Origin of the sequence: Nocardia sp. NPDC057668, assembly GCF_042799795.1 — a bacterium.
Lineage (GTDB): Bacteria > Actinomycetota > Actinomycetes > Mycobacteriales > Mycobacteriaceae > Nocardia.
The window spans coordinates 52,706-168,048 of the sequence record NZ_JBHVIC010000003.1 but is presented as its reverse complement, the minus strand read 5'-3'; the positions used below and the strand labels follow the sequence as shown (position 1 = coordinate 168,048).

Sequence of the window (115,343 nt, the reverse complement as noted above, 5' to 3'; positions counted from 1 at the left end):
CCGACCGATCCGCCGTACACGGTCTGGTCGTGCGAGATGACCACCACCGGCCGCCCGCCGATCAGCCCGCGCCCGGTGACCAGGCCGTCGCCGTAGAGCGCGTCGGGTTGTCCCGGCTGCCTGGCGAGGGCGCCCGTCTCGACGAACGTGCCGGGATCGAGCAGCATGTTCACGCGTTCGCGAACACTCGGAATGCCCTTCTTCTCGCGTTTGGCGACCGCGGCGTCCCCCGCCGGTTCCGCCGCGACCCCCAGGATCTTGTTCAGTTCATCGAGCTTCGCTCGCGTGCCGATCACGCTTACCGCCACCTTCTCCCGCTCCGCCTAATTGCCCCGGTGACGTTATGCGCTGTCCCCGAGGAATGATCACCAAATCAGACAAACGGGATGATTCACAAAATGCGGGGGGCGTGCGCTGGAGATCGCCCGTCGCACGCGGGTAGAACGTGTTCTAGTCTGCTGGTATGGACGTCACCTACGAAGGCACCGCGCGGGAACTCGAAACCGACAGCGGGACACTGCGTTACCACGAAGCGGGCGCGGGCGAGCCGTTGATCCTGCTGCACGGATCGGGTATCGGTGTGAGCGGCTGGAAGAACTTCCGGGGCAATCTGGGTTTCTTCGCCAAGTACTACCACTGCTACATCCTCGAGTTCCCAGGCTTCGGTATCAGCGATCCGGTGCCGGGGGTGCATCCGGTCTTCGCGGCCGGCGCCGCGGTGCTGCGATTCATGGATGCCTTGGGCATCGAATCGGCCGCCATGGTGGGCAATTCGATGGGCGGGGTCGTGGGGGTCAATCTCGCGATCAACGCTCCCGATCGCGTTTCGCGGCTGGTCGCCATCGGCGGCGTCGGCCCGAACATCTTCACCACCAATCCCAGTGAGGGCTCGCGGCTGCTGCAGGAGTTCGCGGACGAGCCGAGTCGCGACAGGCTGGTGCGCTGGCTGAAGTGCATGACCTTCGATCATTCGCTGGTGACCGAGGAACTGATCGAGGACCGCTGGCGGGCCGCGAGCGATCCGGCGTCGCACGCCTCGCTCGCGGCCATGTACGGCTCGAAGGCGTTCGAGGCACAGCGCGCGATGATGTCGAAGATCGCGCCCTACTGGGCCAACATGCACAAGGTGCGGTGCCCGACCCTGCTCACCTGGGGCATCGAGGACCGCCAGAGCCCGCCGGACATGATGCTCGTGCCGATGCGCCTGATTCCCGAGGCCGAGGTCCACGTGTTCCCCAGGTGCGGGCACTGGGTGATGATCGAGGCCAAGGAGGCGTTCGAGTCGGTGACCCTGGACTTCCTGCAGCGCACCGCGCGCTGATGGCCGATCCGGTGGCGGCCCGGCTGTGGCCGTGCGCAGAAGTGGTACGGGTGTATCGGTAGTCGTCGACTATCAATCCCATTTCCAGCGTTGATGCCCGGCTCGATGGCCATGCGATGCCGGGCGTTCTTCGAAAGTCGCCGACCTCTATGATTCGTGTCGTTGAATGCAGTTGTTGTGCCACGGCCGAATTCGCGTAATTCGCAGTGGTGAGTCATACATACTGAAACATCAGCGGCTCAGAGGTATGGTCGGTGACCGTGACCCGATTGTTATCGGGTTCGGTGCTAGATCGACTTGGGAGATCCATTGAAGTACACGAAATTCGCTACCACCGCCATGATCGCCATCGCCGCCACCGGAATCGCCACGGGCACCAGCTACGCCGCCCCGGGCGCGCAGGCGCCCGCAGCGGCGCAGGTGACCCCGGCCGCGGCCTCGCAGGGCACCCAGGACGGTGTCGACTACTCGGTGCGGCTGGCCGAGACCGGCAACACCGTCGTCACGCAGGTCACCGGCGGCGCTTTCCAGCTGGCCGCGGACGGTAAGGCCGTCACCCTGAAGAACGACGCCGGACAGGTCGTGGCGCAGCTGCCCCTGGTCGGCGCAGCCGGCGCCGAGCAGATCGCGCTCACCGCGGTCATCGACGAGCAGGGCCAGCGCCTGTCGCTGACCGCACCGGCGGCCTCGGACGTCTCGGTGCGATTCATCGGCTCGCAGGAGCGGTTCTTCGCCGAATTGCAGCGCGCGTCGCTCGGCGCACTGATCGGCGCCATCATCGGCGCGTTCTTCTTCGGCATCGGCCTGCCGTTCGGCGCGCTCATCGGCCTGCTGATCGCCGGTGGTCCGTCGCTGATCGACGCGGGTCTGGCCTACTTCGGCGGACAGCCCTGAAAATTCTGATTCTCGGCGGCACTCGGGAAGCCCGGGAAATCGCCGATATCGCTTCCGGCGAGCGAGGAGTCGAGATCGTCTCCTCGCTCGCCGGGCGCGTGCGCGAACCCGTCCTGCCGGTCGGTGCGGTGCGTATGGGGGGCTTCGGGGGCGTGCAGGGCTTGCGGGAGTGGATCTCCGGCAATGCCATCGACCTCGTGGTGGATGCCACCCACCCGTTCGCGGGCGGTATGACCGCCAATGCGGCACAGGCCGCCGCCCAGCTGGGTCTGCCGGTGCTGCACGTGCGCCGGCCCGGCTGGCACGAGCAGCCGGGAGACCGGTGGATCCGGGTGCCGAATCTGACCGTGGCCGCCGAAACCGTTGCTGGGCTGGGGGATCGGGTCTTTCTCACCGTGGGCCGCCAGGGCGTGGCGGCCTTCGCGGCATCGGGGCAGTTTTTCCTGATTCGGGCCATCGACTCGCCCGAGGGCGCGGTGCCCCCGCGGCACGAGGTGCTGCTCGCGCGCGGGCCGTTCGCGGTCGAGGAGGAAATCGCGCTGCTCACCGCGCACGCGATCGAGGTCCTGGTGACCAAGGACAGCGGGGGAGCGCTGACCGAGGCCAAACTCCAGGCCGCCCGGACGCTGGGCCTGCCGGTGGTCATGATCGACCGCCCGCCGCTGCCGGGCGGCGCCGAGCAGGTGGAAACCGTTGCCCAGGCGTGGGATTGGGTGCTCGCCCGGCGCTGAGCCGCTCCCCGCGGCTCGGGCGCGGCGGATCAGGACAGGCGGCTGGCGGGATCGAGTAATTCGGGCAGCCGATCGAACCACTCCAGCACCGCGCGCTCGTAGCGGATCCCGAAATCCAGGGTCGCGCGTTCGAAGGGCGAGATGCGCTGCTCGTCGTGGCCGGACAGGTAGCCGGTCAGGCGCTGCTCGTGCACGGTGCGATTGGCGGCGATGATGCGGTCGAGGCGGTCGCGATCGACGAATTCGCCGAAGGACAGCGTCAGCAGCAGCGGCACCCGGATGGTCTCCGCGCCCGGATCGCGGGCGATCCATTCGGCGAAGGCCTCGCGGCCGTTCTCGGTGATGCGGTACGGCGTGCGATCGCGTGCGCCGGTTTCGCCCTTCTCGACCAGGCCGGTCTGGTGCATGGTCGCCAGTTCCCGGTAGACCTGGCTCTGGGTGATGGTCCAGAAGTCGCCGATGCGATCCTGGGCCAGGGTGACCAGATCCCACCCGGACATATCGCCCTGGTGTAGGAAACCGAGTAGGGACGCGGCCGTCGAATTGAGCGGGCGCCGGGTTTTCTCGTCTACCACTGCCATCCCTTCAGCCATACATTCCACTATGGAATATTATTCACCATAACGCCGGGACGTGAAGACCCGGGGTCCGTTCGCCGCCTCGAAGACCGTGGTGGTCGACGCGCCCACGATGAGCAGCGTGCGCATATCCACCTCGTCCGGATCCAGTTCGGCCAGGGTCACCACCCGCACCGACTCGGCCGGACCGCCCACATCGCGGCCCAGGATCACCGGGGTCTCGGGTTTGCGATGTTCGAGCAGCAGATCCTTCATGGCTCCGACCTGCCAGGTGCGCTGTGAGGAGCGCGGGTTGTAGACCGCGAACGCCATGTCGGCCGCGGCCACCGCGGCGAGCCGCCCGGCCACCACCTCCCAGGGCTTGAGCCGGTCCGAGAGCGAGATCATGGCGAAGTCGTGGCCCAGGGGTGCGCCGACCCGGCTCGCCACCGCGGTCGCGGCGGTCACGCCGGGCAGCACGCGCACCGGCACCGCGCGCCACTGCGGATCGCTGGACTCCTCGATCACCGCGGCCGCCATCGCGAACACCCCGGGATCGCCGCCGGACACCACGACCACCTTCGCCCCGCGCTTGGCCAGGTCCAATGCCATTGCCGCGCGCTCGGACTCGACCTTGTTGTCGCTGGAGTGCCGCTGCTGACCCGGCCGCTCGGGCACCCGGTTCACATAGGTCGCGTAGCCGACGATGTCGGTGGCCTCGGCGAGAGCGTGGGCGACCTCGGGGGTGATCCACCCCTGTGATCCGGGGCCAAGGCCCACGACGACCACCTCACCGGGCGCGTCGGCCAGTGGCCCGGCCGAGGCCGCGGATGAGTTCGTGTCCGCGGAGGCGTTCGCGCGCGCGGCGCCGATCGCCGCGTCGGCGGTGACGGCGAACGCGCCGGCCTCCCCGGCCGGTGCGCCCGATTCCGTCTCGCCGGAGATCACGGCCGATTCCGCCGGGCCGGAGCTCGCGGCCGATTCCGCCACGCCGAGAACGTCATTCGGCGCGGTTGCGCGCGTGGTAGCGCGCGCTGCGGAGGACGTCGCAGCCGATTCGGCGTTCGAGGCGGGATTCGCCGTCGTCTCGGTCAGGGGGATCCGGGTCTGCGGCGCGGGGCCGGGCACGATGGTGATGGCGAAGTACGGCACGCTCGCCTCGTCCACGTCCGCCGCGCGGAGCACACGCTGGCGGGTGCTGCTGGCCCGCTCGATGTAGAAGGCGTCGTGCAGGCGGCCGGAGTCGGCAAGAGCCTGGCGCACACCGGGATAGGTGCGCCCGAGCTTCATGATGGCGGCGGCGTCGGTCTCGCGCAGCCGCCGGGTCAGCTCGTCGGTGTCCATGGTGCCGGGCAGGATGGTCAGCACCTGCTCGCCCTCGACCAGCGGGGTCGCCAGCGCTGCCGAGGCGGCGCTGACCGAGGTGACGCCGGGGATGATCTCGCTGTCGAAGCGGTCGGCCAGACGGCGGTGCATGTGCTGGAACGAGCTGTAGAACAGCGGATCTCCGGCCGCGAGCAGCGCCACCGAACGCCCGGCCGCGAGATGCTCGGCCAGGCGGGCGGCCGCGCTCTCGTAGAAGTCGTCGATCGCGCCCTGATAGCCGCCGGGGTGCTCGGTGGTCTCGGTGGTGACGGGATAGACCAGGTGCTCTTCGAGCTGTCCCGCGCGCATGTACGGTGCGGCGATGGCGCGCGATATGCTGCGCCCGTGCCGGGCGCTGTGGAAGGCGATCACGTCGGCCGCGCCGATGATCCGCGCCGCCTTGACCGTCACCAGTTCCGGATCGCCGGGTCCCAGGCCGATGCCCCAGAGCTTGCCGCTCATTCTTGTTCGCTCGCAATCGCATTGAGGGCGGCGGCGGTGATCGCGCTGCCGCCGCGCCGGCCCCGCACGGTCAGGAATTCGATGTCGCCGTATTCGGCCAGGGCCTGTTTGGACTCGGCGGCGCCGATGAACCCGACCGGAATGCCGATGATCGCCGCCGGGCGGGGTGCGCCCGCGTCGAGCATGTCCAGCAGATGGAACAGCGCGGTCGGGGCGTTGCCGATGGCGACCACCGCGCCCGCGAGGCGGTCGCGCCAGAGTTCCAGGGCCGCTGCGGATCTGGTGTTGTCCATGGCTTCGGCGAGTCCGGGCACGCGCGGGTCGCCCAGCAGGCACAGCACGTCGTTATCGGCGGGCAGGCGCTTGCGCGTCACTCCGGAGGCGACCATGTTGGCGTCGCACAGGATCGCGTTCCCGGCCCGCATGGCCGCGCGCGCCGCGGCCACCACGCCCGCGCTGTACTCGATGTCGGCGGCCAGATCCACCTGCCCGCAGGCGTGGATCATCCGCACCACCACCTGCGACACATCCGCGGGGAACCGGGCCAGGTCGGCTTCGGCGCGAATGGTGGCGAACGAGCGCCGATAGATCTCGGCCCCGTCGGTGAGGTAGCTGGTGCGCACGTCGGACATGGTGTCCAGCCTAGATTTCGCCCGCGCGGGACCTCGGGCCGGGTGGCAGCGCTCACCCCGAATCCGGTTCGGGGTGCACCGGATCAGGTGCGCGGGCGCTCGAGAATGCGGGACATGACGATGCTGCTGCGGGTTCGCCCGACGCGTGCGTTCTCGCGGATCCGCTCGACGGTCACCTCGATCTCGGCCATGTCGGTGGCCATCACGTGCACGAGCGCGTCGGCTTCCCCGGCGATCGTCCAGACGCCGATGACCTGGGGAATCGGTTCCAGGCTGCGGCGCAGTTCGGCGGGGGAGATGTTGTCGCGGTAGTAGACCTCCACGTACGCCTCGGTGCGCCAGCCGAGCGCGGCCGGATTGACCTGGGCGCTGAATCCGGTGATCTGCCCGCCCGCGACCATCTTGTCGACGCGGCGTTTGACCGCGGGCGCGGAGAGCCCGACGAGCGCGCCGATCTCCTGGAAGGACGCCCGGGCGTGCTTGAGCAGATGGGCCAGAATGCGCCGATCGAGCTCGTCCATGCCTGCCCTTTCGCCGGCGACGCAACGAATCGTTGCTCATGTCCGAATTTGCGCAATGAATCGCTATTTCTGACGCAACGGTACCGCACATACCTTCGTGATCACGTACGTACCTCGTTCGACCCACCCGTATCGAAGGAGCCTCGTTGACTTCCGCAGCCACGCTCCGCGCTCCCGAACCGGCGGACGACCGCCGCCCGAGCGCGCGCCGGTATCTGATGTGCCGACCCGAGCATTTCGAGGTCAGCTACGCGATCAACCCCTGGATGGATACGTCGGCGCCGGTGGACCGGGAGCTGGCGCTGGCGCAGTGGGACGCGCTGCGCGTGGCGTACGAGGCGCACGGGCATCGGGTCGACGTGATCGAGGGGGTGCCCGGTCTGCCGGACATGGTGTTCGCCGCCAACGGCGGGCTGGTGATCGGCGATCGGGCGCTCTCGGCCCGCTTCGCCAATCCCGAACGCGCGCAGGAGGGTCCGGCCTATCACCGCTGGCTCGGTGAGCACGGCTTCGCGCTGCTGGGCGCGGCCGCCGAGATCAACGAGGGGGAGGGCGATTTCGCCATCGCGGGGGACCGGATCCTGGCCGGCACCGGGTTCCGCAGCTCCCGGGCCGCGCACCGCGAGGTACAGGAGTTCTTCCACCTGCCGGTGGTGTCGCTGGATCTGGTGGATCCGCGCTACTACCACCTCGATACCGCGCTCATGGTGCTCGGCGACACCATCGCCTACTTCCCGGGCGCGTTCACCGGCGCGAGCGCGCGGCTGCTGGCCGGCATGTACCCGGACGCGGTGATCGCGACCGCCGAGGATGCCGAGGTGCTCGGGTTAAACGGGGTGTGCGACGGGCGGCACGTGTTCCTGAGTGACCGGGCGACCGCGCTGGCGGAGCAGTTGCGGGCGCGGGGCTACGAGCCGGTCGGGATCGATCTGTCCGAGCTGCTCAAGGCCGGGGGCAGCGTCAAATGCTGCACCATGGAACAGCATTCGGCGCGCACACCGGCGCTGCCGGAGGGCGTGCCGCTGCTGAACGCCGATCCGCTGCCCGATGACGAGGACCTGATGGACGTCGAGCCGCTGGCAGGCTGAACGTCCTGGCGCGGAGCCGGTCGGGGCTCCGAGCGGGTGCGCGGGTGCCGATCGTCGCGGTCGGCGACGGCACCCGTGCGCCGGTCTTTCAGCCCGGTCGGGCCGCGCGGCGCCGATCGGCGCGATGGTTGAGCGCCTCGACCACGCGCCGCCAGGCGGGGGAGGCCTCGGAGATGCGGGCCGAGATCAGGTGCCGATCGCCGGCGGGAGCGCCGGGCCGCTCGTGCGCGGCGGTCCAGGCATCGAGTTCGTCGATGAGCCCGTCCAGGCGCGGGTCCGCGGGATCCCAGTCGACGGCGCGATCGGCGGCCAGGATGAGGCGGGTGGTCTCCGGGTCGTCGAACAGGGCGTTCTTGTCCCGGACGCGCTGGGCCACGGCCCCCGGGTCCAGGGCCCGCAGCAGGATCCAGGCGTCGCGTTCGAGGCGCACGCGCTGCTCGCCGATGCCGAGGTCGCGCATGCGCCGCAGGATCGCGACGATCTCCGGCGGCAGCACCAGGCTCTCCCCGCTGTCCAATCGCGCTATGCGGCGGCGGTATTCGCTGAGCTGTTCGATGCGCTGTTCGAGTTCGGCGTCGATATCGGCCATGGCCGAGGCGAATTCGCTCGGCTGCGCGTGCAACAGCGCGTCGATGCGGGCCAGGGGGACCCCGGCGTCGGCGAGGGTGCGGATGCGGATGAGGTCGACCGCGGCCTGGGCGCGGTAGCGGCGGTACCCGGAGGCGTCGCGTTCGGGTTCGGGCAGCAGGCCCACGTGGTGGTAGTGGCGGACGGTGCGCACGGTCACGCCGGCGGTCGCCGCGAGCTGGCCGATCGTGAGCACCGTTCTCCTGAGTTCGTCCGAGTCGCCGTCGAGTCTAGGGACGCCCGGCCAGGTCGAGGACATCGCGGATGGCGCGCACGACCGCGTCCGGGCGGTCGAAGCACAGGCGGTGATGGAAGGTGTCCTCGAGTACGCGTTGTTCGCCGCGCGTGACCGTGCCGGCGAAGGCCGCGTCCATGGCCAGGCGGCCCGCGCGCTGTTGCCCGAGTTCGCGGTCGGACAGCACGGCGCGCTGGCCGGGATCGATCCCGGTCACGCTGAGCGCTATCACCGGGACGTCGGGAACGCCCGGGCCCGCGCGCAGTTCGGCCGCCACGGTGACCAGGTTCGCGCGTTCGAGAATGCCGCTGCGCAACCAGGATTCGCCGGCTTTGGCATCGAGCAGTGCCGTCCGCACCGCCTCGGGATAGTCCGCCAGCAGTTGTTCGCCCATCTCGCGCAGGGCCGGGCGCAGTGCTTCGAGCCGGTCGAGATCGGGGGCCGAGCGTTCGGTCACCGCGAGCCGCAGCGCCGCGGGCATGAAGTCGTCCCATTCGCGGTGCACGGCGTCCAGCCAGACCAGCCCGGCCACCTCGTCCGGGTAGAGCTGGGCGAACCGGTGCGCGAACAGGCCGCCGAGCGAATGCGCGGCGAGCACGTAGGGTCCCTCGATATCCAGCGCCCGCAACAACTCTCGCGCCTCGACGGCGATGGCCCGCGCGGTGCGGGGCACGGTCAGGGCGTCGCTGTATCCGGTGTGGCCGCGGTCGTACACCACGGCCGTGGTGAACTCCGAAACCCGCTGCTGCACACCGAAATAGTCCAGTCCCACCGCACCCGCCCCGGGGAAGAAGAGCACGGCCGGGCCGCCGTCGCCCATCCGGTGCGCGAACACCCGCCGGCCCTCGATCCGCTGAAACCCGCCGATCGGCGGAACGTTCCCACTCACACACTCACCGCTGTTCACCATGGGGACAACCCTGCAACCCTGACGCAGCGTCAGGGTCAAGCCCGCACCCGCGGGCACGGTTCGGCGGACTCTGAAAATTCGATCATGACAATATGCGCATCTACGCATGGAATTCGGGCGTGCCATTCGCTCAGGGGAGAGTCCGGGCGCAATGTTCTTCCACGACAACGACAAAGCCCCCGCCCGGATGCGGGCGGGGGCCGGTTCGGCGGCTACGGCCGGTGATCGGGGGAGTGCCCGCTGTCCGGCCAGGCTGTGTCAGCGGGTCGCGTCGGGCACCCACTTGAAGCCGGTGGCGCCGGTGTTGACGCAGATGACCGGCTTACCGGTGTTCACGTCCCAGGCCGGCTTCATGCCTTCGCTGCGGGTGCACGGGGTGTGTGCCCGCGGGGTCGAGGCCGATGCCGGTCCCGCGACACTGATGAGCGCGGTGGCCACGGCTCCGCCGACGAGCACGGTGGTGACGAGCTTCTTCATGATCTGCCTTCCGTCGTTGAACACGCGAGGAGGCTCCCCCCTCTGATCGCGCCCCCGAGTCTGCCGCGATCGGGGTGGCAAGCCAAATCAATTTCGGCGCTTCCGTATTCGATGAAACACGCGTGAAATCGGTTGCATCGCAGCTCATCAGCTGTCCAGGGCCCGTGATTCGGCCCTGTCGCGGTGGTGATCAACATCTCACGGTCCTGGTGAGCGGGCATGACACCGGCGTCAGCGATCTGGATATCGCCATCGTGACCTGACGGCACGGAACCTGGCAGATGTGCGGGATCCGCGGGGGCGACGAGTTTTTCGGTCCGCTGCCCGGTCCGCTGGAGTGAACCGCTGGATTCCCGGCCGCCGGATCCGGCGGCGGGCTCAGGATTCGGGCGGGTCGATGCGGTAGCCGGTGGGGGTGGCGGTGACGTCGGTGACGGGGCCGCGCGGGCGGCCGCAGTGGCGGGAGCAGCCGGACCAGTGCTGGCGGCCGGAGGCGACCACCTCCTCGGGGAGGAGGGAGTCGCGGGGGAAGGCCGGGGTGGATGGGGGCAAGACCCGTGCCGTCTCCACGGCTTCGGCCAGGTCGGCTCGGACGTCGGTCAGGGACTTGGCGCAGCCGGGTTGTCCGGCGCAGGCGCTGACCTGGAGCCAGGGCGAGTTGGCGTCGAAGATCAGGCCCAGGGGAGCCAGGACCCGGACCACCTGTTCGGCGGCCCACTCCTCGAGGTCGGTGATGATCAGGCTGCGCCACGGCGTGAGATAGATCGGGCGCTCGATGGCGGCGACGAACTCCGCGACGCGCGCCTCCAGGGAGCCCAGGCGCACGCCGGCGCCGAGGGTGACCAGGTCGTCGCCCTGGGTCAGCCAGCCGATCGGAATGTCCTGTGGCGCGGTCGTTTCCACGCGGGTCGCGGTGGTGTCCAGGCCGGGGTGGGCGAGTAGCAGGCGATCGGCGAGCCGGCGCGGGCCGTCCTCGATCTCGTGGACGCGCCACCGGCCCTCGCGCAGGTCGAGGAATTCGTGTGCGGCGGTGAGCATGAGCTGTACCGCCGCGTCCGCGGGTACCCGCAGGCCGGAATCGGCGCCGCCGAGCAGCAGGGCGAAGACCTCCCCGTCCACCCCGTGCACGCCGATGTCGCCGCCGAGCCCGCTCACGTCCCCGCGTCCGTCGTCGAGGGTGAACAGCACCCGCCCGGGCAGATCCGCCAGCCGGGGTGCGCCGCGCAGCCCGGCGTCCAGCGGCGGGACCAGCCCGTGCACGTCGGCGATGCCGCCGACCCGGCCGGACAGCGGCGAGGCGATGATGTTGCGTACCCGCTCGTGGGTGGCGCTGGGCAGCAGTCCGGCGGCGGTGAGCCGCTGTTCGAGGGCGGCCGCGTCGCGCATCCGGCGCAACTGCACGTTGCCGCGCGAGGTCAATTCGATCCGGCCGTCGCCCAGGTCCCGCGCCGCCTCGGCCAGGGTCTGCAACTGCTCCGGGTTCAGTCGCCCGCCGGGAACCCGGATACGGGCCAGGGGTCCGTCGGCAGCCTCGTGCAGGCGCAGCACGCCGGGGCAGGAATCGGGTTCGGATCGCGTCATGACCACACCAGGGTACGGCGAGCGGCCGGGCGGGCCGCTCGCCGTACCGGGATCACTCAGCCCGCGTGATGCGGTTCGATCGACGCCGGCAGCCCGCGCTCACGCGCGAAAGCGGGCGTCCGCTCCCAGGAGTCGTTGAGCAGACTCGGAATCATGTGCTCGTCCAGGCGGTCCCGGTGCACGGTCGTCATCATGACCGTGAGACCGAAGAGCAGGCTCCCCGCGCAGATCATGGCGGCCACCACCGCCCATCGGGTCTGTCCGCTGCCCGCCGCGGTCAACGCCATAGCCAGCGTCGCGAAGGCAACCAGTACGCAGAAATATCCTGACCAGGCGGCGAAACGGTTCCGCCTGACCCATCCGGGAGTGTTCGCCATAGCGGCAGCGTACGCCCGGCAAACTGGTCGGACCAGGTGTGAACGCGAGGGTTTGCCGCACTGTGACACGGCCGCGATCCACTTGTTGGGACCGTCGCGATCGACCCGGGCCACGCGGGCTCGCTCCGCACCGCGAGCCCGCCGCGCCGCACCCGGTGACTCGATCGGGGGTGTACGGCGGTGCGCGATGGCGAGGGCGCGATCACCGTGCCGCGACACCGGCGCGATAGCATCGGCGGGCTCGTCGGATGGAAGAAACCGGTGCAATTCCGGTGCGGTCGCGCCACTGTGACAGTCAGACCTTCGCCGCGAGTGCCATACCGTGCTGGGCGCGTCCACCCGAGGAAGGCCGAAACCCGTGATTTTGCTGCTGTCCACGTCCGATACCGATCTGCTGAGCGCGCGAGCCAGCGGAGCCGACTACCGGCTCGCCAACCCCGCGCGCCTGCTGCCCGAGGACCTGCCCGGTCTGCTCGCGGGCGCCGATCTGGTGATCGTTCGCATTCTCGGCGGCAAGCGCGCCTGGGAAGAGGGCCTCGAGACCGTGCGCGCCAGCGGGATTCCCGTGGTCGCCCTCGGCGGTGAGCACGCCCCCGACGCAGAGCTCATGGAGTGCTCCACCGTGCCCGGCGGCGTGGCCGCGGACGCGCACAACTACCTGGCCGCCGGCGGGCCCGCGAACCTGTTGCAGCTGAGCAACTTCCTGTCCGACACCGTCCTGCTCACCGGTCACGGCTTCGAACCGCCGGTGGAACTGCCGCGCTGGGGCGTGCTCGAGCGGACACGGCGCGAGCTGCCCGCGGGCGCGCCGACGGTCGCCGTGGTCTACTACCGCGCCCAGCATCTGGCCGGGAACACCGGCTACATCGACGCCCTGTGCACCGCCATCGAGGACAAGGGCGCGCGGGCGCTGCCCATCTACTGCGCGTCGCTGCGCACCGCCGAATCCGAGCTGCTGGCCGAGCTGCGCACGGCCGACGCGCTGGTGGTGACCGTGCTGGCCGCCGGCGGCACCAAGCCCGCGACCGCCTCCGCGGGCGGGGACGACGAAGCCTGGGACGTGGGCGCGCTGGCCGACCTGGACGTGCCGATCCTGCAGGGGCTGTGCCTGACCAGCGGCCGGGCGCAGTGGGAGGCCAACGACGACGGCCTGTCCCCGCTCGATGTCGCCACCCAGGTCGCGGTGCCCGAGTTCGACGGTCGCATCATCACGGTTCCGTTCTCCTTCAAGGAATTCGACGAGGACGGGCTCTCGACCTACGTGCCCGATCCCGAGCGCGCGGCGCGGGTCGCGGGCATCGCCACGCGCTACGCGCGCCTGCGCCACATTCCCAACTCCGACAAGCGCATCGCGATCGTGTTCTCGGCGTACCCGACCAAGCACGCCCGCATCGGCAACGCCGTCGGCCTGGACACCCCGGCCAGCGCCATCAAGCTGCTCCAGGAATTGCGTTCGGCCGGTTACGATCTCGGCGAGCCGGGGGAGATCCCGGGCCTCGAGGCCGGGGACGGCGATGCGCTGGTGCACGCGCTCATCGCCGCGGGCGGCCAGGACCCGGACTGGCTGACCGCCGAACAGCTCGAGGGCAATCCGCTGCGGATCGGGGCCGAGACCTACGGCCGGTGGTTCGCCGAGCTGCCCGCGGATCTGCGCGCGGGCGTGGAAGAAGCGTGGGGCGTCGCGCCCGGTGAGCTGTATGTCGATCGCTCGGCGGATCCGAAGGGCGAAATCGTCATCGCCGCCATGCGATTCGGCAACGTGGTGATCATCGTGCAGCCCCCGCGCGGTTTCGGTGAGAACCCGGTCGCGATCTATCACGACCCGGATCTGCCGCCGAGCCACCACTACCTGGCCGCCTACCGCTGGCTCGCCGCGCCCGACGGCTTCGCCGCCGACGCGATGGTGCACCTGGGCAAGCACGGCAACCTGGAATGGCTGCCGGGCAAGACCCTGGGCATGTCCGCCTCGTGCGGCACCGACGCCGCGCTCGGCGATCTGCCGCTGATCTACCCGTTCCTGGTGAACGACCCGGGCGAGGGCACCCAGGCCAAGCGCCGCGCGCACGCCACGCTGGTCGATCACCTCATCCCGCCGATGGCGCGCGCCGAAACCTACGGCGACATCTCGCGTCTGGAGCAGCTGCTCGACGAGCACTCCAACATCTCCACCCTCGATCCGGCCAAGCTGCCCGCCATCCGCCAGCAGATCTGGACGCTGATGCGCGCGGCCAAGATGGACCACGATCTGGGCCTGGCCGAGCGGCCCGAAGAGGACGTCTTCGACGACATGCTGCTGCACGTCGATGGCTGGCTGTGCGAGATCAAGGACGTGCAGATCCGCGACGGGCTGCACATCCTGGGTCAGGCCCCGGCCGGGGAGGCCGAGGTCGATCTGGTGCTGGCCATGCTGCGCGCCCGCCAGCTCTGGGGCGGCGAGGTCAACGTGCCGGGTCTGCGCGAGGCGCTGGGCCTGAGCGAGGCCGGAGACGAATCCCGCGAACGCGTCGACACGTTCGAAGGTGTTGCGCGCGATCTGGTTTCGGCCATGGGGGAGATCGACTGGGATGTCCAGGGGATCGACGCGATCACCGAGCAGCTCGTGCCCGACGGCGACGCGATCGCCGTCGCGGGGGCCGAGCCCGAATCCCGGCTCTCGGCCGTGCGCCGGGTGCTGGGCTTCGCGGCCACCGAGGTGGTGCCGCGCCTGCGCCAGACCGGGGTCGAGGTCGCGCGCATCCTGCACGCGCTGAACGGCGGCTTCATTCCGGCCGGACCCAGCGGATCGCCGCTGCGCGGGCTCATCAACGTGCTGCCCACCGGCCGCAACTTCTACTCCGTGGATCCCAAGGCCGTGCCCTCGCGCCTGGCGTGGGAAACCGGTCAGGCCATGGCGGATTCGCTGCTGGCCCGGTACCTGGCCGACCACGGCGAGTACCCGCGCTCGGTCGGGCTCTCGATCTGGGGCACCTCGGCCATGCGCACCTCCGGCGACGACATCGCCGAGGTCTTCGCGCTGCTGGGCGTGCGCCCGGTGTGGGACGAGGCGAGCCGGCGCGTGACCACGCTCGAAGCGATCGGGCTCGAGGAACTCGGCCGCCCGCGCGTGGACGTGACCGTGCGCATCAGCGGCTTCTTCCGCGACGCCTTCCCGCACGTGCTGGCTCTGCTCGACGACGCGGTGCGCCTGGTCGCGGACCTCGACGAGCCCGCGGAGTCGAATTACGTTCGCGCGCATGCGCAGGCCGATCTGGCCGAGCACGGCGACGAACGCCGCGCTACCACCCGCATCTTCGGATCCAAGCCCGGCACCTACGGCGCGGGCCTGCTCCAGCTCATCGATTCCAAGAGCTGGCGCACCGACGACGATCTCGCGCAGGTCTACACCGCCTGGGGCGGATTCGCCTACGGGCGCGAGCTCGACGGCGTGCCCGCCGCGGACGACATGCGCACCGCCTACCGGCGAATCGCGGTGGCGGCCAAGAACACCGACACCCGCGAACACGATATCGCCGACTCCGACGACTATTTCCAGTATCACGGCGGCATGGTGGCCACCGTGCGCGCACTCACCGGGAAGAATCCCGAGGCGTACATCGGCGACAGCACCCGCCCGGACGCGGTGCGCACCCGCACGCTGTCCGAGGAGACCACGCGCGTATTCCGTGCGCGCGTGATCAATCCGCGCTGGCTCGAGGCCATGCGCCGGCACGGGTACAAGGGCGCGTTCGAAATGGCCGCCACCGTCGACTATCTCTTCGGCTATGACGCCACCACGAATGTCGTCGCGGACTGGATGTACGAAAAGCTCGCGGAGAGTTACGTTTTCGACGACGTGAATCGCAAGTTCATGGAGCAGTCGAATCCCTGGGCGCTGCACGGCATCGCGGAGCGTTTGCTGGAGGCGGCCGAGCGGAAATTGTGGGAGGCGCCCGAATCGCAGACGCTGGAACGACTGCGCCAGGTGTATCTCGAAACCGAAGGCGAACTGGAGTAGGCGAATTCCGCCGCGCGTGCCGCGGCGACGGTGCCGACGGCGGGTGCCGGGGCTGCGACGTTGAGGACATCAGCGGACAACCCCGGCACCTGCTCTATCCGCGGGCGGAGTCTGAGGGGACCATAAGAATCGTCCCGGCGTCACACTCGGGGAGGCGGCGGGAACTCCGATCACGTTATTGGGATCGATAATTGGATGTGGATTCCCCGATTCGCCGCGTGCATCGGTACGCGCAATCCGTTCGTGGACTTCGGCGTCGCTTTCCGTGCACGCCCGATGCGTGCATGCGGCGAATCGGCCTTTCAATGGCAGGAACGCAGGATGAGAATCGCCAAATTCGCCGCAACAGCTCTTTTCTCGATCGCCACGCTCTGCGTCGCGACCGCCACCGCGCACGGTGAACCCGCCGTCGCGAATCCGGGCATCAGTGGTGTCGATCGAGGGGTCGAGTACATCACCAGCCTGGCGCCGGACCGCTCCGCGGTCAGCACGACCCTGTCCGGGGGCCGCTTCGAGGTGGCGGCGGGCGCGGTCAGCGTGATCGCCCCGTCGGGCGAGACCATCGCCTCGCTACCGCTGGTCTACCGGGTCGCGGACCGCACGGTCAGCGTGCTGCCCGAAGTCGATGCCGCCGGAACCACTTTGACGGTCCGCCCGGCGAACGCCGCCGATGTGGTGGCGCCCACCGCCGAGTCCGTCGCGCTGCAGAACGTGGCCAACGCCGGGACCATCGTGGCCGGGGCGGTGATCGGCTGCCTGGTCGGCATCGTCATCGGCATCTGGTTCTTCGGTATCGGCGCCATCATCGGCTGCGGCGTCGGCGGATTGATCGGTGCGATCATCGGCGGGCAACAACCGTGAGGTGACACAGTATGTGCGTGCGGGTTCCGGATGAGTCGGGCCCGCACACACCGGACCGCCGGGCACGCAACCGCTCCGGCGGTCCTGTCATGTCCGGGGCCGCCGGAGCGGCGCCCGGGCCGGGGATCACGGGGCGGCGGTGACCTCGATGCCGATGGTGCCGGTCTTGCCGCGCCGCAGCACACTGGCGGACACGACCAGGAAGCCCTGGATGCCGTAGCGCTTCTTGATCAGCGAGCGGGTGCGGTCGCTGCCGGCGTCGTCCTGGATGACCGCTGTCGCCTTGACGATTTCGCCGCGGGTCTTACCGCGCACGTCGCAGGGCTGGATGGTGACCTCGGGATTGCGGCGGATCCGCTTGACCTTCCAGCTGTCGGTCACGGTCCAGATGTACAGACGGCCGTTGTCGAGCGCGGCCCACAGCGGGGTGCCGACGGGGGTGCCGTCCTTCTTGAAGGTGGTGAGCATGACGTACTGGGCGGTCCCGGCCGGGCCGAAGGGATTGTCCACGACCGCAGCCTAGCCGGTGATCGGCCGAGACGACCTCGGCCATCTTCCCGCAACGAGTCATAGGCACGTGTCCAGCGGTGTTTGTAGGCTGACACGCGGAGGCGAACAGTGCGAGGAGGCAGTAATGGCGGCGACTTCGGTTCCCATGCTCTGGGGCGGCAACCTGCCGGAGACTCTCGAGTTCTACAAGACGCTGGGCTACGTCGTCACGTACGAGCAGCATCGGCCGTACAGCTACGGTGCGGTGCGCCGCAACGGATTCGAACTGCACTTCGGCCCGACGCCCAAGGAACTCGACGCCCAGCGCGCCCATATCGGATGCCTGGTGGTGGTGGACGAGGTCGAACCCTGGCACGTGGAGTTCACCGCGGCGCTGCGCGCCAAGTACGGGCGCATCCCGGCCCGCGGCGTCCCGCGCATCACCCGGTTCCGGCCCGGGCAAACGCGTTTCACCGTGGTGGACCCGGTCGGCAACACCGTCATCTACATCCAGCGCGATGAACCCGACCCCGAATACGGGGGCGCCGCGGTGCTCGAGGGGCTGGCCCGGGTACTGGACCACGCCCGGATCCTGCGGGACTCCAAGAACGACGACGCGGCCGCCGCCCGGATCATCGAGACCGGCCTGCGCCGGTACGGCACCGCGGCCACGCCGGTCGAGCGGGCACGCGCCCTCGCCATGCTGGCCGAGATCGCCGCCGCGGCAGACGATTCCAGCCGGGTGACGCAGCTGCTGGCACAGGTCGACACGCTCGCGCTGTCGGAGGCCGACCGCGCGGTGGTCGTCGACGAGCTCAAAGTGGTGGCGGCGCTGCGGGACTGGCTCACGACCGAGGCCTGACCCGCTGGGGCCGGTGCTCTCGGGCGCACCGGCCCGCGGCGGCGCGCGGCGACGGGGACCGGGTGCGGGGGAGGTCCGGCGGGTTCGGCCGGCCGGGAAGTCCGGTGCGGTTACGAAGTGCGGGCGCCGACCATACGCAGTGCGAGCGTGGCGTATTCGTCGCCGAGCGTCTCGGGGGTGCTGCGATAGGCCGGGCGATACCAGCGCGAGGCGTCCACGCTCAAGGCCAGCAGGGCCAGGGCGGTCGCGCTCGGATCGGTGATGTCGAAGTCGCCGGCGTCCGCGCCTTCGGCGGCCAGATCGCGGATCAGGCGGTGCAGGCTGTGCTGCACCTCGGTCACCTCGGCGCGGTGATCGGGGGTGAGATCGGTCAGGTGGTAGAGCACCACGCGGACCGAACCGCTGTAGCGGGCGTGCCAGATGGTCAGCGCGCGCACGGTGGCGGCCAGGCGTTCGGCGGTGCTGCCGGGGCCGGTGGCGGCGGCCTCGGCGACCTGCTGGGTCAGCCGCAGAGCGGACAGGGAAATGCGGTGCAGAACTTCCTCTTTGGAGCGGAAGTGCACGTAGAGCCCGGCCGGGCTCAGGCCGGCGCGGGCCGCGATGTCGCGGGTGGTGGTGGCGTGGAAGCCGCGTTCGGAGAAGGCGTCGATGGCCGCCAGGAAGATGCGGCGCTGCCCGTCGGGGAAGCGGCGGCGTCCGCCCTCGAGCTGGGCCAGGGCCGTGGCCAGGGCGGCATTGCCGGGGTCGGTGTCCGGGTCCGCGGTGTTCGTGGTGAACTCGCCGGCGGCGGGACCCGGATCCAGGCCGGTTTCGGTCCCGGGCGGATGCCCGTTGCCCGGGGCCTGCGGCCGGTCGGTTCCGGCGCCCTGCGGTACGTCATCGATGTTCATCGAATCATTATCGTGCAGAGAGGTTTTCGTGCGCGCGTCCGGGCGTGGATCACCCTCGGACGGGGTGCGCGGGCAAGCCGGTGTGGGTGTTCGCGCGCACGGTCCGGGTCGATCGCGGTGGTCAGGCGACGAGGGTGAGCACCTGCGGGCCGTCGGCGGTGATGGCCACGGTGTGTTCGGAATGCGCGGTGCGCGAACCGTCGGCCGAGCGGATCGTCCACCCGTCCGGGTCGGTGTAGACGCGATCGGTGGTGCGGGCGAACCACGGCTCGATGGCGATGGTCAGACCCGGGCGCAGCCGGTAGCCGCGCCCGGGGCGGCCGTCGTTGGCCACATGCGGGTCCTCGTGCATGGTGCGGCCCAGGCCGTGCCCGCCGAACTCGGTGTTCACCGGGTAGCCGTGCGCGGCGGCGACCGCGGCGATGGCGGCCGAGACGTCGCCGAGGCGATTGCCGGGCTGGGCGGCGGCGATGGCCGCGTCCAGGGCCAGTTCGGTGGCGCGGATGAGGCGGGTGTCCTCGGGGGCGGGGGTGCCGACGGTGACGGTGGTGGCGGCGTCGGCGACCCAGCCGTCGATGCTCACCGCCAGATCCATGGTGAGCACGTCGCCGTCGCGCAGGTCGTAGTCGAAGGGCAGTCCGTGCAGGACCGCGTCGTTCACCGACAGGCACACCGTGTTGCGGAAGGGTCCGCGCCCGAAGGACGGTGCGTAGTCCCAGTAGCAGGACACCGCGCCGCGCTGTCGAATGCGTTCGCGCACATGGGCTTCCAGTTCGAGCAGATTCACCCCCACCGCGGCCCGCTCGCGCAGTTCGGCCAGTACCTCGGCGACGAATCGGCCCGTGAGCCGCATGCGGGCGATCTCCGCCGCGGTTTTGAGTTCCACCATGACAACCTCCGAATCGGTATTTTAATACCGACCCTAGCGGCTCGTGGTATTTTTATCCCAATCGCGGCGAACGGCCGCACCCGCCCGGGTCGCCGGGCGGCAACCGGCAGACAGGTGAGGTTCATGGTTCGGCTTCCACTGACCCCGGCGCAGCTCGAGGCCGGCCGCCGCCTGGGCCGAGCGCTGCGCACCGCCCGCGGTGAGCGCGAGCTCGCCGAGGTCGCCGAGGCGGCGGGCATCTCGCCCGAGACCCTGCGCAAGATCGAATCCGGCCGGTTGCCGACGCCGGCGTTCGGCACGGTGGTCGCGCTGAGCCGCACCCTGGGCATCCCGCTCGAAGAGCTCGCCGAGAACTGGAATCCCACCGCGGAGGCCGCGCGCTCGGCGTCCTGACGCGCGGGCGTCCCCGCGCCTGTGGTTGATCGCGGCGGTCCCCGTTCACCGTGCGCCGGGATGCCTTTCGCGCGCGGTGCTCGTGCGGAACGGGCCCATCGCACGTCCCCGGGCGCCGCTGCCGCCTCAGTCGGCCGGAAGTTCGGTCGGCACCGCGATCACGTCGACCATCGCGCCGTTGCGCAGCACCGTCACCGGGAGCGCGCGGCCGATGGCCTCGTCGAAGAGCTGACTCTGAATGCCCTGGGCGTCACGCACTTCCCGGCGGGCCACGCTCAGCACCAGGTCGCCCCGGCGCAGGCCCGCGCGTTCGGCGGGACCACCGCGCATCACCTCCATGATCCGCAGCCCGGCGTTCCGGCCGGTGCGTTCGGCGACGTCCGCGGGCAGGGGAGCGGGCACCCCGACCACCCCGAGGTAGGCGCGCCGCACCCGGCCGTCGTGGCGCAGCGTGGTGATGATGCGGCGGGTGGTCCGGTTGATCGGAATCGCCAGGCCCAGTCCGATGCCCGCCACCGCGGTGTTGATCCCGACCACCCGGCCCAGTGAATCGGCCAGCGCGCCACCGGAATTCCCCGGGTTCAGGGCGGCGTCGGTCTGGATGACGTCCTCGATGACCCGCGCGGTGCGCCGGTTGCCGACCGGCACCGACCGGCCGAGCGCGCTCACCACCCCGGCCGTCACCGACCCGGCCAGCCCGAGCGGGCTGCCCACCGCGACCACCAGCTGCCCGACCACGAGCGAATCGGCGTCCCCGAGCCGGGCGGCCTCGGGTGCGCCCCCGCGCGCCCGCAACACCGCCAGATCCGAGAGCGGATCCACCCCCACGACGTCGAACCGCGATTCGGCCCCGTCCGCGAAAACCACGACCCCGTTGCTCGCGCTCGCGACCACGTGCGCGTTGGTCAGCAGATATCCGTCGTCGGTGAACACCACCGCCGACCCGCTCCCGCGCCGGGTCTGCACACTGGCCACGTGCGGGGTGACCGCCCGCGCCACCCCGATCACCGCCCGCGAATACGCGTCCAGCGCAGCGGCATCGGCGCCGGCCGTCGTGCTGGACGCGGCATCGGTGCTGGAGGCGGCATTCGCGGGGACTGTGGAATCGGCGGGGGCGGCCGGGTCGGTTTCGTCGGACATAGGCTCACCATCCGAGTACACGATTACGAGTTGACCGTTCCAGGATGCCCGCGCGTGCGGGGGAGCGCATCGTGTTCGCCGCCGGCGCAATGCCGGACCTCCCGGACGAGCGGGTTCGCACACGTCCCGTGCGGTGGAGGCGTCACACGGACGCCACGGCAGAACGCGCCCCGGCGCCGGGTCAGCGCGGTCCCGCCGCCAGGTCCGCGACGAGCCCGGCCCAGCCCGCCCGGCCGCCCAGGCCGATTCGAGTACGCATCGGGACCGACTCCTTTCCCGGTGAGCCGGTCCCGGCGGACCGGTGACGCGGGACTAGGTCGCCTGGCTGACCGAGGACATGTGGAAATCGGGAATCCGCAAGGGCGGCATGGCGGTCCGGGTGAACCAGTCCTTCCACTCGCGCGGGAGGGTGATCTCGGTGCGGCCCGCCTCGGAGACCCGGCGCAGCAGATCCAGCGGGGACTCGTTGAAGCGGAAGTTGTTCGCCGCCCCGACCACCTCGCCGTCCTCCACCAGGTACACCCCGTCGCGGGTCAGGCCGGTCAGCAGCAGCGTCGCCGGATCCACCTCGCGGATGTACCAGAGGCAGGTCAGCAGCAGGCCGCGTTCGGTCCGGGCGATCATGTCCGGCAGCGAGGCGTCGGAACCACCCGTCATGAGCAGGTTCTCACCGGGCAGGGTGACGGGGGCATCGAACTCGGCGGCCGTCGCGCGCGGGTACACCAGCGACTCCACCACGCCCTCGCGCACCCAGTCCGCGCGCTGGGCGCTGAGGCCGTTGTCGAACACCGACAGCGACTCCGAGGACGCCGGGGTCGCCACGAACGGCCGGTACTCCAGGCCCGCGGCGGACGGGTCCGAGTACAGGGTCAGCGGAATATCGGTGAGCCGCTCCCCGATTCGCGTGCCGCCCGCCCGCGCGAACGCGGTGTGCCCCTCGTGCGCGCCGCGGCCCTCCATCGACCAGGCCATGTAGATCATGAGATCGGCGACCGCCGAGGGCGGCAGCAGCGTCTCGTAGCGCCCGGCGGGCAACTCCACCCGCCGCTTGCTCCAATCCAGGCGGCGTGACAGCTCGGCCAGCAATCCGGGCACATCGACGTCCCCGAAGTCGGTGGTGCCCGCGCCGACCCACGCGCTGGCCAGGTCCGCGCCGCCGCCGCGTTTGCCGTTGATCTCCACCGAGCCGGTGGGCTGCACCCAGCGCCGGCGCATCCCGGCCGAGGTGCCCAGCCAGGTGGAATGCACCTGGTGGTGGGCGAATCCGTACAGCTTGTCCGCGCCGTCGAAGCCGGGGGACAGATCGCGGGCCAGCTCCCCGAACACCCCGATGTCGGTGGTGGCGGGCGTGCCCTCCCAGTCGAGCACCCGGTCCAGGGTGTCGGCGTCGACCGCGCCCGGATCCAGCAGCGGCATGGCGTCCTTGGCGGGTTCGGCGGCGTGCGCGGCCGCCTCGCTGGCCCGGACCACCGCCTCGATATCGGCCGGATCCACGCTGGTGGAGCTGACGCTGCCCACGCGCGCGCCCGCGGCGTCGCGCACGATCGAGACCACCGCCCAGTCCCGCGCGACCGAGGAACCGTTGGTGGTCATGGAATTTCCGGCCCAGCGCAGGGACGCCTCGTGCGCGTCGGTGACGATCACCATCGCCTCGTCGGCGCGCGAGAGACGCAGCGCCCGTTCGACGACCTCGGGTGCGGGAAGCACACTCACCGTATCGATCCTTTCCAGAGTGCCCGGATCACTGCCCGGCCTCGGCGCGGGTATTGAGAACATTGATGCCGCGCACCAGCACCGACGGGCAGCCGTGGCTGACCGCGGCGACCTGACCGGGTTGCGCCTTACCGCAATTGAACGCACCGCCCAGCTGCCACGTCGACGGCCCGCCGACCGCCTCCATCGCACCCCAGAAGTCGGTCGTGGTGGCCTGATACGCGACATCGCGCACCTGCCCGGCCAGTTCGCCGTTGCGGATCCGGAAGAATCGCTGGCCGGTGAACTGGAAGTTGTAGCGCTGCATGTCGATGGACCAGGACTTGTCCCCGACGATGTACAGCCCGTCCTCGACCCGGGAGATGAGTTCGGCGGTCGTGGTGTCGCGCTCGGGATCGGGTTGCAAGGACACGTTGGCCATGCGCTGGATTGGCACGTGATGCGCGGAATCGGCGTAGGAGCAGCCGTTCGACCGCTCGAGGCCCAGGCGCGGGGCGAAGGACCGGTCGAGCTGATAGCCGACCAGCGTGCCCTCGCGCACCAGATCCCAGCGCTGCCCGGCCACGCCCTCGTCGTCCCAGCCGACCGTGGCCAGGCCGTGTTCCTGGGTGCGGTCTCCGGTCACGTGCATGATCGGGGTGCCGTAGCGCAGGGCGCCCAGCAGATCGGGGGTGGCGAAGGAGGTTCCGGCGTAGGCGGATTCGTAGCCGATGGCGCGGTCGTACTCGGTGGCGTGGCCGATGGACTCGTGAATGGTCAGCCACAGATTGGTGGGATCGATGACCAGGTCGGTCGGGCCCGCGACGACGGTGGGCGCCTTGACCTTCTCGGCCAGCCAGGCCGGGATCGCGCCGAGTTCGCCGTCCCAGTCCCAGATTCCGTCCGCGCCGGTCACGTACTCCCAGCCGCGCCCGGCCGGGGCGGCCAGGGTGCGCATGGTTTCGAACACGCCCGCCGCGGGATCGACGGTGATGGCCTCGAATTGGGGATGAAGGCGCACGCGCTGCTGGGTGATGCGCGAGCCGAAGGTGTCGGCGTAGAAGGTCTGTTCCTTGACCTGCATCACCGCGGCCGTCACGTGATCGACGCCGTCCGCCGCGCCCAGGCGTTCCGAATAGTCCAGCAGCAGTGCCACTTTGTCGGGGGTCGGGACGGCGAACGGGTCGATCTCGTAGGCGGAGACGTAGTCCGCGTCGGCGTAGCGCGGTTCCGGGGCGAGTTCCACGCGCTCGCGATTCAAGCCCCGCAACGTTGTAGCTACCGTCACGGCGCGGCGCGCGACCTCCGCCGCGGACTCCGCGGTGAGGTCGGCGTGCGAGGCGAAACCCCATGTGCCGTCGACGATGACCCGGACCGCGAACCCGAGATCGGTACTGTCGCGCACCGATTCGACGCGCCCGTCGCGCAATCTGATGGACTGCTGTAGAAGTCGATGCACGCGCAGATCCGCGTACTGCGCGCCCGCCGCAGTCGCCGCCGACAGGGCGGCCTCGGCCAGCGCTGCCAGGGGGAGTGCGCGGAACTCCTCGTCCACGACCTTGGTTGCGATGCTCACCCGCACCACGCTAGAGGGTGCCCGGGCGGTCGTTCAACAGCACGCGCTCATCGATCGGGCTTCACAGGCTGCAAAGGTGCACACGCTGCAACAACGCACGCGATGCGAAGGCGCACACAAGGAAACGGGCGCGACAAGCCCTGCACATGCGAGGTTTTGCTGTCCGGATGCCGTAGCGTCTGGCCGCGTGCCGCCATCCGCACTACGCGATCGCAAACGAGAACGCACCCGCCGCGCCCTGTATCAGGCCGCCGCCGAACTGTTCGAAGCCAGAGGCTACGAGGCGACCACCGTCGCCGAAATCGCCGCCGCCGCCGAAGTGGGCACCCGGACCTTCTTCAATTACTTCGCCAGCAAAGAGGAACTGCTGTTCCCCGAACCGGACGACCGGGTGAGCTCGGCCGCACGCGCCATCGCGGCCCGCACGCCCGAGGAACGACCGGTGGAAGTGCTGCTGCGAGCGCTGCGGGCGGCCGGCGACGACCCGGGAGCGCAAGCGGGAGACAAACTCTCGGCACGCATCGCGGTGATCCGCGCGCAGGTGTCCCGTCACATCCCCGCGGTCAGTGGCCGGGCCGCCTACGCACAACTGTCGGCCCAGCAGGAAATCGCGCAGCAACTGCGCGCGGCGTTCCCCGACGAACTCGACGAGGTCGGGGCGGCCGCCCTGGTCGGCGCGGTGGTCGGGGCCGTGTCCGGTGCGCTCACCGCCCTGTTCCAGAGCGGGGCGGGCGGCGATCCGGCCGAATTGCAGCGCCGGATCCAGGACACCACGTCCACCGTGCTCGCGCCGTGGCTCACCGCGCCCCGTCCCGGGAGCGGGCCCGAAGTCGTTGCGGGACAGCCTGCTCCGGGCCCGGGCGGAATCACCACTCGCGCACCCCAGGTCCGGCGGGACACGAGTGTGCCGCGCGCACCGGAGATTCGGCGCGATTTCACGGGACCGTATCCCGGTGAACCGCGGCGTGGGGCGCCGCCCCTGGCTCCGGCGCGCGGTAACTCGCCCGCCGCCAAAGCCTCCCAGGCCAGCCGGATCTTCGCCCCCGCCGAACCGCCGCTGCGCGATACGCTCGTCGGCCCGGTTCCCCGGGCGCACACCGGCTCCGGGCCGACCTCGGCGGTGCAGCAGGACGGACCGGCGCGCAGCGCGGCGGTCACGGTCCAGGTCCGCGGCAATTTCACCGCCGAAGCCTGCGCGATCACCACGCCGGCGGAGGTGTCGCGGGCGGTCCGGGTCTTCGGGGACACGGTGCGCCAGTCCGATTCCTGGAGCGGCACCGCTTCCGATACTCGGACGCCGTCGGCCGATGAGTCGTACGCCGTGCGCACCGACGCGGTCTCCGGCTTGACGCACGCCGGACCCTTCGCGACAGAGCGGGCCACGGTGGAGGATCGACCGGCCGTGGCTTCTGCCGCCGCGCTTCGGACGGCGAACACCGCGTCCGTGGCCGAGGGAACCGCGGCCACGGCTCCGGCGGTGGAGTCGCTGTCCGCGCCTATCACGCCTGCGGAGCCGGCCGGCGACGCACTCGCGGATATCGCTGTGCGGCAGTCGAGTGCCGGCAAGCCGCAGGTCCCCGAACCGGTTGCGACTATCGGGGACCAGCGAGAAGTGCTCGCCCGCAACGTCGTCGACGCTGCGCACGCGGACGAACCGGCCGGACGTGTGGAGCAACCCGCCGGTATCGCCCGGGAGACCGGCTCGGACGGTGACGTCGAGGCGGCGGACGATCCTGGCGCGGAGGGTGCGCCGATCGCTCCGGTGCGGCGGCATCGCCCGACCCAGGTCACCACGGCCTGGGACTACGCGACCGATTCGCACACCGCCCGCGATGCGGAGTCCGGCGCCTTCGTGCGCCGGGAACCGGACGCCGGACCGGACACCGATGCCGGTGCGGTCGGTCAGCCGACCTGGCGCGGCTCCGGGCCGCGCACGCTGCGTCCGGTGTCGGACAGCGGTCCGGTGGATGCTTCGGTGCCGGTGCCGATGCCGGACCCAACCCCGGTCTCAGTCCCGGACCCGGCACCGGTCTCTTCGCCGGTGCCGGCCTCAGCCCCGCACCCAGTCCCAGTGCCGGACCGCAGTTCGGCGAATATCGCGGACTCAGCCTCGGTCTCAGTCCCCGCGCCAAACAGTGGTTCGGCGAATATCCCGGTCCCGGTGCCAGTGCCAGTGCCAGTGCCAGTGCCAGTGCCAGTGCCGGTGCCGGTGCCGGACAGCGGTCCGGTGGATGCTTCCGTGCCCGTGCCCGCCTCGGCTTCAGTCCTGGAGCCGGCCCCGTTCTCAGTCGGGGTGCTAGACAGCGGTTCAGTGAATGTCCCGGGCTCAGCCCCGGTCTCAGTCCTGGTGCCGGTGCCGGACAGCGGGTCGGCAAATGTCCCGGTGCGGGTCTCGACCTCGGCACCGGTCTCGGCCCCGGATCCGGAGGGCTCGGCGGTCGAGGTCGCCGGCGGTCGGCCCGAAGATGGTGCTGCACGGGCGTTTCGGACGGAGCGTGCGGCGACCGGCGGCGGGGTGACCGCAAACACCGCGGGAGACACCGACATCGAGGGCAGGGAGCCCGCGTTCGAGGTTCGCGAGCTCCGGTCGGTGCCGCGGGAGCCCCTGTTCGCGCCCCGGGACGCGGTGACCGGCGCGGAGATCGGAGCGCCACGCGCGGCCGCGAGCGGCGACGGCGGTTCCACGGCCGGTCCCGTGCCCGCTCGGGAAGCGAATCCGCAGCCGCGGCTCGCTGTTTCGATGCGGCATCTGGGCGCGGCGGTGCTGCGCCGGCAGACACCCGAGACACCGGTGTCCGCGACAACGAACGAGAGCGCGGCGGCGGAGCCCGAACCCCATTCCGCCGCCGAGGTTTCGGCGCTCGACTCGGATCGGGATCGCGCCGGTTCCGAGAACACCCTCGCCTGAACCGTTTCGACCGAACTTCCGGCCGGGTCACCCTTGAATGGTGGCCCGGCCGGAGTGCGTTCGGGAGGCGAAGCGTCGGAAGCCCGGCGTCCGCCGCCCGGGTGATCCGGGCGTCGTGTGACGAAAGTCAGGCGAACTGTTGCCAGCCGAGGCGGATGACCATCGCGGTCACCACGACCAGTAGGACTATGCGGACGAAGCCCGCGCCGCGGGCCAGGGCCATGCGGGAGCCGACGACCGAACCGGCGACGTTGGCGACGGCCATCGACAGGCCCAGGGCCCACAGGACGTGGCCGGTGGTGGCCAGGAACAGCAGGGAGCCGAGGTTCGAGCCGCAGTTGATGACCTTGGCCATCGCGGCGGCGCGCACGAACTCGGTGCCGAGCAGGGTCGCGAAGGTGATGATCAGGAACGTGCCGGTGCCGGGGCCCAGGATGCCGTCGTAGAAGCCGATGAGGCCGGCCGCCAGGGCAGTTACCAGGATCGCCTTGCGTCGGGTCGGCGGATGCGTGGCCAGGGTGACCCCGATGGACGGGCGCGCGGTCACCACGATGGCGACGCCGATCAGGACCACCATGACGAGGGGAATGAACAGCTCCCGGTCGATCAGCGCCACCGCCGCCGAACCGGCCGCGGCCGCCACACCCGCCAGCGCGGCCGCCGGGAGCAGCTGCTTCCACCGCATGGGCACCTTGCGCGCGAAGGTGATCACCGCCGCGGTAGTGCCGGAGAACGCGGCGAGCTTGTTTGTCCCCAGCGCCGTTTGCGGCGCCAGCCCCGGCATCACCACGAACAGCGTGGGCAGCACGATCAACCCGCCCCCACCCACCACGGCGTCGACCCACCCCGCCGCCAGCGCCGCACTCAGCAAGACCGCCCAGTCCACACCCGTCACCCGCCGAGCCAAGCAGACCGCGCCAACCCCGGGCAAACCACACACGCCCGCCGCGCCCCCGGTCCTGCCGCCCACGAGCAGCCCACGCGCACGCGATGCATTCTTCGGCGGTCGTTCCGCGAGCGCGTGGTGGAGCGAGCGCCTGGCACCGTCCGGTCGAATTCGGTCGCGGCGGTCCGCGCGCACTTGACGTATTGATCGGTGGCCGATTCGGCGAGCGCGTGGCGGGCGAGCGCAGCGGTCCGGTCGGGTCCTGCGCGGGGTGTCCGGGCAACTCGCGGCGGTCGGGGATCGGTGGGCGGGGGCGGGGCCGGGCCTAGGGTGGTGGGCATGCGCCGGTTCAGTTTGTGGCTGCGGGACAGGCCGCTGATCTCGGACTCCATGCTCGCGCTGGGTCTGCTGATCATCGACATGCTCGCCATCGGGGAGAGCAGGCATCGGGTCGTCTACGTCGTGCTGGGCGTGCTGCTCGTGCTGCCGATGGTGTTCCGGCGCACCTATCCACGCGCGAGCGCCGTTGCGCTGGTGACGTTCTCGATCTGCCTGACGCTCGTGCACTGGGGTCTCGCGCAGGGCAACTCGCTGCATCCGGCGCTGCTGGGCCTGGGCATCATGCTGTACACGCTCGTCGCGTACGTCGGGCGGCGCGAGGGCCTGTGGTACCTGGGCGCGCTGCTCGTCGACGGCGGCCTGTCCTATCTGCTGCTGGACACCCCCGAAGGCTTCACCGACACCGCCTTCACCGCGCTGTACTACGCCCTGTGCTGGACCCTGGCCGAATTCGTCGGCGCCCGCCACGCCTACGACAACGAGGTCGCCGCCCGCCTGGCCGTGGCCGACTACGACCGCGAACGCCGCTCCCACGACGCCGTCGCCGCCGAACGCACCCGCATCGCCCGCGAACTGCACGACGTGGTCGCGCACGCGGTCAGCGTCATGATCGTGCAGGCCGACGGCGCCCGCTACACCCTGCGCCAGGACCCCGACGCCGCCGAGAAAGCCGTCACCATCATCGCCGGGACCGGCCGCGACGCCCTGCGCGAACTACGCCGCACGGTCGAACTGCTGCGCAGCGAACACGCGCCCGAAGGACTCCCGCAGCACGGCACCGCGGGCATCGCCAAGGTCGTGCACATGATGCGCGAGACGGGCCTGGCCGTGGGGCTGGAGATGGCCGGCGAACTCGACACCGTCAGCCCCGAGGTCAGCCTCGGCATTCACCGCATCGTGCAGGAGTCGCTCACCAACACCCTGCGCCACGCCGGCCCGGACCCGCGCGCGGAAGTCGTCGTGGCCCGCCGCGACAGCGACGTGCTCGTGGAAATCAGCGATTCGGGTCGCGGCGAACCGGCCTCGAACCGCATCCCCGGCAGCGGATTGGGCCTGCTCGGCATGCGCGAACGCATCGCGGTGCTTGGCGGCACATTGGACACCGGCCGAAACGGCAACGGCGGCTGGACGGTTCGCGCCACCATCCCGCTGGATCGAGCGGCGCTCGGCGACCTCGAACCCGACCGATAGATTGAACGGGTGCCGATCACCGTTCTAGTAGTCGACGATCAGGAGCTCATGCGCGCGGGATTGCGCATGGTGCTCGGCGCCCACCCCGACCTCGAGGTGGTGGGGGAGGCCGACAACGGCGCCACCGCCATCGCCCGCGCCGCCGAGTTGCGCCCCGACGTGGTCCTGATGGATGTGCGCATGCCCGTCACCGACGGCGTCACCGCCACCGCGCGCATCATCGAATCCGGTTGCGGCAGCCGCGTATTGGTCATGACCACCTTCGACCTGGACGAACACGCCCTGGGCGCGCTGCGGGCGGGGGCCAGCGGGTTTCTGCTCAAGGACACCCCGCCCGAGGACCTCATCTCCGCCATTCGCAGCGTCGCCGCCGGTGACGCCGTGGTCTCCCCGAAGGTCACCAAACGCCTGCTCGACCGCCTCATCGCCGACGATCCCGCCGCCGGGCGCGACCCGGGCGTGCTCGAGGTGCTGACCGCGCGTGAACGCGAGGTGCTCGAGCACATCGCGGTCGGGCGCTCCAACGCCGAGATCGCCGGGGTGCTGTTCCTGTCCGAGGCGACGGTGAAGACCCACGTCGGGCGGGTGCTGACCAAACTCGGGCTGCGCGACCGCGTGCAGGCCGTGGTGCTCGCCTACGAGACCGGCCTGGTCCGGCCGGGCAGCTCCTGATCGACCGCGGGCGCAGCCGAGCCGTTGTCCTGCGCGCCCGGCGCCGCGGAGCCGTCGCCCGATGCATCGGATCCGCGCAGCGCCGCGACCTCCGCCCGCAGCGCCCGGACCTCGGTGATCAGCGCACCGATCTCCTGATCGGCGCGGCCGCTCGATTCCTCCACCGCCTTGAGCTGGTCCAGGACCCAGCTGGTCGCGGTGCCGATCGCGAAGCTGATCAGGCCGATGCCCAGCGTCATCAGGATCAGCGCGATGAACCGGCCCTCGGTGGTCACCGGATACACGTCGCCGTAACCGACCGTGGTCACCGACACCATCGACCACCACAGGGCGTCACCGAAATTCAGGATTTTGCTCTCGGGCGCGCCGTATTCGGCGTCGAAGAACGCCAGCGAGCACAGGAACATGATGAGCAGCGAACTCGTGCCCACGAAGATCGCCAGCCGGGCGCGGGTGACCCGGCTGCGATTGAGACTGTCCAGCATGAGCAGCGCCGCGCGCATCAGCCGCAGCGGGCGGAACGGCGGCAGCAGCACGATCAGCACCTCGATCGGGCGGCGGCGCACGAACCGCCACCGGTCGGTCGAGAGCCACACCCGGATACCGAAATCGGCCGCGAACACCGCCCAGATGGCGATGTCGGTGACCGTGAGCCAGGTGTCCAGGCGCGGGGAAGCGCCGGTGTCCAGGACCTGCCAGGCGTACACGCCCACGAACAGCACGGCCAGGGTCAGCATCGGGACATTGGTGGCGCGCTCCCACGCCTGCCTGCGCGTGCGCGGGCGAGGTGCGTCCGGGGACGCCGAATCGAGCTGGACCATGGATCTACCTGTGTCGATGCGGGTGCGCTGCCTGATGCATCGCGAGCTGGAAAGGCGACGCTACAGTTCGCGCCGGATGTGAGAACCACCGCATCGGGAGAAAAATCGCGCCATCGGTCGTTGACGGAGTAGATCGCTCGAAAGGAGCGCCCCCCATGCCCGCACTGCTGTTCCTGGCCTACTTCGCAGCCGAGATCGCCACCCTGGTGCTCTTCGGTCACCTCATCGGCGTCTTCCCCACGATCCTGCTGCTCGTGCTGGGTTCGGCGGCCGGTCTGATCCTGGTCCGCTCGCAGGGCCGGCGCGTGTTCGAGGGCTTCCGGCGCGCGTCGCGCGGCGAGCTGGACCCGGGCACCGCGGTCGCCGACGGCGCACTGGTCACCGTCGGCGCGGTCCTGATGTTCGTGCCGGGCCTGCTCACCTCGCTGCTGGGCCTGCTGGCCCTGACCCCGGTGACCCGGTTCCTGCTGCGCCCGCTGGTCGCGGCGTTCGCGGCCCGCAGGCTCTCGCGGGTGGCCACCGCGGTCGGCCCGTACGGGTACCGCAACGTGGTGATCGATCCCGACGGCGAGGTCATCGACGCGACCGTGGTCGGGGAGTACTACGACGACGGCCAGGGCCCGGCCCGGCGCATGATCATCGACGGCTCGACCGACTTCACCAAGCCCACGCACTGATCGCGGGCACGACTCCCGCTTCCACGAGGGCCGAGCGCACACCGCGCTCGGCCCTCGCGCTGTAGGTAAGGCGGGCCCACCCGGAGGATGCGTACCTGCGCCGCGTTCGTTCGCGGGGAGAGCTGTCAGGCGCACCAGCTGTGACGAGCGGTCGGGATTCGCTCAATGGTGCGCGTGGATCGACTCGATCCCCGGTGCGCGCACGACAGGATGCAGCGACGGCCGGTCGCGGGTGGACCCGTGCAGACAGGCCGCTCGTTCCGCTGTGCGGTAGTGCGGTTGCGGGCGGGCGAGCCGCGTGCGGCAGACTGGAAACCCGTGAGTACCCAGTTGCTTGTCGGCGGCCGAATCTACAGTTCGAGTAACCCGGATGCCACGGCCATGGCGGTCACCGATGGCACCGTGGTGTGGGTCGGCGCGGACCGCGCCGGGCGCGCGCTGCACCCGGACGCGGAGATCGTCGAGATGGACGGCGCGTTCGTCGCGCCCGCCTTCGTGGACCCGCACGTGCACGTCACCGCCCTGGGGCTCAAACTCACCGGACTCGATCTGGCACAGGCGAGTTCACTCGATCACTGCCTGGACCTGTTGCGCGCGTACGCCGCCGCGCATCCGGACGGGCCGATCCTGGGCGACGGCTGGGACGAGACCGCCTGGCCCGGCGGCCGCGCACCCACCCTGGCCGAGATCGACGCCGCCGCACCCGGACGCCTGGTGTATCTGGCTCGGGTGGACGCGCATTCGGCCCTGGTCTCCACCCCGCTGCTGGACACGGTCCCCGGAATCACCGCGGCCACCGGCTTCACCCGCGGCGAGCCGCTGCGCGCCGACGCCCACCATCGCGTCCGCCGCGCCGCCCTGGGCGCGCTCGATCCGGCCCGGCGCGAGCTCGCTCGCCGCGCCGCGCTCGACGCCGCCGCCGCACAGGGCATCGCCGCCGTGCACGAATGCGCGGGACCCGACATCTCCGGCGAGACCGATGTGCGTGAGCTGCTGGACTTCTCGCACGGGGTCGAGGTCCGCGCCTACTGGGGCCAGGCCGTGCGCACCGCCGACGAGGCCCGCACCCTGAGCAAGGAACTCGGCGTGCACGCCCTGGGCGGCGACCTGTTCGTGGACGGTTCGATCGGCTCGCACACCGCGCTGCTGCGCGCCCCCTACGCCGGCCTGGACACCCGCGGCACCGCCTACCTGGACCCGGAAACCATTGCCGCCCATGTCCTGGCCTGCACCGAAGCCGGCATCCAAGCCGGATTCCACGTGATCGGCGACGCCGCCATGGACGCGGTCGTCGAAGGCTTCGACCGGGTCGTGGCGCAGGTGGGTGGTCCGGCGTTCGCCACCCGCGGGCATCGGGTCGAACACGCGGAGATGATCGACCCCGGGCAGATCGAGAAGCTCGCCGCCTGGGGCGTGATCGCCAGCGTGCAACCGGCTTTCGACGCCGCCTGGGGCGGACCCGACGGCATGTACGCGGCCCGCCTCGGCGCCGAGCGCGCCGCCACCTTGAACCCCTTCGCCGCCATGGCCGCCGCGGGCATCTCCCTGGCCATCGGCTCCGATTCCCCGGTCACCGCCCTGAACCCGTGGGCCGCGATCCGGGCCGCCGCCCACCACCGCACCCCGGGCCACCAGATCTCCCCGCGCGCGGCCTTTGCCGCAGCCACCCGCGGCGCCTGGCGCGCGGGCGGGGTCCGCGACGGCCTGGCCGGCACCCTGGTCCCCGGCGCCCCCGCCTCCTACGCGGTCTGGGACGCCGCGGACCTGGTGGTCGCCGCCGCCTCGGACAAGGTCCAGCGCTGGTCGACCGACCCGCGCTCCCGCGTCCCGGGCCTGCCGCCGCTGGACCCGGACGCCGAACTGCCCCGCTGCCTGCGCACCGTGCACCGCGGGGTCACGATCCATGGCAACTGACTCCACCCCGCCCCCAACCTCTTCGGACCCCACGCCCTCGAACCGATCCACCTCCGGTGCGAGCTCCGGGTCCGCGTCCGCGGGTTCGAGCGGCCCGGCGGAGTCACGACCCGCGGCGGCGGACCTCGCCGCCGAGAAGATCCCGCCGCGGGCCACGTCCGAGGACACCGAACGTGTTTCGGCCGCCGCGCCACACCCGGGGGCGGATCCATCCGGCCCCGAGGAGACGCCGGGCAGCGGCGTGGCAGGGGAGAACGGTGCGAACGCCGATGACCGTGGCGCGGCCGGTGCCGCGGCGAACGGCGCGCGTGCGACGCCGGCCTTGGCCGGTGCGGCGCCGGCGGCGGGGCGGAGCGGGATGATCGCCCGCACGGCGGGGCTGGTTGCCGCGCATCCGGTGCTCACGCGAATGCTGTGCTCCGTGCTGGCGGGTTTGTTGTTGTTCGCGAGTTTTCCGCCGCGGACTTTGTGGTTTCTCGCACCGGTCGGTATTGCGATTCTCACACTCACCGTGCGCGGAAACGGGCGGCTGCGTGGGGGATTCGGATACGGAATGCTGGCGGGTCTGGCGTTCTTTCTGCCTTTGCTGCCGTGGACCGGAATTTACGTCGGGCCGGTGCCGTGGATCGGATTATCGACCGCGTTGTCGGTGTACGTCGGGCTGTTCGGCCTGCTGGTGCGCCTGGTGGGACGGCTGCCGGGGTGGCCGCTGTGGGCGGCGCTCATGTGGTCGTTCACCGAATGGGGGCGCTCGAGCTTCCCGTTCGGCGGGTTTCCTTGGGGCAGGCTCGCTTTCGGTCAGGCCGATGGGTGGTACCTGCCCTACGCCATGATCGGCGGCGCGCCGGTCGTGAGCTTCGCGGTGGCGCTGACCGGCACCGGGCTGGCCGCGTGCGCCGTGTGGTTGCTGGAGGCGCGTAACACATCCGGTGATCCGGTAGGTCCGAATCCTCCCAGATCGGGGCGTTCGCGTCCCATATCGTGGAACCGGATTGTTGCTGCGGCAATGCTTGTGGCTATAGTTCCGATCACCGGAGTGATCCTCCGGACCGCGCTGCCCGGCCCGGAGGACGGCAACCGGCCGATCACGGTCGCCGCGATCCAGGGCAGCGTGCCGCGGCTGGGCCTGGACTTCAACGCTCAGCGCCGCGCCGTTCTCGACAATCACGTCAAGCGTACCGAAGAACTCGCCGGGGCGGTCGCCGCCGGGCAGGCCCCGCAACCGGATGTGGTTGTGTGGCCGGAGAATTCCTCGGACATCGATCCGCTGCGCAATGCCGATGCCGCCGCGCTCATCCGGCAGGCCGCACGAGACATCAAGGCGCCCATCCTGGTTGGCGCGGTGCTCGTGAACGATGATCGCACGACCACGAATTCGGTCATGGTGTGGACCGAGGCGGGTCCCGCGGAGCGGCACGACAAGAAGATCATCCAGCCCTTCGGTGAGTACCTCCCGATGCGCTCGTTCTTCCGGCTCTTCTCCGAATATGCCGATCGTGCCGGATATTTCGTGCCCGGCCACGGCGACGGCGTGGTGCACGTGGATCCGGCGGGCGGCGGTGACCCGGTCGCCATCGGGGTGGCGACCTGTTACGAGGTCGCCTTCGATCGCGCCTTCCAGGACGCCATGCGCGCGGGTGCGCAACTGCTGACCGTGCCCTCCAACAACGCCACCTTCGGCGACAGCGAGATGACCTATCAGCAACTGGCCATGTCGCGGGTGCGCGCGGTGGAGCACGGTCGCGCCGTGGTGGTTTCGGTGACGACGGGGGTCAGCGCGATCATCACCGCGGACGGTGTCATCCAGCAGCGCACCGAGCAGTTCGTGCCGGCCGCGCTGGTGGCCTCGGTTCCGCTGCGCACGGATACGACACTCGCGACGCGGATAGGGCCCGCGCCGGAACGGATCCTGTGTATTCTGGCCGCGGTTGCCGCCCTGGCGGCGGCATGGCGACGGCGCGCGCACACCCACGCGGGTCCGTCCGATCCGGACGCCGGTACCCATCCGGCGCGGTAGTCGCGGGCACGTATGACGAGGGCCGTCCCGCTCGGCGGAGTCCAATTCGCCGACATTTAGCCAAGCCCAGTTACTTCGGTTGATATGTCCGAATTCAATCCGGTTCCCTATGCGAGTTACGTGAAAATCGCGAGGTTTGCTTTGAAGTAGCTGATCACAATATCGCTCCGCCAACGCCGTTCGTTGCCGGGCAACTCGAGATCACCACCGATCCAGTCGGCGTGATGCTCCGAATCATAGGGCGTGGATCACGTCCTAAGGCTCGCGCGTGCGCGAAAGCCGAACGGTTCGGGGCACGGGGGTTCGGGGAGTTGCGTCAACAGCGGCAGAAGGAGTGATTGATGAGTTCATTGGCCACCGATCGTGTCGACCAATGTTCTTCGGGTGAATTCTCGGCTCAACCATTCGCGCTCTCTCCCGCGCAATCGGCCCTCTGGTACGCGCAACGCATTCGGCCCGACATTCCGCTCACCATCGCCCAGTACGTGGAGATCCACGGCGATCTGGATGTCGGCCGTCTGCTGTACGCCGTCGAGCGGTTCGGCGCGGAGACCGAGGTCGGGCATGTGCGGATGTGGGAGATCGACGGGGTGCCGTATCAGGCGGTCGATCCCACCTGGCGGCCCGGCTGGGCGCGGATCGACATGCGCGAGGAACCCGATCCGCGCGCCGCGGCCCTGGCCTGGATGAACGATCACGCCAGCTCGCCCATCGACATCGAACACGATCCGCTCACCATCAATGTGGTGCTGCGGACCGGTGATTCGGACTACATCTGGTACTCGCGCGGCCATCACATCGTCATCGACGGCTACGGCGCCATGAACGCGCTCACCCGCACCGCGGAGATCTACACCTCGCTCGAGGACCACACCGAGCCGGTCATCTCCCGCGCCACCCCGCTGTCCACCATCTACGGCGACGAGAACCGCTACCGCGAGACCAGCCGCTTCCGCAGCGACGGCGACTACTGGCGCGAACAGCTCGACGGCGTGAACGAACCCATCACCCTGGCCGCCACCAGTGTCGTCGGAGCCGGATCCGACGCGGGCCGCCGCTGTGCCACCGCGGTACTCGGCCAGCACGTGGCCGACGCCGTGCAGGCCGCCGCGAGCGCCTTCGGCTCCAACACCTCCGCGCTCTTCGTCGCCGCCCTGGCCTGCTACGTCCGCGCCGTCACCGGCAACCAGGACGTGGTGCTCTCGCTGCCGGTCTCCGCGCGCACCACCGTGGCGCTGCGCCGCTCCGCGGGCGTGGTCTCGAACGTGGTGCCGGTGCGCGTGCGCTTCGACGCTGCGGCCACCGTGGCCGACGCCGTGCGCGCGGTCGAACTCCAGATCACCGGCGCCCTGCGCCACCAGCGCTACCGCAGCGACGACATCCGCCGTGACTGCGGCTACTCCCGGGACGCCCGCGGCTTCTTCGGGCCCATGGTCAATCTCATGCTGTTCCACAGCGAGTTGAAGTTCGGCAGTCTGGTCGGCTCGCTCAACGTGCTCTCCACCGGCCCGGTCGAAGACCTGTCCATCAACCTCTACAACGGCGTCGGCAATCGCATCCACATCGACTTCGAGGCCAACCCGCGCCTGTACGGCGACGCCGAACTCACCATGCACCACGGCCGCTTCCTGGACTTCATGGAGCGCTTCCTGCACGCCGCACCCGAGCAGGTCGTCGGCGATCTGCCCGCGCTCACCGAACTCGAGCGCGAACGCGTTCTGCACGAATGGAATTCGACCCAGGTCGCCCGCCAGGAAGGCACCCTGGCCGGGCTCTTCGCCGAGCGCGCCGCACTGTCCCCGAACCGGATGGCGCTGGACTTCGAGGGCGATACCCTGACCTACGCCGCCTTCGACGACCGCGCCAATCGCCTGGCGCGCGAACTCATCTCACGCGGCGCCGGCCCCGACACCGTGGTCGCGCTGGCCATCCGCCGCAGCCACGAACTGCTCATCGGCATGTACGCCATCGTCAAGGCGGGCGCGGCCTACCTGCCGCTGGACCCCGACCATCCCGCCGACCGCGTCGCCCAGGTGCTCGACCAGGCGCGCCCGCTGTGCGTGCTCACCGCCAGCCGCGACGCCCTCGAACTGCCCGCGGGCGCACCCCGATTCGACATCGACAGCGCCGACCTGGACGACCGGTCCGGCCGCCCGGTCACCGACGCCGAACGCACCACCCCGCTGCGCCCGGACCACCTGGCGTACGTGCTGTTCACCTCCGGCTCCACCGGCAAGCCCAAGGGCGTGGGCGTGAGCCATGCCGCCATCGTGAACCGCCTGCGCTGGATGCAGCACGCCTATCCCCTCGACGCCACCGACGTCGTGCTGCAGAAGACCCCCGCCACCTTCGACGTCTCGGTGTGGGAATTCTTCTGGCCCTTGCAGATCGGCGCCCGCCTGGTCATCGCCGCCCCCGACGGGCACCGCGACCCCGGCTACCTGGCCCGGGTCATCGCCGACAAGCGGGTCACCACCGCGCACTTCGTGCCGTCCATGCTCTCGGTCTTCCTCACCGACACCGACGTGGCCGGCTGCACGAGCCTGGCCCGGGTCTTCTGCTCCGGCGAAGCCCTGCCCGCCGCCACCGTCGCCGAGTTCCACACCGCCCTGGGCACCGGCCCCGACGCACCGCAACTGCACAACCTGTACGGCCCCACCGAAGCCGCCGTCGACGTCACCGCCTGGCACTGCACCCCCGGCGCCACCGACGTGCCCATCGGTTCCCCGGTGTGGAACACCCGCACCTACGTCCTGGACACCCGGCTGCAGCCCGTCGCCCCCGGCGTCGTGGGTGAGCTCTATCTCGCGGGCGTGCAGTTGGCGCGCGGTTACCTGGGCCGCCCGGGCCTGTCCGCGGATCGATTCGTCGCCAACCCCTTCACCCCCGGCACCCGCATGTACCGCACCGGCGACCTCGTGCGCTGGCGGGCCGGGCGCACCGGCGTGCTGGAATACCTGGGCCGCAGCGACTTCCAGGTCAAGATCCGCGGTCTGCGCATCGAACTGGGGGAGATCGAGACCGCGCTGCTGAGCGATCCGCGCGTGGCCCGCGCGGTGTGCGTGGCCCGGCGCGGCCGCGGCGGCGACGAACTCGCCGCCTACGCCGTCGCCGCCCCCGGCGCCGGCCCGCTCGATCCCGCCGAACTCAGTGCCGGTCTGCGCAAGCTGCTGCCCGGCTACATGGTGCCCGCCGCGCTCATGGTGCTCGACGAACTACCACTGAGCGCCAACGGCAAGGTCGACCGCAAGGCTCTGCCCGACCCGGAGATCGCGCTGCGCCGCCCCGCGCGCGTGGCCACCGAACCGGGCACCGAGGCCGAGCGCCGGCTCGTGGCCATCTTCGCCGAAGTCCTCGGCACCGAGGACATCGGCGTCGAGGACAACTTCTTCGATCTGGGCGGCAACTCGCTCAGCGCCGCGCGCGCCATCGCCCGCGTCAACGCCGCGCTCGGCGCGGCCCTGACCATCCGCGATCTGTTCGAATACTCCACCATCAGCGCCTTGGCCGCGCGGCTCGACGCCCCGCAGCCCGAGAGCGCCACGCTCAAACTCGTGGCCGGCGCACGGCCCGAACACATTCCGCTGTCCCTGGCACAGCAGCGGCTGTGGATCCTCAACCGCTTCGCCGAGCACGCCGCCGCCTACAACATGCCGCTCGCGGTGGAACTGACCGGGCCCCTGGACATCTCGGCCCTGCGCGCCGGTCTGCTCGACGTGCTCGAACGGCACGAGAGCCTGCGCACCACCTTCCCCGACACCCCCGACGGGCCCGGCCAGGTCGTGCACCCGGCGGCGGAGATCCCGCTCACCCTCGAACCCGTCGACGCCACCGACGACGACGTGCAGCGCCTCGCCGGGGAATTCGCCGGGTACGGCTTCGATCTGCGCAGCCAGGCCCCGGTCCGGGTGGCGCTGTACAACATCGGGCCGGACAAGCACGTCTTCCTCATGGTGCTGCACCACATCAGCGGCGACGGCTGGTCCATCGCCCCGCTGACCCGCGACATCATGAGCGCGGTCGCCGCCCGCACCGCCGGCGCGGCCCCGGACTGGACGCCGCTGCCGGTGCAGTACGCCGATTTCGCGCTGTGGCAGCGCGAACTGCTCGGCGACGAGGCCGATCCCGCCAGCGCGCTGTCCAAGCAGCTGGCCTACTGGCGGGCCGCCCTGGCCGATCTGCCCGATCAGCTGGATCTGCCGCTGGACCGCCCGCGCCCGCGCCGGCGCTCCACCGACGGCGGCAGCGTCGAATTCACCATTTCCGCCGCCACCCGCAAGGCCCTGGCCGCGGTCGCCGCCGAGCGCGGGGTCAGCACCTTCATGGTCCTGCACGCGGCGCTGGCCACGGTGCTCTCGCGCCTGTGCAACACCACCGACATCGCCATCGGCACACCGATCGCGGGCCGCAGCGATCCGGCGCTGGACGAACTCGTCGGCATGTTCGTCAACACCCTCGTGCTCCGCACCCGGGTCGACCCGGCCGCCGGATTCGACCGCATGCTCGCCGAGGTCCGCGACACCGACCTCAACGCCTTCGCCAACGCCGACGTGCCCTTCGAACGGCTCGTGGACGTGGTCAACCCCGAACGCTCCGCGGCCCGGCACCCGCTGTTCCAGGTCATGCTCTCCTACGACAGCACCCCCGAACTGAGCTTCGAGCTGCCCGGGCTCAGCGCCACCGTGCTGCCCATGCAGGTCGACGTCGCCAAGTTCGACCTGCAGCTCACCGTGCACGAGCCGCTGGGCGTGAGCGCCGAGGACGCCGGACTCACCGCCGAATTCGGTTACGCCGCCGACGTTTTCGACCACGCCACGGTCGAGGCGATCGCCCGGCGCTTCGGTTCGGTCCTGGACGCGGCCGTCGCCGACCCGAGCGTGCCCGTGGGCGATCTGCCGCTGCTGGACGCCCGCGAAACCGCCAAGCTCGTGCCCATCATGGGCGCGCCCGGCGAACCCGGCACCACCCTGGCCCGGCTGCTCACCGACACCGCCGAACGCGTGCCCGACAGCGTCGCGGTCCGATTCCAGCACCGCGACACCACCTACCGCGATCTCGACGAACGCTCCAACCGCCTGGCCCGGGTGCTCATCGAGCACGGCGCCGGACCCGAGGTCGTGGTGGCCATCGCGCTGCCCCGCAGCCTGGACAGCATCCTCGCGGTGTGGTCGGTCGCCAAGACCGGCGCCGCGTACGTGCCGATCGACCCGGACTACCCGGCCGACCGCATCGCGCACATGCTCTCGGACTCCGGCGCCATGCTCGGCCTCACCGACGCGCACCACCACGCCGACATGCCCACCTGGCCCGCCAACCGCGGCCGGCACCGCAAGACCTACGTCGACTGGCTGCTGCTGGGCTCGGACGAACTCAGCGCCGAATGCGCCCGGTTCCCCGTCACCCCCGTCACCGACGCCGACCGGCACCACCCGCTGCGCACCGCCGGCCCGGCCTACCTGATCTACACCTCCGGCACCACCGGCAAACCCAAGGCCGTGGTCGTCACCAACGCCGGTCTGGCCTCGCTCGCGCACGAGCAGATGCACCTGTTCAAGGTCACCGACACCGCCCGCACCCTGCACTTCTCTTCCCCGAGCTTCGACGCCTCGGTCCTGGAACTGCTGCTGGGCTTCGCGGCGGGCGCCACCATCGTGGTCGCGCCCGCGGGCATCTACGGCGGCGTCGAACTGGCGAATCTGCTGCGCGCCGAACGCATCACGCACGCCTTCGTCACCCCGGCCGCCCTGGGCACTGTCCCCGCGGACGCGCTGCCCGAACTCGAGGCGGTCGTCGTCGGCGGCGAAGCCTGCCCCGAAGACCTGGTCCGCGTCTGGACCGACCCGCGGTCGCGGCCGCCCGAGGCGCCGCAGCGGCGCATGCACAACATGTACGGCCCCTCCGAGGCCACGGTCGCCGCCACCGCCACCGGACCCATGGTGGCCGGGCAGCCCGTGCCCATCGGCCTGCCGGTGCGCGGTATGCGCCTGTTCGTGCTCGACGGCCGACTGCACCCGGTCCCGCCGGGCGTGGCGGGCGAGCTGTACCTGTCCGGTCCCGGTCTGGCCCGCGGCTACCTGGGCAGGCACGGCCTCACCGCGCAGTCCTTCCCGGCCAACCCGCACGGCCGGCGCGGCGAACGCATGTACCGCACCGGCGATCTCGTGGTCTCCGACGCCACCGGGCAGCTGCGCTTCCTGGGCCGCGCCGACGACCAGATCAAGATCCGCGGCTTCCGCATCGAACTGCGCGAGATCGACCACGTGCTGCGCGCCCACCCGGGCATCACCTTCGCGCTCACCGTCGTGCACAACGACGAGCGCGGCGTCCCGCGCCTGGTCTCCTACCTCACCGCCGACACCGCACTCGATTCCGCGGCCGTGCTGGCCACCGCGCGCGGGCGCCTGCCCGGCTACATGGTGCCCTCGGCGCTGACCATCCTGGACACCGTCCCGGTGACCCAGTCCGGCAAGCTCGACCGAAAAGCCCTGCCCGCACCGGATTTCGGCGCCATCGCGCCCTCGCGCGCCCCCGGCACCGAGATGGAGCAGCAGGTCGCGCAGGTCTTCGGCGCGGTCCTGGGCGCGCCGATCCACGGCGCCGAGGACAACTTCTTCGACATCGGCGGCAACTCCCTGCTCGCCACCCGGCTCACCGCCGCCCTGCACCACGAGTTCGGGGTGGAACTGCCGGTCCGCGCGATCTTCGAGGCCCCCACCGTGGCCGGGGTCGCGGTCCGGCTGCAGGAGGCGCCCCGGACGCGGAAAGCGGCGCTGGCGGTGCACACCCCGCGCCCGGAGCGCATACCACTGTCCCTGCCGCAGCAGCGACTGTGGTTCCTCAATAGATATTCCCCCGAATCCAGCGCGTACAACATCGCGTTCGTGCTGCGAATCGACGGCGATCCGAACGTCGAGGCACTGCGCGCCGCTCTCACCGACCTGGTGGATCGGCACGAAGTGCTGCGCACGGTCTTCCCCGAGGACGAACAGGGCGCCTTCCAGCGCCTGCTCGAGACCGCGCACTGCCTGCCCGCACTGGACCCCATCGAAACCGACGAGACCGGTGCCCAGCACGCCCTGCGCGCGCTGGCCCGCCGCGGCTTCGATCTGACCCGCGAGATCCCGCTGCGAATGACGTTGCTGCGCACCGGCAATCGCCGGCACCTGCTCGGCATCGCGCTGCACCACATCGCCGCCGACGGCTGGTCGCTGGGCCCGCTCACCCGGGACCTGGCCATCGCCTACACCGCCCGGCACGGCGGGGCCGCCCCGGCCTGGCCGCCGCTGCCGGTGCAGTACGCGGACTTCAGCCTCTGGCAGCGCGCCTGCCTGGGCCAGGAGTCCGATCCCGAGAGCGCCGCCGCGACCCAGCTCGCGTACTGGCGCACCGCGCTCGCGGATCTGCCCGAGGAAATGCCGCTGCCCTACGACCGGCCCCGCCCGCCCGCGCCCACCCAGCGCGCCGGCGCGGTGCGCTTCGAGGTCGCCGAGGAACTGCAGCGCCGCATCGCCGAAGTGGCTCGCGCACACGGGGTCAGCGTGTTCATGGTGCTGCGCACCAGCCTGGCGGTGCTGCTGCGCACCGTCACCGGCGGGCGCGACGTCGTGATCGGCACCCCGGTCGCCGGGCGCGGGGACACCCGCCTGGACGAGCTCGTCGGCATGTTCGTCAACACCCTGATCCTGCGCTCGGACGTGGACCCCGATCGCGGGTTCGCCGAACTGCTGCAGGCCGACCGCGACACCGAACTCGCCGCCATGGCCAACGCCGAGGTGCCGTTCGAACGGGTCGTGGAGGAACTGGGCACCGGCGGCGTCCGGCCCGTCCTGCAGGTGGCGCTCACCGTGCAGGACACCCCGGTCCCCACCCTGCACCTGCCCGGACTCGCCCTGGAAGCCGACGAACTCGATATCGCGCTCGCGAAGTTCGATCTCGAACTGCGGGTGCTGCCCGGGACCGCGCCCGAACAGCGCGTGTTCGAATTCCTGTACGCCGCCGAGCTTTTCGACCAGGCCACGGTGCAGACCCTCGCCGAGCGCCTGAACCGGATCTTCGCCGCCGTCGCGGCCGACCCGCGCGTGCGGATCCGCGACATCGACGCCCGCACCGACGCCGAACGCGAACTGTTCACCCCCGCCTGGGGCCCGGCGCCCGAACCGCAGTGCAGCCTGGCGGCCTACTTCGCCGCCACCGCGCACCTGAACCCCGATCGCGACTTCGTGCAGTTCGGCGACACCGCGCTGAGCTACCTCGAATCCGACGTGTACTCGAACCGCCTGGCGCGCGCCCTCATCCGGCGCGGGCTCGGCCCGGGGGACCGGGTCGCGCTCGGGCTCACCCGCTCGGTGGAATCGGTGCTGTCGGTGCTGGCCGTCGCCAAGTCCGGCGCGGCCTTCGTCCCGGTCGATCCCAACTACCCGGCCGACCGGGTGCGGCACATGCTCACCGACTCCGGCTGCGCGGTCGGCATCAGCATGGGCGAGCACGCCGACCGGCTCTACGCCGCGGCCGGCGAGCACGCCATGGAATGGCTGCTGCTCGACGATCCCGAACTCCTGGACGAGCTCGAGGTCCTGGACGACGGCCCGATCACCGACGCCGACCGGGTCGACACCCTGTGGACCGCCGACCTGGCCTACGTCATCTACACCTCGGGCTCCACCGGAAAACCCAAGGGCGTGGCCGTCACCCACGGCGGCCTGTCCAACTTCGGCGACGAGATCCGCGACCGCATGCGGGTGGAGCGCGAATCGCGCACCATGCACTTCTCCTCGCCGAGCTTCGACGCCGCCATCTTCGACCTGCTGCTGACCATCGGCGCCGGCGCGACCATGGTCATCGTCCCGACCGACATCTACGGCGGCGACGAACTCGCCGCGCTCATGGAACGCGAGGAGATCAGCCACACCTTCCTGACCCCCGCGGCCCTGGCCACCATCGACCGCGACGCGTGGGAGCTGCCCGGCCTGCGGTCCATCGCGGTCGGCGGCGAGGCGTGCGGCCCGGAACTGGTGTCCCGCTGGGCGCCCGGCCGGTTGATGTTCAACGGCTACGGGCCCACCGAGGCCACCGTGGTCATCAGCATCGCCGGGCCGATGCAGCCCGGGGAGCCGGTCACCATCGGCACCCTGGTGCGCGGCGCCCGGGCACTGGTGCTGGACGAGCGCCTGCGGCCGGTTCCGGTCGGTGTCCCCGGCGAGCTGTACGTCGGTGGCCAGGGCGTCGCCCGCGGCTACCTGGACCGGCTCGGACTCACCGCGGCGCGGTTCGTCGCGGACCCGCACGGTCCCGCGGGCGGGCGCATGTACCGCACCGGCGACGTCGTGCGCTGGACTGCCGCGGGCGAACTGTTCTACCTCGGCCGCAGCGACCACCAGGTCAAGGTCCGCGGCTTCCGCATCGAACTCGGCGAGATCGACGCCGTGCTCACCGCGCATCCCGCGATCCACTTCGCGCACACCGAGGTACGCGAGATGGCGGGCACGGCACGCATCGTCTCGTTCGTGCTGCCCGCCCAGCCGGGCGGCGCGGTCGACCCGGACGCGCTGCGTGCGCACTGCGCCGATCGCCTGCCCGCGCACATGGTGCCCGGCTCGCTCACCGTGCTCGAGCGCATTCCGCTGACCCCGGTCGGCAAACTCGATCGCGACGCGCTGCCCGAACCGCAGGCCGTGGTCGCCGTCGTGTCCCGCGCACCCGAGACCGAGACCGAACTCCTGGTCGCGGGCATCATGGGCGACCTGGTCGGGGCCGAACAGCTCGGCGCCGACGACAGCTTCTTCGAGATCGGCGGAAACTCGCTGCTGGCAACCCAATTGGTGGCCCGGCTGGCCGCGGCCACCGGCGTCCGGCTCGAGGTGCGCGCGCTGTTCGCCGCACCCACCGTCGCCGGACTCGCCCAGGCGCTGGACAGCGGACCCGCCACCACCGAACTGCGGCCCGAACCGCACCGGCGGGTACGGCCCGAACGGATTCCGCTGTCCGCCGCCCAGCGCAGGCTCTGGTTCCTGGAGAAGTTCAACGCCACCGGGGAAGCACTGGGCGCGTACAACATTCCGGTCGCCCTGCGCCTGAGCGGTGAGCTGAACGTGCAGGCCCTGCACGCGGCGCTGCACGCGGTCCAGCGCAGGCACGAAACCCTGCGCACGGTCTTCCCCGAACTCGACGGCGAACCCCGCCAGCACGTGCTGGACGCGGCGGAGGCGGCGATCTCGCTGCCGCTGCGCACCATCCCCGCGCCCGAGGTGACCGCCGAGGTGCGCCGGGTGGCCGCCGCCGGATTCGACCTGGGCGCCACCGTTCCGGTGCGCGCGGCCCTGCTGCGCCTGACCGGCGTCGACAGCGCCACCGCCGAACACGTCCTGGTCCTGGTCGTGCACCACATCGCCATGGACGGCTGGTCCCTGCAACCGCTCGCCGCCGACGTGGCCGCGGCCTACCGGTCCTACGCCGGCGGCCGCGAACCCGACTGGCCCGAATTGCCCATCCAGTACGCCGATTACACGCTCTGGCAACAGGACGTGCTCGGCGCGGAGACCGAGGCGGACTCGGTCATCAGCCGCCAGCTCGACTACTGGCGCGGCGCCCTGGCCGGCATCCCGGAACTGCTCTCGGTACCGGCCGACCGCCCGCGCCCGCCGGTGCCCAGCTACCGCGGCGGCACCGTCACCTGCACCCTCGACGCGTTCACGCATCGCGAATTGCAGGCCCTGGCCGCCGAACACGGCGTGACCATGTTCATGGTGCTGCACGCCGCCCTGGTGGCCCTGCTGCACCGGGTCACCGCCGATGACGACATCACCGTCGGCACGCCCATTGCCGGGCGCGGGCACCCGGCCCTGGACCGCATGATCGGCATGTTCGTCGGCACCCTGGTGCTGCGCACCCGCCTGGACTCCGGCGCCGCCTTCGGTGACCTGCTGCGCGCGGTCCGCGACACCGACCTGGAAGCCTTCGCCCACGCCGACGTCCCGTTCGAGCGGCTGGTCGAGGTCCTGAATCCGGTGCGCTCGCAGGCACACCACCCGATGTTCCAGGTCATGCTCTCGGTGCAGAACCAGCCCGTCCGGGTCCTGGAACTGCCCGGGCTGCGCATCGAGGCCGACGACGCCGATCCCGGCATCGCCAAATTCGATCTGCAGTTCACCCTCACCGAATCCTGGACCCCGGGCCGCGAACCCGACGGCATCACCGTCTCGGTCGACTACGCCGCCGACCTGTTCGAGCACGCCACCGCCCAGCGCCTGGCCGATCGCTTCGTCCGCCTGCTGGGCGCGGCCGCGGCCGCCCCCGGCACCGCGGTCGGCGACCTCGAACTCCTGGACGCCGCCGAATGGACCGCGCTCGCCCCGGTCCGCGGTGTCGAAGCCGGTGTGCCCGTGACCTTCCCGGAGGTCTTCACGGCCGCCGCCGACCGCAACCGCCAGGCCGTGGCGGTGCGGGCGGGCGGCACACAGATCTCCTACGACGCCCTGGACCGCTGGACCAACCGGCTCGCCCGGGTGCTCATCGGCTACGGCGTCGGCCCGGAAACCCTGGTCGCCATGGGCATTCCGCGCTCGGCCGAGTCGGTGGCGGTCACGCTGGCCATCGCCAAGGCCGGCGCGGCGTTCGTGCCGGTCGATCCCACCTACCCGGCCCAGCGCATCAGCCACATGCTCACCGATTCCGGTGCGGCCATCGGCATCACGCTCGCCAAGCATCGCGAGCGCATGCCCGACGGCGCGAACTGGACCGTGCTGGACGCACCGTCCTTCCGCCGCCGGGTGCTGGCCGCCGCGGACACCACGATCCGCGACGACGAGCGCCTGCGCCCGCTGCGCATGGAGAACCCGGCCTACGTCATCTACACCTCGGGCTCCACCGGCGTCCCCAAGGGCGTGGTCGTCACCCACGGCGGCCTGTCCAACTTCGCCGCCGAGACCGCCCAGCGCTTCGAGGTCGGCCCCGGCTGCCGCGTACTGCACTTCGCCACACCGAGTTTCGACGCCGCCATGCTCGATCTGCTGTTCGCGCTCGGCGGCGCCGCGACCCTGGTCATCGCCCCGCCCGGGGTCGTCGGCGGCGACGAGCTGGGCGCGGTGTTCGCCGAGGAGGGCATCACCCACGCCTTCATCACCACCTCGGCGCTGGGCACCGTCGACCCGACCGGCATCACCGCGCTGCGGCACGTGCTGGTCGGCGGCGAGGCGCTGCCCCCGGACCTGGTCACCCGCTGGGCCCCGGGCCGCAACCTCTACAACGTGTACGGGCCCACCGAGACCACCATCGTCACCCTGATGTCCCAGCCCATGACACCGGGCGGGCCCATCACCATCGGCGGGCCCATCCGCGGCGTGCAGGCCACCGTCCTGGACGGGCGCCTGCACCCGGTGCCCGGCGGCGTGACCGGTGAGCTCCAGCTGGCGGGCACGGCGCTGGCGCGCGGCTACCTGAACCGGCCCGGACTCACCGCGCAGCGCTTCGTCGCCAACCCCTTCGGCAAGCCCGGCGAACGCATGTACCGCACCGGCGATCTGGTCCGCTGGGCCGAGAAGGCCGGGCGGGCGGCGAATCTGGAATACGTGGGCCGCACCGACCACCAGGTCAAGATCCGCGGCTTCCGCATCGAACTCGGCGAGATCGACGCGGCCATGGCCACCCACCCCGCGGTCGAGTTCACCACCACCATCGGGCATCGCACCGCCGCCGGCGCCACCGCGCTGGTGTCGTACGTGAAGCCGCGCGCGGGCAGTGCGCCCGCGGTGGCCGAACTGCTCGCCCACGTGGCCGAGCGGGTGCCCAATTACATGGTCCCGCAGTCGATCATGCTGCTGGACCGGGTCCCGCTGTCCCCGGTGGGCAAGCTCGACCGCGCGGCGCTGCCCGAGCCGGTGTTCACCGCCGGCGAGGGGTACCGGGCGCCGGGCACCCCGACCGAGGCGGCGCTGTGCGCGGCCTTCGCCGAGGTGCTCGGGATCGAACGCGTCGGCGCGGACGACGGCTTCTTCGAACTCGGCGGCAACTCGCTGCTCGCGACCAAGGTGGTCGCGCAGCTGCGGGCCGCCGGCATCGACCTGCCGGTGCAGGCCATGTTCGGGGACTCCACCCCCGCGGCCATCGCGCGCCGGCTCGCCGACGCCGACGGCGACACCGGGGCGGCGCTGGCCGCGGCCCTGCAGCCGGTGCTGCCGCTGCGCCCGCTCACCGATTCGGCCCTGCCGCCGCTGTTCTGCCTGCACCCGGCGATCGGCCTCGCCTGGTGCTTCGCCGGGCTGCTCGCGCACATCCCGGGGGAGCGGGCGGTCTACGGCCTGCAGGCCCCGCACGTGTCCCGCGATCCCGAACACGCGAACCTGCAGCACTCCAGCATCGAAGAAGCCGCGAAATACTATGTGGCACAAATCAAATCGGTGCAGCCCTACGGGCCGTACCACGTGCTGGGCTGGTCGCTGGGCGGACTGCTCGCCCACGAGGTCGGCGTGCAGTTGCAGGAGCTGGGCGACCGGGTCGCGCTGCTGGGCATGATGGACAGCTACCAGCTCTCGGACCGGTGGCTCGAGGACGCGGTGCCCAGCGTCGCGGACATCATCGGCGAATTCGGCAGCGACCTGCTCGGCGACACCGACATCGATCCGCGCCTGACCCTGCCCGAAGCGGCCGAGCTGCTGCGCAATCGGCCGGGCCCGTTCGCGGCGCTCACCGTCGATCACCTGGAACGGCTCTACACCGGATACGCCAACGGCGCGGTACTGGCCCACGGCTTCCGGCCCGGCGTCTTCGACGGCGACGTGCTCTTCTTCACCGCCGCCGACGACGAGATCAACCGTGCGGACCCCGCCCGCAGCGCCGCGAGCTGGGAACCGTACGCCACCGGCACCGTGCACGATCACCTCGTGCGCTGCCGGCACGCGGGCATGACCACGCCCGAATCACTCGCCGCCATCGGACCGGTGCTGCGAGAACACCTGGCGGCGAGTCACTCTCGCACCGAGCGGGAGGAAGCCCGATGAGCCTGGCAGTGGAAGTCAGCGGACTGGTCAAGTACTACGGCAAGGTGCGGGTGCTGGACGGGATCGACCTCGAGATCCCGTCCGGCACCGTGATGGGCCTGCTCGGCCCCAACGGGGCGGGCAAGACCACCACGGTCCGCATCGTCACGACGCTGCTGCGGCCCAGCAAGGGCTCGGTCCGCGTCACCGGGATCGACGTCCTCGACGATCCGGCCCGCGCCCGCACCCGGCTCGGCCTGTCCGGGCAGTACGCGGCCGTGGACGCCAACCTCACCGGTTTCGAGAACCTGCGCATGGTCGCCCGGCTGTACGGCATGAGCCAGAAACAGGCCGGGGTCCGCGCCACCGAACTGCTCACCGCGCTCGGCCTCGACCATGCGGCCGGACGGCTGGCGGGCACCTACTCCGGCGGCATGGCCCGCCGGCTCGATCTGGCCGGCGCGCTGGTGCGCCGGCCCCCGGTGGTGGTCCTGGACGAGCCCACCACCGGGCTCGACCCGCGTGGACGGCTCGACATGTGGCGCGTCATCGGCGACCTCGTCGACGACGGCACCACCGTGCTGCTCACCACCCAGTACCTGGAAGAAGCCGACCTGCTCGCCGACCGCATCACCGTCATCGACCGCGGGCGCGTGATCGCCCGCGGTTCGGCGGACGAGCTCAAGACCTCGATCGGCGGCGACCGGCTCACGGTCACCCTGGCACCCGGCCAGGACCCCAAACCGGCCATGCAGGTGCTCTCGGGGGTCGGGATCGGCGAACCCGGGTACGACGCCGACGCGGTCACCATCGTGGTCGGCGACGGCACCCGCACCATGGTCGAGGCGCTGCGCCGGCTCGACGACGCCGGCATCTGCGTCGTCGACGCCGCCGTGCACCGTCCCAGCCTGGACGACGTATTCCTTTCTCTCACCGGCAAATCCGCCGAACGCAAAGCACCCGTCCGCTCCGTCGACACCGTGCAAGAGGAGATCCTGTCGTGACCGCCCTGAACGACGCCCCCGCGCCCCCCGCGGACGCGTCCACGCGGGACCGCGCCCCCGGTACCGCATCCGAGTCATTCATGGCCCTGCCCCGCGTCTTTCGCGACAGCGCCATCGTCGCCTACCGCAACCTGCTGACCATCCTGCGCGTGCCGACCCTGCTGGTGACCGCGACCATCCAGCCGCTGATGTTCGTGTTCCTGTTCGCCTACGTCTTCGGCGCGTCCCTGGGCGGCGGGCAGTACCGCGAATTCCTGCTGGCCGGAATCTTCACCCAGACGGTGGCCTTCAATGCCGCCTTCACCACGGTCGGCCTTGCCAACGACCTGCACAAGGGCATCATCGACCGCATGCGCACGCTGCCCATGTCCCGGCTGGCGGTGCTCATGGGCCGCACGCTCTCGGACCTGGTGGTCAACATCCTCGCGCTCTCGGTCATGGTCGGCTGCGGCTACGCGGTGGGCTGGCGCATCAACGGCGGCATCCTGGACGCGGTCCTGGCGTTCGGTGTGATCCTGCTGTTCGCGTTCGCCATGTCGTGGGTGGGCGCGCTGACCGGGCTCATGTCACCGAGCGTCGAGGTCGCCCAGAGCGCGGGCCTGATCTGGCTGTTCCCGCTGACCTTCATCTCCTCGGCCTTCATCTCCGGGGAGAGCCTGCCCGGACCGCTGCGGGTGATCGCGGAGTGGAATCCCATCACCGCGGTCGCCGCGGCCGGGCGCAAGCTCTTCGACAACGGCGCCCCGCCCACCTTCGTGCCCGCCGACGGCTGGCCCGCCGATCACTGCGTCGAGTACGCCATCTTGTGCTCGCTGGCCATTCTGGCGGTCGCGGTGCCGATGTCGCTGCTGCAGTACCGCAAGGTCGCCTCGCACTGAGAACGGTTCCCGTTCGCACGAGAACGGTTCCCGGCCACTGCCTCCGGGCCGCCCACCCGGCCCGGACGCAGCGAAGAGCCCCGCACCCGAATTCGGGTGCGGGGCTCTGTTGTTCACGCTGTCGTCGGTCACGCTGTCGTATCGAGCACCGGGGTGCCCGACGACGCTGGACTACGCGCGGCGGCGGCTCTTGATCAGATCCATCCGCTCCTGCAGCAGCTCCTCGAGCTCTTCCTTGCTGCGGCGCTCCAGCAGCATGTCCCAGTGGGTGCGCGGCGGCTTGACCTTCTTGGGCTCGACCGTGGTGCCCTCGAGCAGAATGCCTTCCTGGCCGTTGCGGCACAGCCAGGTCGGGGGGATCTCGGCGTCGTCCGCGAACGGCACGTCGAATTCCTCGCCGTTCTCGGTCCGGTACTTCGCCATCCGACGCGGCGCGAGGTCGTGGTCGCGGTCGGTCTCGTAGCTCACCGCTCCGAGTCGACTGCCCCGGAGTACGCGATCTGCCATGAGTGCGGTCCCTTCTCGCCTAGCGGCAACGTTCTACTTAGTGTCCCGTCTCTGCTCAACGCTCGGACGTGACCTTCGGTTCCCGTGGAGAGAACCCGACCATTCTACCGGTTCGGCGGTACCGCTTTCGTTCGGCGTGCCCACCACCCGGTCGGGGTGCGGAACCATTAATGTTCCGGACCATGTTGCGCCACCGCATGCCCTGCCAATGGTGTGGCAGGGAGATCGCCGATTCGGAGATCGGCCGCCGTCGGCGCTATTGCCGGCAATCCTGTCGCCAGCGTGCCTACGAGCATCGAAACAGCGTGAAGGGCACGGGCATTCCCGAGGACTCGGTGGTGCTCTCGGCCCAGGAGGTCGCGGACCTGTCCGATCGGTGGTTCGCGGCGCGCTGTGCCGCGGAGGATGTGGCCACCGCGGTGCAGGAGGGGGCCGACCATCGCGAACTGGCCGATCTCACCGAGACATTGGTGCGGTTGACGCGGGACGCCGAGCGCCTGCGCTGAGTACGACCGGATCGGCCGCCGCGCGGCCGTGTACGCGATAAACCAGTCCGATACCCGCCGCGGTGACCGCCGCGACCACACCCAGAGCGGTGGCGGTCGCGGCATCGGGATCGAGCAGGGGCTGACCGCGCAGCGCCTGCCAGGCCGATACACCCAGTAGCCCGGCATAGCCCAGGGCCAGGACCCACACGAGATCGGCGCGCGCGCGTTCGCGGCGCAGCCACGGGATCCGCGGGGCCAGTTTCGCCAGCACGACCGCGAGCACGATCAGCAGTTGGATGCCGTGCAATCCGAGGAAGTGCGGGATGCGCAGATCGCCGCCGTTGGTGCTCCAGTGCGTGATCGGCATGGTGTCGACCCCGTCGCGCAGGACCGGCTGATCGGAGCCGCTGATCACGGTGTGCCCGGCGGCCAGGGGGATCGGGTTGCCGTAGGCGTCGGTGGCCTGCTGCTTGCCGGTGAAGCCCATGAGATAGCCCAGCGCCATACCCGCCACGGCCAGGGCCAGGCCCAGGTGGATCGCCCGCGAGGTGGGCCGGTCGGTGACGCGCTGCCACGAAAGCGCCAGTGCGATGACCAGATTCGCGGCGAACAGGCCCGGCACGCCGGAGGCGAACACCATTTGCCCGATGTTGTTCCAGGCGTCGTCCTCGTTGCTGAAATGGCTGAAGGTGCCGCGAGCGGCCTGGGTGACGATGAAACCGACGTCGACGACGGCGGTCGCGGCGAAGATCGCGCCCATCCACCAGGTCAGGCGCTGTCCGCGATGCGGGAATGCCAGCAGCCAGGTCAGGGTGCCGGTGTAGAGCGCGAACGCGAACGCGAACTTGAGCGGTTTGAGCCACACCGATTCCCCGAGCAGCTGCCGGTCGTCGATTGCCATGGCGCACAGGCAGAACAGGGCCAGCACGGTCATGGCGGCGGTGGTGAACAGCAGGGGCCGATGGAACCGGCGTGCGGTGGAAACGGGCGCGGTGGTCATGTCGCCGACGGTAGGAGCGCGGGGCCGCACGCCACCTCACCCGGCGGTGGGGTCGGCACGTAGTACCGCGGTAGGGGTCCGCGCCCAGGCACGGTCGTGAAAACCACGCGGGGACACCGCGATCGGCGCGACCCGGGCCCCGGACCTCGGGGCCGACCGGAGTATCTGGTCCGCGTCATCGGCCGGGTACCGCGAATCTCGGTAGCCGGCACCGCCGCGCGGACCGGGCGCGGCGGTGCGCGGGAGTGCCGGGTGTGGTCGGGCCGATTCGGCCGCGCGGCCCCAGCCCGGTCACGGACACCGGCACGGCCACGACTTCGTTGTCGCGATGGAGCTCACCGCGCCGCGTGCGGTTCCTCGGGAACGGGGATCAGTGGATCGGGTTCCGGTGACGACGCCGCGGCGGGTGGGACGCGCGAGTTCGCATGGTCCGTGGTGACCGGACCGGCGGGTGCCCGGCTTGACCCTCACGCGGCGTGAGGCCGCAGGCTGGCCGTATGAGCGACACCTTCCCCGCCTTCGATATCAGTCCCGTTCCCGTCCCGAGCCCGGACGCGGCGCCGCCCGCGCTGTTCCGCGGGCTGTACGGCATGCCCATGTTCGTCACGATCCCGGTCGCCGACCTGTCCCTCTCGGTCGATTTCTGGGTGCGCGGGCTCGGGTTCTTCGATCTGTTCACCGTGCCCGGGCAGCTCACGCATCTGCGGCGGTGGGCGTTCCAGGACGTGCTGCTGGTGCCCGGCGCGGCGGGTCCTTCGGCGATGACGGTGAGCTTCTCGTGCGTGCTGAGCCAGCTCGAGGAGATCGCGGCCGCGTGCGAAGGGCTGGCGCCCGGGTGCACGACCGGACCGCGGGCCATGCCGTGGAATTCGGTCGAGCTCGAGGTCCGCACACCCGAGGACGCTCGCGTCATCGTGACCGGGGCGCGGCCGTACGATCCGGACAGTGCCGAAGCCGAACACCTGCGAGCGATGGGAATCGACGGGCCCGATGCATCCGCTGCCCGATGACGAGCTGACCGTAGGTGCGGTGGCGGCCAGTCTGGGCGTCACCGTGCGGGCGCTGCACCACTGGGACGCCATAGGCCTGGTGTGCCCTTCCGAGCGCTCGGAGGCGGGCTACCGGCTCTACACGGCAGCCGACGTGGCCCGCGCGCACCGGGTGCTGATCTACCGGGAGCTGGGCGTGCCGCTCACCGATATCGGGCCGATGCTGGACACCCCGGGCTCCGACGCTCTGGGCGTGCTGCGTCGTCAGCGCGATCAGATCCGGGAACGAGTGGCCGAACTCGAGACCACGGGTGCGGCCTTGGATCGCTTGATCCGGGCGCGGGAATCGGGCCCGCTGCTCTCGGCCGCCGAGCAACGAGAGATCTTCGGCCCCGAGTGGGAGCCGGACCATGTCGCCCGCGCCGGGCAGCGCTGGGGAGAGACGGCCCAGTGGGCGCAGTACGCCGAACGCGCGGCCGACCGCACCCCCGCGCAGTGGCGGGCGGTCGCTGCTGCCCTGGACGAGCTGCACGCCGCGCTGGCGGCGGCCTGCCACGCGGGCGCGACCCCGGGCAGCCCCGAGGCCGACGCGCTGGCCGAACGCCACCGCGCCTCGATGGCGGTCTATTTCGACTGCTCGCACGCGATGCAGGTGTGTCTGGGCCGCACCTATGTCGAGGAACCCGGCTACCGGGCCTTCTACGACGGCCTGGCCCCGGGGCTGGCGGGCTGGCTGCGCGCGATCATCGACGCCAACGCCCGCGCGCACGGCGTCGATCCCGACACCGCGACCTGGGACTGACTCGCCCGGGGTCGAGTTCGGCGGTGCTGTTACGGACCGATACCCGCGAAGGTGGCGGTGTCATCGAGTCCGGATGCCCCGGCCGAATTGTGTTCGGCGCCTGGGAAATACGACGACACCGGCGCGGGAACCCCTCATCGATTCCCGGGCCGGTGTCGGCGGTCGTGCTGTTCAGGTGTGGCCGTGCGGGTCTCAGTCGACCGGCACGCCGACGTCGATGCCGCGGGCGGCGAGCCAGGGCATGGGGTCGATCGGGGCGCCGGGGGAGGTGTGCACCTCGTAGTGCAGGTGGGGGCCGGTGGAGTAGCCGCGGCTGCCGACGGTGGCGATGTCGTCACCGGCGCGGACCTGCTGGCCGGGGGCGACCAGGATGTCCTGCATGTGGCCGTAGACGCCGATGGTGCCGTCGTCCTGCTGGATGCGGACCCACAGGCCGAAGCCCGAGGCCGGGCCGGCTTCGATCACGGTGCCGTCGGTGACGGCCTTGATCGGCGCGCCGAAGCCGTCACCGAAGTCGATGCCGTTGTGCGCGGCGCCCCAGCGCTGGCCGAAGCCGGAGGTGAGCGGACCGGCGACCGGGCGCACGGTGCGCGGGCGGTTCTGCTCCTGCTGCTGCTGGATGCCGAGGTTGTGCAGGAAGTCGGTGACCTCCGGCGGCACGTTCTGCGGCATCTGGGCTTCCCACGGGGTGAACGCGGTGAAGTCGGCCTTCTGCACGCCGGGGATTTCGGCCGAGACGAGGCCGGGCGCGGAGTCGGACAGTACGGTGGAAGCGTTAGCGGAGAGTTGGCCCGCGGAAGCGACGGCGGTGTCCTGGTCGGCGGCGGCGACAACTCCGAGTGCGGAGCCGACGACTGCGGTAACGGCCACTGCACGAGTTGCGGCCGTCCGGTACTTGCCGGCCTTGAGGGCTTTGGATAACGGAACGGTTACGGGCATGCATCGAACGTAACCGAGGTTATGACCGGCCCAGAAATGCTGTGCCTACCGTCACATCGGTACAAAATCCCAGTTCGAATGTCACGACTACATAACGACATGGAGGTAATTTCGTTATGACATTGGTGAAAGGGTATTTCGGGTGTATTGACCTCGGCCCTGCCCCGCGGGCAACCTGTGTAAGTGCCCGCTAACGGAGTCCGAGTCATGACCGCTCTCGCGGACCCCACACGCCGTGCGATCTTCGAGGCTTTGCCGTCCGGAGCTCGGTCGGTGGGGGAGCTCGCGGCGGCCGTCGGCGTCAGCAGTTCCGCGGTTTCGCAGCATTTGAAGGTGTTGCGGGAAGCTCGCCTGGTGATGTCGCAACCTGCGGGCAACCGCAGGCTGTACTCGCTGGACCCGCGGGGGCTGGCGGACTGCCGTGACTATCTCGAACAGTTCTGGCCCAGTGCCATCGCCGCCTACTCGGCCGCGCTGTCCTCCGCGCGGGCCGATCTGGCCGATATGTGAAGTCCCCGCTCGGACGGGTAACAGCGGGATAGGTCCGGCTCAGCCGACCCGGCGGTACGCCTGCTGCCCGCGCCGATCCAGCCCGGTGCCCGGCCATGGACGCTTGCGCAGCTGCTTGTCCACGGCGTTGATCACTTCGGGGACCTCGATCTTCAGCAGTCCCGGGTCGGGTGTCTGGGCGGCCGGGTCGCCGACCTGTCCGGCCCACAGCACCGCGTGCCTGCCCAGCAGATGCGGGGGCGGCCCGCTGCGGCTGGGCGGGGTGGGCCCGAACAGCAGTACGGTGCGGGTGCCGAACGCGGTCGCCAGATGCGCGATCCCGGTGTCCCCGGCGACCACCAGCGCGGATTCGGCGACGGTGGCGGCCAGTTCGATGAGGTTCTGTTCTCCGGCCAGCACCTTGGACACGGGCAGTCCGGCGCGCGCTGCGACCCCGAGGGCGATGTCGCGTTCGGTCTCGTCGCCGGTGAGCACCACGTCCCGGCCCTGTACGAGCAGATGGCGCACGACCGCGGCGAAACGGTCCGGTGGCCAGCGCCGCGCGGGTGCGCCCGCGCCGACGTGCACCACGACGCAGTCGCGATGGCTGGTGGTGGCCACGGGCGGGACCAAGCCCAGATTGCGGCGGTCCGCGGCGATGCCCTCGGATTCGAGCAGGTGACACCAGCGGTCGACGTCGTGCATATCGGGGTCCCAGTCGGGTCCGGTGAGTTCGGGGAAGTAGGGATTGCGATAGGTGAGGACGCGGTCGGGTTTGGTGCGCAGCAGCTCGGCCAGGCCCTCGGTGCCGCAGCCGTGCAGGTTCACCGCGAGCGCGGGTGCTTCCCCGTCCCAGCGCATCGCCGAGGGTCCCGCGACGGGCAGCAGTTCGTCGACGGCGGCGATGAGATCGATGATCGGTTTGAGGCGGTGCGGGGCGGCGAGGGCGATGTGATCCTGGGGCCTGGCCCGGCGCAGCGCGCGCAGCGCCGGGACCGCGGTGAGCAGATCACCCAGTCCGCGAGCCCGCAGCACGAGTACAACCGCCACCTGATCTCTCCTAGCCGTTCACTGCCCGCAATGTCCTTGCCTGCAACGTCTTCGCTCGCTCGCGCCGCCGGTCGCGGCAGCGCGGCCCCACAAGGGGAGAGCCCTCCAATGCGGGAACACCGAGGGCCATTAGGAGAGGACTACCCGGCGGGCCGCGGCGCGAAACACCATGGCGCACCGCGCGCGCCACTATTTGTTACTACCGCCCGTCGGAGGCGCGCGAGATCAACTACCGTGTGGTCATGGACCTCGTCTACAACCTGGTGGTCGTGTCCCATTTGCTCGGAATGGCGGCCGTGGTCGGCGGTTACGCCGCCGGCCGGCCCCGAGTCTCCGAGCTCATGGTCTGGGGCGCGCGCGCCCAGTTGATCACCGGCATCGCGCTGGTCGGGCTGGCCGAGTCGGTCGATTCCCTCGGCAAGGACCCCGATATGGCCAAGATCGGGGTGAAACTCGTTGTGGCCGTTCTGGTCACGGCGTTCGCCGAGATGGGCCGGGCCGATGCCAAGCGCGGCAAGGCGGTGGTGTGGATGACCCACGCGGCCGGTGCGCTGGCCATCGTGAACGTCTTCGTCGCCGCGCTCTGGCACTGACGGGCGCGGGGGTGTCAGGCCCCGGTCGCGGTCGAACGGCGCTGCGCCGCCCGTGATGCGGTCGCGAAGGCGCGCGCCAGTTCGGTGGCGACGACGGCCTGGCCCGCCATGGTCAGGTGGATGTGGTCGGCGCTGAGCCAGTCCGAGCGCAGGCGCGCGGGGTGCTCCCAGAATTCGGTGAGGATGGCGTCGTGCCGGTCCGCGACGCGGCGCACCACGTCCGCGTATTCGGCGAACACGGTGCGCAGCGGGCGGAGTTTGCCGGTGAAGGCGTCGGCGAGGGTGAACAGTGACAGGCGCGCGCCGGTGGCCGCGAGTTCGGTGCACAGTTCGTCGAGTTCGCGTTCGACGGTCTCCATGCGCGTTCCCCGCCGGAACAGATCGTTGCCGCCGCCGGTGACCTGGATCAGGTCCGGGTGGAAATCGGCAACGCGCGCAAGCTGTTCCGCGCGGATCTCGGCCAGGGTGGCGCCCATGCGGCCGGTGTTGAGGTAGTCCGATTCCGGGTGTGCGGCCAGCAGCCAGCGGGCGAGGCGATCGGCCCAGGGCACGCTCGCGTAGCCGGGGCGGGGATCGCCGATGCCCTCGGCGATGGAGTCGCCCACGACCGCCAGGCGTCGCCACGGTATGTCCGCGAACAGGTTTCGGGCTTCGGCGTCGGTGATGAGCAGGGGGTCCTCGGCCTCGGTGGCCGGGTGCGGGTGCAGTGCGGCGAGGTCGATGGCGTCGGCGTGGATGTCGCGCGGGGTGTGAATGTCGTTGGTGGTCATGCGCGCTGTGCTCCTGTGTGGCGGGGATCGGTGGAGTCGTCACTGTGACGTTCCTCGGCGGGTGCCGGGGGATGGGCCTCTCGCGATGGCCGTGGTCTCCCGGGGGTGGTGCGAACCCTCTCCGGACTCGTAAACTGTACGTACGATCGTTCGTATTGTTGAAAAGTACGACCGATCGTGTGCTTTGGCAAGTGGAAGTGACACCATGAAGGGATGGCCGACCCCGTGCAGACCGCTGAACAGCACATCCCCGCCCCGATCTCGGACCAGCGCTTGGTCAAGGGCGCCCGGGCCCGAGCGAGCATCGCGCGCCACGCCGCGGACGTCGCCTCGGTCGAAGGGCTCACCGGATTGAGCCTGGGCCGGCTCGCGAGCGATCTCGGGATCAGCAAGAGCGGTGTGGCGACCCTGTTCGGCACCAAGGAGAAACTGCAACTGGCCGCGGTCGACGCCGCCCGCGAGATCTTCATCGAGTACGTGGTCGCCCCCGCGAGCACCGCACCGCGCGGCATCGAACGCCTGCGCGCGTACATGCGGCACTGGTTCGACTACATCGACACCCCGGTCCTGCCCGGCGGCTGCTTTCAGGTCGCGGGCATGGCCGAGTTCGACAGTCGCCCCGGCCCGGTGCACGACGCCCTGGCCGCCAGCCGCGCCGAATGGTTCACCGTCCTCGAACGCGAGATCGGGCGCGCCCAGGAAGCAGGCTTCGCCGCGGCCGGCACCCCGCACGCGGTCGCCTTCCAACTCGACGCGCTGATCAGCTCGGCCAACACCGCCGCGCGCATGGGCGAGGAGAACGCCATCGCGACCGCCCGCGAGATCGTCACCGCCCTGCTGGACCGTCGCGCCGAGTAGCCCGGCCCGCGCCGGTGAGTCGATTCAGTGCGACATCGTCGGCGTCGTGACTGCAGCGCGCCCAGGTCAATGCGGTGAAAAGTGTTCCGCAGCAGTTGTTTTCATCGACCGCCTCGTGATCGGGCAGCGGCCGATCGCCGGGCGCGGCCGCCTACTGTCATGCCCCGCGCGGCGCGTACATGATGATCGCGACCCCTACCAGGCACACCAGCGCGCCCGTCACGTCCCACCGGTCGGGCCGGAACCCGTCCAGCGCCATCGCCCACAGCAGTGACCCGGCCACGAACACCCCGCCGTAGGCCGCCAGGATCCGCCCGAAGTTCGCATCGGGCTGCAGCGTGGCGACGAACCCGTACACCCCCAGCGCGACCACCCCGGCGCCCATCCACGCCCACCCCCGGTGCTCGCGCACGCCCTGCCAGATCAGCCACGCGCCACCGATTTCGGCGACGGCGGCCAGCGCGAACAACACCACGGAACGCAGAACGGTCATCGGGCAACCTTAGGTGCCGAGCGCTCTCCGGAGCCCGGCAGGCGGATCACGCAGACCTGTGCGGCCGTCGCGGCTGTCTTGTCCTGGAGCCCGAGCGGTGCGCGGGGCGGGTCCAGCTCCGGCGTCAGGCGGCTGGGAGGTGAGCCCGCGGGAGCTGCGGGCCCGCGGGAGGGCTCGGTGTCGCGGTAGCTCCGGTGCGCGGGTAGCCGGACGCGGTCCGGGCCGCCCCTCGTGCGACCCGGACCGGAATCGTGCCGTGCCCGGTTCCGGCGAGTCCCCCGGGACCGGGCGGGTGTCAGCGCCCGACCAGGCGGTTGGGCTCGAACAATTGCTGACCGAGATATCCGCCGGGCGTGAGCACGCCCGGGGGAATCGCGAACACCGCCGACCCGACCGGCGTGGTCCACCGGTTCAGGGCGTCGAAATCGGCCAGGCGCTGCTGCACCGGCAGATACTGGGCGCCGATATCGCGCTGGAACGCGGTGAACAGCAGCCCCGAATTCGACAGCTGCCCGGGCGCGGGGGTGTCGTCGTAGTTGAACCCGCGCCGCAGGAAACGCTCGCGCTCGGTCGTGTGGTGCGCGCGAGCGATATGCGAGGACGGCGGTATCAGCGTGATGCCGAATTCGTCGACGGCCGCGAAATCGGGTTCGTCGCTTTCCTTGGTCCCGCCCAGGGGCGCACCGTCGGAGTCGCGCCGGCCCAGGGTGATGCCTCGCGCTTCGGCGTCCATCTCGTCCCAGCTGTCCAGGTTCATGGCGATGCGGCGCAACACCATCGACGTGCCGCCCGCCAGCCACGGCGTGCGCGCCCCGTCGTCCCAGACCAGGGTGTCGAAATCGAGGGTGCCCGGCGCGATGTTGACCGTGCCGTCGACCTGCCCGAGCAGATTGCGCATGGTCTGGCCCTTGGACGCGTTGCGGAACCCGCGCTGCACCCATTTCACGGTGACCAGCGATTTCACATGCTTGGACAGCACCCGCACCGCGTGCGAGACCGTCGTGGCCTCGTTCGAGCACACCTGCACCAGCAGCTGCGCGCCGGTGTACGCCGGATCGAGCCTGTCGATCGAGTACGCGGGCAGCTGCTCGAGCCATGCAGGGCGATCGCCCTGGTGCCCGGTGAGCGCGAACAACCCCGGCCCGAACCCGACGGTCACCGTGAGCGCGGCGGGCCGGGCGGCGAGTTCGGGTTCGGTGTCCGCGAGCGCGGGCCGCCCCTGGGTGAGGCGGGCCGCGTCGTCGGTCCAGATCTTCAGTACCCCGATCACGTCCTCGCGATCGGTGCCCGCGGCCATGTCGAACCCGAGGAACGCCACGTGATCCTGCGGATCGGTGGCGATCCCGGCCTGATGCGGGCCGTAGAACGGGATCGTGTCCAGCGCCGGATCCCGATCGTGGTCGCGATGGGTGAGAGTGGCCGCGCCCCAGCCGATTCCGGCGGCTCCGGCGGCGCCCGCCACGGCAGCGCCGCCGCCGAGTAGTCGCCGCCGGGTGACCCGGCTCGGGTGCGGGGATGCGGGCTCAGCCACCGTGCGCGGGATTCTGCGCGGCGGGTGCGGGGTGCTCGCCGCCGCTGTAGTTCTCGTTGCCGCCGGCGAAGTCCCGCACCTGCGCGGACACCGTGGTCGTGGAACCGTCGGAGAAGATCAGCGTGATGGGGGTTTCCGCGCCGGTGCGCAGCGGCTGCTTCAGATCCATGAACATGAGATGGTCCGCGCCCGGCTTCAGGGTGATGGTGCCGTGCGCGGGAATGACGATCCCGCCCTCCTTGGGCCGCATGGTCTTGTCCCCGCCGGCGGCAGCGACGACTTCGTGGATCTCCACGCGCGCGGACACCGGGCTCGACGCGGCGACCAGATTGACCGGGGCGTCACCGGCATTGGTGAGGATGCCGAACGCCGCGGACATGCCGCTGTCGGCGGCCTTGATCCACTGGTCGTTGTAGCTGATCTCCTCGGCGGCCTTGCCGGTGACCGTCGAGGCCGAATCGCTGGAACAGGCGGTGGGCACGATCGCCAGCGCGGCGGCGGCCGCGAGCAGGCCGAGACGACGGGCGCGCGGGGTGCGGGGCAGGGTGATGGACACGGGTATCTCCGATCGATGAGGGTGATGCGGAAGTCGTTCCGGGGCGGTCCCGCATGGGCGAGCCGGGCACGCGGCGCGCAGGCAACTCGACGCCGCGACGGAGTCGAGCGTCGAATCATCAAGCGCGGGCGTGCTATTCGCGATGCGGGGCCGATTTTTACAGCGGGTCTCGAGGTCCGCGTCCGTCATCGCCGCGCGAGGGCGAACAGCAAGCCCGGCAACGCTCGACTACGAGGGATGCGGCGAACGGTCCTGAGCATCGATGCCGCCGCGCCCGGGGGAGCGCTGACCGCGAGAGTCGCGGCCACCCACCCGGCACACGCAGACGACACCGGCCGAGAGACTTACGCCGGAACGACGTGTGAGAACACGATCGGGCCCCGCGGCGGCCCGCGCCGCCCGATACCGGGGCTCACCAGCAGACGGCGAACCACCGCCCGCTCATCGGCGCGAAACGCGCCCGCGACCCGCTCCGGCGGAGTGAGCACGCCCGCCAGCGCCACCATGAAACGGCGCGCGCTGGTGATCGCCCGCCGCAGCCCGACCTCGGCAGCCCCGATGAGCAACGCGCCCACCGGAATCGCCACCAGGTGCGCGGCCAGCATGAGCGGGGTCGCGCCGTGCTGGTGATGCCCGGGCGACATCGACAACGCCAGATGTCCGACGGCCTGACCGACCGCCAGCATTCCCATGGTCGCGGCCAGCACGTGCGCGGGCCGCAGCGCGGCGACCACGACCCCGATCAGCCCGCAGGCCGCCAGCAGCAGCGCCACCGCCGATCCGGCCGGGAGCGCGGTACCGCCGCCGAGGGCGTGCGCGAAGATCGCGACCGCCCCCGAGGTCGCCCCGACGGCGGCGCCGCGCAGGGGCGCGGTGTGATCCGTCGGTGAGCGCACCCGTCCATATTACGGCCGAGGGTGCGCTGACCGGCGCGCAGGCCGCGGTTGCGCCGCCGGGGCCGCCCGGGGTGAGCGGCGTCTCCACAACATCTTCACAAGCGGGCCGAACCATCTCCACGCCCACTGCATAGGGTCACACCATGGAAGCGACCCAGCAGCGCACCGCGCGGCGCATTCTGGTGGTGGAGGACGAACCCACCATCGCCGAATCCATCGCCGCGCGCCTGCGGGCCGAAGGGTTCAGCGTCGATCTGGCCCACGACGGACCCGCCGCCGTGACCGCCGCCGAAGCCCTGGACCCGGACCTGGTGGTGCTCGACGTCATGCTGCCCGGATTCGACGGCCTCGAAGTGTGCCGGCGCATCCAGGCCCGCCGCCCGCTGCCGGTGCTCATGCTCACCGCCCGCACCGACGAGACCGACATGCTCATCGGCCTCGGGGTCGGCGCGGACGACTACCTGACCAAGCCGTTCTCCATGCGCGTACTGACCGCCCGCGTCCACGCGCTGCTGCGCCGCGTGGAACGCACCGCCGCCCCGGGCGCCGCGATCGTGGTCGGGGACCTGCGCATCGACCTGGACCAGCGGCGCGTCTGGCGCGCCGACGCCGAAACCCAGCTCACCCCACTGGAATTCGAGCTCCTGGTCCACCTGGCCCGCCGCCCGCGCACCGTCCTGGCGCGCGAACGCCTGCTCTCGGAGGTGTGGGGCTGGGCCGACGCCTCGGGCACCCGCGCGGTGGACAGTCACATCAAGGCGCTGCGCCGCAAACTCGGGCCCGACCTCATCCGCACCGTGCACGGGGTCGGCTACGCGCTCGAGGCGCGATGAGCGCGGGGGAGTGGACGGCGCGGGTCGCGGCGGCACTGCACGACTGCCCCGATCGCCGGGATGGTTCCATAGGGGATGCGCGGGCGGGGAGGTCCGCGCGGCGCCGGGCGTACACGCACCCGACGCCACTGCGCTATCGGCGGGGGGACGCGTGAGCGACAGCGGGGAACGGGCACGGGTGTGGGCGGGACAGCTCGCCGCACGACTGCCCAGGCCATTGGATCGGGTGCGCTCGATCAAACTGAAACTGGCCATCCTCATGGTCGGCTCGGGAGCGGTGGCGTTCGGGTTCTTCGCCCTGCGCATCGGCTGGCTGCCCCCGCGCACCACCGCCGCGGCCGTCCTGCTGGCCCTGGCCACCTCGCAGGTCCTGGCGCACGGAATGACCATGCCGCTGCGGGAGATGACCGCCGCCGCCAAACACATGGCCCAGGGCGACTATTCACGCCGGGTCCGCGCCACCTCCCGCGACGAGGTCGGCGAACTCGCCGCCGCGTTCAACTCCATGGCCGCGGACCTGGCCGCGGCCGATCAGCAGCGCCGCGAATTCATCGCCAACGTCTCCCACGAACTGCGCACCCCCATCACCGCCCTGGGCGCGGTGCTCGAGAACCTCGTCGACGGGGTCGCCGAACCCGACCCCGCGACCCTGCGCACCGCGCTCGCCCAGACCGAACGCCTGAGCCTGCTGGTCTCCGAACTACTCGCCCTGTCCAGCATCGAAGCCGGAGCCGTCCGCCTGGACCGCGAACAGTTCCCGCTCGAGCCCCTGCTGAAAGAGGTTGTCGCCGAAGCGGAAGTGATGGCCGCCGCCGTGGACCGCCCCGTGCGCTTCACCATCGCCGCCACCCCCGGCCTGCTGGTCCGCGCCGACCGCGCCCGCCTGCACCAGGTGCTGCTCAACCTCGCCGACAACGCCACCCGGCACGGCCCCGCCCGCGGCGAGGTCCGCCTCGAAGCCCACACCCTGCGCGGGCACACCGTCATCGAGGTCGCCGACGACGGCCCCGGCATCCCACCCGCCGAACGCCCCCGCGTGTTCGAACGCTTCACCCGCGGCGGGCGCACCACCAGCGGCGGCACCGGCCTCGGCCTGGCCATCGCCCGCTGGATAGTCGACCTGCACGGCGGCACCATCGCCGTGGCCGCCCCCGGCTCCCGCATCCGCCTCACGCTGCCGGACTGACCGGCCCACCCGGAATCGCGACCCCGGGCCCCCAATCGGGCCACGGGCCCCGACGGTCCGGCAAACGACCCATTCCCACCCCCGGCCTCGAATACCGGGATCGATCCCGCACACCCACAGGAGGTTTCATGTCCACCGACAAACCCGCCCATCCCGGCGAATCACCGCACCCGAAACCCGCCCCGGACATCGCCAGCGCCGGGGAGTCGCTGAGCGGTACCCCCGGCGCGACCTCGACCGGCCCCGCCGCGCCCGACGATGCGGACGTCGCCACCGGAAGCGCCGGTTCGGTACCCGGACCCGACACCACCGGGCCCACCGATGCGGACGCCCGCGCACGGAGCATCGGTCCGGTACTCGAGCACGAGACCACCGGGTCTGCCGGTGTGATCGAATCCGGGGCGATCGGCGTCGCCGCGCCCGACGATGCGGATGCCTCCGGCACCCGGAGCGCCGGTTCGGTACTCGAGCGCGAGACCACCGGGTCTGCTGAGGCGACCGGCCCCGCCGCGGCTGAGGATGCGGATGCCTCCGCTACCCGGAGCGCCGGTTCGGTACCCGAGCACGAGACCGCCGGGGTCACCGACGCGGTCGAATCCACCGCGGCGATCGGCGTCGCCGCGGCTGCGGCCGACACGGGTGCGCTCGCAGCCGATCAGCGGACTCCCCCCGGCGTGGCCGCCACGGCCACCGCTTCGGCGGGCGGCACGGTCGAGGGGTCCGTGCCGCCCGCCGGCCCGATCGGGAATCTCGCAGGCGCACAGGGGGAGTGGTGGCGACCCGACGCCGGGACGATGCCCCCGGGCGCCGTCGCCTGGGGCGCTCCCGCCCTGCCCGGCGCCGCCGCCCCGGTGGCGCCGCAGTGGCTGACCACCCTCGGCCTCAACGGCGGAAACCTCGCGGCCGGTGCCGAACCCATGCGGCCCATCGCCCATATGCCGGGCCTCCCGGTACGCCCGGTCCCCAAATCCACCCGGATCCCCATGGCCAAGGGCACCCTGCCCGCCATCGCGATCAGCGGCCTCGCCGGCGCGGTCCTGATTCCCCTGGACCGCCCCGGCATCGGCTGGCTGCTCGCGGGTCTGGCCACCGCGGGCGCCGTCTACGCGGTGGACACCACCGCCCGCCGCCGCGCGGACGCCTCGGACGCTCCGGACGCGCCGCCCACCGACCCGGCCACACGTGACGATCGGCCCGAGACCGGCCCGGACACCGCGACGACCGGCGATCGGCCCAAGTCCGGCAATGAGCACGCCGGGCCCACGATCGAAGCGAAACCGATTGCGGGACAATCATTCAGCACGTCCATCTCGCGCGACACCGATGCCGCGAACCGGTCCGTCGAGGCCACACCCCCCAACCGGCCGATCAACCCGGCGACCTCGCCGCAGGCGCGTGCCGAAGCGCACATCGACCCTCCCGCCGACTCGGGAACGAACGACGAACCGGACGCTGCCGGGCAGACCGCCGCCGCCCCGACCGCACCGGCGGCACCCGCCGAGCCGGTGCCCGCGAGCACCCACGCATCGACACCGCCGGGTATCACCCCTCCACCACCGCCCGCCTCATCCACCACGGCAACCGCGAACCCCGCCGACGCGCGGCTCGACAAGCCCGCCGCCGACACCGCATGGACCAGGCTGTTCGGCACTCCGGGATCACAGCGCTCGGTCACCATCGGCCGGGTCTGGTGGGTCGCGCTGGCCATCGGGCTGCTCGCGGTCGGCGCCGTGCGCGCGGCCGAGTGGCTGTTCGTACTGTGCTTCCTCGCCGCGGCCGTCGCCGCCTCGCTGGCCGTGGTGTCGCGACGCTCGATCTACGGATTCGTCTACGACGTCTGCGCCGTGCCCATGCAGGCAATCGGGTCCATCCCGTGGGTGTACCGGGGCATGCGCGCCGTGCGCGGGCGGACCGGATCCTCGACCCAGCGCGTGTGGTGGTCGCTGGCGGCGACCACGGTCCTGCTCCTGATTTTCGTACCGCTGCTCGCGGGCGCGGACGCCGTCTTCGCCCGCTGGGTCGAAGATCTGCTGCCCTCGCTCGCGGTGGACGAATTGGTTCGCTGGGTCTTCGTGTTCCTCGTCGTCGCGCTGTGCGCGGCCGGCGCGCTCTACCTGCTCGCCGGCCCGCCCCCGGCCGCCGCCGACGCGCCCGAGGGCGCGTACTCCACCTTCTTCGGCGTCAACAACATCCGGGGACAGCAGACCCGGCGCCGTTTCTCCCGGCTCGAATGGGGCCTGCCCATGGGCGCGCTCACCCTGCTGTTCGCCCTGTTCCTCGCCTCACGCCTGGCCGCGATGTTCGGCGGCGACGCCTACGTCATGAGCAACGGCGGACTCACCTACGCCGAATACGCCCGCACCGGCTTCTGGCAGCTCTCCATCGTCAGCATGCTCACCCTCGCGGTCATCGCGATCGTCCAGCGCACCGCCGCACAGGAATCCACCGCCGACCGCCTCTGGCTGCGCCTGGCCGTCGGCGCGGTCAGCGTCCTGACCCTGGTCATCGTCGCCTCGGCCCTGCACCGCATGTGGGTGTACCAGGAGGCCTACGGATTCACCATCCTGCGCCTGCTGGTCGAAGTCCTCGAGCTCTGGATCGGACTCGTCTACCTCATGGTCCTGGCATCGCTGGTGAAACTGCGCCGCGACTGGGTGCCCCGCGCGGCCATCGGCGCCGCCGCCGCGACCCTGCTCACCCTCGCGGTGATCAACCCCGAACTGCTCATCGCCGAACGCAACGTCGACCGCGCGGCCCACGGCAAACGCATCGACCTCTACTACCTCAGCGACCTGTCGCCCGACATCCTGCCCGCCCTGGACCGACTGCCCGACGCCGACCGCGACCGCGTCGAAAAAGCCATCCGCGACCGTCTCCACGACGACACCTGGCAGGGCTGGAACCTGTCCCGCTCGTCCGCCCGCAACTAACCCGGGCTCAGCGGGTGCCGCGCCGCTCCGCCAGCTGCGCGGCCACCCGCCCGATCAGGTCGTACGGAATCGGCTTGCCCAGCACGAACTTCAACGTCCCCTTACCCGCCCGATACGGCGCGATCGCCGCCTCGAACGCGGCATCACCCTCGGGCACCGGATACACGCTCACATGCTTGGCCCACCCGGCATAGAACACCACGACCTTGCCGTCCAGCTTCACCGCCGGAATCTGATAGCTGATCGCGTCGACCCCGCCCGGCACCGCCGCGTGCACGGTCTCGCGCACCTTGTCCAGCACCTCCCGGACCTCGGGCGGGAACTGCGCGATGTACTCCTGAACCGTGCTCGCCTCTGCCATGTCCGCCACCTTCGTGCGTCCGGGAACAGCGTGAAAACAGCCCTGCCGACTCCGACCGTACCGCTGTCCCGGAGCCCGTGACCGCAGCCGAGCGTCTCGATCCCACAACCTCGCCCGATGCACCCCGCCGCGCCCTCGAGCACTATGGGCGGAGTGGGAGAACACAAGGACCGCATGCTGCGCGGCGAGCTCTATCGCGACAACGACCCCGAACTAGTCGCCGAACGCCGCCGCTGCCAGGAACTACTCGACAAGTTCAACGCCACCGGCGCGGGGGAGGACCAGCAGCGCCACGGCATCCTCACCGACCTGCTCGGCGCGATCGGCGCGGGATCCTGGATCATGCCGCGCTTCCAATGCGACTACGGACACCTGATCCGCCTGGGCGACAACAGCTTCCTCAACTACGACGCCATCGTCATGGACTGCGCGCCCGTCACCATCGGCAACGACGTCTCCATCGGCCCCCGCGCCCAGCTCCTGACCGCCCTGCACCCGATGGCCGACCACGAGCTGCGCCGCCAACGCTGGGAAACCGCCGCACCCATCACCATCGGCGACAACGTCTGGCTCGGCGGGGGAGTGATCGTCTGCCCGGGCGTGACCATCGGCGCGAACACCGTGGTCGGCGCGGGCAGCGTCGTCACCCGCGACCTCCCGGAGAAGGTCTTCGCCGCGGGCAATCCGGCCCGCGTCATCAAACAGCTCTGACCCGGCCGCGGCGGCCGCGCACCCGAACCGGCCGCCGCAACTTCTTCGGCAGCTGAGATAACCTGTCGCACAATCACCTCCGGCCTCGTAGCGCGCCTGTCCGGGTACAACGCGACCCTGACCTCTCGGGACCGCGTGGCGCGGAGCCCGTCGGGGTATAGGCCTGCTTCTCGGGGGAGAGTCGGCCGACACGCGTGATCACGATGACGTGTGACGCCCGTTCGGGGAAGCCCTTGCCGATCACACTCACCGGCCACTCCATTACCCGGCGGGTAATGGTTGCGCGCTCCGGCAATTCGTACGATCGGGGCATGCGTACACAATCCGCAGGTGATCTGCTCCGGCATTGGCGAGTCACCCGCAGGCTCAGCCAGCTCGAGCTCGCGGGCCGTGCCGAGACCTCCACCCGGCACCTCAGCTTCATCGAGACCGGGCGCTCCACCCCGAGCCGGCAGATGATCCTGCACCTGTCCGACGAGCTGGAAATACCCCTGCGCGAACGCAATCGCATGCTGCTCGCGGCCGGCTACGCACCGGTCTACGCCGAACCCGAACTCGACGCCCCCGCCATGGCCCCCGTACGCACCGCCGTCCGCCAGATTCTGGCCGGTCACGAACCGCACCCGGCCCTCGCGGTCGACTCGGCCTGGAACATGGTCGACGCCAACGCCGGCATCGCCCTGTTCCTCGACGGCGTGGACCCGGCCCTGCTGGCCGCACCGGTCAACGCGCTGCGCCTGAGCCTGCACCCCGACGGCCTCGCCCCCCGCATCATCAACCTGCCCGAATGGCGCGGCCACCTCTTCGAACGCCTGCAACGCCAGATCGACGCGAGCGGCGCACCCGACCTGATCGCCCTGCTCGCGGAACTGCGCTCCTACCCGGGCGGCGAACAGGCCCCCGGGCTGCCCGAACCCGATCAGGCCGTCGTGCCCCTGCGCCTGCGCCTGGACGACCGCGAACTCGCCTTCATCAGTGTCACAACGGTATTCGGCACACCCATGAACGTCACCGTCGCCGAATTGGCCATCGAGGCGTTCTTCCCGGCAGACGCGGCCACCGCGACCCTGCTCCGCGAGCGCATCGCGGTCACCCCGGACTAGCGTCCTCGCTTTTCGACACGCGCGGGGCAGGGGAGTCGGCGTCCCCGCCTGCGCTGCACCCCGTGTGCCGGGGCAGGGGAGCGTGGCAGGTCGCATGCGGTTGGTTGATCCACATGTGTTCTGTGACAGCGCTTTCGAACGTCTACCTGGGTTATGAGACCGAAGAAGAGAGTCAACCATGCTCCCCGATTCAGTACATACCAACATGGAAATATGCGCATCTACGCATGTGTAGCCTGTTTGTTGAAATTGTGACGGTGAGAGCCGTGGCCGTAAGGAAAAAAGAACTGCTCATACAAGAGCGGGCCGCCGCGCGGGGTCGGTGGAACAGGGGAGGGGTGCGATAGCGTCGGGGGTGTGGAGCTGCGTCGAATCCATCATGTGGCGGTGATCGCGACCGACTACGAGCGGTCGAAGGACTTCTATGTGCGGGTGCTCGGGCTTCGGGTGCTGGCGGAGCACTATCGGGCGGAAAGGCGTTCGTACAAGCTCGATCTGGAGCTGCCGGACGGTGGGCAGATAGAGCTGTTCTCGTTCCCGGATCCGCCGCGGCGGCCGTCGCGGCCGGAGGCGGCCGGCCTGCGGCACCTGGCGTTCGTGGTGCCGAATGTGGGGGAGGCCCTGGCCGAGCTGGCCGCCGGGGGAGTGCGGGTGGAGGCGGAGCGCGTCGACGAGTACACGGGGAAGCGGTTCGCGTTCTTCTTCGATCCCGATGATCTGCCGCTCGAGCTTTACGAAGCCTGAGCTCGGCTCTTCAGTTTGGTTGCACGATCAGGGGATAGAAATATGCGCATCTAGGCATTCGTTTTTGTTATCGAAAGAATCCGTCAACTGGGTTGGGCCGCAACGGCCCGACCGCAGCGCTTTCTTCCGCTCGCACAGAGCAGCGGGGCCCGCCTCGGCGCGGCGCCGATGGCGGTGCCGGGTTTGCTTGGGGGACTTGGGTTTGCGTGGTTCGGGACGGGGGTTTCGATGCCGGGCGGTCGGGTGTTCGGGGGCTCCCATACGATGGTGGCCATGACCACAGTGCTCCTGAAGACCTCCGCCGGGGATATCACCCTGGAACTCGACGAGGCCAAGGCGCCGAAGACAGTCGCGAACTTCGTCGACTACGTCAAGGCGGGCCACTACACCGATACCGTGTTCCATCGCGTCATCCGCGGCTTCATGATCCAGGGCGGCGGCATGACCGCCGACATGCAGCAGAAGCCCGCGCCGAACAAGGTGGAGAACGAGGCGAACAACGGTCTCAAGAACGACAAGTACACCGTCGCCATGGCGCGCACCATGGATCCGCATTCGGCCAGCGCGCAGTTCTTCATCAACTCCAATAACAACGATTTCCTGAACTACCCGGGCCAGGACGGCTTCGGGTACACCGTGTTCGGCAAGGTCGTGGACGGCATTGCCGCGGTGGACTCGATCGAGGGTGTGCGCACCGGTTCCAAGGGCGGGCATCAGGATGTGCCGGCCGAGGCCGTGACCATCTTCTCCGCCGAGCTCGTCTGAGTTTCTTCCACACGAGAGCGCGCCGGGTTCGAATGAACCCGGCGCGCTTTGTCTTTGCCCGGCTTGTCTTTGCCCGGCCGGTGGTGGTTCAGGCGTCCAGGACGCGGACCTGGCGGTCGACGACGGGTGGTTCGACGGACCAGGGGAAGTTGATCCAGCGGTCGGTGTGCTTCCACACGTATTCGCAGTCGACCTCGGAGCGGGGTTTCTGGTAGATGACCGCGCAGCGGACTTCGGCGACGTGGTCCTGGCAGAAGTCGCGGACGAGTTTGAGGGTGGCGCCGGTGTCGGCGACGTCGTCGGCGACCAGGACTGTCGCGCCGGTGAGGTCGACGGCGCTGGGTACGGGGGGAAGCATGACCGGCAGGTCGAGGCGTTGGTCGACGCCGGTGTAGAACTCGACGTTCATGACGTGCAGGTTCTTGACGTCGAGGGCGTAGCCGAGGGATCCGGCTACGAAGAGGCCGCCGCGGGCGATGGAGAGGATGAGGTCGGGCTTGAATCCGTCCTTGGCGATGGTGTGCGCCAATTCCCTTGCGGCGGTGCCGAATAGTTCCCAGCTGAGTTCTTCGCGGTCGCTCATGTTGCTCCGTCCCTGTCCCGGACCGATTGACCAGGAGATCATACGAGTGCGGGTGGGCGCTCGGATGCTGATCGGTTGCAGTGTCCGGGTTTTCGGGTCGGTTCGGTGTGTCGGCTACGGCTGGTGAGTGATGGTGTACCAGAGCAGGCCGAGGGTGGCGAGGCCGAAGAGCGGTACGAGGATGAGGGTTTCCATCTTGTTGCCGGTGCGGTCGATGATGGGGATGCGGGTGCGGATGTCCAGGGGCCAGAGCAGGCGGCAGCCGCGGTCGGTGAGGCAGTCGCCGAGGATGTGGGCGAGGGCGCCGAGGCCGACGGAGAAGGGGAGCCAGGCGGGTTTGTCGCTGATCCAGTAGTCCATGACGAAGGTGCCGCTGGCGGCGAGGGCGATATGGGTGCCCCAGGCTTTGGGGCCCTCGCCGGAGGGTGCCAGGTGCAGTGCGCGCACGGCCAGGGCGAGCAGGAAGAAGACCAGGGCGAGGGTGAAGTAGCGGCCGATCCAGTGCAGTCCGGCCCAGGTGCCGACGGTGACGAGGGCGACGAACAGGAAGGAGTGGGTGCCGTGGCGGTGCCCGCCGGATATCCACGAGATGAATTTGCAGGCGGCGTGGGAGACCGGTCCCAGGACGTGGGAGATGGTTCCGTTGGGGTGGTCCGCGTCCGGGAGCAGGGCGGCGCCGGCGGTGAGCAGGGCGCCCATGACGAGGTCGACGGGGCGGATGTTGCCCATTTGGCTTGCGGGATAGGTCAATACGGTGAGCGGTAGCGCTGCGGCGGCCGCTGACCAGGCGAGCGCGCCGCTGGTGGCGTGTGAATGTCCTAGCACCACAATGAGATTAACCGTCATTTGGGCTGGTGTTCAACTTTGTGGTGATGCTGATGGTATGTGGTAGCAGGGGTTTCGTGTGCCGGGGACTGGGCAGGGCGGGCGGGAGCGGACCCGCCGGTGGGGGTGTCGGGCGGTGAAATAGTCTCGGGGGAGATTGCGCTTTCCGCTCAGAGAGGAACGGACATGTCGGTTGCGTCCGCGGTGAAGGATCAGATCCAGCAGATCGGCGGGGGGTTCATGTTCTCCCGGGAGGCGAAGGCGTTCGCCGCGTCGACGGGCGTGCCGGGGTTCCTGCCGGGGTACACCCGGGGCCGGGGTGGGGTGCTGGGTGATGTGGACGCGGATGTGGTGGCGGCGGCGTTCGGGTTCTTCCCGCCGGCGGCGGTGCGTACGGCGTGGGAGGCGACGGCGGGGGTGCCGGCGGCCAAGGGGGCGCAGGGGTATCTGCTGGCGTGCCAGGATTTCGGGCGGCGCAAGCTGGCGGGGTTCGAGCCGGTGGAGCGGTTGGCGGAGTTGCTGGAGCGGGTGGCCGATGGGGCGTCGGTGGCGGGGGTGCCGTTGTTCGCGGGGTGGCGGGCGTTGCCGCGGGCGCAGGATGCGCCGGCGCGGGTGGCGCATGCTGTGCAGGCGTTGCGGGAGTTGCGGGGTGGTTTGCATTTGATGGCGGTGCGGTCGAGTGGTTTGTCGCCGTTGCAGGCGGTGTTGATCGCGGGGTCGCCGTTGAGTTCTGGTCCGGATCAGGCGCGCGGGTACGGGTGGGGTGAGCCGTTCGAGGAGATCACGGCGGATTTGAAGGGGCGGTGGGTGCAGGCGGAGACGATTACCGATGATTTGATCGCGCCGGCGTTCGCGGTGCTCGATGATCGGGAGGCGCAGGAGTTGGTGGGGTTGCTGACCGCCTGTCACAGCGCGGTTTTCGCGCGGCGCTGAGCCGCGGGGGCGTTCGGGTGTGGCAGGCTCGCCGGTCAGTGGGGGCTGCCGCGCCCGGGTGTGAAGGGGTTCCGCGTGGACAACGATCGTGTGGTGGCGACGGTGCTGGGGTATCCGGGGGTGCGCAGCGTGTGGGAGGAGCGGGCGAACGCGCCGTTCCGGCTGGCGTATCTGCTCGATATTCCGGCGCGTAGTCCGCATGCGGTGGTGGTGTTGCGGCAGGTGCTGGATTTGTTTCTCGAGCACGCGCAGGTGCCGGGGCTCGGCGATGTGGCGGGGTTGAACGAGCAGACGAGTCTGCTGGCGTCGAATGCGGTGCCGGTGGAGCGGGAGTTCGTGCGGGCGGCGGCGGCGGGGTTCGTGGTCGATGATGCCGCGGATCCGGCGGGGGAGATTTTCGCTATCTGCAGTGCGGCGTTGCGGTATCTGTTCGCGTCGGTGATCGTGGCGCGCGGTGATGTGGATGCGCGGCTGGGTGTTTCGGGGTTCGTGCCGCGGGGTGCGGGTGGGGGTGCGTTGCGTTCGACCGGGGATGTGGCTGCGGCGTTTCTGTCGTTTCCCGATGTCGGGGCGATTCGGGTGGATCCGCGGGTGGCGGCGGCGCGGTTGTCGTATGTGCTGGGGGTTCCGGCGTCGACGCAGGAGTCGGTGCTGGTGTTGGTCCGGGTGTTGCAGTTGTTCGTGGAGGAGACGCCGCGGGTGCCGGAGTTGTCGGATATGGCGGCGATGGTGCGTGAGACGGGGCGGATCGCGGGGACGGCGACGCCGTTCGACGCGGAGTTCCGGTTCGCGGCGGCACAGGGTTTCGATGTGGCGGACGCGCCCGATGTGGCGGAGGCGGTGTGCCTGGTGTGTGATCGGGTGGCGCGGTTTCTGTTCAAGGCGGTGATCGTGGCCCGGGGTGAGACGGATCGTTTTCTGGAGGGTGTGTCGTGAGTTCACGGGTGGCGCGGTTGCGGGCGTTGATCGAGCATCCGGCGACGGGTGCGGGTGAGCGGGCGGCCGCGCAGCGGATGCTGGATCGGATCGCAGGCGCGGCGGTGTGGGCCGATGCGGCCGATCGGGCGTACGGGTCGCGGTATGCGCGGGCGGGCAGGCATGCGGGTCTGGCGGAGATCGCGGAGTTGGTGCGCGCCGATATCGCGTTCGCGCGGGTGGTGTTCACCGAGCCGGTGGCCGCCGATGCGGTGGCGGTGGCGGATCCGATTCGGGACGCGCCCGCCGAGATCGGCTATCGGGTGACGGATCTGCGGGAGCAGAACAGCATCGTGGTGGAGGTGGATTCGGTTCCCCCGCACTGGGGTTGGACCGCCGAGGGGGCCCCGAGCGCGGCGTTGACGGGGTTGGCGCGGGCGCTGGCGGAGATCATGAATTCGTACAACCATGAGGGTGCGGTGATCGGTACGCGGTTCTTCGCCCGGGTGCGGGCCGGGGAGCGCACGCTGATCTGGTGAGGTCGTGGAACGCGAACAGGAGTGCGTATGTCGGAGGCCGGGGTGCTGCGGATCGCGCAGCTCAATATCGGGTCGTTGCTCGAGCCGAAGTGGGAGCAGCGCCGGCACGAGGTGCTGGCGTGGTTCGAGCGGCTCGATCCGGACGTGGTGTGCCTGCAGGAGGTGTGGGAGGACGTCACCAAGCCCGAGGAGAGCAATACCGGGCGCTGGCTGGTGGAGAACGCGGGCGCGGGACGCTGGCACTGGTGTTTCGGCGGGTATCCGTTTCCCGAGGACGCCTGGCACGACCGGAATCTGCGGTTCGGGTCGGCGATTCTGAGTCGCTGGCCGATCGAGCGGTCCGAGGTGCTGGCGTTGCCGGGGGATCCGGCGCCGCGGGACCCGCATCCCTCCTATCGCATGCAGGCCGAGCTGTTGTACGCGCGTACCGGCGGGATCGATGTGTTCAGTACGCATTTGGCGCCGCCGCCCGCGCAGGCGTATCAGCGGGTGCAGCAGGTGCTGGCCATCGACGACGCGATCACCGCCCGGCACGATCGCACGGTGACCGCGTTGCCGCCGATCCTGTGCGGGGATTTCAACGCCAAACCGCTCTCGGACGAGATCCGGTTCCTGCAATCCAATGCCGTGCTGGAGGGGCGCAGTACCTCGTTCCAGGACGCGTGGTCGCTGCTGCGCCCGCAGGAGGTCGGCTACACCTATGACCCGCTGAGCAATCCGCAGGCGCGGTTCCTGAACGTGCCGCCCCAGCGCATCGACTACGTGTTCGTGGGTGACCCGTTCCTGCGTCCGGAGGGTGCGGGCCGGATCCTGAGCGCGGACCTGGCTTTTCACGAGCCGTTGACCGGGATCATCGCCAGCGACCACTACGGGCTCGTGGTGGACGTGCGGTGGCCGCAGCGGCCGTGAGCGCGGCGCGCACCCGGTATTCACGCGCGGGTCGCGTTCGCGTGGGTGCGAACCTCTAGCATGCGAGGCGTGGGCGGGCGATGGGTGCGGATTCTGGTGTGTGCGAGCGTGCTCGCCGCCGCGGGCTGCGTGGGCGCGGTCGATCGCGCCGATTTCGAGGAGCGGATGCGAGCACGCGGCGGGGGATTGGTGAGTGCGCTGCCGCTGGGGGCGATCAGCGCCCTGTCCCAGCGTCTGGGCGTCCCCGAGGTGCAGGCCACCGTGCTCGTGCTGACCGCGCCCGATTCGGCGAACTTCCGGGTGGTGCTGGCCGATCAGCCGCCGCAGGTGACCGCGTTCCTGGCCGAGCACGATCTCACCTCGCGCGAGGCGGCGGTGTGGCTGCGGGTGCGCACCGATCGCCGGCTCGACGACTACGCGTACCTGTACGGCACGCTCGGCCCGGGTGATCCGGTGCGGGTGTCCGCGCGCGAGGATCTGGACGCGGACAGCTTCACCCTGAACGCGGTGACCGGGCTGTCGCGGGTGGAGGAGATCGTCGACACCGCGCTGGCGCGCAGCGAACTCGACGGCGCGCACGTGCCGGTGATCGTGGTCGCCCGCTTCGACGGCGATATCCGCATCGTCGCCAATGTCGTCTCGTCCCGGGCCGAGATCATCGCCGAATTCGACGAGACCGGGCAGTTCACCCGGATCAGGCCGGTGTAGCGCCGTGCGCAGGCTCCTGCTCGCCGCGGCCGGTACCGCCGCCATCGTCGCCATGATCAGCATCGTCATCCCGCTGGCCATCTGGCCCGGGGAAGCGAAACTGACCGCGCCCCTGTTCTGCTCGGCCCCCTACACCGAACCCATGGTCGTCTCGGACACCTGGCACGACTCCGAGGGCACCTCCACCAACTACACGCTGTACTGCGTGGGCGAGCGCGGCGCGTACACCGATGAAGGGTTCGCCCGGCCCATGCTGGTCATGATCGGCGCCCACGCGCTGATCGTCGCGGCCCTGGTGGTCGCGATCGGGCTGCCTGCCCTGCGCCGATCGCGCCCGCGCGCCGACACGCCCCCGGGGGCCATCGAATACTGAGCGAATCCGTTTGTCCCCGAACATGACCCGCCGCGGTTTGATACTGTGCGCCCAGCAGTGGGGTTCGCGGATGGGATGGTCCGGCATGGCGTTCAGCCTTATCGACAACGGCGAGGACGACGAGCGGGGGCAGCGGCGTGACACCGTGTCGGTGTCGGTGTCGATCACCGTGTCCGCGACGATGAGCGTGTCCGCGAACTCGGTTCACCAGGTCACCGGATCCCCGGTCACGCCCGCCGAACTCACCGCGGTCACCACCACCGCGCCCGTGCCCCACACCCCGCCACCGGCGCTCGCACCCGCACCGGCGCCCGCCCCGGCGGCGACGACCTCCGCGGCCACCGGACCGTACGTGGTCATGACCCTGGACCGCGGCCTGCTCCCGCACAGCCTCGAATTCAGTGTCGACTGGCCACATCGCGTGCCACCCAAAGATGTCGGGTCTGCGCTCTACGAGGCCTATCGCACCGCCCTGACCACCCACACCGCGCACGCCTCGGACGAGCTCGGCCGCCGCCGCCATCGCCGCCGCCCGGCCCGCCATTCACCCGATCACCGGCTCACCCTGCGCGATCAGACGATCATGCTGCTCGAGACCACCACCTGGAACAAGTACTGCCGCCTGCAGGACGAGCTGCTCTCGGACGGGCAGTACCTGATGAACGGGGCCGCCACCCAGTACGGGCGCGCGGTGGTCGCGGTGTCCGGTAATCGCGACGCGATCCACGCCATCGAGGTCGCCCCCACCTGGCCCGGCTGCGCGGACCCCTACGCCCTGGAAACCGAACTCATGTGGTGCGCGGACCGCATCCGCGCCCTGCGCCCCAAGTTCGCCGCCCAGCACGATTGGTCCGCCCACACCGACGACGAACTCCTCGAGCTGCAACAGCGCCACCGCCGCAAGCTGATCGAGCTCAGCGCCCGCTGAACCCCCGGCCCGCCGCCCCGTAGCTCGCACGCAGGCACGGCCAGGAGACCATGTCACCCCCGCTGTGGGTGCGGTCTGCCGCGTATTCGATTCGCAGACAACGGAGCTCGAGCGGCAGATCGCCGAGCTCACCGCCGGCGCGGGTGTGGACATCACACTGAACTCGGCGCACGCACTCCAAGGACTCCGGTCGCAGTGAGCCGCGCCCGGCCGTCGAGGCTCTCGCCGCTGCCGGGTTCATCCCCGCCTACCGAATCCGCGCCGGCCGTGCGTCGAACGAACCCGCCATCGCTCGACAGCCGTGCACCGGCGGGTGACCGGTGGGCTTCGGGACAGCTGCGCCGGTCGCACCCGGCCGAACCGCTCCGGCCCCGAGGGGCCGGAGCGGCCGGTGATGCGTGGCGTCGTCAGTCGTGGGCGGGCGCGGGTACCAGTGTCGGGGTGGGGGATTCGGCCGTGGGCTTCGGGGTGGGGGACGGGCGGGTGGTTTCCTCGGGCAGCATGCGGTGCAGCTGGTTCAGCCCGTAGCGGGCAAGGTCGGGCATGACGCGGTTGAACCAGATGCTCAGGGCCCCGTGCAGGTTCTCCAGGTGGGCGGGGCGGTCGATGATCGCGTCGGTGAGCATGTTCGCCGCGGCCGCGGTCGACAGGGCCTTGTAGCCGTTCCAGCCCAGGGCCGCGCTCATGTCGGTGGCGACCAGGGGAATGCGGACGTCGGTGAAAAGGACACCGTCGCCGTGGCATTCGTTGGCGGCGATGCGCATGACCGCCTCGAGGGCGGCCTTGGAGCCGACGTAGGCCGAGAAGCGGGGGATATCGGTGATCACCCCGAGCGAGGAGCTGGACACGATGTGGCCGGACCCGCGCCGGCGCATCTCGGGCAGCAGCCGCAGCACGAGCCCGACGGGCCCGAAGTAGTTGATGCGCATGGTGCGCTCGAAATCGTGCAGGCGATGCTCGGATTCGGCGACCGAACGCCAGATCGAGCGGCCCGCGTTGTTGACCAGGATGTCCGGCGCCCCGAATTCGATCAGTACCTGGTCGGCGAGCTTGTCGATGCCCTCGGCGGTCGAGAGATCGCAGGGGAGTGCGTGGGCCTTGCCGCCCTGTGCCTGGATCTCGGCGACCAGTTGATCCAGTTCGCTGATCCGGCGCGCGGTCACGATCACCGTCGCGCCCGCGGCGGCCACCCGCAGCGACAGTGCCCGGCCGATGCCGCTCGAGGCCCCGGTGATGAGAACGGTCTTGCCGGCCACGCGATCGGCCAGGGTCGGGCCGAACGGCAGGGGGATGCGGTGCGGCATGGTCAGGGCGTTGACCACCTGCCGGGTTACCTCGTGCTGAACTTTTGCGAGCGTCTTACCGATACCGAACATCCCATACACCGCTTCCCGACTCGAATTCCTCTGCGGGACGATGTTATTCGACCGTGACATCGGGTGCCGGGCCAGCGATGTGCATGATCGGCCAACCTTCGGGATCGCAGGTTTGGGGGTGGGGTTTTCTGGCTACTTTGAAGGCCGATCGTGCGGAGATGCAAAGTGGCAGTCGATGCAACGACAGGCGAACACCGCAGTGGCGCAAGGGAACCCGGGGCCGGGGTATACGGGGTTGATAACTGTGGGGGTGCCGCCACCGGCTTAACTTGACATAATGTTGATTATCGGTACTTTTACGGCGGCGGCACAGGCATGTTGATCTTGTTGTGTGACAGCCGTATTCGCGCGTCAACCCCGCTCCGAGGGCTCCGGGACGCCCCGTCGCCGGCGTTCGTGCGCGTGCGCGGGTGTGCGTGTTCACCTGTCCCCGGGGTGTTTTCCCGGCACCGGAAAATTGTTTGCGCGACCCCGCTGGCTCGTAGGAAATTTTCCGGTTTCGTCCGAATCGGGCCGAAATCGCCCCCCTCGAGGTCCAATCATGGTGTCGCGGTGGATTATCGGCGGCTCCCCCGGGTCCCGGTGGGTCAGGTAGAAACGTCACTGTGACGAATTAATGGGTGACCCCGGGTGCCGTATCTCCGGTTTCCGGTGCTGTGGATGCTGGACGTTTGCGAAAATGCCTCTATGACGGACGGACTGGGGCAACGGCGTTCCATCACCAGCGCGCTGCTCATCGCGGAGTTCGCCGTCGAACGCGGCGTGCACCCCGCACAGCTGTTGCACGGCACCGGAATCGCCCGCGAGATGCTCGACGACCCGACCGCCGAGATCACCCGCGCCCAGGAGATCGGGCTGCTCGAGAACGTGGTCACCGCACTCGGTGACGAACCCGGGTTCGGGTTGTTCGCCGGCATCCGCTCGCACCTGGCCAATCACGGGGTGTGGGGATTCGCGATCATCAACAGTCCGACCGTGCGCAGCGCGGTCGAGGTGTTCGTGCAGTACAACGATCTCTCGTTCAGTGTGGCGCGGTTCCGGGCGCACAACGAGGGCTCGGAGATCTGGCTGGTGCGCGATGACACCGCGGTGCCGCGGCGGATCCGCCGCTTCGCCCTGGAATGGGATCTGGCCACATTCGCGACCATGCAGCGCGATTTCTTCCTGACCCCGATCCCGGTGCGGGTGGAGATCGCCATCGAGGCCCATCCCATGTACGAGATGTTCAACCTGCTCAACGGGGTCGCCGAGGTGAGTTTCTCCGCCCCGTGCACGATTCTGAAGTTCGCGCGCGGGGCCCTGGATCTGCCGCTCCCCCAGGCCAATTCGCTGTCCGCGGCCTACTACGAGAAGAAATGCATGGAGCTGCTGCAATTGCGGCGGTCCCGGGGCGGGGTCAGCGGTCAGGTGCGGGCGCTGCTGATTCACCGCTCCGGGGTGGCCTCGCAGCCCGAGGTCGCCGATGCGCTGAACCTGAGTGTGCGCACGCTGCGCCGCCGCCTGGCACAGGAGGGCACCACCTTCCGTGAGCTCAGTGACGAGACCTCGGCGTTGCTGGCCGAGCAACTGCTCGCGGCCGGGTTGACCGCCGAGCAGACCTCGACCCGGCTGGGGTACTCGAGCGGGTCGGCGTTCGCGGCGGCGTTCCGGTCGTGGAAGGGTCAGACCCCGCATCAGTACGCGCGCGATGCACGGGCCGCACCTCGGTGAGGGACCGCTCCCCCGGACTCGAAGAGAAGGGAAACCCCAGGTCAAAGCGTCACAGTGACGTATAGGCCTGGGGTCGGTGGATCATCGGCTGCCGCGCCGTTCGCTGTCCGCGGCCTACTGCGAGAAGAAACCGCGCCGCGGTCTCGAGTATCCCCGAACGGACGCCCGCGACCCCCGGGATGACCACGACCACCGTGCCGTCGAGGTCCTTGCCGAACCGGGCGCCGGGGTGCGCGCCCGATGCGGAAACCGCGGATCCGTCAGGTGCGGGCGCCGGGGTGGCAGGGCGTGAAATTCGCTGGGCGAGCGGAGTTTTGGTGGGCTAGCCTGCCGCTCATGACAGCCAAGAACAATTCCTATCTCGATCAGGTCGTCGCGCAGCAGGCGGTGTTGGAGGAGAATCTGCGGTCCGCTCCGGTCGCGGGGGCCGCGGGTGGTTCGGGCGGGCGGGGTGTGCTGGCCAAACGGGCCGGGCGGGCGGGTCCGGCGCGCGAGACGCCGGTGCAGGGGCCGGTGGATGTGCGGATCACCGGGTTCTGGCGGTGGCAGACGGTGCTGGTGCCGCCGAACGCGTTCGTGGTCCATACCCGGCGCGGGCGCAAGGAGCCGTTGCACATCGGGCTGGGGGGTCTCGTTCCGGTTCGATCCGGGCGCGGATTCGTATCTGGTGGTGCCGGGCGCGATTCAGACGATCCTGATCAACGCCTACTGCATCTGCAAGGAATTGCAGGGCGTGCTCGTGCAGGGGTACGTGCAGTGGATCATCGACGATTTCGCCACCGCGTACCGCAAGCTCGACTTCTCCGACGCGGAGGATCCGATGCGGCTGGTGAACGTGCAATTGCGGGAGCAGGCCGAGGCCGCGATCAAGGACAAGGTGTCCACGATGGCGGTGCGCGATGTGCTCAGCGACAAGCAGCCCATCATCGAGGAATTGACCGCGCGCCTGCGCACGGTGGCCGAGGGGTCCGGTGAGCCCGCGGCCCGCGACGATCGCGGGCTGGGGTTGCGGATCGTGACCGTGCAGATCAAGGAGGCGGTGGTCAGTTCGACCACGTTGTGGGAGAACCTGCAAAAGCCGTATCGCAGTGATCAGAACCGGGTCGCGCGCCTGGCCGAGCTCGAGGCGCAGGAGGCGGTGTCGATGCGGGAGCTGACCGCCGCGCGCACCGCCGAGGAACGCCGGATCGAGAACGAGCGTGAGCTGGCGGCCCTGCGTGACCGGCACGAGGCCGCCCGGTTCGATCGTGAGACCGCCGAGCGGTTGCGCCGCACCGAGCGCACGCACGCCGATGAGCGGGCGGTGGCGGATCTGGCGCAGGAGGCGGCGCTGCACGCGTTGCGGCTCGAGCGCGACCTGCACGCGGAGCGGGCGGAGAACACGCGTCTGCAATCGGAGTTGCGCCGCCAGGAGCTCGAGGCCGAGCTCGCGCTGGAGGCGGCGCGGGTGCGGGCCGCGCACGAGCAGGCGCTGCTGGGGCTCGAGCGGGAGCGGATCACGGTCGAGAACGCGAATCTGCGCAATGCCAGCAGTATTCAGGCCGAGCTGGTGGGTGCGCTGCCGGCGATCGTGGACAATCTGCCCGCCCCGCACGAGCTCAGGTCGGTGCAGATCGGCGGGGACACCCTGGGTTTGAGCGGGTTGCTGGCGCAGGTGAGCGCGATCGTGGACACCGTGCGCGGGCCGGGCGACTCCTGAGGTGAGTGTGCGTCGTGCCGGCCACCCGCCCTGGTGGCCGGCACGACGTGGTCGTCACCCTCCGCGCGGGTGCGACGTGTCGAGCAAACCCGATGCGGTGGTCGCGGTGCCAGCCCCCGGTTCCGGGGTATTGCCCGAAATGCCTTGCCGCACTTAGGTTCCCCGAGGGCGGGTGTTCGTTGCCCGGCCCGGGGTGACACCGCGGGGCGCAGGCGGGAACCGGTACCCGCGCACCGGTTCCGATGCGCCGGCGCGGGGTCGCGCACGGGCGTGCGGGAGGTGGGGCGGCCCGACCCGCACGCCATCTCCCGCACGCCCGCCGCCGCCCCGGGGGGCGTGCGGATCGCCGAGCGTGGCCCGCGGTCTCGGTGCGTTCCCGGCCTCGCGTGGTGCTCGATGCGGCCCACGAGGTGATACGGGGTGCGTGCACCGGCTCGCGCGGTGACGCGCGGGCGGGTGATGTACCGAAAGCGGGCACGGGGCACGCGTGCAGGACTTACCGTCTGAGAAAGTCGGCGGTGAGTGGATCGGAAACTGTTATGAGCGAACCGAATACGTCCTGTGCGGCCTTCCAGGCGGTCGCGGCGATCGATCCGGGCGCGGTGGCGGTGCGCTCGATCGGCGGCGCGCAGTCCCTGACCTGGGGCGAGTACGCGCAGCAGGTGCGGGCGGTGGCCGGTGGGCTGGCCGCGCTGGGTATCGGGCGCGGGGACACCGTGGCGCTGATGATGTCCAACCGGGTCGAGTTCTATCCCCTCGAGGTCGGCGCGCAGCACGCGGGGGCGACCTCGTTCTCGGTGTACAACACCCTGTCCCCCGAGCAGCTGGGGTACGTGTTCGCCAATGCCGGGAACCGGATCGTGTTCTGCGAGGCTGATTTCGTGGACCGCATTCGCGCGGCGGGGGTGCCGATCGAGACGATCGTGTGCGTGGACCGGGCGGTGCCGGGCACGCTGTCGGTGGCGCAGCTGACCTCGCTGGCGCGCTCGGACTTCGATTTCGAGGCGACCTGGGGTGCGGTGGACCCGTCGGACATCGTGACCCTGTGCTACACCTCGGGCACCACCGGCAATCCCAAGGGGGTGGAGATCACCCATGCGAGCCTGGCGTTCGAATGTCGCGCCTACGCCTCGGTCATGCCGATCGAGTTCGGGGACCGCATCACCTCCTATCTGCCGACCGCGCACATGGCCGATCGGGTGACCGCGCTGTATCTGCAGGAGTTCTTCGGCACCCAGATCACCGTGGTGCCCGATCGCACGCAGTTGCCGGCCGCGCTGGTCGATGTGCGGCCCACCATCTGGGGCGCGGTGCCGCGGGTGTGGGAAAAGCTCAAGGCGGGAGTGGAATTCGCGGTCGCCGCCGAAACCGATCCCGCGCGCAAGGCCGCCCTGGACTGGGCGCTCGAGGTGGCCGGGCGCAAAGCCGCCGCGCAGCTGGCCGGGGCGCCGCTGGATGACGCGCAGGCCGCGGAGTGGGCGAAGGCCGATGCGCTGGTGCTGTCCGGGCTGCGCGCCAAGCTCGGTCTGGATCAGCTCAAATGGGCGCTGTCGGGGGCCGCGCCGATTCCGGCGCAGACCCTGGGGTTCTTCTTCGGGCTCGGCATCCCGATCTCGGAGGTGTGGGGCATGTCCGAGCTGACGTGCGTGGCCAGTGTCAGCCCGCCGCAGCTCGCGCGCCTGGGCACCGTGGGCACGTTGCTACCCGGGCTCGAATCGCGCATCGCGCCGGACGGGGAATTCCTGGTGCGCGGGCCCCTGCTGATGCGCGCCTACCGCAAGGAACCGGACAAGACCGCCGAGGCGCTGGACGCGGACGGGTGGCTGCACACCGGGGACATCATCACCGAGGACGAGCACGGCTATCTGCGGGTGGTGGACCGCAAGAAGGAGTTGATCATCAACGCCGCGGGCAAGAACATGTCCCCGGCCAATATCGAGAACACGCTCAAGGCCAGCACGCCGTTGATCGGGGCGCTGGCCACCATCGGGGACGCGCGCTCGTACAACACCGCGCTGATCGTCCTCGATGCCGAATCCGCGCAACCCTATGCCGCGCACCATGATCTGCCCGATGCCTCGGCGGCGGCGCTGGCTGCGGACAAGGGCGTGATCGCCGATATCGCGGCCGGGATCGCCGCGGGCAATGCGCACCTGTCGCGGGTCGAGCAGATCAAACGCTTCACGATCCTGCCCACGTTCTGGGAACCCGGTGGTGACGAGATCACCCTGACGATGAAGCTGCGGCGCACGCCCATCGCGCGCAAGTACGCGGGTGAGATCGAGCGCATGTACTCCCCCGAGCTCGCCGAGGGCGTGCACGAACCCGCGGCGGGCGCGCACCCCTAGGTCGCGGGTCACCGGTTCGGACAGCGCTACCGGTCTCGGTGCGTGCTACCTCACACCCATTACAGAGCAGTTGCTCTGTTACTGTCGTGTGATGGCCCGCCCGCGCACCTACGACCCCGACGCCGTCCTGGACGCCGCCGAAACCCTCGCCGCCACCGCCGGGCCCGCCGCGGTCACCATCCGCGCGGTCGCCGCGGCCACCGGCATGTCCAACGGCGCGCTCTACCACAGCTTCGGCTCACGCGCGGAGCTGTGCGCGCGCACCTGGATCCGCGCGGGCGAACGCTTCGGGCAGGTGCAACGCGAACTCGTGGACGCGCACCCCGGGGACCCGGTGCGGGCGGTGATCGCGGCCGCGGGCGCCCCCGCGGTGTTCGCCGAACGCTTCCCCGACTCGTGCCGGCTGCTGCTCGGCACCCGGCGCGCCGAACTGCTCGGGACCGACACCGTGCCCGAACCCCTCACCGCGCGCATGCACGCGCTCGAGCGCGCACTGATCGAACTGTTCAAGGAACTGTCCACCGCGCTGTGGGACCGGCGCGACGCCCGCGCGGTGGACACCCTGACCATCTGCCTGGTCGATCTGCCCACCGCGATCCTGCTCGAGCGCGACCGCCTGGCCGACCCGCACGCGCGCGCCCAGCTCGCCGCGGCCGTGCGCGCCGTGCTGGCCGTGGGCCCCGCCGACCCCGATCACCGAACTCGTTGACCGGCAACCGAATCAGAGAATGAAGGACACCCCATGAGCATCACCCTGACCTACCACGACAAGATCGCCGTCCTGGACCTGGGCGACGGGGAGAACCGCTTCAGCCCCGACTGGCTCACCGAGATCGACACCATCCTGGACACCGTGGTGGCCGAGGGCGCGCACGCGCTGATCACCACCGCGAGCGGCAAGTTCTACTCCAACGGCCTGGACCTGGACTGGCTCGGGGCCAATGGCGATCGCGCGCAATGGTATGTGGGCCGGGTGCACGCGCTGTTCGCGCGCGTGCTGGCGTTCCCGCTGCCCACCGCCGCCGCCCTGCCCGGGCACGCCTTCGGCGCCGGGGCCATGCTCGCCATGGCCCACGACTACCGCCTCATGCGCGCGGACCGCGGCTTCTTCTGCTTCCCCGAAGCCGACATCCGCATCCCCTTCACCGCCGGCATGGCCGCGCTCATCCAGGCCAAACTCACCCCGCGCGCGGCCATCGCCTCGATGACCACCGCGCACCGCTTCCCCGCGCCCGAGGCCCTGAGCCTGGACATCATCGACGCCGCCACCGACCTGGACGCGCTCACCCCCACCGCCGTGAACCTGCTCACCCCCTTGGGCGTCAAGGACCAGGGCACCCTGGGCGCGATCAAGAGCGTGATGTTCGCCGACGCCCTCACCGCCCTGGCCCTGCCCTGACGGTCGCGGGCGACAACCATTCCACGGCAACGGCATCCGCGCGCACCCTCGGAATGTGCCTGAGCGCGTCCGGCCCCGGGACCGGGCGCGCGGGTGATCTCAGGGCGCGTGCTTGTCCAGATGCGCCAGCAGATGCGCGGCGACCTCGCCGGGTTTCTCGGCCTGCAGGAAATGCCCGCACTCGGGGAGCTGGACCAGGTCCGCGCCCGCGTGCTCGCTCAGCACCCGCACCAGGCCCGGGGACAGGCAGCCATCGCGCAGGCCCGCCAGCACCAGGGTCGGCAGCGGCGCCGGGGCGGCCAGCAGCAGCCGGTGGAACGCCCGGGTGGGGGCGCGGTGCACCTGGAACAGTGACCGGTAGTAGCGGGTCGTGGCGTAGGCCATCGCGCGGTCGGTGAACACCGCGGCGGCGGGGGCGAACTCGGCGTCGGTGAACTCCCAGCCCGGAGACCAGCGCGACCACAACCGGCGCACGAACCCCGCACCCGAGCGGGTCAGCAGCCGCGGCGAGGCCCCGGAAGCCATGATCGGGATATAGGACGACAGGAGCATCTGGGCGGGCAGATAGCGGGCGATCGCGGGGGCGAACCCGCCACCGAACGGCGGAATCGCCAGCAGCGTCACCGACAGCCACCGCCGCGGCGCGCGCTTGGCCAGCACCAGCGTCGCGAACGCACCCCAGTCGTGCCCGACCAGGTGCGCGGGCGGATCACCCAGGGCGTGGCACCAGGCGGCGATGTCGTCGGCGACCGCGAGCAGGTCGTAGCGGGCGGTGCGCGCGGCCGAGGCGGGGGTGTAGCCGCGCAGCCACGGGGCCAGCACCTGATAGCCCGCGCCCACCAGCGGCGGGATCACCGCGTCCCAGGTGTGCGGGGTGTCCGGGAAACCGTGCAGCAGCACCACCAGGGGGGCGTCGGTGGGACCGGCGTGCCGGGCGGTCAGGGTCAGCCCGTCGCGCTGCAGTTTGAGGGTGGACTCACCCGGAAGCATCGAACTCATCGACATCAATTCCTTCTCCTCGATCCTCGCGTATCGGTGCGGGTCTCACCGATACGCGACATCGAGAGTGTGCATCACAGGCGTTGACGCCCAGCGGCTTTCGCAGCCCCGATCCCGGCGAGCGGGTCAGCGGCCCTGCCAGACCGGTGCCCGCTTCTGCACGAACGCGGCCATCCCCTCACCCGCGTCCAGCGACGACAGCGCCGCCGCGGCCATCTGACCCTGCTTGGCGAACGCCTCGGCCACCGACCAATCCGGGCACTGATCGATGATCTGCTTGCCCGCGTCGATGCTCAGCGGCGCGTTCACCGCCACCCGCTCGGCCAGCACCAGCGCCGCGGCCAGCGCGCCACCGGGTTCGGCGACCTGATTGATCAACCCCAGCTCGGCCGCGCGCGCGGCGGTGATCGGATCACCGGTCAGGGTCAATTCCATGGCGATCGCGCGCGGCAGGCGCTGAGACAGGCGCAGCACCCCGCCGCCCACCGCGACCAGCCCGCGCTTGACCTCGGGAATGCCGAACATCGAATCGGCGGCGGCCACGATCAGATCCGCGCACAACGCCAGCTCGCACCCGCCCGCCAGCGCCGGGCCCTCCACCGCGGCGATCAGCGGTTTGCGCGGGGGCAACGCGACCAGGCCCAGGATGCCGCGCTTCTCGGTGATCGGCACCTCACCGCGCGAGGCGGCCTTGAGATCCATTCCGGCACTGAAGTATCCGCCCGCACCGGTGAGAATCGCGATGCGCGCGCCCGGATCGGCCTCGTAGGCGTCGATGGCGCGCTCGATGCCCAGCGCGGTGGCCAGATCGATCGCGTTGCGCGCGTGCGGGCGATTGATCGTGATGATCATGACGTGCCCGCGGCGCTCGATCAGCACCGGCGCCGGCGGCGGCGCGGGCAGGGCGAGTCGGTCGCTGCCGGTCACCTCGATGATGTCCCCGTCCACGGTGACCGGCACGCCCAGCAGATCGGAGTCGGTGAACGCGTGCACGGTGCCGGTGTCGGTGCTGCGCACCAGGATTCGGTCACCGGACTCGGTCAGCACGCTCACGATCGCGGCCTCGGGCTTACCGTCGCGGTCATAGGGCAGGGTGTACGCCTCCACCACCGCGGGACCCGAATAGCCGGTGACCGCGCGCCGGGCCGGGGGATGCTCGATCACCGGGGTCAGATGCGCGTAGGCGCGCGCGGGCGGGGTCGCCGAATACACCCCCAGCGCGTGCTTGGTCAGATACCAGCCCAGCGAGGTCGCCAGCCCGTACGCCTCGGGTTCGGCGCGCAGGCGCTGCACCAGCGTGGCGACCGCGTGCCCGCCGTAATTGTTGCCCGGCCCGCCGCCGAAGGTCAGCCCGCCGGTCACCGACAGCGGCCGCGCCGGATCCTCGGCGGGCAGGCCGAGTTCGCGCGCGGCGATCTGCACCGCCACCGGGAAGCACGCGTACAGATCGACGTGGGTGAGCTGATCGGCGGTGATCCCGGCATGACCCAGCGCCGCCGCGCCCAGGGCCGCGATCGCCGGGGACGCCGCCAACTCGGTGCGCTCGCTGACGAACCACTCGTCGCTGCCCGAGGCGCCCGCGTGCAGGAACACCCACCTGTCCTGGGCGATACCGGCGGCCTCGGCCGCGGCGGCACTGGTGATGATGATGCCGCTGGCCATGTCCACGGTCAGGTTCGCGCATTCGAGCTTGGTGTACGGCGCGGAGATCATCCGATTGGCCTCGGACACCGTGGCGATCTGCTCGGGGGTCTGCTCGACCGGCTGCCAGGCATAGGGGTTGGCGGCCGCGATCGCGGAGAACCGCGACCACAACCGGGCGACCGCGCTCGCGTGCTCGGTGAGTGTGCGGCCCAGGCGGTGCCGGTTCGCCGATTCGATCAGCGCGTACATGTTGATCGGGGCCAGCAGGCCCGCGGTGGTCTCGGCGGCGTTGTTGGCCGCCTTGTCGATCCCGACCGTGCGCGTGGGCCGCACCTGCGAATCCTGCACCGGCCAGCCCGGATCCACCCCGGCGCGCTGGGCCGCGGCCGCGGTGGCCCCGGCCTCGGCGCCGGTCACCAGGACGATCTCGTAGTCCCCGGCCGCGATCGCGGCCGCGGCCTCGTTGATCACCAACTGCCCGCCGTCGCCGCCGAACGGGCTCGACTGCACCGTGTCCACCGTGCCCGCCCCGACCGCCGCGGCCACCAGCGCACCCAGATCCCGGTACTGCCACGAGGTGGGGGCCACGGTGAACACCGCGTCCGCGTCCGCCAGCAGCCCCGCACCGGCCCCGGCGTCGGCGGCCGCGGCCCGTAGCGCGCGCACCGCCAGCGCCGAGGGATCGGGGAACTCGGGTTCGGGGGTGCGGGTCACCACCTGGCCCACGCCCACCAGCACCGGGGTCGTGGGCGCGAGCACCGTCCCGGACGCGATGTGCCGCACCGCTTTACGCGCCGCGCGACCGGTCCCGGCCGGAGCCGCGGCCAGCACCGCGGGCAAGGACGCCAGCGAGTCGGTCAGCGCCTCACCCAGACTGCGCGCCACCGTGCCGCCCAGCGGGCCCTCGATCGGGGCGCCCGCCAGTCCTGCGTCGAGGTACACCATCGAGCCGGGCCCGTCCGGGGTCACCGTCATCCACAGCCCCAGCGTCAGTCCCTGCGGGCCGGTGCCGCGCAGTTCCAGGCCCGTGTCGGTGGCCGCGGCGACGCTCCAGCGCAGATCCGCGGGAATGCCCATGAACTTGGCGACCTGGGTGAACTCGAGTCCCGGCTCGGCCTGCCCCGGCTCGGCCCCGCGCCACCCGGCGTGGAAGGTGAACCAGCGCGGAATGTTCCCCAACCCCAGCAGGTATGCGGCCACCGTCTCGGGCGCGGCCTCGAGACGCTGGGCGGCGTGCGCGGTGCGCGCGTACTCGCTCAACCCCGCGGGCGGAACACGGTCCCCGAGATCGACCGCGGGCGGCGGCGTGCTCGCACCGCCGGTCAGGCCCGACACCAGATCCCGCACGATCCGCGGATCGCGGCGCACCGCCCCCAGCAGATCACCCCCGGCTCGAATCTGCTTGCGCACCACACGACCCTGCGCCAGCACCGCGCGCAGCCGCTCGAACCCGGGAACCTCGGTCACCGTCGAACCTCCTCATTGAGGGTGAGAGAGTGAAAGCCTCACCGTATCGCCCCCGAGCGGCCCGCCGGAAGGGCGAACACCACCCCCGGCCCACATGGTGAGATCCCCCGCCCGCCAACGCGGCGCACCGGCATCGATGCCGCCGAGCACGGCGGCGACCGGACCTGCATGATGATCGACTCGGTTGCCGGCACCTGTTGCGGAAACCTGGACGCCTCGGGCCGTGATCCGGCGGTGCGAGGTGGGGATCCACGCCAATCGAGCTGTCCCCCAACCACGATGGCCCGCCGCGCAGCCACTGCGCGACGGGCCATCGGTGAATCGGGCCGGGACGGGCCATCGATCAGAGGCGCACACCCAGCAGGGCGTCGACCGCGTCGCGGATCAGCGCCGGGGCGCTCGCGTCGGGCCCGCCGTAGGCCAGCGCCTGATCGGCCCAATTGTCCAGGGCCGCCAGTGCTTTCGGGGTATCGAGATCATCGGCCAGATGCTGACGCACCCGCGCGACGGTGTCCTGCGCGGACGGGCCCGAGGCCAGCGCGACCGCGGCCCGATAGCGATCCAGGCGCGCGAGCGCGGTGGCCAGGGTCTGCTCGGTCCACTCCCGGTCCTGGCGGTAATGCCCGGAGAACAACCCGAGGCGGATCGCGGACGGGTCGGTGCCCGACCGGCGCAACGTCGACACGAACACCAGGTTGCCGCGCGACTTGGACATCTTCTCGCCCTGATAGGCGATCAGGCCCGCGTGCACGTAATGGCGCGCGAACCGGCGGCCCTTGACCAGGGCCTCGGCATGGGCGGAGGAGTACTCGTGATGCGGGTAGATCAGATCGCTGCCCCCGCCCTGGATGTCGAACTCGGTGCCGATGCGGTTCAACGCGATCGCCGCGCACTCGATATGCCAGCCCGGACGGCCCGCCCCGAACGGCGCCGGCCACGACGGCTCACCCTCGCGCGCGGCCCGCCACAGCAGCGCGTCGATCGGATCACGCTTGCCCGGGCGCTCGGGATCCCCGCCGCGCTCGGCGAACAACCGGTCCATGGTCGCCCGGTCGTACCCGGACTCGTACCCGAACTGCTCGGTCGCGTCGTGCCGGAAATACACGTCCGGGAACTCCGGATCATCGACCACGTACGCCGCGCCCGAGGCCAGCAGCTTGTCGACCAGCTCCACGACCTCCTGCACCGACTCGATCGCGCCCACGTACTGCGCCGGAGGCAGCACCCGCAACTCGCTCATGTCCTCGCGGAACAGCTCCACCTCGCGCGCGCCCAGATCCCGCCAATCGATGCCGTCGCGCGCGGCCCGCTCGAACAGCGGATCGTCCACATCGGTGACGTTCTGCACGTACCGCACCTCGTGCCCGCCATCGCGCCACAACCGGTTGACCAGATCGAAGCTCAGATAGGTGGCCGCGTGCCCGAGATGGGTGGCGTCGTAGGGGGTGATGCCGCACACGTACATGGTGGCGGTCTTGCCCGGGGTGACCGGGCGGACCTGCCGGTCGGCGGTGTCGTACAAGCGCAACGGCGGTCCGGATCCGGGGACGGTCGGGACAGCGATATCGGACCAGGACTGCATGGATTTCAGGTTAACGGTGCGCTCGCGGGACGACCCGCCCGCCCCCGCACAGCACCGCCGCGCCCCCGGCGGGTAAGGCGCGCCCGACCAGCACCTTAACGACCCGCCCGCACACGTCAATGGTTGAAATCATGATGCATACAACGTTTTCGGATCCGGGGGCCGGGCACTCAGAACGCCGGCCACGGAATCGGGCGCTGGGAAGCGGGCAACGGCATCACCGGATTCTCCAGCACGGCCCGGCACCGCTGCTCGAGAGCCTCGATCTCGGCGTCGGTGATGTGCTCGCTCAAACGCCCGCCCAGCTCACCCGGCAGCGCCTTCACCAAAACCGTGATGTCGGTGAGCAATTGATCCTCGATCGGCTCACCGGCCCACCCCCACAGCACCGTGCGCAGCTTGGGTTCGGTGTGCAGGCAGATCCCGTGATCGACACCGTACACGCGCCCGTCGCGGCCCTCGAGCGCGTGCCCGCCCTTGCGGTCGGCGTTGTTGATCAGCACATCGAGCACCGCCATCCGATGCAGGCGCTCATCGGCGGCATGGATCAGCGACACCGGGCGGCCCCCCGGGTCCAGCGCCCGCAACACCTCCCGGTACCCGTCCGGAACCTGCCCCACCGGGCACAGATCCACCAGATCGAGCCGCTCGGGATCCTCGGTGGTCTCGATCCAGCGCTGCACCATGCCCGGCCCCAGCGGGCCCTCGCGCAGAACGGTTTCCGGAATCACCCCCCAGCCCAGGGCATCCGAGACCAGATACGAGGCAACCTCGCGCCCGGCCAGGGTGCCGTCGGGGAAATCCCACAGCGGGCGCTCACCCCGCTCGGGCTTGTACACCACCCGCACGTCCCCGGCCGCGCACACCAGGGTCACGTTCGAGGCCGTGGTGACCTGCCCGATCACCGACAGGTCCGCGGTGTACAGGGGATCGGTGCTCATCTCACTCCTCGGCCTCGCTCGCGCCGAAGATGTCACCGCGCTTGTACCCGTTGGTGCGCACACACATGTGCCCCTGCGCCGAGAGCGGCTCCCCGCACAGCGGGCACGGTTTGCGCCCGGCCGCGATCACCCGCGTGGACCGCAACGCGAACTCCCGCGCCTGGATCGGGGTCAGGAACACCCGCACCGCGTCCGGGCCCTCCTCGGTGTCATCCAGGACCACCGACTCGTCGACCTCGGTCTCGGTGATCGCCAGCAACTCCACCACTACCGCGCCCGCGTCGGCGTCCCAGCCCAAACCCATGGTGCCGACCCGGAATTCGGATTCGATCGGGGTCACCAGCGGGGCCACATCGGCCACATCGGAGGGTTGCGGGGGCACCGGGGTGCCGAAGCGGCGCTGCACCTCGTCCAGCAGCAACCCCATCCGATCGGCCAAGACCTTCACCTGCTGCTTCTCCAGCAACACGCTGACCACGCGCGGCTCCTGCACGGCCTGCAGGTAGAAGGCGCGGTCGCCCGGCTCGCCGACGGTGCCGGCGATGAAACGATCGGGGGTGCGGAAAATATGGATAGCTCGGCCCATGGCACCTCCTGACAGCTGTTCACCTTAAGAATCGGGGTGCTCGGCATCCCCATTACCCGTACTACCGGTGGTACCCGTTTCACCTCCGGGCACCGGCCCCGATCGCGATTCGCGACCGGTTTGCGGCGAAATCGCCGCCAAGCTGGACAGATCCGCGCCGGTATCGTTCACCCGCCACACATACGGAGCGGTTGGACTGTAGCGGACCACGCTCACCGAGGCCGGTTCGACCACGATCCGCTGGAATCCGTCCAGGTGAATGCCGAACGCGTCCGCCAGCACCGACTTGATGACATCGCCGTGCGTGCACGCCACCCACAACACGTCACCGCCGTGCTCGTCGGCGAAGGTCCGATCACGCTCGCGGATTGCCGCGACCGCGCGGAACTGCACCTGCGCCAAGCCTTCTCCCGAGGGGAACACCGCCGCCGAGGCGTGCCGCTGCACGATCTTCCACAGCGGCTCGTTCACCAGCTCGCTCAGCGGGCGGCCCGTCCACTCGCCGTAGTCGACCTCGAGCAACCGCTCATCGGGTTCGGCCTCGAGCCCTAGCTTGTCCGCGAGCGGGGTGACAGTTCGCTGACAGCGTAAGAGCGGAGAGGACACGATGTGCTCGATCGGCAGGGCCCCGAGCCGTTGCACCAGATTCTGCGCTTGTTCGCGACCTCGATCGGTGAGATCGACACCGGCGCTCCGACCAGCCAAAGTGTGGGCAGTGTTCGACGTGGAGACGCCGTGCCGCAACAGGATCACCGTCACCGGGACAGCCTACCGACTAGGTGGCCGACACGACGCCGGTCGCCAGCAGCGCCATCACCGCCAGGCCCAGCACGATGCGGTAGCCCACGAACCAGTCCAGCGAATGCTTGGACACGAACTTGAGCAGCCACGCCACCGAGGCATAGCCCAGCGCGAACGCCACCACCGTGGCCACCAGGATCTGCGCGCCCGAGGCGTTGAGGCCCTCACCGGCGGGTTCGAAAGCATCGGGGAGACTGAACAACCCCGAGGCCAGCACCGCGGGAATGGCCAGCAGGAACGAGAACCGCACCGCGGCCTCGCGCCGCAACCCCAGGAACAGGCCCGCGGTCGAGGTCGCCCCCGAGCGCGACACGCCCGGGATCAACGCCAGGCATTGCGCGAAACCCATCACCAGGCCGTCGCGGGTGGTGAGCTGTTCGATCGGGCGGATCTTGCGCCCGTAGTACTCACCCGCGGCGATCACCAGCGCGAACAGGATCAGGTTCGCCGAGATGATCCACAGATTGCGTGCGCCGGTACGGATCTCGTCCTTGAACAGGAATCCCAGCACACCGATCGGGATCGTGGCGATGATCACATACCAGCCGATGCGATAGTCCAGTTCGCGCTGGGCGTCGGGATCGAGTTCGTACTCCGCCTCGTAGTCCAGGGTGCCGTCGGTGTACATCGGCAACTGCGCGGTCAGCTGCTCCGAGGCGGGCAGCGGCGCGGGCCGGGTACCGGTGAACTGCATGTACAGCGTGCTGAACCAGGCCACCAGGATCCGCCAGATGTCCTTGGCGAAATACACCAGCACCGCCAGCTCGGTGCCCAGCTGGGTGACCGCGGTGAACGAGGCGCCGGCGTCGTCGCCGAAGAACACCGCCGACACGATGCGCATGTGCGCCGAGGACGAGATCGGCAGAAACTCCGTGAGCCCCTGCACCGCGCCCAACACCAGGGCCTGTATCCATGTCATCGACTCGCCCACACGACCTCCAATCCCGAATCGTCGGCTGCCGGTGGACAATTCGCCCACCTGCGGCGGTTTCGACCGCCGAACACCGCAGCGACCCTACAGGGCAGGGGCGAATCCCCGACAGCGGTGCGCGCACACCGCCGGCCCGCCCGCCCGCGCGGGCACGCGCACCCCCGCACCGTGCCGGGCGATTGTCCAAGACGCGCAGGCATTTACGGTCGCCGCGAGGCATACCCCGGAACAGGGGACCCGTGCCCTTAGGCTGATCCCTGTGATGAAAGAGCAAGCGCGGTGATGGAACAGCGCACGCTGGGGCGCAGCGGACTTCGGGTCTCACGGATCGGGCTGGCCACCCACACCTGGGGCCGCGAGACCGACGCCGAGGACGCCGGCGCGCAAATGATGGCCTTCGCCGAGGCCGGGGGCACCCTGGTGGACTGCTCCCCCGCCTACGGCGACGGGGCCGCCGAACAGATCCTGGGCCCGCTGGTCAAGGAGTTCGGCCGCGAGGACCTGGTGCTCAGCGTGTGCTCGGGCCAGGTCCCGGTGCGGGTGAACCCCGCCGCCGGACCCGCGCCCGCCCCGACCCGCTGGCGCGTGGACGCCTCCCGGCGCACCATGATGCGCCAGCTCGACCGCACCCTGACCCTGCTCGGGGTCGATCACCTGGACCTGTGGACCGTGGCCGCCTGGGATCCGCACACCCCCCTCGAAGAGGTCTCGGCCACACTCGAATACGCCGTGCGCACCGGGCGCGTGCGCTACGCCGGAGCGCGCGGCTACGACGGCTGGCAACTGGCCACCCTCGCGGCCACCGCGCCCCTGACCGCCGCCCAGCACCCGTACTCGCTGCTCGCGCGCGGGGTCGAACACGAATTCGTGCCCGCCGCACAGCATCACGGCATCGGCGTCATCGCCACCGCACCCCTGGCCGGGGGCATCCTGACCGGCAAATACCGCGACGGCGTGCCCGCGGACTCGCGCGGCGCCGACGAGGCCACCGCCGCCGAGATCAACGCCCGCCTCGACGATCTGGCCGTGCGCGTGGTCGACGCCGTCGTCACCGCCGCCGACGGCCTGGGCACCTCACCCCTGGCGGTGGCCCTGGCGTGGGTGCGCGATCAGCCCGGGGTGGCCTCGCTCATCGTGGGCGCCCGCGACATCGGCCAGCTCACCGGGGTGATCGCCGCCGAGACGCTGGAGCTGCCGCGGGCCATCGCGGCCGCACTCGGAGACGTCAGTGCACGCACCGAATGACCCGTGGTTAGCCTTACCTGCATGAGGTCTAGCGTGAACGGTCGCCCGAAGCTGCTCCTGCGCGCGGTGTCGGCGCTGCTGGGCGCCGGTCTGCTGATCGGCGCCACCGCCTGCGGCACCGGCGAGAGCACCTCGGGCACCGGGCCGCAGGGCCCGGCCACCGCAACCCTGACCGACCTGGACCCCGTACCCCTGGCGCCCGCACCCACCCCGGTGCTGCCGGCCACGGTGCGCTCGTTCGACGGCAGCGAGGTCACCGTCACCGACGCGAGCCGCATCATCGCCGCGGACCGCTACGGCACCCTGGCCCAGACCGTCGTCGCGCTCGGACTCGGACCCAACCTCGTGGGCCGCTCCACCTCCGCGGCGTTCCCCGCGGTCGAGGACCTGCCCAACGTCACCGCCGGGTCGGGCACCCTGAACGTGGAAGCCATTGCCGCGCTGCGCCCCTCGGTGTTCCTGACCGACACCACCAGCGCCACCGCGGTCATGCGCGATCAGCTCAAAGCCCTGGGCATCACCGTGGTCTACTTCGACCCCCAGCGCACCATGGACGGGGTCGTGCCGCAGATCGAAGCCGTCGCCGCCGCCCTGGGCGTACCCGCCGCGGGCAAGACCCTGGGCCAGCGCACCCGCGCCGAGATCGACGCCGCCACCGCCGCGGTCCCCGCGCGCGAGCCCAAGCCGCGCATCGCGTTCCTGTACCTGCGCTCGACCGCCATCGCCATGATCGCGGGCCCCGGCTCGGGCGCGGACTCGCTGATCGCCGCCATCGGCGGCACCGACGCCGGCACCGCCTCGGGAGTCAGCGAGCCGTTCATCGCCATCACCAGCGAAGCCCTCATCGCCGCGGCCCTCGACGTGCTGCTGGTCATGAGCGATGGCCTGTCCTCGGTCGGCGGTGTGGACGGGCTGGCCAAGATCCCCGGCATCGCCCAGACCCCCGCCGGCAAGAACAAACGCGTGGTCGACATGTCCGACGCGGTCCTGCTGTCCTTCGGCCCCAACACCGGCCGCGTCGTGCAGGCCCTGGCCCAGGCCGTCTACGGCGAAAAGACCGCATGACCCCCCAGGACCCCCACGATCGGCCCGTGTCACCCGCACCACCCCCCGAACCGCGCACGCCGGGGCCGGAACACCCTGCCCCGCACCAGGATTCGGCCGCACTGACACACCGCCCCGGCGCCGACGGACCCGAGACGCACCACACCTCGGATCTACTCGGGCCCGCCACGACGCCGGCCGGCACCGGGGCGGACCCGGCAGTCGCGCATGCGCTGACCGGCGCGGACCCGGCAACCATGGAGTCGGGGACACCCACGCTCCCGGGCGCGGCGATCACCTCGGGCACCGGCGTGCGAGCCACCACCGACCAGGCGGGCACCCGCACCACGCTCACCACGGCGAGCGATCACCCCGCCACCGCGCCCGCGCGGCGCGGAACGTGGTCGCGGACCACGCTCATCTTCACCGCCGCCGTCCTCGCGCTGATCGTGCTGGCGCTGATCTCGGCCGCGGTCGGGCAGGTGCCCACCACCCCCGCCGAGGTCGCGGGCAGCCTGTTCCATCGCATGGGACTGGACTGGGGACCCATGCCCGCGCACCCCGCCGGTGATCTCACCCTGTGGGAGGTGCGGTTCCCGCGCGTGGTCATGGCCATGCTCGTGGGCGCGGCCCTGGCCACCGCGGGCGCGCTACTGCAGGGGGTGTTCGCCAACCCCCTGGCAGAACCCGGCGTCATCGGCGTCTCGGCCGGCGCCGCCGTGGGCGCGGGCACCGTCATCGTCGTCGGCGGCGCGTTCGTCGCGTCCTGGTCCGTGGCCGCGGGCGCGTTCGTCGCCGGGCTGATCACCACGTTCCTGGTGTACGCGCTCTCACGCTCGAACGGGCGCACCGAAGTGGTCACCCTGGTCCTGACCGGCGTGGCCATCAACGCCTTCGCCGGCGGGCTCATCTCGTTCCTGCTGTTCACCGCCTCCCCCGCGGCGCGCGATCAGATCGTGTTCTGGCAACTGGGCAGCCTCAACGGCTCCACCTGGTCCTCGGTCGCGATCGTGGCGCCGCTGACCCTGATCGGCGTCGGGGCCGCCATCCTCATGGCCCCGCGCCTGGACCTGCTCGCCCTGGGCGAATCCGCGGCCGCGCACCTGGGCGTGGACGTGGAACGCCTGCGCCGCAACGTGATCGTCGTGGTCGCCATCCTGGCCACCGCCGGGGTCGCGTTCACCGGCATCATCCTGTTCATCGGCCTGATCGTCCCGCACCTGGTCCGCATGCTCGTCGGGCCCGCGCACCGCGTGCTCATCCCGCTCTCGGCGATCCTGGGCGCGGTCGTGCTCGTCGCGGCCGACATCGGCGCGCGCGCCCTGGTCCACAACGCCGACCTGCCCCTGGGCATGCTCACCTCCCTGGTCGGCGGCCCGTTCTTCTTCTGGCTGCTGCGACGCACCCGGGCCCGCGCGGGAGGCTGGGCATGACAACCACGAAAAACAAACTCGGCGGGCTCTTCGCCCGTCAGCACGAGCTGCCCGGCACCCCCGCACCCGGCACGGTCACCCTGTCCGCGCACGGGGTCGACCTCGAACGCGGCGGCGGCCGAAAAGTGCTGTCCGGAGTCGACTTCGAGGTCGTCGCCGGACAGATCGTGGCCCTGGTCGGCCCCAACGGCGCCGGCAAATCCACCCTGCTCGCCGCCCTGGCCGGTGAACTCGAACCCAGCAGCGGCACCGTCGAACTCGACGGCACACCCCTGACCCGCTGGGCCCCGATCGACATGGCCCGCCGCCGCGCGGTCCTGCCCCAGAACCACACCGTCGGATTCCCGTTCACCGCACGCGAAGTCGTGGCCATGGGCCGCGCGCCCTGGGCCCGCACCGAACGACAGCGCCACGACGAACAGCGCATCGCCGCCGCCCTGGCCGCCACCGACGTCGAACACCTGGCCGGGCGCACCTTCCCCGCCCTGTCCGGCGGCGAACGCGCCCGCGTGGCCCTGGCGCGCGTGCTGGCCCAGGACACCGCCACCCTGCTGCTGGACGAACCCACCGCCGCCCTGGACCTGGGACACCAGGAACAGGTCCTGCGCCTGGCCCGCGACCGCGCCACCGCCGGCGCCGCGGTCGTGGTCGTGCTGCACGACCTCGGGGTCGCCGCCGCCTACGCCGACCGCGTCGCGGTCCTGCAGGACGGGCGCGTCGCCGCCGACGGCCCACCGCGCACGGTCCTGACCGCCGACCTGCTCACCCGCGTCTACCAGCACCCCGTCGACGTGTTCGACCACCCGGTCACCGGCGCGCAACTGGTCCTGCCGGTGCGCGGGCGCCACGACGACCACTGACCACACAGGCAAATAGCTGGAGGTTCGCTCCCCGGTTCGGGTAGCGTGGCCTCGTTCTCATGCCCCCGCACCCATTCGTGTGTGCCGAACCCCCCGGACGAGGAGTGATGTTGATGACCGCGCGCGAGGCCGTCGCCTACCCGATCACCACATCACCCACGGCGACGGCCTGACCCGTTCCCGTCCCGCGCCGCGCGCTCCGCGCGGCCACACCACACACGAAAAGGACTGTGCCCCACCATGCGCACACCCACCTGGAACATCCGCACCGAAATGCTCGCCGACCGCGACGCCGTCCATGACATCGTCGCCGCCGCCTTCGACACCGGCGCCGAAGCCGAACTCGTCGACGCCCTGCGCGCCGACCCGGCCTGGATCCCCGCGCTGTCCCTGGTCGCGGTCGACGAATTCGACACCCCCATCGGCCATGTGCTGTTGACCCGCAACCACATCGGCGCCACCCCCGCGCTGTGCCTGGCGCCGGTCTCGGTCCTGCCCGACCACCAGAACCGCGGCATGGGCGACGCCCTGACCCGCGCCGGCCTGGCCGTGGCCGCGGCCAGGGGCGAGCAGTTCGTGACCGTGCTCGGGCATCCGAGCTACTACCCGCGCTTCGGCTTCACCCGCGCCTCGGATCACGGCATCGCCATGAACGTCGAAGTCCCCGACGACGCGCTCATGGCCCTGAGCCTGAACCCGGCCGCCACGCTGCCGGGCGGAAAAATCCGGTACGCCAAGGCATTCGGCGACATCTGACCCGCGCGAACCGCGCTACCGGACGACCGATCGGAGACCGGAACCCCGGAGCCGGTGCCGGGTGGATGTCAGATCCCACCCGGCACCGGCTCGCCGGTCACCTCGCGGCACAGCACCGGGCCCTCAGGGCACCTGCCCGACCTGCCCCCACACCACCCGCAACACCCCGTTGACCGCCCACACCGCGAACATCGCCACCCCCGCCCACGGCGTCCACGCCCACCCCAGCAACACCGCGCCACCGCCGAACCACACCAGCTCGAGCAGCGCCCGCCGCCACCCGGTCTGCGGATAGCGGGCATCGGCTGCGGCCCCGAAGAACGACCACACCACGATGAACACCGTCGGAACCGCCACCGCCGCGAAGATCCGCGCCGGCACCGGATCGGGCACCGTCGCGCCCCAGAACGCCGCCGACCCCAGCACCGTCAGCTCGAGGGCGAACATCACCAGCAGATTGGCGCCCCTGAGCGCGCTCACTTCCACACCAGCTTGAGCACCGCCGGGGTGAGCAGCATCCGAATCACCGTGGCGTCCAACACCAACGCCGCGATCATCCCGTACGCGATGTACTTCATCAGCACCAGATCCGAGAACCCGAACGCCCCCGTCACCACGATCAGGATCGCCGCCGCGGAGGTGATCACCCCACCGGTGTGCGCGATCCCGTACCGGATCGCCTCGGGCGCGGACGCCCCGTCCTTACGGGCCTCGGCCATGCGCGACTGCAGGAACACCTCGTAATCGGTGGACAGCCCGAACAACACCGTCACGATCAACACCAGCACCGCGAACATCAACGGCCCCGGGGTGAAATCGAACAGCCCCGCCCCGTGCCCCTCCACGAAGATCCACGTCAGAATCCCCAGCGTCGACCCCAGCGACAGCGCGCTCATCGCCACCGCCTTGAGCGCGAGCACCATCGACCCGAACGCCGCGTACATCAGCGCCAGCGCCGCCGCGATCAGAATCGCCGCCAGCAACGGCAACCCCTCGATCAACCCCAGGATGCTGTCCCGCTCGAGCGCGGGCACCCCCGCCACCATCGCCCGCACCCCCGCGGGCTCGTCGATCTCGCGCAGCGCCGCGATCACCGTGTCCGCGTCGCGTTTGTCCGCCAGACCGCTGCCCAGCACCGTGACCCCGTCCTTGGTCGGGGCCACCGGATCGAACGGCCCCGTCATCCACGGGCCCGCGACCTGATTGGCCTCGTACCGGATATCGGAGAGCTGCTGGGCGTTCGCGCCGGTGATCACCAATTTCAACGGCTCGGTGCGGAACTGGGGGAACGTGGCGTCGAAATCCTGCTGCGCCACCCGGGCGGGGTTGTCCGAGGCCAGATAGCGTTCGCTCAACCCGCCGAACTCGATGTTGCGGAACGGCAGGATCAACGCCAGCAGCATCAGCACGATCGGGGCGATCACCAGCCACGGCTTGCGCATCGCGAACACCGCCAGGCGCGAGAAGAACCCGGCATCGATCTGCGCGGCGGTGCGCAGACTCGAAAACCGTTTCCAGCCCAGGAAATCGATCCGCTCACCCACGATCGAGAGCACCGCCGGCAACGCGGTCACCGACAGCACCGCCGCCAGCAGCACCGAGGAGATACCGCCCAGCGGCACCGAGCGCAGCACCCCGTTCGGGTAGATGAACAACGCACCCAAACTCACCGCGATGATCGCCGCCGAGAACAACACCGTGCGCCCCGCGGTCGCGATCGTGCGCGCGGTCGCCTCCTCCACACTGCGCCCCGCCGCCAGCTCCTCCCGGAACCGGGTCACCGCGAACAACCCGTAGTCGATCGCCAAACCCAAACTCACCAACGTGACCACCGCCGAAGCGAACACGTTCACCTGCAGATGGTTCGTGAGCATCCGCATGATCCCGAGACTGCCCAGAATCGTCATCCCGCCGATCAGCACCGGCAGCAGCGCCGCGATCACCCCGCCGAACACGAAATACAGCAGCAGCGCCACGATCGGCAGCGCGATGATCTCCGCGCGCAGAATATCGTCCTGCATGCCGGTGTTGATGCCCTCGACCACCGGCTGCATCCCCGCCAGCTGCACCGTCGTACCGCCCGGGCCCGCGCCCGGTGAACCCGCGCCGAAATGATCCTTCACGCTCATGTAGTTCTCGACCGTGTCGGTGCCCCCGTCCCCGCGCAACCCGATACTGGCGAAGGCGTGCGTGCGCGCGGGATCGGCGAACTGGCCCATCAGCGGGCCGTCCCAATAGGAGTCGATCTTCAGGATCTGCTCGCCGTACTCGGTGCGCAGGCGCTCGAGCTCCGCGGCCACCGCCGAACGCACCGGCTCGTCGTCCACGGTGAGCCCGGCCGGGGCGGTGTAGAGCACGATCAGATCGCTGTCGGTGTCGCGCCCGAACGTGGAATCGGCGAGCTTGGACGCTTCCACCGACTCACTGCTCTCGTCGAACCAGCCTTCCTGGGTCAGATGATCACCCAGATCGCGCCCGTAGAACCCCGAGGCCAGCACCAGCAGTCCGAACACCGCGAACACCGCGAAACGATGGCGGTGGATGAAACGCCCCCACCGCAGGGAACCCGATTCGAGCATCAGCCGCAGGCGCTGGTGCGATAGTCGGCCGAGCGCAGAATGCCGCACAGATCGGTGCGCGAGATCTTCCAGCGCCCGTCCTTGTTCACGAAATGCACCACCGTGGTGCGCACATTGGAGCCCGTGCCGTCCTTGTCCAGGCTCAGCGTCGCGGTCAGGGTGCCGTCGTGATTGTCGAACACCGGATCCTTGACCCCGTACACCGCGCGCGGATTGTCCTGCAGCGCTTTGTACATGTCCGGAATCGCGTCCTTGAACGCGTCCCCGTCCTCGATCAGCGCGGTGCGCTCGCCATCGGGCAGATTCGGATCCAGCGCCGACTTGATCTGCGCGTCCAATTCGGCCGCGGTCGGAATCGGCGGGCGCGCGGCACTGGTGGCCGCCACCGCCGCGGACGACGAACTCAACGCCGCATAGGCCGAGGAGCGCGCCGCCTCCACCGAAGCGTCGTCACCGGAACCATCACCGCAACCGGCCGCGCCGAGCACGGCGAGAACAACGGCGGCGGTGACGATGGGGGTGCGTGGAAAGGCCATCAACATCCTCGGGCTCGAACTGCGGTTGCTTGCCGACAGTCTGTCATGCGCGCGCGGCGGCGATGATCTCTGCGTCACAGCGCCCCGCACGCGGGCGCGCCCTCACATCCCGTCCAGGACCGCGCCCAGCCGGCCCAGCAGCGCGCGCACGGTCACCCCCTGCGCGGGCGCGGGCACCGGCGCCGCCTGCGGGATCAGATCACGCACCAGCGCGATCACACTGCGCTCGTCATCGAGATCGACATCGGTGACCCGCGCGACCGCCAGCGCCACCACATCCTCGGCCGCGGGCACCTCGGCCTCGAGATCGGGCCGATAGATCTCCAGGGTCAGCGTCGAGCGCACGGTCCGGAACGCGAACGAACGCCCGTCACCGGTCACCCCGAACCCGTGCGCGTACACGCCCACGGTCACATCCTCCACGGCGAAACCCGGCACGCCCGGGGTGTGCTCGCTCACCAACAGAACTCCCTGACCCAGCCCATAATCACCCTCCACGGTAACCGTGCCCACCGACATCACCGCCGAAACCCCATGTCACGTCACAGGACCGGCCGGCATCGGATGCCCGGGTTCGGCCGGGTCCAAACGGGGGAATCCCGGTCATGCGGGAACGAACCCCGGCGTGCCCCGCATCACGGCGCGCCGATCACCGGCACCCCCGCCCACCGGCTCGGGTCGGGGATCATGGTCAGATTAACGAGCACGCATGATTTTGTCGGTCAGGTAAGGAGTTCGCTGCATGCGCCGTCGCGGCTGGATCCGGTCGGCCCTCGCGGGCGCGGCCGTGCTGAGTCTGCTGGCCGGATGCTCCTCCGGTGAGGACACCGCCGACAAACCCACCATCGAACCGCCCACCCCGGCCGCGGCCCCCGCCGTCGCGGGCGCCCCCGCGGGCGCCGTCATCGCCAGCGCGCCCATCACCGCCCTGCTCAGCGAACCGAAGACCGGAGTACTGGCCGAGGTGCTCGAGCCGGGAAACGTACTGCGCCTGCGTGATCCGGGCAGCGACCGCACCCGCACCCTGACCCTGCCCGGCAACGCCGCCGACCTCGCCCCCGGCGTGCCCGGGGAGATCCTGGTCGCGGTCCCGGACGCGGTACTGCGCGTGGAAGCCGCGACCGGGCTCAGCGCCCTGGTGCGCGTGGACGGGGACGTGCGCGCGGTCGCCCGCCGCGCCGACGGCGACCTGATCGCCGGGCTCGGCTCGGGCAAGGTCCTGATCCTGGGCGCGGACGGGGCTGTGCGGCAAACCATTTCGGGCCTGATCTCGGCCGACGAGGTCGACGCCACCGGCGAGGACATCGTGGTGCTGGACCGGCGCCAGACCATCATCAGCGAACTCAACCTCGACAAGGACCGGCCCGGGTTGTCCCTGCGCGCGGGCGAAGGGGCCACCCGCATGATCGGGGACCACTTCGGTCGCCGCATCGTCACCGACACCATCGGCCACGAGCTGCTGGTCTACACCGCCGATCCGTTGGTCCTGCACCAGCGTTTCCCGGTAGGCTCTTCGCCCTACGCACTCGCCTACGATCAGCGGTCCGAGACCGTGTGGGTGACGCTGACAGGCCAGAACGAAGTCGTCGGCTACGACCTGTCGACGGGTATACCGGTGGAGGTGGGGCGCTACCCGACGGTGCGCCAGCCCAACTCGGTGACCATCGACGACCGCACCGGTGACATGTTCGTGGGATCCGCGACCGGCGACGGTCTGCAGCGGATCGGCGCGGACCAGCGGAAGAGAGGGCAGTGATGGCTCGGGCCTCACGATCAGCGCGATCAGCGCGCGACCTACCGGCGGGCTGGGAAGAGACCAGCGACGAGTACGAATACGTGCCGTTACGCCTGCCCCCGGAGATGAACCGGGTCACCGCCTCCATGCGCCTGAGCATCCAGGCCGAATTCGGCGGCTGGGAGTTATCGCGCGTGCGCGCCTACACCGACGGCAGCCGCCGCGTCCTGCTGCGCAGGCGAAAAAGTTCTCTATCCCCGACACCCGAGGCGGTGATGTAACCCGCATGTCCGAGCGCCTGTACGCCCTGCTGCTGAAGGTGATGTTCGTGCTCCCTCCCGAGCGCATCCATCACTTGGCCTTCGGTGCCATGAAACTGGCCACCCGATTCGCGCCCGGCCGCTGGGTGACCTCGAAACTGCTTGTCGCGCAAGAGCCCACCCTGGCCACCACCGTGTTCGGGGTCGATTTCCCCGCACCCCTGGGGCTCGCGGCCGGATTCGACAAGGACGCCGAGGGCGCCGACGCCTGGGGCCCACTGGGTTTCGGCTACGCCGAGATCGGCACCGTCACCGCCCAGGCCCAGCCCGGCAATCCCGCGCCGCGCCTGTTCCGGCTGCCCGCGGATCGCGCGCTCATCAACCGCATGGGCTTCAACAACCACGGCGCCGAAGCCGCCGCCGCGCACCTGGCCGGGCGCCGGCCCGGCGGGGTGCCGATCGGGGCGAACATCGGCAAGACCAAGGTCGTCGAACCCCAGGACGCGGCCGGCGACTACGCGATCAGCGCGAAGCTGCTGGGCCCGCTGGCCGATTTCGTGGTCGTGAACGTCAGCTCCCCCAACACCCCGGGCCTGCGCGATCTGCAGGCGGTCGCCTCCCTGCGCCCGCTGCTGCGCGCGGTGCTGGACAGTGTCTCGGTGCCGGTGCTGGTCAAGATCGCCCCGGATCTGAGCGACGAGGACATCGACGCGGTCGCCGATCTGGCCGTGGAACTCGGACTGGCCGGCATCGTGGCCACCAACACCACCATTCGCCGCGACGGGCTCGACACCGATCCCGAGGCGGTCGCCGCGCTCGGGGCGGGCGGACTGTCCGGGGCGCCGGTGGCCGAGCGCTCGCTCGAGGTGCTGCGCCGGTTGTACGCGCGGGTCGGGGACCGGCTGGTGCTGATCTCGGTCGGTGGGATCGAAACCGCCGATCAGGCGTTCGAGCGCATCCTGGCCGGGGCCTCGCTGCTGCAGGGGTACACCGGATTCATCTACGGCGGGCCGTTCTGGGCGCGTCGCATCCATCGCGGACTGGCCGCCAAGCTGCGCGCGCACGGGTACGCGAATCTGTCCGAGGCCGTCGGCGCGGGGCACACCGCCCGCGCCTGACCCGGTCCGTCTCGGGGCGTCAGGCCCACAGATGCTGCGAGCGCGCCCCGGTGGCCGCGGGCGTGCGCGGGGCCGGGGTGCTGTACCAGCCGGCCATGACCGCCTCGACGGTCTCGGTGTCCTGCGGGCGCGCGGGGGTGGCACGACGCTGGGCGCGCTCGGCCATGCGCTGGGCGAGCATGATGACCGCGTGCTCGACCAGAATGCCCAGGGCCGCGGCGCGATCGGCGGCCGCGCAGTGCGCGCTGTCGTCGAAGACCACCTCCGGGTCGGACAGGATTTCGTCCAATTCCATTCCGGCCCGGGCCTGTTCGCGGGTCAGGGTCGCCTCCGGTAGCCAGCTCAGGCACCAGAGTTGTTCGCCTTTGCCGCGAATGGCGAATTCGGGGGTGATGTCACTTGTCATCGCCCGGTGGGTGATAGCGATTGTCACAGCGTGGTCCTCCCTGGGCCGTGTGTGCGAGTACGGCGGTGTGGTTGTCGGGTCGCGTCGTCTCTGCTGTCTCACGTATCGAGTGCCGGGCGGTCGGTATTTCATCCAATGGTCCACTCCCGCCCGAATTGCCGGAATACCCCGCGGGCATTCCCGTAGTTTTTCCACTGCCTCTTGTCCGAGTTCCTCCCGGATGCCACGCCGCCCGGCACGCAAACGCCACCCCCGGGCGCCCTCGGCGATGAGGGCGCCGGCGGTACGCCTGCCCACCGGAAAAGGAATGGGGTCACTGTCTGCCCCGCTCCATCATCCGCCGATGCGGTACCGCCATGACATGTTTCACCGTGGTTCCCCGCGTGCGCCCGCGCCCACCCCGTACACGCGCTGGTTGCACCAGAACCTCCCGAACCGTCTGGCGGAGGCGATAATTCGCCGACACCAGTATGGCATTTGCCGCTCGTGTCCGGCATTTGCCACTACCATAAGGGAATTGACGATTCCTTTGTGGGATAAACCTGACCGCCGGTATCGTAGAGCGACACCACCGCCACCCGAAACACGCACGCGGGAACAGCTTCTCGGCGGATCCGCAGCACCATTGTCTGTTGCGCACCAAATCTGAAGATCGACGCTGGAATTAGTCGTGAAATACCGGCAATTGCTTCGGGCGCAGTGGAATTGACGCCGTCGTCCTATCGATCACACCCGCTCGAACAGTATCGTGGGGAGCGAATGACGAGAAACCACCCTTCCCGCCGAGCCGACCCGGTGCCGACCGCTCAGGACCCCGGTATGGTCGCCGTGCGCGGGGTACTCACCCGGCTGCGCAAACGTTCGGGCCTGAGCCCGGACAGGTTGCACAGCACCGAGATCGACACCACCCCCCTGCTGCAACTGGCCGTGGTCCGCCGCTACGCGCATCTGCGCGCGCTGACCCCGCAGGCCGCGGTCCCCCTCGTCGTCGGGCAGCTCGCCCGCCGCCTCCCGCCGACCCAGCGCCTGATCGTGGACGCCGAACTGAGCCTGGGCCTGCTGCGCGACACCCCACCGGCGGGCCTGGACCTGGACCGGCTCTACGGACCCGATCTCGGCGAGCGCCGCGCCTACCTGGCCACGCACTGGCGGACCCTGCACGACGCCCTGGGCGCGGACCAGGTCCCGGCCGCCCCGAAAGTGCGCACCCTGCGCGACACCCCCGAAACCCAGGCCTTCACCGCCCTGGCCCGCCTGCTCACCACCGGCTCCGAACTGGACCTGACCCACCCCGGCGACCCCGGCGACCCCGGACGCTGCCCCACCGTGACCGTGGTCGGCGACGCGGTCGTCGACCAGATCAGCGTGGTGGAGACCTTCCCCGAGCCCGGCACCTCGCACTGGGGCGATTTCGTACGCCACCCCGGCGGCAAGGGCCTCAATCGCGCGGTCGCCCTGGCTCGCCTGGGCATCGACGCCCGCCTGGTCGCCACCATCGGCGACGACGGAGACGGCCACTGGATCGTGGACTACCTGCGCGCGCAGCGCGTGGACACCAGCCTGGTCACCGTCACCGACACCGCCCGCACCCCCGTCACCACCGTCATCCTCACCCTCGCGGGCGAATCCGCCGCCATCGCCTTCAAACAGGACCGCCTGCGCCTGACCGAGCGCGACATCGACAGCGCCGTGGTGCGCGCGGCCCTGGCGGCCTCGGACGCGGTACTGGTCACCTTCGAGCAGCCCATCGACATCGTCGCGCGCGTTCTGGCCATGGTGCACGCCATGGCCCCGCGCCCCTGGCTCATCGTCAGCGCCTCACCGCCCACGGTGCTGCCCCGGCACCTCTACCCGCACCTGGCCGCGGTCGACTACCTCGTCGGCACCGCCAAGGAACTCACCGCCACCTGGCCCGGCAGCACCGCCGAGGAATCGACCAACCGGCTGCTGCAATGGGGAGTGCACGCGGTCTGCCTCATCGACAGCCACGGATGCACCATCCGCTCACGCACCGCGCACACCCGGGTCCGGCACGTCAACGACACCGCCGACTTCGCCGCCGGAGCCTCCAGCGCCTTCTCCTCCGCCCTGGCCTACCGCCTCACCACCACCCGCCGCCCCGCCCAGGACGCCGACTTCGAATGGGTCACCGCCGCCATCGCCGCGCGCACCCCCGCCTCGAACATCCCCGAATCCATGCCCTCGATCCAGGGCATCGACGCCCGTGCCCCGCTGACCACCGCAAATCGCGACCACACTCCGATAGCCAAGTGAGACAACCGCGCTCGACCCGGGGCCGGGGCGCGATCGTGCGCCCGTGACCCGCGCCGAACGGCCGGACGCGGAGTCGGCCGGGGGGTGATCCCCCGCGCCCCGCGACGCGCCGCCATCGGCGAAACGCCCGCCGCGCGCGAAGAACGCGGGATTTTGGCCGTAGCATCTCGCGCGGGCCGATCCAAGGTGCGGTCAGCCGCATTCCGCTGACACGTACCGGAGGGTCACTGGTGACGCCGATCGCCGCGCTCGACGATGCCCGCGACCGGACGGCCGCGCGCACCACACCGGCCCCGCGCACCGACACCGCCATCCCCGCGGACCCGGCCCGGGCCGGCGGCACGCCGCCCACACTCGAGCCCGACGCCCCGGCGTCGCCGCCGACCGCCCCCGGCGCCGAGCCGCCGCCGGGATCGCCCGGCGCCACGACCGCACAACCCACACCGCGAACACCGTGCCCCGGCGAGCCGGAACACCCCGCGCGCGTGGGCAACCCGGTCACGCGGCGATGGGCGCGCCTGCGGGGCGCACCGGCCCGCACCGGCACCCGCGCCGCCGATCACCCGGCGGCTGTCCTGCCGCCGGTCCCCGGCCTCGCGGCCACCCGGCACCGGATGACCCGGTACGGGCGCACGATCTCCACCCGGGTCCTACCGGTCGGGGACGGCGACCTCGACGGGCACGCACTGCTGTTCGGCGCTCTCACCGACGGGTGCCTGGTACGGGTGCACTCGCGCTGTCTCTACGGGGACGCCCTGCGATCGGACGACTGCGACTGCGGACCCGAACTGGACCTGGCCATGGACATGATCCAGGCCGAAGGCGCGGGCGTGCTCATCTACCTCGAACAGGAAGGACGCGGGGCCGGACTGGTCGCCAAGGCGCGCGGTTACGGTGTCAGCCAGCAGGACGGGCTCGACACCTTCGCCAGTTACGCGCGGCTGGGATTGGCCCCCGACGCCCGCTCCTACGATCATGCCGCCGAGACACTGAACCGCCTGGGCCTGCGCTCGATTCGTTTGCTCACCAACAACCCGGACAAAGTTCGTGCCCTGCGCGCGAGCGGGCTCGCGGTCGAGCACCTGCCCCTGCGCATTCGCCCCGCCAACCGCGCCACGGCACGCTATCTGGCCGCCAAACGGGCCGCCCGCGGGCACCGGCTGCCCCGTTTCTGGCTGTGGGAGCGGATAGCCCAGGGCGCGCTGATGCTCTGCTACGTCGGCCTCGTGGGCGGAGTGTGCGCGGTGCTGATCTGGAAAGTCGTGCCCGCCACCGTGTTCACCGAGGTACTCGGGCCCGGGCACACCCTGCCGGTGCTGCTCGGGCTGATCGCGGGACGCTGCGGCTGGTCGCGAACTCGCTTGTTGCGGGCGCGAATTCAGCTCTCCCGCGGACGCTGGGCCCGCGGGCGAATGCATCCGGATCGATAGCCGAGGCACGGTCGGCCCCGGCGCGGATCGGTCATAATGGCCAGAACCACGCAGCAGCTGGAAGGCCCGTGAACGAGCGTCACTCGACCGCGCATGCACTGTCCCGCAAGGGCGGTGAGCTCCGGGTGCGACGGGTACTGGAGTTGCGGGCCGGGCGCGGGCAGCCGATCGTGGGGCACCTCATCGAATTCGGGGCGCACGACGCGATCAACGACTGCCTGGTGCGGATCCACTCGCGCTGTCTGTACGGGGACGCCCTGCGATCGGACGACTGCGACTGCGGACCCGAACTCGATCTGGCCATGGACATGATCCAGGCCGAAGGCGCCGGCGTACTGATCTACCTCGAACAGGAAGGACGCGGGTCGGGCCTGATCGTCAAGGCGATGGGTCTGCGCCTGGGCGCCCAGATCGGGGTGGACACCTTCACCAGCTACCAGATGCTCGGGCATCCGATCGACTCGCGGTCCTACGAGCACGCCGCCGAGGCGCTCTCGGGCCTGGGGCTGCGGTCGGTGCGCCTGCTGACCAACAATCCGGCCAAGGCCCGGGCCCTGCGCGAGGCGGGCCTTCGGGTGTGCGAGGTTCCGCTGTGGACCGCCCCGCGCAGTGAGCGTGCCCGCCGGTACATGGAATCCAAGCATCGCCTCGGCGGGCATCGGCCCCCCGCTCCCGGGGCGCGCTGGGCGGTGCGGGCGGCCCGCGGCGCCTGGGGGCGTGTCCGATATGCCCGATTTTCTGGATGAGTGCTGTAGCGCGAGACACAGCTGCGATTTTCTGGCTACGATGAGTGAGCCGCGCCACACACAGGGCGTCGCGCCATCGCGTGAAGTGTTTGCCGTTCGTTCAAACGTCGGAGTTCGCGCAGGTCGGATGGGGTGCGCGTGTGGCGGGTGAAGCGAGAGGCAATCGGAAAAGGGCTATGACGACAGACATCGGTTATCCGCACAAATCGGGCAAAACGGTCTTCACGATTCCGGAGGCGTTCCAGGAGACGCTCACCCTGCGCCCCGAACAGGTGGCACTGCGGACGGTGGGCGGCACCACGGAGATCACGTGGGCGCAGTACGGGGAACACGTACGCAGCATCGCGGCCGGACTTGCCGGCTTGGGCGTATCGCACGGTGACACCGTCGGCATCATGCTCACCAACCGGCCCGAGTTCAACCTGGTCGACACCGCCGCCCTGCACCTGGGCGCGACGCCGTTCTCGATCTACAACACCTCCTCGGCCGAGCAGATCGCGCACCTGTTCACCAACGCCGGGAACAAGGTCGTCATCACCGAACCCGCCTTCCTGGACGCGGTCCGCGGCGCGGGCGTCGAGCTCGAGCACATCGTGCTGGTCGAAGGTAGTGCCGCGGGCACCGTCACCCTGGCCGAGGTCGAAGCCGCCCCCGCCGCCGACTTCGACTTCGACGCCGCGTGGAAGGCCGTCAAGGCCGAGGACATCGCCACCCTGATCTACACCTCCGGCACCACCGGACCCTCCAAGGGCGTGGAGCTGACCCACCGCAACGTGGTCGCTCAGATCTCGGGCCTGGTCACCGGCCCGCTCACGGTCGGCCTCGACGACCGCTCGGTGTCCTACCTGCCCGCGGCCCATGTGGCAGACCGCATTTCGGGCCACTGCGCCAACCTGTTCACCGGCGTGCAGATGACCACCGTGCCCGATCCGCGCGAGATCGCCGCCGCCCTGCCCGACGCCCGCCCCACCGCCTTCTTCGGCGTGCCGCGCGTCTGGCAGAAGATCAAGGCCGGCATCGACGCCAAGCTCGCCACCGAACCCAGCCCGGTCAAGAAGTCCCTGGCGAACTGGGCCATCGGCGTCGGCGTGCAAGCCGCGCGCGCGGACCTGGCCGGCACCGGGCGCGGCCCGCTGCTCAACGTGCAGCACAAGCTCGCCGACGCCCTGGTCCTGGGCAAGCTGCGCCACGCGCTGGGCTTCGACGAGCTCAAGGTCGCGGCCTCGGGCGCGGCGGCCATCCCGCCCGAAACCCTGGAATACATGCTCGGACTCGGCTTCACCGTCACCGAGGTGTGGGGCATGTCCGAAACCTCGGGCGTGGGCACCTACACCCCGCTGAACAAGCCCAAGCCCGGCACCGTCGGCATCCCCATGGAAGGCGTGGAAGTGCGCCTGGGCGAGGACGGCGAACTGCTGCTCAAGGGCGAGATCGTCACCCACGGCTACCGCAAGATGCCCGACAAGACCGCCGAGGCCATCGATTCCGACGGCTGGCTGCACACCGGCGACGTGGCCACCATCGACGGTGACGGCTACATCTCCATCGTGGACCGCAAGAAGGAACTGATCATCAGCGAGGCGGGAAAGAACCTGTCTCCCACCAACATCGAGAACAGCGTCAAGGCGCAGTCCTCGCTGATCGGGCAGATCGTGGCCATCGGCGACGCCAAGCCCTACATCGCCGCGCTGATCGTGCTCGACCCCGACACCGCGGTCGTGCGCGCCAAGGCCCTGGGCACCCCCGACGCCGACCTCAAGGCCCTCTCGGTGCACCCGGAGATCATCGAGGAGATCAAGGCCGCGGTCACCGCCGCCAACGCCAAACTCTCGCGCGTGGAGCAGATCAAGCGCTTCGTCGTGCTGGACGCGGGCTGGGACCCCGGCGGTGACGAGCTCACCCCCACCCTCAAGCTCAAGCGCAACCCCATCACCACCAAGTACGCGGCCGAGATCGCCGCGCTCTACACCACCCCCGCCCCGGAGAACGTGATCAACCTGTCCTGATCCCCGGGACCCTGATCGTCGGGTAAACCGCTGTGGCCCTGGAGCGTCGACTCCAGGGCCACAGCCATCCCCGGGGGCCGACCACCGCGGGCGGATGCGCCCGCATCGAGCGCGAATCTCGGAAAGCGCCGTGGGGCCCGGGCGCGCGCCCCCGGGGGCCGGCCGGGGCCCGACCAAAACAACGCGCGCGGGGGGGGGGGGGAGCGGGGGGGGGGGGTGCACGGGGGGCCGCGCGCGGTGGCGTCGGCGGAGACGGCGGAGCGGGTGGTGGCGCTGCTGCGGGA

97 protein-coding genes and 1 riboswitch (1 of these 98 cut by a window edge) are annotated in these 115,343 nt (G+C 70.6%); of the genes, 54 read left to right on the top strand and 43 right to left on the bottom strand.

The features are described 5' to 3' along the window. Positions 1 to 296, bottom strand: the 5' end (the start) of a protein-coding gene (locus tag ACFVBH_RS19360) for an acyl-CoA carboxylase subunit beta (protein WP_354990526.1). 1,258 nt of this gene lie to the left of the window's left edge; 296 of the gene's 1,554 nt are visible here — the first part of the coding sequence; its start codon is at positions 294 to 296; the stop codon falls past the left edge of the window. A gap of 167 nt (positions 297 to 463) precedes the next feature. Here ACFVBH_RS19360 and ACFVBH_RS19355 point away from each other — a divergent pair, with 167 nt between their 5' ends. The 3 genes from ACFVBH_RS19355 (at position 464) to ACFVBH_RS19345 (ending at position 2,946) form a co-directional block, all read left to right on the top strand. Beyond that, positions 464 to 1,321, top strand: a complete 858-nt coding sequence (locus ACFVBH_RS19355; protein ID WP_379003061.1) for an alpha/beta fold hydrolase — start codon at positions 464 to 466, stop codon at positions 1,319 to 1,321. A 309-nt stretch (positions 1,322 to 1,630) separates the two neighbouring features. Then, a complete protein-coding gene (locus ACFVBH_RS19350; RefSeq protein ID WP_379003059.1) occupies positions 1,631 to 2,215 on the top strand; it encodes a hypothetical protein in 585 nt (194 codons plus the stop codon). Further along, positions 2,212 to 2,946, top strand: coding sequence for a cobalt-precorrin-6A reductase (locus tag ACFVBH_RS19345; RefSeq protein ID WP_379004539.1), 735 nt, complete (start codon positions 2,212 to 2,214; stop codon positions 2,944 to 2,946). The genes ACFVBH_RS19350 and ACFVBH_RS19345 overlap by 4 nt, the downstream gene beginning before the upstream one ends. A 29-nt stretch (positions 2,947 to 2,975) precedes the next feature. Here ACFVBH_RS19345 and ACFVBH_RS19340 read toward each other — a convergent pair whose 3' ends face one another. The 4 genes from ACFVBH_RS19340 to ACFVBH_RS19325 form a co-directional block, all read right to left on the bottom strand. After that, positions 2,976 to 3,527: a PadR family transcriptional regulator gene (locus ACFVBH_RS19340; RefSeq protein WP_354990523.1), complete on the bottom strand. Its 552-nt coding sequence runs from the start codon at positions 3,525 to 3,527 to the stop codon at positions 2,976 to 2,978. Positions 3,528 to 3,557: 30 nt separating this feature from the next. Then, positions 3,558 to 5,330 carry a precorrin-3B C(17)-methyltransferase gene (gene cobJ, locus ACFVBH_RS19335; RefSeq protein ID WP_379003057.1) on the bottom strand — a complete coding sequence of 591 codons (1,773 nt, stop codon included), beginning with the start codon at positions 5,328 to 5,330 and terminating at the stop codon, positions 3,558 to 3,560. Continuing rightward, the gene (locus ACFVBH_RS19330; protein ID WP_379003055.1) at positions 5,327 to 5,962 is read right to left on the bottom strand and encodes a precorrin-8X methylmutase; all 636 of its coding nucleotides are present in this window, start codon (positions 5,960 to 5,962) and stop codon (positions 5,327 to 5,329) included. Before ACFVBH_RS19330 ends, cobJ begins: the two co-directional genes overlap by 4 nt. 83 nt (positions 5,963 to 6,045) lie before the next feature. Further along, positions 6,046 to 6,483: an Lrp/AsnC family transcriptional regulator gene (locus ACFVBH_RS19325; protein ID WP_354990520.1), complete on the bottom strand. Its 438-nt coding sequence runs from the start codon at positions 6,481 to 6,483 to the stop codon at positions 6,046 to 6,048. Positions 6,484 to 6,629: 146 nt separating this feature from the next. Between ACFVBH_RS19325 and ddaH the strand changes: the two genes are divergently transcribed. Next, a complete protein-coding gene (gene ddaH / locus ACFVBH_RS19320) occupies positions 6,630 to 7,571 on the top strand; it encodes a dimethylargininase (RefSeq protein ID WP_379003052.1) in 942 nt (313 codons plus the stop codon). Between the two features lie 88 nt (positions 7,572 to 7,659). Here the strand turns inward: ddaH and ACFVBH_RS19315 are convergent, their stop codons facing one another. The 5 genes from ACFVBH_RS19315 to ACFVBH_RS19295 all read right to left on the bottom strand — a co-directional run bounded on the left by ACFVBH_RS19315 (position 7,660) and on the right by ACFVBH_RS19295 (position 11,778). After that, on the bottom strand, positions 7,660 to 8,394 hold the full coding sequence (locus tag ACFVBH_RS19315; protein WP_379003050.1) for a MerR family transcriptional regulator: 735 nt from the start codon (positions 8,392 to 8,394) through the stop codon (positions 7,660 to 7,662). A gap of 34 nt (positions 8,395 to 8,428) precedes the next feature. Then, positions 8,429 to 9,322 (bottom strand): alpha/beta fold hydrolase, encoded by an 894-nt coding sequence (locus tag ACFVBH_RS19310; RefSeq protein ID WP_379003048.1) that lies wholly within the window; start codon positions 9,320 to 9,322, stop codon positions 8,429 to 8,431. Between the two features lie 279 nt (positions 9,323 to 9,601). Then, a complete protein-coding gene (locus ACFVBH_RS19305) occupies positions 9,602 to 9,844 on the bottom strand; it encodes a hypothetical protein (RefSeq protein WP_354990516.1) in 243 nt (80 codons plus the stop codon). A gap of 354 nt (positions 9,845 to 10,198) precedes the next feature. Then, positions 10,199 to 11,401, bottom strand: coding sequence for a precorrin-3B synthase (gene cobG, locus ACFVBH_RS19300; RefSeq protein ID WP_379003046.1), 1,203 nt, complete (start codon positions 11,399 to 11,401; stop codon positions 10,199 to 10,201). Positions 11,402 to 11,457: 56 nt separating this feature from the next. Further along, on the bottom strand, positions 11,458 to 11,778 hold the full coding sequence (locus tag ACFVBH_RS19295) for a hypothetical protein (protein WP_354988763.1): 321 nt from the start codon (positions 11,776 to 11,778) through the stop codon (positions 11,458 to 11,460). A gap of 216 nt (positions 11,779 to 11,994) precedes the next feature. After that, positions 11,995 to 12,104, top strand: a riboswitch (cobalamin riboswitch). A 32-nt stretch (positions 12,105 to 12,136) separates the two neighbouring features. Here ACFVBH_RS19295 and cobN point away from each other — a divergent pair. Further along, positions 12,137 to 15,772: a cobaltochelatase subunit CobN gene (gene cobN, locus ACFVBH_RS19290; RefSeq protein WP_379003044.1), complete on the top strand. Its 3,636-nt coding sequence runs from the start codon at positions 12,137 to 12,139 to the stop codon at positions 15,770 to 15,772. A gap of 321 nt (positions 15,773 to 16,093) precedes the next feature. Beyond that, the gene (locus ACFVBH_RS19285) at positions 16,094 to 16,633 is read left to right on the top strand and encodes a hypothetical protein (protein ID WP_379003042.1); all 540 of its coding nucleotides are present in this window, start codon (positions 16,094 to 16,096) and stop codon (positions 16,631 to 16,633) included. 126 nt (positions 16,634 to 16,759) lie between these two features. Here the strand turns inward: ACFVBH_RS19285 and ACFVBH_RS19280 are convergent, their stop codons facing one another. Continuing rightward, complete coding sequence (locus ACFVBH_RS19280) at positions 16,760 to 17,143, bottom strand: PPOX class F420-dependent oxidoreductase (protein ID WP_354988760.1); 384 nt, start codon at positions 17,141 to 17,143, stop codon at positions 16,760 to 16,762. A gap of 124 nt (positions 17,144 to 17,267) precedes the next feature. On the opposite strand from ACFVBH_RS19280, the gene ACFVBH_RS19275 reads away from it, so the two are divergent. After that, positions 17,268 to 17,984, top strand: a complete 717-nt coding sequence (locus tag ACFVBH_RS19275; protein ID WP_379003038.1) for a glyoxalase — start codon at positions 17,268 to 17,270, stop codon at positions 17,982 to 17,984. A 110-nt stretch (positions 17,985 to 18,094) separates the two neighbouring features. Here the strand turns inward: ACFVBH_RS19275 and ACFVBH_RS19270 are convergent, their stop codons facing one another. Together ACFVBH_RS19270 and map are read right to left on the bottom strand one after the other, a co-directional pair. After that, positions 18,095 to 18,874 (bottom strand): TetR/AcrR family transcriptional regulator, encoded by a 780-nt coding sequence (locus ACFVBH_RS19270; RefSeq protein WP_379003036.1) that lies wholly within the window; start codon positions 18,872 to 18,874, stop codon positions 18,095 to 18,097. A gap of 121 nt (positions 18,875 to 18,995) precedes the next feature. Then, positions 18,996 to 19,763, bottom strand: a complete 768-nt coding sequence (map, locus tag ACFVBH_RS19265; protein ID WP_379003034.1) for a type I methionyl aminopeptidase — start codon at positions 19,761 to 19,763, stop codon at positions 18,996 to 18,998. 123 nt (positions 19,764 to 19,886) lie between these two features. Between map and ACFVBH_RS19260 the strand changes: the two genes are divergently transcribed. Then, a complete protein-coding gene (locus tag ACFVBH_RS19260) occupies positions 19,887 to 20,156 on the top strand; it encodes a helix-turn-helix transcriptional regulator (protein ID WP_379003032.1) in 270 nt (89 codons plus the stop codon). 126 nt (positions 20,157 to 20,282) lie between these two features. Here the strand turns inward: ACFVBH_RS19260 and ACFVBH_RS19255 are convergent, their stop codons facing one another. The 3 genes from ACFVBH_RS19255 to ACFVBH_RS19245 all read right to left on the bottom strand — a co-directional run bounded on the left by ACFVBH_RS19255 (position 20,283) and on the right by ACFVBH_RS19245 (position 24,564). Then, positions 20,283 to 21,296, bottom strand: a complete 1,014-nt coding sequence (locus ACFVBH_RS19255) for a S1C family serine protease (RefSeq protein WP_379003030.1) — start codon at positions 21,294 to 21,296, stop codon at positions 20,283 to 20,285. Between the two features lie 312 nt (positions 21,297 to 21,608). Then, complete coding sequence (locus ACFVBH_RS19250) at positions 21,609 to 23,003, bottom strand: metallopeptidase TldD-related protein (protein WP_379004537.1); 1,395 nt, start codon at positions 23,001 to 23,003, stop codon at positions 21,609 to 21,611. Between the two features lie 34 nt (positions 23,004 to 23,037). Next, positions 23,038 to 24,564: a TldD/PmbA family protein gene (locus ACFVBH_RS19245; protein WP_379003027.1), complete on the bottom strand. Its 1,527-nt coding sequence runs from the start codon at positions 24,562 to 24,564 to the stop codon at positions 23,038 to 23,040. A gap of 187 nt (positions 24,565 to 24,751) precedes the next feature. Between ACFVBH_RS19245 and ACFVBH_RS19240 the strand changes: the two genes are divergently transcribed. Beyond that, complete coding sequence (locus ACFVBH_RS19240) at positions 24,752 to 27,472, top strand: TetR family transcriptional regulator (protein ID WP_379003025.1); 2,721 nt, start codon at positions 24,752 to 24,754, stop codon at positions 27,470 to 27,472. A gap of 127 nt (positions 27,473 to 27,599) precedes the next feature. On the opposite strand, the gene ACFVBH_RS19235 is transcribed toward ACFVBH_RS19240, so the two are convergent. Continuing rightward, positions 27,600 to 28,367, bottom strand: coding sequence for a TSUP family transporter (locus tag ACFVBH_RS19235; protein WP_379003023.1), 768 nt, complete (start codon positions 28,365 to 28,367; stop codon positions 27,600 to 27,602). 330 nt (positions 28,368 to 28,697) lie between these two features. Here ACFVBH_RS19235 and ACFVBH_RS19230 point away from each other — a divergent pair, with 330 nt between their 5' ends. Beyond that, positions 28,698 to 29,888 carry a histidine kinase gene (locus ACFVBH_RS19230; RefSeq protein WP_354988750.1) on the top strand — a complete coding sequence of 397 codons (1,191 nt, stop codon included), beginning with the start codon at positions 28,698 to 28,700 and terminating at the stop codon, positions 29,886 to 29,888. A 9-nt stretch (positions 29,889 to 29,897) separates the two neighbouring features. Continuing rightward, complete coding sequence (locus tag ACFVBH_RS19225) at positions 29,898 to 30,560, top strand: response regulator transcription factor (RefSeq protein WP_354988749.1); 663 nt, start codon at positions 29,898 to 29,900, stop codon at positions 30,558 to 30,560. On the opposite strand, the gene ACFVBH_RS19220 is transcribed toward ACFVBH_RS19225, so the two are convergent. Then, positions 30,524 to 31,381, bottom strand: coding sequence for a potassium channel family protein (locus ACFVBH_RS19220; protein WP_379003019.1), 858 nt, complete (start codon positions 31,379 to 31,381; stop codon positions 30,524 to 30,526). The two genes, ACFVBH_RS19225 and ACFVBH_RS19220, sit on opposite strands and share 37 nt — an antisense overlap. Positions 31,382 to 31,536: 155 nt before the next feature. Between ACFVBH_RS19220 and ACFVBH_RS19215 the strand changes: the two genes are divergently transcribed. The 6 genes from ACFVBH_RS19215 (at position 31,537) to ACFVBH_RS19190 (ending at position 51,841) form a co-directional block, all read left to right on the top strand. Beyond that, on the top strand, positions 31,537 to 32,058 hold the full coding sequence (locus ACFVBH_RS19215; protein ID WP_354988747.1) for an FxsA family protein: 522 nt from the start codon (positions 31,537 to 31,539) through the stop codon (positions 32,056 to 32,058). A gap of 318 nt (positions 32,059 to 32,376) precedes the next feature. Then, the gene (locus tag ACFVBH_RS19210) at positions 32,377 to 33,972 is read left to right on the top strand and encodes an amidohydrolase (RefSeq protein ID WP_379003017.1); all 1,596 of its coding nucleotides are present in this window, start codon (positions 32,377 to 32,379) and stop codon (positions 33,970 to 33,972) included. A 358-nt stretch (positions 33,973 to 34,330) separates the two neighbouring features. After that, entirely contained in the window at positions 34,331 to 35,989 is a 1,659-nt protein-coding gene (lnt, locus tag ACFVBH_RS19205; protein WP_379003015.1) for an apolipoprotein N-acyltransferase, read from the top strand. Between the two features lie 341 nt (positions 35,990 to 36,330). Then, on the top strand, positions 36,331 to 49,980 hold the full coding sequence (locus ACFVBH_RS19200; protein ID WP_379003013.1) for an amino acid adenylation domain-containing protein: 13,650 nt from the start codon (positions 36,331 to 36,333) through the stop codon (positions 49,978 to 49,980). Further along, positions 49,977 to 50,963, top strand: a complete 987-nt coding sequence (locus ACFVBH_RS19195) for an ATP-binding cassette domain-containing protein (RefSeq protein ID WP_354988744.1) — start codon at positions 49,977 to 49,979, stop codon at positions 50,961 to 50,963. The genes ACFVBH_RS19200 and ACFVBH_RS19195 overlap by 4 nt, the downstream gene beginning before the upstream one ends. 80 nt (positions 50,964 to 51,043) lie before the next feature. Continuing rightward, entirely contained in the window at positions 51,044 to 51,841 is a 798-nt protein-coding gene (locus tag ACFVBH_RS19190; protein ID WP_354988765.1) for an ABC transporter permease, read from the top strand. A gap of 171 nt (positions 51,842 to 52,012) precedes the next feature. On the opposite strand, the gene ACFVBH_RS19185 is transcribed toward ACFVBH_RS19190, so the two are convergent. Beyond that, a complete protein-coding gene (locus tag ACFVBH_RS19185; RefSeq protein WP_354988743.1) occupies positions 52,013 to 52,348 on the bottom strand; it encodes an RNA polymerase-binding protein RbpA in 336 nt (111 codons plus the stop codon). Between the two features lie 182 nt (positions 52,349 to 52,530). On the opposite strand from ACFVBH_RS19185, the gene ACFVBH_RS19180 reads away from it, so the two are divergent. Beyond that, entirely contained in the window at positions 52,531 to 52,854 is a 324-nt protein-coding gene (locus tag ACFVBH_RS19180; RefSeq protein WP_354988742.1) for a hypothetical protein, read from the top strand. Here ACFVBH_RS19180 and ACFVBH_RS19175 read toward each other — a convergent pair. Continuing rightward, positions 52,805 to 53,836, bottom strand: a complete 1,032-nt coding sequence (locus tag ACFVBH_RS19175; protein ID WP_379003010.1) for a hypothetical protein — start codon at positions 53,834 to 53,836, stop codon at positions 52,805 to 52,807. The two genes, ACFVBH_RS19180 and ACFVBH_RS19175, sit on opposite strands and share 50 nt — an antisense overlap. A gap of 497 nt (positions 53,837 to 54,333) precedes the next feature. On the opposite strand from ACFVBH_RS19175, the gene ACFVBH_RS19170 reads away from it, so the two are divergent. Both ACFVBH_RS19170 and ACFVBH_RS19165 read left to right on the top strand, forming a co-directional pair. Next, positions 54,334 to 54,846, top strand: a complete 513-nt coding sequence (locus ACFVBH_RS19170; protein WP_379003008.1) for a VOC family protein — start codon at positions 54,334 to 54,336, stop codon at positions 54,844 to 54,846. Then, the gene (locus ACFVBH_RS19165) at positions 54,782 to 55,627 is read left to right on the top strand and encodes a MerR family transcriptional regulator (RefSeq protein ID WP_379003006.1); all 846 of its coding nucleotides are present in this window, start codon (positions 54,782 to 54,784) and stop codon (positions 55,625 to 55,627) included. Before ACFVBH_RS19170 ends, ACFVBH_RS19165 begins: the two co-directional genes overlap by 65 nt. Before the next feature lie 192 nt (positions 55,628 to 55,819). Here the strand turns inward: ACFVBH_RS19165 and ACFVBH_RS19160 are convergent, their stop codons facing one another. After that, the gene (locus ACFVBH_RS19160) at positions 55,820 to 56,497 is read right to left on the bottom strand and encodes a M23 family metallopeptidase (RefSeq protein WP_379003004.1); all 678 of its coding nucleotides are present in this window, start codon (positions 56,495 to 56,497) and stop codon (positions 55,820 to 55,822) included. A 276-nt stretch (positions 56,498 to 56,773) separates the two neighbouring features. Between ACFVBH_RS19160 and ACFVBH_RS19155 the strand changes: the two genes are divergently transcribed. Continuing rightward, positions 56,774 to 57,076 (top strand): metalloregulator ArsR/SmtB family transcription factor, encoded by a 303-nt coding sequence (locus ACFVBH_RS19155; protein ID WP_354988737.1) that lies wholly within the window; start codon positions 56,774 to 56,776, stop codon positions 57,074 to 57,076. Between the two features lie 39 nt (positions 57,077 to 57,115). Here ACFVBH_RS19155 and ACFVBH_RS19150 read toward each other — a convergent pair whose 3' ends face one another. Beyond that, entirely contained in the window at positions 57,116 to 58,105 is a 990-nt protein-coding gene (locus tag ACFVBH_RS19150) for a glycosyltransferase family 9 protein (protein WP_354988736.1), read from the bottom strand. Positions 58,106 to 58,347: 242 nt separating this feature from the next. Here ACFVBH_RS19150 and ACFVBH_RS19145 point away from each other — a divergent pair, with 242 nt between their 5' ends. Then, entirely contained in the window at positions 58,348 to 58,698 is a 351-nt protein-coding gene (locus ACFVBH_RS19145) for a hypothetical protein (RefSeq protein ID WP_354988735.1), read from the top strand. Between the two features lie 14 nt (positions 58,699 to 58,712). Here the strand turns inward: ACFVBH_RS19145 and ACFVBH_RS19140 are convergent, their stop codons facing one another. Next, positions 58,713 to 59,468 carry an SGNH/GDSL hydrolase family protein gene (locus ACFVBH_RS19140; RefSeq protein WP_379003001.1) on the bottom strand — a complete coding sequence of 252 codons (756 nt, stop codon included), beginning with the start codon at positions 59,466 to 59,468 and terminating at the stop codon, positions 58,713 to 58,715. Between the two features lie 213 nt (positions 59,469 to 59,681). Between ACFVBH_RS19140 and ACFVBH_RS19135 the strand changes: the two genes are divergently transcribed. Beyond that, on the top strand, positions 59,682 to 60,326 hold the full coding sequence (locus ACFVBH_RS19135) for a TetR/AcrR family transcriptional regulator (protein WP_354988733.1): 645 nt from the start codon (positions 59,682 to 59,684) through the stop codon (positions 60,324 to 60,326). A gap of 157 nt (positions 60,327 to 60,483) precedes the next feature. Here the strand turns inward: ACFVBH_RS19135 and ACFVBH_RS19130 are convergent, their stop codons facing one another. From ACFVBH_RS19130 to ACFVBH_RS19115, 4 genes are all read right to left on the bottom strand, one after another. Then, positions 60,484 to 60,819, bottom strand: a complete 336-nt coding sequence (locus ACFVBH_RS19130; protein ID WP_379002999.1) for a YnfA family protein — start codon at positions 60,817 to 60,819, stop codon at positions 60,484 to 60,486. A gap of 295 nt (positions 60,820 to 61,114) precedes the next feature. Further along, positions 61,115 to 62,350: a Dyp-type peroxidase gene (locus ACFVBH_RS19125; RefSeq protein WP_379002997.1), complete on the bottom strand. Its 1,236-nt coding sequence runs from the start codon at positions 62,348 to 62,350 to the stop codon at positions 61,115 to 61,117. Beyond that, complete coding sequence (locus ACFVBH_RS19120; protein ID WP_379002995.1) at positions 62,343 to 62,906, bottom strand: copper chaperone PCu(A)C; 564 nt, start codon at positions 62,904 to 62,906, stop codon at positions 62,343 to 62,345. Before ACFVBH_RS19120 ends, ACFVBH_RS19125 begins: the two co-directional genes overlap by 8 nt. A 344-nt stretch (positions 62,907 to 63,250) precedes the next feature. Further along, a complete protein-coding gene (locus ACFVBH_RS19115) occupies positions 63,251 to 63,802 on the bottom strand; it encodes a hypothetical protein (protein WP_354991823.1) in 552 nt (183 codons plus the stop codon). A gap of 143 nt (positions 63,803 to 63,945) precedes the next feature. Here ACFVBH_RS19115 and ACFVBH_RS19110 point away from each other — a divergent pair, with 143 nt between their 5' ends. The 3 genes from ACFVBH_RS19110 to ACFVBH_RS19100 all read left to right on the top strand — a co-directional run bounded on the left by ACFVBH_RS19110 (position 63,946) and on the right by ACFVBH_RS19100 (position 68,751). After that, positions 63,946 to 64,635 carry a response regulator transcription factor gene (locus ACFVBH_RS19110; RefSeq protein ID WP_354991822.1) on the top strand — a complete coding sequence of 230 codons (690 nt, stop codon included), beginning with the start codon at positions 63,946 to 63,948 and terminating at the stop codon, positions 64,633 to 64,635. Positions 64,636 to 64,786: 151 nt separating this feature from the next. Then, the gene (locus ACFVBH_RS19105; RefSeq protein ID WP_379002993.1) at positions 64,787 to 65,821 is read left to right on the top strand and encodes an ATP-binding protein; all 1,035 of its coding nucleotides are present in this window, start codon (positions 64,787 to 64,789) and stop codon (positions 65,819 to 65,821) included. A 128-nt stretch (positions 65,822 to 65,949) separates the two neighbouring features. After that, positions 65,950 to 68,751 carry a DUF4153 domain-containing protein gene (locus tag ACFVBH_RS19100; protein WP_379002991.1) on the top strand — a complete coding sequence of 934 codons (2,802 nt, stop codon included), beginning with the start codon at positions 65,950 to 65,952 and terminating at the stop codon, positions 68,749 to 68,751. A 7-nt stretch (positions 68,752 to 68,758) separates the two neighbouring features. Here the strand turns inward: ACFVBH_RS19100 and ACFVBH_RS19095 are convergent, their stop codons facing one another. Then, complete coding sequence (locus ACFVBH_RS19095) at positions 68,759 to 69,112, bottom strand: DUF1801 domain-containing protein (RefSeq protein ID WP_354991765.1); 354 nt, start codon at positions 69,110 to 69,112, stop codon at positions 68,759 to 68,761. Positions 69,113 to 69,265: 153 nt separating this feature from the next. Here ACFVBH_RS19095 and ACFVBH_RS19090 point away from each other — a divergent pair, with 153 nt between their 5' ends. The 4 genes from ACFVBH_RS19090 to ACFVBH_RS19075 all read left to right on the top strand — a co-directional run bounded on the left by ACFVBH_RS19090 (position 69,266) and on the right by ACFVBH_RS19075 (position 72,435). Continuing rightward, positions 69,266 to 69,823, top strand: a complete 558-nt coding sequence (locus ACFVBH_RS19090) for a sugar O-acetyltransferase (protein WP_379002988.1) — start codon at positions 69,266 to 69,268, stop codon at positions 69,821 to 69,823. A gap of 311 nt (positions 69,824 to 70,134) precedes the next feature. Further along, positions 70,135 to 70,926: a helix-turn-helix transcriptional regulator gene (locus ACFVBH_RS19085; protein WP_354991767.1), complete on the top strand. Its 792-nt coding sequence runs from the start codon at positions 70,135 to 70,137 to the stop codon at positions 70,924 to 70,926. 357 nt (positions 70,927 to 71,283) lie between these two features. Next, a complete protein-coding gene (locus ACFVBH_RS19080) occupies positions 71,284 to 71,670 on the top strand; it encodes a VOC family protein (RefSeq protein ID WP_379002986.1) in 387 nt (128 codons plus the stop codon). A gap of 273 nt (positions 71,671 to 71,943) precedes the next feature. After that, positions 71,944 to 72,435 (top strand): peptidylprolyl isomerase, encoded by a 492-nt coding sequence (locus tag ACFVBH_RS19075; RefSeq protein ID WP_379002984.1) that lies wholly within the window; start codon positions 71,944 to 71,946, stop codon positions 72,433 to 72,435. 88 nt (positions 72,436 to 72,523) lie between these two features. On the opposite strand, the gene ACFVBH_RS19070 is transcribed toward ACFVBH_RS19075, so the two are convergent. After that, on the bottom strand, positions 72,524 to 73,018 hold the full coding sequence (locus ACFVBH_RS19070) for a phosphoribosyltransferase (RefSeq protein ID WP_379002982.1): 495 nt from the start codon (positions 73,016 to 73,018) through the stop codon (positions 72,524 to 72,526). A gap of 114 nt (positions 73,019 to 73,132) precedes the next feature. Continuing rightward, positions 73,133 to 73,843 (bottom strand): metal-dependent hydrolase, encoded by a 711-nt coding sequence (locus ACFVBH_RS19065; protein ID WP_354991515.1) that lies wholly within the window; start codon positions 73,841 to 73,843, stop codon positions 73,133 to 73,135. A 120-nt stretch (positions 73,844 to 73,963) separates the two neighbouring features. On the opposite strand from ACFVBH_RS19065, the gene ACFVBH_RS19060 reads away from it, so the two are divergent. The 7 genes from ACFVBH_RS19060 to ACFVBH_RS19030 all read left to right on the top strand — a co-directional run bounded on the left by ACFVBH_RS19060 (position 73,964) and on the right by ACFVBH_RS19030 (position 79,148). After that, on the top strand, positions 73,964 to 74,776 hold the full coding sequence (locus ACFVBH_RS19060) for a hypothetical protein (RefSeq protein ID WP_379002980.1): 813 nt from the start codon (positions 73,964 to 73,966) through the stop codon (positions 74,774 to 74,776). Positions 74,777 to 74,851: 75 nt separating this feature from the next. Continuing rightward, complete coding sequence (locus ACFVBH_RS19055; protein WP_379002978.1) at positions 74,852 to 75,712, top strand: hypothetical protein; 861 nt, start codon at positions 74,852 to 74,854, stop codon at positions 75,710 to 75,712. Beyond that, on the top strand, positions 75,709 to 76,230 hold the full coding sequence (locus ACFVBH_RS19050; protein WP_379002975.1) for a hypothetical protein: 522 nt from the start codon (positions 75,709 to 75,711) through the stop codon (positions 76,228 to 76,230). Before ACFVBH_RS19055 ends, ACFVBH_RS19050 begins: the two co-directional genes overlap by 4 nt. A gap of 27 nt (positions 76,231 to 76,257) precedes the next feature. Further along, positions 76,258 to 77,139 (top strand): endonuclease/exonuclease/phosphatase family protein, encoded by an 882-nt coding sequence (locus ACFVBH_RS19045; RefSeq protein ID WP_354991511.1) that lies wholly within the window; start codon positions 76,258 to 76,260, stop codon positions 77,137 to 77,139. A 69-nt stretch (positions 77,140 to 77,208) separates the two neighbouring features. Then, complete coding sequence (locus ACFVBH_RS19040) at positions 77,209 to 77,847, top strand: hypothetical protein (protein WP_379002972.1); 639 nt, start codon at positions 77,209 to 77,211, stop codon at positions 77,845 to 77,847. Positions 77,848 to 77,851: 4 nt separating this feature from the next. Further along, positions 77,852 to 78,220: a hypothetical protein gene (locus ACFVBH_RS19035; RefSeq protein WP_354991509.1), complete on the top strand. Its 369-nt coding sequence runs from the start codon at positions 77,852 to 77,854 to the stop codon at positions 78,218 to 78,220. An 85-nt stretch (positions 78,221 to 78,305) separates the two neighbouring features. Then, positions 78,306 to 79,148 carry a hypothetical protein gene (locus tag ACFVBH_RS19030; RefSeq protein WP_379002970.1) on the top strand — a complete coding sequence of 281 codons (843 nt, stop codon included), beginning with the start codon at positions 78,306 to 78,308 and terminating at the stop codon, positions 79,146 to 79,148. Between the two features lie 407 nt (positions 79,149 to 79,555). Here ACFVBH_RS19030 and ACFVBH_RS19025 read toward each other — a convergent pair whose 3' ends face one another. Beyond that, positions 79,556 to 80,452, bottom strand: coding sequence for an SDR family NAD(P)-dependent oxidoreductase (locus tag ACFVBH_RS19025; RefSeq protein ID WP_379004534.1), 897 nt, complete (start codon positions 80,450 to 80,452; stop codon positions 79,556 to 79,558). A gap of 759 nt (positions 80,453 to 81,211) precedes the next feature. On the opposite strand from ACFVBH_RS19025, the gene ACFVBH_RS19020 reads away from it, so the two are divergent. The 5 genes from ACFVBH_RS19020 (at position 81,212) to ACFVBH_RS19000 (ending at position 87,680) form a co-directional block, all read left to right on the top strand. Then, positions 81,212 to 82,234, top strand: coding sequence for an AraC family transcriptional regulator ligand-binding domain-containing protein (locus ACFVBH_RS19020; RefSeq protein WP_379002968.1), 1,023 nt, complete (start codon positions 81,212 to 81,214; stop codon positions 82,232 to 82,234). A 517-nt stretch (positions 82,235 to 82,751) separates the two neighbouring features. Beyond that, complete coding sequence (locus ACFVBH_RS19015) at positions 82,752 to 83,933, top strand: SPFH domain-containing protein (RefSeq protein ID WP_379002965.1); 1,182 nt, start codon at positions 82,752 to 82,754, stop codon at positions 83,931 to 83,933. Positions 83,934 to 84,472: 539 nt separating this feature from the next. Next, positions 84,473 to 86,281 carry a fatty acid--CoA ligase FadD11 gene (gene fadD11 / locus ACFVBH_RS19010; RefSeq protein ID WP_379002963.1) on the top strand — a complete coding sequence of 603 codons (1,809 nt, stop codon included), beginning with the start codon at positions 84,473 to 84,475 and terminating at the stop codon, positions 86,279 to 86,281. 91 nt (positions 86,282 to 86,372) lie between these two features. Next, positions 86,373 to 86,990, top strand: a complete 618-nt coding sequence (locus ACFVBH_RS19005) for a helix-turn-helix domain-containing protein (RefSeq protein WP_354990050.1) — start codon at positions 86,373 to 86,375, stop codon at positions 86,988 to 86,990. A 33-nt stretch (positions 86,991 to 87,023) separates the two neighbouring features. Then, positions 87,024 to 87,680 carry an enoyl-CoA hydratase-related protein gene (locus tag ACFVBH_RS19000; protein ID WP_379002960.1) on the top strand — a complete coding sequence of 219 codons (657 nt, stop codon included), beginning with the start codon at positions 87,024 to 87,026 and terminating at the stop codon, positions 87,678 to 87,680. Between the two features lie 99 nt (positions 87,681 to 87,779). Here ACFVBH_RS19000 and ACFVBH_RS18995 read toward each other — a convergent pair whose 3' ends face one another. From ACFVBH_RS18995 to ACFVBH_RS18965, 7 genes are all read right to left on the bottom strand, one after another. Further along, the gene (locus tag ACFVBH_RS18995; protein ID WP_379002958.1) at positions 87,780 to 88,679 is read right to left on the bottom strand and encodes an alpha/beta fold hydrolase; all 900 of its coding nucleotides are present in this window, start codon (positions 88,677 to 88,679) and stop codon (positions 87,780 to 87,782) included. A 126-nt stretch (positions 88,680 to 88,805) separates the two neighbouring features. After that, positions 88,806 to 91,790, bottom strand: a complete 2,985-nt coding sequence (locus ACFVBH_RS18990) for a crotonase/enoyl-CoA hydratase family protein (RefSeq protein WP_379002956.1) — start codon at positions 91,788 to 91,790, stop codon at positions 88,806 to 88,808. Positions 91,791 to 92,133: 343 nt separating this feature from the next. After that, complete coding sequence (gene mshC / locus ACFVBH_RS18985; protein WP_379002954.1) at positions 92,134 to 93,372, bottom strand: cysteine--1-D-myo-inosityl 2-amino-2-deoxy-alpha-D-glucopyranoside ligase; 1,239 nt, start codon at positions 93,370 to 93,372, stop codon at positions 92,134 to 92,136. Positions 93,373 to 93,542: 170 nt separating this feature from the next. Beyond that, the gene (locus ACFVBH_RS18980; protein WP_354990055.1) at positions 93,543 to 94,313 is read right to left on the bottom strand and encodes an SCO1664 family protein; all 771 of its coding nucleotides are present in this window, start codon (positions 94,311 to 94,313) and stop codon (positions 93,543 to 93,545) included. Position 94,314: 1 nt separating this feature from the next. Further along, a complete protein-coding gene (locus tag ACFVBH_RS18975; RefSeq protein ID WP_354990056.1) occupies positions 94,315 to 94,899 on the bottom strand; it encodes a DUF3090 domain-containing protein in 585 nt (194 codons plus the stop codon). A 24-nt stretch (positions 94,900 to 94,923) separates the two neighbouring features. After that, a complete protein-coding gene (locus ACFVBH_RS18970) occupies positions 94,924 to 95,658 on the bottom strand; it encodes a histidine phosphatase family protein (RefSeq protein ID WP_379002952.1) in 735 nt (244 codons plus the stop codon). A gap of 16 nt (positions 95,659 to 95,674) precedes the next feature. Beyond that, the gene (locus ACFVBH_RS18965) at positions 95,675 to 96,619 is read right to left on the bottom strand and encodes an undecaprenyl-diphosphate phosphatase (RefSeq protein WP_354990058.1); all 945 of its coding nucleotides are present in this window, start codon (positions 96,617 to 96,619) and stop codon (positions 95,675 to 95,677) included. Positions 96,620 to 96,913: 294 nt separating this feature from the next. On the opposite strand from ACFVBH_RS18965, the gene ACFVBH_RS18960 reads away from it, so the two are divergent. The 5 genes from ACFVBH_RS18960 (at position 96,914) to ACFVBH_RS18940 (ending at position 101,969) form a co-directional block, all read left to right on the top strand. Continuing rightward, entirely contained in the window at positions 96,914 to 97,876 is a 963-nt protein-coding gene (locus tag ACFVBH_RS18960) for an aldo/keto reductase (protein ID WP_354990059.1), read from the top strand. Positions 97,877 to 97,897: 21 nt separating this feature from the next. Beyond that, on the top strand, positions 97,898 to 98,941 hold the full coding sequence (locus ACFVBH_RS18955; RefSeq protein ID WP_379002949.1) for a hemin ABC transporter substrate-binding protein: 1,044 nt from the start codon (positions 97,898 to 97,900) through the stop codon (positions 98,939 to 98,941). Positions 98,942 to 99,213: 272 nt separating this feature from the next. Then, a complete protein-coding gene (locus tag ACFVBH_RS18950) occupies positions 99,214 to 100,353 on the top strand; it encodes a FecCD family ABC transporter permease (RefSeq protein ID WP_379004532.1) in 1,140 nt (379 codons plus the stop codon). Next, positions 100,350 to 101,213, top strand: a complete 864-nt coding sequence (locus tag ACFVBH_RS18945) for a heme ABC transporter ATP-binding protein (protein WP_379002947.1) — start codon at positions 100,350 to 100,352, stop codon at positions 101,211 to 101,213. Before ACFVBH_RS18950 ends, ACFVBH_RS18945 begins: the two co-directional genes overlap by 4 nt. A gap of 240 nt (positions 101,214 to 101,453) precedes the next feature. Further along, the gene (locus ACFVBH_RS18940; RefSeq protein ID WP_379002945.1) at positions 101,454 to 101,969 is read left to right on the top strand and encodes a GNAT family N-acetyltransferase; all 516 of its coding nucleotides are present in this window, start codon (positions 101,454 to 101,456) and stop codon (positions 101,967 to 101,969) included. 123 nt (positions 101,970 to 102,092) lie between these two features. Here the strand turns inward: ACFVBH_RS18940 and ACFVBH_RS18935 are convergent, their stop codons facing one another. From ACFVBH_RS18935 to ACFVBH_RS18920, 4 genes are all read right to left on the bottom strand, one after another. Continuing rightward, positions 102,093 to 102,449, bottom strand: a complete 357-nt coding sequence (locus tag ACFVBH_RS18935) for a YrdB family protein (protein WP_379002943.1) — start codon at positions 102,447 to 102,449, stop codon at positions 102,093 to 102,095. After that, positions 102,446 to 104,548, bottom strand: coding sequence for an MMPL family transporter (locus ACFVBH_RS18930; protein WP_379002940.1), 2,103 nt, complete (start codon positions 104,546 to 104,548; stop codon positions 102,446 to 102,448). Before ACFVBH_RS18930 ends, ACFVBH_RS18935 begins: the two co-directional genes overlap by 4 nt. Next, positions 104,548 to 105,084: a hypothetical protein gene (locus ACFVBH_RS18925; RefSeq protein ID WP_354990066.1), complete on the bottom strand. Its 537-nt coding sequence runs from the start codon at positions 105,082 to 105,084 to the stop codon at positions 104,548 to 104,550. The genes ACFVBH_RS18930 and ACFVBH_RS18925 overlap by 1 nt, the downstream gene beginning before the upstream one ends. A gap of 102 nt (positions 105,085 to 105,186) precedes the next feature. Beyond that, entirely contained in the window at positions 105,187 to 105,546 is a 360-nt protein-coding gene (locus tag ACFVBH_RS18920) for a hypothetical protein (RefSeq protein WP_354990067.1), read from the bottom strand. A gap of 280 nt (positions 105,547 to 105,826) precedes the next feature. Here ACFVBH_RS18920 and ACFVBH_RS18915 point away from each other — a divergent pair, with 280 nt between their 5' ends. From ACFVBH_RS18915 to ACFVBH_RS18905, 3 genes are read left to right on the top strand one after another with little or no spacing between them, the layout of a single operon-like run. After that, positions 105,827 to 106,840, top strand: a complete 1,014-nt coding sequence (locus ACFVBH_RS18915) for a hypothetical protein (RefSeq protein ID WP_354990068.1) — start codon at positions 105,827 to 105,829, stop codon at positions 106,838 to 106,840. After that, a complete protein-coding gene (locus ACFVBH_RS18910) occupies positions 106,840 to 107,100 on the top strand; it encodes a DUF5703 family protein (protein WP_354990069.1) in 261 nt (86 codons plus the stop codon). Before ACFVBH_RS18915 ends, ACFVBH_RS18910 begins: the two co-directional genes overlap by 1 nt. A gap of 17 nt (positions 107,101 to 107,117) precedes the next feature. Then, positions 107,118 to 108,197 carry a quinone-dependent dihydroorotate dehydrogenase gene (locus ACFVBH_RS18905; protein WP_379004529.1) on the top strand — a complete coding sequence of 360 codons (1,080 nt, stop codon included), beginning with the start codon at positions 107,118 to 107,120 and terminating at the stop codon, positions 108,195 to 108,197. Between the two features lie 19 nt (positions 108,198 to 108,216). Here ACFVBH_RS18905 and ACFVBH_RS18900 read toward each other — a convergent pair whose 3' ends face one another. Continuing rightward, positions 108,217 to 108,603, bottom strand: a complete 387-nt coding sequence (locus ACFVBH_RS18900; RefSeq protein WP_379002937.1) for a hypothetical protein — start codon at positions 108,601 to 108,603, stop codon at positions 108,217 to 108,219. An 819-nt stretch (positions 108,604 to 109,422) separates the two neighbouring features. Here ACFVBH_RS18900 and ACFVBH_RS18895 point away from each other — a divergent pair. From ACFVBH_RS18895 to ACFVBH_RS18880, 4 genes are all read left to right on the top strand, one after another. Continuing rightward, positions 109,423 to 110,877, top strand: coding sequence for a carbohydrate kinase family protein (locus ACFVBH_RS18895; protein ID WP_379002935.1), 1,455 nt, complete (start codon positions 109,423 to 109,425; stop codon positions 110,875 to 110,877). A gap of 230 nt (positions 110,878 to 111,107) precedes the next feature. Continuing rightward, positions 111,108 to 112,307, top strand: a complete 1,200-nt coding sequence (ribA, locus tag ACFVBH_RS18890) for a GTP cyclohydrolase II RibA (RefSeq protein ID WP_379002933.1) — start codon at positions 111,108 to 111,110, stop codon at positions 112,305 to 112,307. Positions 112,308 to 112,375: 68 nt separating this feature from the next. Continuing rightward, a complete protein-coding gene (locus ACFVBH_RS18885) occupies positions 112,376 to 113,053 on the top strand; it encodes a GTP cyclohydrolase (RefSeq protein ID WP_354990073.1) in 678 nt (225 codons plus the stop codon). 176 nt (positions 113,054 to 113,229) lie between these two features. Further along, the gene (locus ACFVBH_RS18880) at positions 113,230 to 115,059 is read left to right on the top strand and encodes an AMP-dependent synthetase/ligase (RefSeq protein WP_379002931.1); all 1,830 of its coding nucleotides are present in this window, start codon (positions 113,230 to 113,232) and stop codon (positions 115,057 to 115,059) included. The last annotated feature ends 284 nt before the right edge of the window (positions 115,060 to 115,343 follow it).

Bases quoted from the DNA above. Each gene is read 5' to 3' on its own strand.
- ACFVBH_RS18880 (WP_379002931.1), top strand. From the start codon at position 113,230: ATGACGACAGACATCGGTTATCCGCACAAATCGGGCAAAACGGTCTTC.
- ACFVBH_RS19275 (WP_379003038.1), top strand. From the start codon at position 17,268: ATGGCGGCGACTTCGGTTCCCATGCTCTGGGGCGGCAACCTGCCGGAG.
- ACFVBH_RS19140 (WP_379003001.1), bottom strand. From the start codon at position 59,468: ATGACCACCAACGACATTCACACCCCGCGCGACATCCACGCCGACGCC.
- ACFVBH_RS19000 (WP_379002960.1), top strand. From the start codon at position 87,024: ATGAGCATCACCCTGACCTACCACGACAAGATCGCCGTCCTGGACCTG.
- ACFVBH_RS19285 (WP_379003042.1), top strand. From the start codon at position 16,094: ATGAGAATCGCCAAATTCGCCGCAACAGCTCTTTTCTCGATCGCCACG.
- ACFVBH_RS18895 (WP_379002935.1), top strand. From the start codon at position 109,423: ATGGTCGCCGTGCGCGGGGTACTCACCCGGCTGCGCAAACGTTCGGGC.
- ACFVBH_RS18975 (WP_354990056.1), bottom strand. From the start codon at position 94,899: ATGGGCCGAGCTATCCATATTTTCCGCACCCCCGATCGTTTCATCGCC.
- ACFVBH_RS19270 (WP_379003036.1), bottom strand. From the start codon at position 18,874: ATGAACATCGATGACGTACCGCAGGGCGCCGGAACCGACCGGCCGCAG.
- ACFVBH_RS19075 (WP_379002984.1), top strand. From the start codon at position 71,944: ATGACCACAGTGCTCCTGAAGACCTCCGCCGGGGATATCACCCTGGAA.
- ACFVBH_RS19110 (WP_354991822.1), top strand. From the start codon at position 63,946: ATGGAAGCGACCCAGCAGCGCACCGCGCGGCGCATTCTGGTGGTGGAG.
- ACFVBH_RS19230 (WP_354988750.1), top strand. From the start codon at position 28,698: ATGCGCCGGTTCAGTTTGTGGCTGCGGGACAGGCCGCTGATCTCGGAC.
- map (WP_379003034.1), bottom strand. From the start codon at position 19,763: ATGGTGGAACTCAAAACCGCGGCGGAGATCGCCCGCATGCGGCTCACG.
- ACFVBH_RS19295 (WP_354988763.1), bottom strand. From the start codon at position 11,778: ATGGCGAACACTCCCGGATGGGTCAGGCGGAACCGTTTCGCCGCCTGG.
- ACFVBH_RS19005 (WP_354990050.1), top strand. From the start codon at position 86,373: ATGGCCCGCCCGCGCACCTACGACCCCGACGCCGTCCTGGACGCCGCC.
- ACFVBH_RS19260 (WP_379003032.1), top strand. From the start codon at position 19,887: ATGGTTCGGCTTCCACTGACCCCGGCGCAGCTCGAGGCCGGCCGCCGC.
- ACFVBH_RS19100 (WP_379002991.1), top strand. From the start codon at position 65,950: ATGTCCACCGACAAACCCGCCCATCCCGGCGAATCACCGCACCCGAAA.
- ACFVBH_RS19340 (WP_354990523.1), bottom strand. From the start codon at position 3,527: ATGGCAGTGGTAGACGAGAAAACCCGGCGCCCGCTCAATTCGACGGCC.
- ACFVBH_RS18995 (WP_379002958.1), bottom strand. From the start codon at position 88,679: ATGAGTTCGATGCTTCCGGGTGAGTCCACCCTCAAACTGCAGCGCGAC.
- ACFVBH_RS19255 (WP_379003030.1), bottom strand. From the start codon at position 21,296: ATGTCCGACGAAACCGACCCGGCCGCCCCCGCCGATTCCACAGTCCCC.
- ACFVBH_RS19070 (WP_379002982.1), bottom strand. From the start codon at position 73,018: ATGAGCGACCGCGAAGAACTCAGCTGGGAACTATTCGGCACCGCCGCA.
- ACFVBH_RS18960 (WP_354990059.1), top strand. From the start codon at position 96,914: ATGGAACAGCGCACGCTGGGGCGCAGCGGACTTCGGGTCTCACGGATC.
- lnt (WP_379003015.1), top strand. From the start codon at position 34,331: ATGATCGCCCGCACGGCGGGGCTGGTTGCCGCGCATCCGGTGCTCACG.
- ACFVBH_RS19355 (WP_379003061.1), top strand. From the start codon at position 464: ATGGACGTCACCTACGAAGGCACCGCGCGGGAACTCGAAACCGACAGC.
- ACFVBH_RS19130 (WP_379002999.1), bottom strand. From the start codon at position 60,819: ATGACCGTTCTGCGTTCCGTGGTGTTGTTCGCGCTGGCCGCCGTCGCC.
- ACFVBH_RS19085 (WP_354991767.1), top strand. From the start codon at position 70,135: ATGCGTACACAATCCGCAGGTGATCTGCTCCGGCATTGGCGAGTCACC.
- ACFVBH_RS18980 (WP_354990055.1), bottom strand. From the start codon at position 94,313: ATGAGCACCGATCCCCTGTACACCGCGGACCTGTCGGTGATCGGGCAG.
- ACFVBH_RS19190 (WP_354988765.1), top strand. From the start codon at position 51,044: ATGGCCCTGCCCCGCGTCTTTCGCGACAGCGCCATCGTCGCCTACCGC.
- ACFVBH_RS19180 (WP_354988742.1), top strand. From the start codon at position 52,531: ATGTTGCGCCACCGCATGCCCTGCCAATGGTGTGGCAGGGAGATCGCC.
- ACFVBH_RS18910 (WP_354990069.1), top strand. From the start codon at position 106,840: ATGGCTCGGGCCTCACGATCAGCGCGATCAGCGCGCGACCTACCGGCG.
- ACFVBH_RS19330 (WP_379003055.1), bottom strand. From the start codon at position 5,962: ATGTCCGACGTGCGCACCAGCTACCTCACCGACGGGGCCGAGATCTAT.
- ACFVBH_RS19025 (WP_379004534.1), bottom strand. From the start codon at position 80,452: ATGCCGCACCGCATCCCCCTGCCGTTCGGCCCGACCCTGGCCGATCGC.
- ACFVBH_RS18915 (WP_354990068.1), top strand. From the start codon at position 105,827: ATGCGCCGTCGCGGCTGGATCCGGTCGGCCCTCGCGGGCGCGGCCGTG.
- ACFVBH_RS19215 (WP_354988747.1), top strand. From the start codon at position 31,537: ATGCCCGCACTGCTGTTCCTGGCCTACTTCGCAGCCGAGATCGCCACC.
- ACFVBH_RS18955 (WP_379002949.1), top strand. From the start codon at position 97,898: ATGAGGTCTAGCGTGAACGGTCGCCCGAAGCTGCTCCTGCGCGCGGTG.
- ACFVBH_RS19185 (WP_354988743.1), bottom strand. From the start codon at position 52,348: ATGGCAGATCGCGTACTCCGGGGCAGTCGACTCGGAGCGGTGAGCTAC.
- fadD11 (WP_379002963.1), top strand. From the start codon at position 84,473: ATGAGCGAACCGAATACGTCCTGTGCGGCCTTCCAGGCGGTCGCGGCG.
- ACFVBH_RS19155 (WP_354988737.1), top strand. From the start codon at position 56,774: ATGACCGCTCTCGCGGACCCCACACGCCGTGCGATCTTCGAGGCTTTG.
- ACFVBH_RS18925 (WP_354990066.1), bottom strand. From the start codon at position 105,084: ATGGCCTTTCCACGCACCCCCATCGTCACCGCCGCCGTTGTTCTCGCC.
- ACFVBH_RS18945 (WP_379002947.1), top strand. From the start codon at position 100,350: ATGACAACCACGAAAAACAAACTCGGCGGGCTCTTCGCCCGTCAGCAC.
- cobG (WP_379003046.1), bottom strand. From the start codon at position 11,401: ATGACGCGATCCGAACCCGATTCCTGCCCCGGCGTGCTGCGCCTGCAC.
- cobJ (WP_379003057.1), bottom strand. From the start codon at position 5,330: ATGAGCGGCAAGCTCTGGGGCATCGGCCTGGGACCCGGCGATCCGGAA.
- mshC (WP_379002954.1), bottom strand. From the start codon at position 93,372: ATGCAGTCCTGGTCCGATATCGCTGTCCCGACCGTCCCCGGATCCGGA.
- ACFVBH_RS19015 (WP_379002965.1), top strand. From the start codon at position 82,752: ATGTGCGGATCACCGGGTTCTGGCGGTGGCAGACGGTGCTGGTGCCGC.
- ACFVBH_RS19045 (WP_354991511.1), top strand. From the start codon at position 76,258: ATGTCGGAGGCCGGGGTGCTGCGGATCGCGCAGCTCAATATCGGGTCG.
- ACFVBH_RS18965 (WP_354990058.1), bottom strand. From the start codon at position 96,619: ATGACATGGATACAGGCCCTGGTGTTGGGCGCGGTGCAGGGGCTCACG.
- ACFVBH_RS19175 (WP_379003010.1), bottom strand. From the start codon at position 53,836: ATGACCACCGCGCCCGTTTCCACCGCACGCCGGTTCCATCGGCCCCTG.
- ACFVBH_RS18940 (WP_379002945.1), top strand. From the start codon at position 101,454: ATGCGCACACCCACCTGGAACATCCGCACCGAAATGCTCGCCGACCGC.
- ACFVBH_RS19195 (WP_354988744.1), top strand. From the start codon at position 49,977: ATGAGCCTGGCAGTGGAAGTCAGCGGACTGGTCAAGTACTACGGCAAG.
- ACFVBH_RS18900 (WP_379002937.1), bottom strand. From the start codon at position 108,603: ATGACAAGTGACATCACCCCCGAATTCGCCATTCGCGGCAAAGGCGAA.
- ACFVBH_RS19200 (WP_379003013.1), top strand. From the start codon at position 36,331: ATGAGTTCATTGGCCACCGATCGTGTCGACCAATGTTCTTCGGGTGAA.
- ACFVBH_RS19135 (WP_354988733.1), top strand. From the start codon at position 59,682: ATGGCCGACCCCGTGCAGACCGCTGAACAGCACATCCCCGCCCCGATC.
- ACFVBH_RS19020 (WP_379002968.1), top strand. From the start codon at position 81,212: ATGACGGACGGACTGGGGCAACGGCGTTCCATCACCAGCGCGCTGCTC.
- ACFVBH_RS19325 (WP_354990520.1), bottom strand. From the start codon at position 6,483: ATGGACGAGCTCGATCGGCGCATTCTGGCCCATCTGCTCAAGCACGCC.
- ACFVBH_RS19220 (WP_379003019.1), bottom strand. From the start codon at position 31,381: ATGGTCCAGCTCGATTCGGCGTCCCCGGACGCACCTCGCCCGCGCACG.
- ACFVBH_RS19170 (WP_379003008.1), top strand. From the start codon at position 54,334: ATGAGCGACACCTTCCCCGCCTTCGATATCAGTCCCGTTCCCGTCCCG.
- ACFVBH_RS19030 (WP_379002970.1), top strand. From the start codon at position 78,306: ATGGCGTTCAGCCTTATCGACAACGGCGAGGACGACGAGCGGGGGCAG.
- ACFVBH_RS18930 (WP_379002940.1), bottom strand. From the start codon at position 104,548: ATGCTCGAATCGGGTTCCCTGCGGTGGGGGCGTTTCATCCACCGCCAT.
- ACFVBH_RS19145 (WP_354988735.1), top strand. From the start codon at position 58,348: ATGGACCTCGTCTACAACCTGGTGGTCGTGTCCCATTTGCTCGGAATG.
- ACFVBH_RS19095 (WP_354991765.1), bottom strand. From the start codon at position 69,112: ATGGCAGAGGCGAGCACGGTTCAGGAGTACATCGCGCAGTTCCCGCCC.